General features: G+C 64.1%; 80 protein-coding genes and 2 pseudogenes (1 of these 82 running past the window's edge). 55 read left to right on the top strand and 27 right to left on the bottom strand.

The window, feature by feature from the left end; translation table 11 throughout:
- Nucleotides 1-146 precede the first annotated feature (146 nt).
- Nucleotides 147-8327, bottom strand: coding sequence for a Tc toxin subunit A-related protein (locus FIV42_RS15925; protein WP_141198645.1), 8181 nt, complete (start codon nt 8325-8327; stop codon nt 147-149).
- A gap of 452 nt (nt 8328-8779) precedes the next feature.
- Here FIV42_RS15925 and FIV42_RS15930 point away from each other — a divergent pair, with 452 nt between their 5' ends.
- The 9 genes from FIV42_RS15930 to FIV42_RS15970 all read left to right on the top strand — a co-directional run bounded on the left by FIV42_RS15930 (nt 8780) and on the right by FIV42_RS15970 (nt 31798).
- A complete protein-coding gene (locus tag FIV42_RS15930) occupies nt 8780-16078 on the top strand; it encodes a SpvB/TcaC N-terminal domain-containing protein (protein WP_141198646.1) in 7299 nt (2432 codons plus the stop codon).
- A complete protein-coding gene (locus tag FIV42_RS15935; protein WP_141198647.1) occupies nt 16075-16581 on the top strand; it encodes a DUF2247 family protein in 507 nt (168 codons plus the stop codon). Before FIV42_RS15930 ends, FIV42_RS15935 begins: the two co-directional genes overlap by 4 nt.
- A 546-nt stretch (nt 16582-17127) precedes the next feature.
- Complete coding sequence (locus FIV42_RS15940; RefSeq protein WP_141198648.1) at nt 17128-22236, top strand: RHS repeat-associated core domain-containing protein; 5109 nt, start codon at nt 17128-17130, stop codon at nt 22234-22236.
- A gap of 20 nt (nt 22237-22256) precedes the next feature.
- Nucleotides 22257-22610, top strand: a complete 354-nt coding sequence (locus tag FIV42_RS15945; protein ID WP_141198649.1) for a hypothetical protein — start codon at nt 22257-22259, stop codon at nt 22608-22610.
- A gap of 283 nt (nt 22611-22893) precedes the next feature.
- Nucleotides 22894-25950 carry an RHS repeat-associated core domain-containing protein gene (locus FIV42_RS15950; RefSeq protein WP_141198650.1) on the top strand — a complete coding sequence of 1019 codons (3057 nt, stop codon included), beginning with the start codon at nt 22894-22896 and terminating at the stop codon, nt 25948-25950.
- A gap of 24 nt (nt 25951-25974) precedes the next feature.
- Complete coding sequence (locus tag FIV42_RS15955; protein WP_141198651.1) at nt 25975-26493, top strand: hypothetical protein; 519 nt, start codon at nt 25975-25977, stop codon at nt 26491-26493.
- A 750-nt stretch (nt 26494-27243) separates the two neighbouring features.
- Nucleotides 27244-27696 (top strand): hypothetical protein, encoded by a 453-nt coding sequence (locus tag FIV42_RS15960; RefSeq protein WP_141198652.1) that lies wholly within the window; start codon nt 27244-27246, stop codon nt 27694-27696.
- A 154-nt stretch (nt 27697-27850) separates the two neighbouring features.
- A complete protein-coding gene (locus tag FIV42_RS15965; protein WP_141198653.1) occupies nt 27851-31087 on the top strand; it encodes an RHS repeat-associated core domain-containing protein in 3237 nt (1078 codons plus the stop codon).
- Nucleotides 31088-31090: 3 nt separating this feature from the next.
- Nucleotides 31091-31798: a hypothetical protein gene (locus FIV42_RS15970; protein ID WP_141198654.1), complete on the top strand. Its 708-nt coding sequence runs from the start codon at nt 31091-31093 to the stop codon at nt 31796-31798.
- A gap of 371 nt (nt 31799-32169) precedes the next feature.
- On the opposite strand, the gene FIV42_RS30185 is transcribed toward FIV42_RS15970, so the two are convergent.
- Nucleotides 32170-32343: a hypothetical protein gene (locus FIV42_RS30185; protein ID WP_168210695.1), complete on the bottom strand. Its 174-nt coding sequence runs from the start codon at nt 32341-32343 to the stop codon at nt 32170-32172.
- Nucleotides 32340-32621: pseudogene (locus tag FIV42_RS15975) on the bottom strand (ATP-binding protein); the annotation flags it as partial. The gene FIV42_RS30185 and the pseudogene FIV42_RS15975, both read right to left, overlap by 4 nt.
- 206 nt (nt 32622-32827) lie before the next feature.
- On the opposite strand from FIV42_RS15975, the gene FIV42_RS15980 reads away from it, so the two are divergent.
- The 3 genes and pseudogenes from FIV42_RS15980 to FIV42_RS31445 all read left to right on the top strand — a co-directional run.
- Nucleotides 32828-33022, top strand: a complete 195-nt coding sequence (locus tag FIV42_RS15980; RefSeq protein ID WP_141198656.1) for a hypothetical protein — start codon at nt 32828-32830, stop codon at nt 33020-33022.
- 58 nt (nt 33023-33080) lie between these two features.
- Nucleotides 33081-33941 (top strand): choice-of-anchor D domain-containing protein, encoded by an 861-nt coding sequence (locus FIV42_RS15985; protein WP_141198657.1) that lies wholly within the window; start codon nt 33081-33083, stop codon nt 33939-33941.
- Nucleotides 33942-34058, top strand: a pseudogene (locus tag FIV42_RS31445) (hypothetical protein); the annotation flags it as partial.
- A 59-nt stretch (nt 34059-34117) separates the two neighbouring features.
- Here the strand turns inward: FIV42_RS31445 and FIV42_RS30920 are convergent.
- The 5 genes from FIV42_RS30920 to FIV42_RS16010 form a co-directional block, all read right to left on the bottom strand.
- Nucleotides 34118-34453 (bottom strand): hypothetical protein, encoded by a 336-nt coding sequence (locus FIV42_RS30920; protein WP_246099059.1) that lies wholly within the window; start codon nt 34451-34453, stop codon nt 34118-34120.
- Nucleotides 34450-34632 carry a hypothetical protein gene (locus FIV42_RS15995; RefSeq protein WP_141198659.1) on the bottom strand — a complete coding sequence of 61 codons (183 nt, stop codon included), beginning with the start codon at nt 34630-34632 and terminating at the stop codon, nt 34450-34452. The genes FIV42_RS30920 and FIV42_RS15995 overlap by 4 nt, the downstream gene beginning before the upstream one ends.
- 41 nt (nt 34633-34673) lie before the next feature.
- Nucleotides 34674-35756, bottom strand: a complete 1083-nt coding sequence (locus FIV42_RS16000) for a hypothetical protein (RefSeq protein WP_141198660.1) — start codon at nt 35754-35756, stop codon at nt 34674-34676.
- Between the two features lie 63 nt (nt 35757-35819).
- The gene (locus tag FIV42_RS16005; RefSeq protein WP_141198661.1) at nt 35820-36491 is read right to left on the bottom strand and encodes a hypothetical protein; all 672 of its coding nucleotides are present in this window, start codon (nt 36489-36491) and stop codon (nt 35820-35822) included.
- 100 nt (nt 36492-36591) lie between these two features.
- Complete coding sequence (locus FIV42_RS16010; RefSeq protein WP_141198662.1) at nt 36592-36816, bottom strand: hypothetical protein; 225 nt, start codon at nt 36814-36816, stop codon at nt 36592-36594.
- Nucleotides 36817-36979: 163 nt separating this feature from the next.
- Here FIV42_RS16010 and FIV42_RS16015 point away from each other — a divergent pair, with 163 nt between their 5' ends.
- From FIV42_RS16015 to FIV42_RS16050, 8 genes are all read left to right on the top strand, one after another.
- Nucleotides 36980-37498, top strand: a complete 519-nt coding sequence (locus tag FIV42_RS16015) for a helix-turn-helix domain-containing protein (RefSeq protein ID WP_141198663.1) — start codon at nt 36980-36982, stop codon at nt 37496-37498.
- A gap of 171 nt (nt 37499-37669) precedes the next feature.
- On the top strand, nt 37670-37849 hold the full coding sequence (locus FIV42_RS16020) for a hypothetical protein (protein WP_141198664.1): 180 nt from the start codon (nt 37670-37672) through the stop codon (nt 37847-37849).
- 186 nt (nt 37850-38035) lie between these two features.
- Nucleotides 38036-38644, top strand: a complete 609-nt coding sequence (locus FIV42_RS16025; protein WP_141198665.1) for a hypothetical protein — start codon at nt 38036-38038, stop codon at nt 38642-38644.
- A gap of 69 nt (nt 38645-38713) precedes the next feature.
- The gene (locus tag FIV42_RS16030; RefSeq protein WP_141198666.1) at nt 38714-39052 is read left to right on the top strand and encodes a hypothetical protein; all 339 of its coding nucleotides are present in this window, start codon (nt 38714-38716) and stop codon (nt 39050-39052) included.
- Nucleotides 39042-39464, top strand: a complete 423-nt coding sequence (locus FIV42_RS16035; RefSeq protein WP_141198667.1) for a hypothetical protein — start codon at nt 39042-39044, stop codon at nt 39462-39464. The genes FIV42_RS16030 and FIV42_RS16035 overlap by 11 nt, the downstream gene beginning before the upstream one ends.
- A gap of 87 nt (nt 39465-39551) precedes the next feature.
- Nucleotides 39552-40295: a metallophosphoesterase family protein gene (locus FIV42_RS16040; RefSeq protein WP_141198668.1), complete on the top strand. Its 744-nt coding sequence runs from the start codon at nt 39552-39554 to the stop codon at nt 40293-40295.
- Between the two features lies 1 nt (nt 40296).
- Nucleotides 40297-40818, top strand: a complete 522-nt coding sequence (locus tag FIV42_RS16045) for a hypothetical protein (RefSeq protein ID WP_141198669.1) — start codon at nt 40297-40299, stop codon at nt 40816-40818.
- A 136-nt stretch (nt 40819-40954) separates the two neighbouring features.
- A complete protein-coding gene (locus tag FIV42_RS16050; RefSeq protein ID WP_141198670.1) occupies nt 40955-42352 on the top strand; it encodes a hypothetical protein in 1398 nt (465 codons plus the stop codon).
- A 351-nt stretch (nt 42353-42703) separates the two neighbouring features.
- Here the strand turns inward: FIV42_RS16050 and FIV42_RS16055 are convergent, their stop codons facing one another.
- The gene (locus FIV42_RS16055; RefSeq protein ID WP_141198671.1) at nt 42704-43489 is read right to left on the bottom strand and encodes a hypothetical protein; all 786 of its coding nucleotides are present in this window, start codon (nt 43487-43489) and stop codon (nt 42704-42706) included.
- Between the two features lie 230 nt (nt 43490-43719).
- On the opposite strand from FIV42_RS16055, the gene FIV42_RS16060 reads away from it, so the two are divergent.
- From FIV42_RS16060 to FIV42_RS16085, 6 genes are all read left to right on the top strand, one after another.
- Nucleotides 43720-44091, top strand: a complete 372-nt coding sequence (locus FIV42_RS16060; RefSeq protein WP_141198672.1) for an ArsR/SmtB family transcription factor — start codon at nt 43720-43722, stop codon at nt 44089-44091.
- A complete protein-coding gene (gene arsB, locus FIV42_RS16065) occupies nt 44088-45164 on the top strand; it encodes an ACR3 family arsenite efflux transporter (protein ID WP_141198673.1) in 1077 nt (358 codons plus the stop codon). Before FIV42_RS16060 ends, arsB begins: the two co-directional genes overlap by 4 nt.
- Nucleotides 45165-45218: 54 nt before the next feature.
- Entirely contained in the window at nt 45219-46073 is an 855-nt protein-coding gene (locus FIV42_RS30735; RefSeq protein ID WP_141198674.1) for an arsenate reductase/protein-tyrosine-phosphatase family protein, read from the top strand.
- Between the two features lie 139 nt (nt 46074-46212).
- Complete coding sequence (locus FIV42_RS16075) at nt 46213-46503, top strand: hypothetical protein (RefSeq protein ID WP_141198675.1); 291 nt, start codon at nt 46213-46215, stop codon at nt 46501-46503.
- A 56-nt stretch (nt 46504-46559) separates the two neighbouring features.
- Entirely contained in the window at nt 46560-47348 is a 789-nt protein-coding gene (locus FIV42_RS16080; protein WP_141198676.1) for a DUF3293 domain-containing protein, read from the top strand.
- Nucleotides 47349-47438: 90 nt separating this feature from the next.
- Complete coding sequence (locus tag FIV42_RS16085; protein WP_141198677.1) at nt 47439-47891, top strand: PaaI family thioesterase; 453 nt, start codon at nt 47439-47441, stop codon at nt 47889-47891.
- On the opposite strand, the gene FIV42_RS16090 is transcribed toward FIV42_RS16085, so the two are convergent.
- The 3 genes from FIV42_RS16090 to FIV42_RS16100 all read right to left on the bottom strand — a co-directional run bounded on the left by FIV42_RS16090 (nt 47888) and on the right by FIV42_RS16100 (nt 50497).
- The gene (locus tag FIV42_RS16090) at nt 47888-48751 is read right to left on the bottom strand and encodes a hypothetical protein (protein WP_141198678.1); all 864 of its coding nucleotides are present in this window, start codon (nt 48749-48751) and stop codon (nt 47888-47890) included. The genes FIV42_RS16085 and FIV42_RS16090 overlap by 4 nt on opposite strands.
- Nucleotides 48752-48876: 125 nt before the next feature.
- Complete coding sequence (locus tag FIV42_RS16095; RefSeq protein WP_141198679.1) at nt 48877-49575, bottom strand: hypothetical protein; 699 nt, start codon at nt 49573-49575, stop codon at nt 48877-48879.
- 136 nt (nt 49576-49711) lie between these two features.
- Nucleotides 49712-50497: an SDR family oxidoreductase gene (locus FIV42_RS16100; RefSeq protein ID WP_141198680.1), complete on the bottom strand. Its 786-nt coding sequence runs from the start codon at nt 50495-50497 to the stop codon at nt 49712-49714.
- Nucleotides 50498-50662: 165 nt separating this feature from the next.
- On the opposite strand from FIV42_RS16100, the gene FIV42_RS16105 reads away from it, so the two are divergent.
- Nucleotides 50663-52138 (top strand): phytoene desaturase family protein, encoded by a 1476-nt coding sequence (locus FIV42_RS16105; RefSeq protein ID WP_141198681.1) that lies wholly within the window; start codon nt 50663-50665, stop codon nt 52136-52138.
- 425 nt (nt 52139-52563) lie between these two features.
- On the opposite strand, the gene FIV42_RS16110 is transcribed toward FIV42_RS16105, so the two are convergent.
- Nucleotides 52564-53625, bottom strand: a complete 1062-nt coding sequence (locus FIV42_RS16110) for an NADP-dependent oxidoreductase (RefSeq protein ID WP_222615247.1) — start codon at nt 53623-53625, stop codon at nt 52564-52566.
- Nucleotides 53626-54213: 588 nt separating this feature from the next.
- Between FIV42_RS16110 and FIV42_RS16115 the strand changes: the two genes are divergently transcribed.
- Nucleotides 54214-54687, top strand: coding sequence for a nucleoside deaminase (locus FIV42_RS16115; RefSeq protein ID WP_174769509.1), 474 nt, complete (start codon nt 54214-54216; stop codon nt 54685-54687).
- A gap of 144 nt (nt 54688-54831) precedes the next feature.
- Here FIV42_RS16115 and FIV42_RS30740 read toward each other — a convergent pair whose 3' ends face one another.
- Nucleotides 54832-56574, bottom strand: coding sequence for an ATP-binding protein (locus FIV42_RS30740; RefSeq protein WP_141198682.1), 1743 nt, complete (start codon nt 56572-56574; stop codon nt 54832-54834).
- 296 nt (nt 56575-56870) lie between these two features.
- On the opposite strand from FIV42_RS30740, the gene FIV42_RS16125 reads away from it, so the two are divergent.
- Nucleotides 56871-57467 carry a hypothetical protein gene (locus FIV42_RS16125; protein ID WP_141198683.1) on the top strand — a complete coding sequence of 199 codons (597 nt, stop codon included), beginning with the start codon at nt 56871-56873 and terminating at the stop codon, nt 57465-57467.
- Nucleotides 57468-57780: 313 nt separating this feature from the next.
- Here the strand turns inward: FIV42_RS16125 and FIV42_RS16135 are convergent, their stop codons facing one another.
- The 3 genes from FIV42_RS16135 to FIV42_RS16145 are packed head-to-tail and all read right to left on the bottom strand — an operon-like array spanning nt 57781 to nt 63669.
- Nucleotides 57781-60888 (bottom strand): efflux RND transporter permease subunit, encoded by a 3108-nt coding sequence (locus tag FIV42_RS16135; protein ID WP_141198684.1) that lies wholly within the window; start codon nt 60886-60888, stop codon nt 57781-57783.
- The gene (locus FIV42_RS16140; protein WP_222615248.1) at nt 60881-62227 is read right to left on the bottom strand and encodes an efflux RND transporter periplasmic adaptor subunit; all 1347 of its coding nucleotides are present in this window, start codon (nt 62225-62227) and stop codon (nt 60881-60883) included. Before FIV42_RS16140 ends, FIV42_RS16135 begins: the two co-directional genes overlap by 8 nt.
- An 8-nt stretch (nt 62228-62235) precedes the next feature.
- A complete protein-coding gene (locus tag FIV42_RS16145) occupies nt 62236-63669 on the bottom strand; it encodes an efflux transporter outer membrane subunit (protein WP_168210697.1) in 1434 nt (477 codons plus the stop codon).
- A gap of 404 nt (nt 63670-64073) precedes the next feature.
- Between FIV42_RS16145 and FIV42_RS16150 the strand changes: the two genes are divergently transcribed.
- Entirely contained in the window at nt 64074-65237 is a 1164-nt protein-coding gene (locus FIV42_RS16150) for a hypothetical protein (RefSeq protein ID WP_141198686.1), read from the top strand.
- Nucleotides 65238-65289: 52 nt separating this feature from the next.
- Complete coding sequence (locus tag FIV42_RS16155; protein WP_141198687.1) at nt 65290-67719, top strand: Ig-like domain-containing protein; 2430 nt, start codon at nt 65290-65292, stop codon at nt 67717-67719.
- A 96-nt stretch (nt 67720-67815) separates the two neighbouring features.
- On the opposite strand, the gene FIV42_RS16160 is transcribed toward FIV42_RS16155, so the two are convergent.
- Complete coding sequence (locus FIV42_RS16160) at nt 67816-68100, bottom strand: hypothetical protein (RefSeq protein ID WP_141198688.1); 285 nt, start codon at nt 68098-68100, stop codon at nt 67816-67818.
- Nucleotides 68101-68473: 373 nt separating this feature from the next.
- Between FIV42_RS16160 and FIV42_RS16165 the strand changes: the two genes are divergently transcribed.
- From FIV42_RS16165 to FIV42_RS16180, 4 genes are all read left to right on the top strand, one after another.
- Entirely contained in the window at nt 68474-70915 is a 2442-nt protein-coding gene (locus FIV42_RS16165) for a M20/M25/M40 family metallo-hydrolase (RefSeq protein WP_141198689.1), read from the top strand.
- A gap of 297 nt (nt 70916-71212) precedes the next feature.
- A complete protein-coding gene (locus FIV42_RS16170) occupies nt 71213-72277 on the top strand; it encodes a hypothetical protein (RefSeq protein WP_141198690.1) in 1065 nt (354 codons plus the stop codon).
- A 274-nt stretch (nt 72278-72551) separates the two neighbouring features.
- Complete coding sequence (locus FIV42_RS16175; protein WP_141198691.1) at nt 72552-73178, top strand: vitamin K epoxide reductase family protein; 627 nt, start codon at nt 72552-72554, stop codon at nt 73176-73178.
- Nucleotides 73179-73180: 2 nt separating this feature from the next.
- Nucleotides 73181-73552 carry an SPW repeat protein gene (locus FIV42_RS16180; RefSeq protein WP_141198692.1) on the top strand — a complete coding sequence of 124 codons (372 nt, stop codon included), beginning with the start codon at nt 73181-73183 and terminating at the stop codon, nt 73550-73552.
- Between the two features lie 9 nt (nt 73553-73561).
- Here the strand turns inward: FIV42_RS16180 and FIV42_RS16185 are convergent, their stop codons facing one another.
- From FIV42_RS16185 to FIV42_RS16195, 3 genes are all read right to left on the bottom strand, one after another.
- Nucleotides 73562-74128, bottom strand: coding sequence for a YaeQ family protein (locus FIV42_RS16185; RefSeq protein ID WP_141198693.1), 567 nt, complete (start codon nt 74126-74128; stop codon nt 73562-73564).
- Between the two features lie 19 nt (nt 74129-74147).
- The gene (locus FIV42_RS16190; protein WP_141198694.1) at nt 74148-75125 is read right to left on the bottom strand and encodes an NAD(P)H-binding protein; all 978 of its coding nucleotides are present in this window, start codon (nt 75123-75125) and stop codon (nt 74148-74150) included.
- A gap of 91 nt (nt 75126-75216) precedes the next feature.
- Nucleotides 75217-78114 (bottom strand): DNA polymerase II, encoded by a 2898-nt coding sequence (locus FIV42_RS16195; RefSeq protein WP_281285729.1) that lies wholly within the window; start codon nt 78112-78114, stop codon nt 75217-75219.
- Between FIV42_RS16195 and FIV42_RS16200 the strand changes: the two genes are divergently transcribed.
- Nucleotides 78037-79383, top strand: a complete 1347-nt coding sequence (locus tag FIV42_RS16200) for a hypothetical protein (protein ID WP_168210699.1) — start codon at nt 78037-78039, stop codon at nt 79381-79383. The two genes, FIV42_RS16195 and FIV42_RS16200, sit on opposite strands and share 78 nt — an antisense overlap.
- A gap of 135 nt (nt 79384-79518) precedes the next feature.
- Here the strand turns inward: FIV42_RS16200 and FIV42_RS16205 are convergent, their stop codons facing one another.
- Complete coding sequence (locus FIV42_RS16205; protein ID WP_168210700.1) at nt 79519-81060, bottom strand: PAS domain-containing sensor histidine kinase; 1542 nt, start codon at nt 81058-81060, stop codon at nt 79519-79521.
- A gap of 232 nt (nt 81061-81292) precedes the next feature.
- Here FIV42_RS16205 and FIV42_RS16210 point away from each other — a divergent pair, with 232 nt between their 5' ends.
- Complete coding sequence (locus FIV42_RS16210) at nt 81293-82243, top strand: aldo/keto reductase (protein WP_222615249.1); 951 nt, start codon at nt 81293-81295, stop codon at nt 82241-82243.
- A gap of 114 nt (nt 82244-82357) precedes the next feature.
- On the opposite strand, the gene FIV42_RS16215 is transcribed toward FIV42_RS16210, so the two are convergent.
- Entirely contained in the window at nt 82358-84847 is a 2490-nt protein-coding gene (locus tag FIV42_RS16215; RefSeq protein ID WP_141198698.1) for a hypothetical protein, read from the bottom strand.
- Nucleotides 84848-85200: 353 nt separating this feature from the next.
- Between FIV42_RS16215 and FIV42_RS16220 the strand changes: the two genes are divergently transcribed.
- From FIV42_RS16220 to FIV42_RS16265, 10 genes are all read left to right on the top strand, one after another.
- Entirely contained in the window at nt 85201-86172 is a 972-nt protein-coding gene (locus FIV42_RS16220) for a transposase (RefSeq protein ID WP_141198699.1), read from the top strand.
- 414 nt (nt 86173-86586) lie between these two features.
- Entirely contained in the window at nt 86587-87900 is a 1314-nt protein-coding gene (gene hmgA, locus FIV42_RS16225; protein ID WP_141198700.1) for a homogentisate 1,2-dioxygenase, read from the top strand.
- Between the two features lie 73 nt (nt 87901-87973).
- Nucleotides 87974-88924, top strand: a complete 951-nt coding sequence (locus FIV42_RS16230; RefSeq protein ID WP_141198701.1) for a substrate-binding periplasmic protein — start codon at nt 87974-87976, stop codon at nt 88922-88924.
- A gap of 43 nt (nt 88925-88967) precedes the next feature.
- Nucleotides 88968-91721 (top strand): hybrid sensor histidine kinase/response regulator, encoded by a 2754-nt coding sequence (locus FIV42_RS16235; protein ID WP_141198702.1) that lies wholly within the window; start codon nt 88968-88970, stop codon nt 91719-91721.
- A gap of 161 nt (nt 91722-91882) precedes the next feature.
- Complete coding sequence (locus FIV42_RS16240) at nt 91883-93049, top strand: sensor histidine kinase (protein WP_168210701.1); 1167 nt, start codon at nt 91883-91885, stop codon at nt 93047-93049.
- Between the two features lie 5 nt (nt 93050-93054).
- Nucleotides 93055-93681 (top strand): response regulator, encoded by a 627-nt coding sequence (locus FIV42_RS16245; RefSeq protein ID WP_141198704.1) that lies wholly within the window; start codon nt 93055-93057, stop codon nt 93679-93681.
- 224 nt (nt 93682-93905) lie between these two features.
- Nucleotides 93906-94223, top strand: a complete 318-nt coding sequence (locus tag FIV42_RS16250; protein WP_141198705.1) for a hypothetical protein — start codon at nt 93906-93908, stop codon at nt 94221-94223.
- A gap of 166 nt (nt 94224-94389) precedes the next feature.
- Nucleotides 94390-95472, top strand: a complete 1083-nt coding sequence (locus FIV42_RS16255) for a sensor histidine kinase (RefSeq protein ID WP_168210702.1) — start codon at nt 94390-94392, stop codon at nt 95470-95472.
- Between the two features lie 86 nt (nt 95473-95558).
- Nucleotides 95559-96056: a WD40 repeat domain-containing protein gene (locus tag FIV42_RS16260; RefSeq protein WP_141198707.1), complete on the top strand. Its 498-nt coding sequence runs from the start codon at nt 95559-95561 to the stop codon at nt 96054-96056.
- Nucleotides 96057-96072: 16 nt separating this feature from the next.
- Complete coding sequence (locus FIV42_RS16265) at nt 96073-97089, top strand: hypothetical protein (RefSeq protein ID WP_141198708.1); 1017 nt, start codon at nt 96073-96075, stop codon at nt 97087-97089.
- 691 nt (nt 97090-97780) lie between these two features.
- Here FIV42_RS16265 and FIV42_RS16270 read toward each other — a convergent pair.
- Nucleotides 97781-99190, bottom strand: a complete 1410-nt coding sequence (locus FIV42_RS16270) for a SulP family inorganic anion transporter (protein WP_281285730.1) — start codon at nt 99188-99190, stop codon at nt 97781-97783.
- A gap of 673 nt (nt 99191-99863) precedes the next feature.
- On the opposite strand from FIV42_RS16270, the gene FIV42_RS16275 reads away from it, so the two are divergent.
- The 4 genes from FIV42_RS16275 to FIV42_RS16290 all read left to right on the top strand — a co-directional run bounded on the left by FIV42_RS16275 (nt 99864) and on the right by FIV42_RS16290 (nt 104592).
- Nucleotides 99864-101117, top strand: coding sequence for a DEAD/DEAH box helicase (locus FIV42_RS16275; RefSeq protein WP_222615250.1), 1254 nt, complete (start codon nt 99864-99866; stop codon nt 101115-101117).
- A gap of 317 nt (nt 101118-101434) precedes the next feature.
- On the top strand, nt 101435-102100 hold the full coding sequence (locus tag FIV42_RS16280; RefSeq protein ID WP_141198710.1) for a DUF6064 family protein: 666 nt from the start codon (nt 101435-101437) through the stop codon (nt 102098-102100).
- Between the two features lie 84 nt (nt 102101-102184).
- Nucleotides 102185-103372, top strand: coding sequence for an App1 family protein (locus FIV42_RS16285; protein ID WP_141198711.1), 1188 nt, complete (start codon nt 102185-102187; stop codon nt 103370-103372).
- Nucleotides 103373-103662: 290 nt separating this feature from the next.
- Nucleotides 103663-104592 (top strand): SDR family oxidoreductase, encoded by a 930-nt coding sequence (locus FIV42_RS16290; protein ID WP_141198712.1) that lies wholly within the window; start codon nt 103663-103665, stop codon nt 104590-104592.
- Between the two features lie 234 nt (nt 104593-104826).
- Here the strand turns inward: FIV42_RS16290 and FIV42_RS16295 are convergent, their stop codons facing one another.
- On the bottom strand, nt 104827-107682 hold the full coding sequence (locus tag FIV42_RS16295; RefSeq protein ID WP_141198713.1) for a coiled-coil domain-containing protein: 2856 nt from the start codon (nt 107680-107682) through the stop codon (nt 104827-104829).
- Nucleotides 107683-107912: 230 nt separating this feature from the next.
- Here FIV42_RS16295 and FIV42_RS16300 point away from each other — a divergent pair, with 230 nt between their 5' ends.
- Nucleotides 107913-108668 (top strand): SDR family NAD(P)-dependent oxidoreductase, encoded by a 756-nt coding sequence (locus tag FIV42_RS16300; RefSeq protein WP_141198714.1) that lies wholly within the window; start codon nt 107913-107915, stop codon nt 108666-108668.
- 18 nt (nt 108669-108686) lie between these two features.
- Here the strand turns inward: FIV42_RS16300 and FIV42_RS16305 are convergent, their stop codons facing one another.
- The gene (locus FIV42_RS16305) at nt 108687-111410 is read right to left on the bottom strand and encodes an ATP-binding protein (protein WP_168210703.1); all 2724 of its coding nucleotides are present in this window, start codon (nt 111408-111410) and stop codon (nt 108687-108689) included.
- Between the two features lie 253 nt (nt 111411-111663).
- Here FIV42_RS16305 and FIV42_RS16310 point away from each other — a divergent pair, with 253 nt between their 5' ends.
- Nucleotides 111664-113376 (top strand): hypothetical protein, encoded by a 1713-nt coding sequence (locus FIV42_RS16310; RefSeq protein WP_141198716.1) that lies wholly within the window; start codon nt 111664-111666, stop codon nt 113374-113376.
- A 237-nt stretch (nt 113377-113613) separates the two neighbouring features.
- Here the strand turns inward: FIV42_RS16310 and FIV42_RS16315 are convergent, their stop codons facing one another.
- Nucleotides 113614-114582 (bottom strand): hypothetical protein, encoded by a 969-nt coding sequence (locus FIV42_RS16315; RefSeq protein ID WP_141198717.1) that lies wholly within the window; start codon nt 114580-114582, stop codon nt 113614-113616.
- A 68-nt stretch (nt 114583-114650) separates the two neighbouring features.
- On the opposite strand from FIV42_RS16315, the gene FIV42_RS16320 reads away from it, so the two are divergent.
- Nucleotides 114651-115130, top strand: a complete 480-nt coding sequence (locus FIV42_RS16320) for an alpha/beta fold hydrolase (RefSeq protein WP_141198718.1) — start codon at nt 114651-114653, stop codon at nt 115128-115130.
- Between the two features lie 128 nt (nt 115131-115258).
- Nucleotides 115259-115343: the beginning of a hypothetical protein gene (locus tag FIV42_RS16325; protein WP_141198719.1), read on the top strand. It continues 1151 nt past the right edge of the window; only the first 85 of its 1236 coding nucleotides appear in the window; the start codon lies at nt 115259-115261; the stop codon falls past the right edge of the window.

A 115343-nucleotide genomic window follows, 5' to 3' on the forward strand; every position in this document is an offset into this window, starting at 1 on the left:
ACGCGCCCACGTGTCGAGCGTCGGCCCGTTGTCAGCCCACCCGCCTAAAAGAGGCCGCGCGCAGCCTCGGTATCGAGAGCTGCGCGCGGTCTAGTTGGTGGGCGATGAGGTGCGAAGGTCAGTGCCTTCGCACGCTCGGTGTGGTGTTATTGGATGGGCCAGGAGGGAAGGTCGGCGTCGTACTCGATCACCAGCACGACGTCGGAGAGTTGTTTGTTGTCGATGATGGTGAGCAGCTCATTCGTCGACAGCGGGAACTCAAAAGTCCACGTGCCAGCGGGGGATGTTCCTCCACTGAGGACACTGGAGGTCGCCCAAGCTCCGCTACGGCGAGTGCTGACCATGCCGTCGACTGCGGTCTCGGTAGTTGCAGAATCATCCGCAAACGAAAAGGAAACGTCGATGTCCGGAGCATCGCTCTCTGTCACTAGGTAGAGACGGAAGTCCTCGACAGAGATGTTGTGCCGGCCGGGGCGGAAGTCACCGTCTTGAATGTCGAAGACAATCTCGGACAGGGCGTTTTCGACGCGCTCGTTGATGAGCTTGTACCACTCGTCGGGAAACTCGTTTCGCAGGCTGAAGCTTCGCTGCTCGGAGACCTCACGCGGAAGTTGGCTGGTCGTCTTCGAGTATTTCTCCACGCTCTCCTTGGCCGAGTAGTCGACAGTGATGAGCACGTCCATCAAGGAGTTGAAGTCCCACGAGTTCGCTGCTTTGGGGAGCAGCAAGTCGAAGGTCGTTTCGACTCCCAGTCCTTCGAACGGCCGGAGAAGCTCGGATTGCGGCTCAAGCTCGAACATGCCTGCCGAGCCACTCGGGCTCGTAAACGAGATGGACTGCGGCTCGCGAAGGATGTCGACGGGCTGATAGCCCGGGCCGCTCACCGTGGCACGCGAGCTGCCGCTAGAGAACAGCGACGCGCTGATGCCGTCAACGACTGGCGTCAGGGCAACCACGCGCACCGACACGCGTTCGATGAGGCGCTGGTAGTGCCCCGGGAAGTCCCGGTCGAACAGTTCGAGTGCGGTGTGCAAGGATGCCTGGCCATCGCTGCGAAGGCGCAACAGCTCATCGGGAGCGTGCTCGGCAAGCGAGAACGTCTTGGAGAGCTGCAGACGACGCTCGTTGGTCTCGCGTGCTTTGTCCTCGAGCGTGGCGATATCAGCCAGCAGGCGCGCCGAGCCGGTCAGGCCCTGGCGGCTATAGGAGGCATCATCGCTCGACACGTTGAAGCCAACGCCCCCCGGGTTGGGATCACGCCAGTAGTCGCTCGCGAACGGGTTCGAGATCGGCTCTTGGCGCTCGAAGACGAGCTGACGCCACGCCATGCGCGCCACGTCGGCAGCCTGTTGCAGAAGCCCGCGGTAGGTCTTGCGCAGAATGCGCACCATCCAGGCATAGAGTTCCTGGGAGGTGAACTTGTTCTGCAAGAACTGGAACGTCTCGTCGGCATGCTCGGTACGCAACTCGCCGAGCCGACGCTGCTGCGACGCGATATCAAGTTGAATGCGGCTGCCTTCGATTTGCGCCTCGGCGATCTCGGCGTCTTTGCACGCGAGGCTCTCCTGAAAGTGCCACTCTTGCTTTCGACGAGCATGGCTCGCACGAGTCTGATGGAACGAAGCCGCCGCAGACTTCTGTTGGGCACGGGATGCAAGCAGCCCTGGTGCCCCTCGCTGCAACTCGACGCCAACAGAGAGGGCCCCAACCAAGAGTGAAGCACCACCAGTAGCAGCTCCAAGCGCCGCCACCGCCATAGCATCGGCGACGTTGATCGCTTGTGCTGCGAGCGCCGCCTCATGGAGCTGCGCGGCACTTTCGAGCGCTGCGCGGGCCTTCTCTTCGGCCGCAATCAAGCCCGATGCCAGTAGATCTCGGTAGTGGTCAAGTCGCAGCGAGGCGCGACCACGTTGAAGCTTGGAGACCTTCAGACCATTTTGTGCCGCTGAAACTTGCAGCTTGTCGACCTCCTGCGACGCCTCGCTCAGTTGCAGAGTGTTCTCGGCCTCCATCAGCCTGAAGCGCTCTGCGTCGCGACTCTGAAGCGCCGACAAATACGCCCCTTCAATCTGACTGGCCGATGCAACCAAGTTCTTCGCCTGTTGCAACAGCACCTTGAAGCGGTACTGCGACGGGGGCGCATCTTGGCCTGCCGTCATGCCCGCCTCGCTCACGAGCAGGGGCTCGTTCTCGAAGCGAAGCCCTTGCTCGTACAGGGGCTTGGGGCGCTTCAGGCCGCTGATCGTGCGACCGGCGTGAATCTTCCGAAGGTTGTTTCGGGCCTGAAAGCGCACCAATTCAAACATCGGATTGGGCGACGTGCACATGCTGTAGCGGGGCATCGGCACGTATGCATTGATGACCCCACCGTAGGGCCCGTGGAGTTCCTGCTCACGCTCCGAAGTAGTCGCAGCATACTCGTCCGTGGCAAAGGCAGGGTTGTACACCTCTCCCTGTGGCGTCGGCTCATTGGGGTCTGCAAGAAAGCTCGCCGAAACACTCGCAGGGTTGTTCTGTACATCGTCGAGCAATGAGCCGGTGATGTTGGCGATGGCTTGCTCGAAACGCTGCGTCACCCGCGCCTGACCCGCCATCAATGCGCGCCGGTGATTGTAGGAGCCTTCGAGTTGCTGGCGCACGGCATTGCGGTACGTACTCTCGTCGGCCAACGTCTGCGCCAAGCTGTCAGGCTCGGCGAGTTCCTCTACTTCGAGCTTAGCCCTTTGGATCCCTGCGACCAAACCGTCGGCCAGCGAGGTCGAGGTATCGATGGCGGACTCGATATTACCCACCGCAGAATCACGCGCGCTTGGAACGTCGATTCGGCTCAGCAGTCGAAGCATCTGAATCACGCCCGATTGTGCGAGCGCAGGCAATTCTACGTCTGCATCGCCCAAGTGTTTGTCGGCGAGTTTGGCGACGATCCTCTCGCCGGCCTGGCCGAGGTCACAACCCGTTGGTGTGGCGTTGGCGACCTCCGGCTCTTCGAGGACTTGCAGCGCTTTCTCGTAGAGCTCACGCGCCAGGGGCACGGATTCGGCCGTGTCCTTGGAGAACTCCTGGTCGGCCCACTCGGTCAGAAGACTCGCCGCCTCGATGAACACCGCACGGGCGTAAGTCTTCGGGCGAAGCTGGGCCAGCGCATGCGGGTCGAGCGGGTCGCGCATCCACTCGTCGCGATCCCAGTCGAAGTCGACTGCCAACGACTCGTGCAGACCGGGGAAGATGCGGCGCTTGTCGGCGTCCGTCGCGTAATCGTAGACGGTTCGGAGCCAGTCGGCCGCAGCTTTGTACTCGCCGGCCTCGCGCAGTTGCTGGGCGAGCAGGAGAGGCACGAAGAAGTAGTACTCCTTCAGGTACTCGCGCGTGGCGTTCGTACCCCACTGCTGGTGCAGGCGGAATTGGTCTGCGAGGTGGCGTCGACGTAACGCCTTTTTCTCGTCACTCAGCCGTCGGGAAAGCGGACCCATTGCTTTTGTTCGAAGCGGCACCGGAATGGTAGTTTCGCCCTGTTGCAGCGAACCCAACAGCCCGTCTGCGGTATAGGTCCATGAAACATCGAGTGTCTGGATAAACGAAGCCGGCCTACCCTCGAGTTCGCCGCGAAACGCGCGAATCACACTTTGGTCGGCGGAGCCATCGATCGGCCCCCCCCAATGTGGCGCAGCACCATCCAAATGCGAGACCGGGTGCTTCAAGAAACTCACTCGTTGCGAAGCTTGCGCATACTCCGAGCCTCTAAAAGTCATCTCACGGAGTTGACCATCCCGCTCGAATAGTACGGTCTTATTCCCAGAGGTATCTCCAATCTCGGCAATGAAGCGGCCCTTGAGTCCCCTCAACGGCTTTGCGTTTAGATCGCTCTGTCTTCCCTCGGTGGGGTCATAGAAAGCGGGGGCCTCGAAGAAATGACCGCCACATTCGAGATACAAGTCAACGGCGCCTTGAAGTCCACTACTCTCCGCATAAACGTCGACAATGCGGAAATAGTCGTCTGTATCGAACGGCTTGTGAGCGATACGCTCTTCAGAGAGCCTGGGCTCGTCGAGCACTCTTGCAAGACCGGCGTGTATGCGTCCCCCCATCCACTCGTCATGAGTCCACGCGCTGCCTCGAGCTAGGGAGTTAATCCAATAGTCAAAGTCCTGTTGACTTCCTCTTCGTCGCCGGTCACTCGTCGATGCAGATGACCGTCTTCGATCCCTTCTTCGCTGAACGACGACTAGCGGCAGCTCTCCATCCCGAAGGGTGGCGAATTTGACGCTGATATTTCCACTAACGGGCGCCTTTCCCAGATCGAGACTTTCGGTCCAGTCTCGGTTGTCGTCTTGCGCCGCAAATTCTGTGGCGAAAAATTCGAAGGCGCCGTCGTCTTTTGGTTTGCAGTAGTACAAGAACACGCTGCCTCGCACTTCAGCCGCGCCAAACACGCGCACTTTATCGTTCTTGTCTGCAAGCACCGCCTTCCAAGGCGTCTGCTCGCCCGAGTCGAGGTCGATCGTCGAGTATTGCGGCGTACCGCCGGAGTACTGCCCGAACATGAACAGAAGACGACGTTGGTCGTACTCGCTGGTGCCGCACGGACTCGGCTTCTTGACCCGAACGTTGGCCTCGCAGGTGGCCTGGATGCGCAGGCCGCCATAGCGGGTCAGCGGGGCGACGGCTTCGGCGTACTCTTCAGCGGCCTTGCAAGCCTGCTCGGCGGTGACCGACGGTGCCATGAGCAGGTTTTCGCGTAGTTGCTCGAACGCCGGGGTACTCGTCTGACGCGGGATCAGATCGAGGTAATTCTCGGGGTAGGTCAGCACGCCGACGACGCTGCGCCACGACTCATACGAGCCCAACCAGCTCCACGCCTCGTCGAACTCGAATGGGTCGAGCGTCACGTTAATCATGCTCGAACTCAACGTGCCTACGCGCGCCTCGTAGAGCATCATCTGCAGCGACTCGATGGCCTGGGCGACGCGCGTCGTCCGGCTGGCTCCATCCGACTGCATGTCGACCAGCAGCTCTTCACCGGCCCAGTGCGCGCGCTCTTCAAGGGTTTCGCCTTGTCCATCGGCGAAGACGTCGATGAGCGCGTCGCGCAGCATCGGCATGGTCGCACTCTCGGCGTCGACGACGGCCTGCGAAAGCTCATCTTCGAGTTGATTCCAGATGCGGGTTCGCCGCTCGAGGGTGTCTTCCCACTCTTGTCGACGCTCGAGGTCGACTCGATACGAGAGGTCCTCCGAAAGCGAAGCCACCGGAGAGATATAGTCTTCGATGGGCAGCAGATTGAAGGTGCTCGGCGCCAACACGATTTCGTGGGTCGCTTCCTCGGCGCGCCACGTCGCGAAATTGCTCCGCTTACGGGCCCCCACCAAGATGGAGCTGACGTTCTTCCATCTCTGTGGCTTTACGGGGGTGCCGGCGTCGATGTCGTCGCGCACTGCGGTAAGGTAGTCGAGGTCAGCCGGACTCATATAGTGAGCGGAAAGGTCGTCCTCGTACTTGGTCCCGGCTGCGCGGGCAGCGGCTAGCTCAGCCATCGATGCGGTGGCCGAATCGTCGCTGTCCTGCCAGGTCGCAGCCTCGCCGAAGCCGATGCTGCCTGTCGCAGCGAGCGCCGCGTCGAGTTTGGCGGCATCGGTGGTCACGGCAGCCATCGCGCTGTCGATCTCGCCGAGCCACAATTTGACATCGTTCGCTCGATCAATCAGCAGCGTTGCCGCTTGGCTCCGCGTGCTGGTCGGCACAATCTCTCCGGCGCCGATCAGGTCCGGGTCGATAATCGGCGGATGCAACGCGTCGGCATCGGCCGGGCGATCGATGAGCTCCCACTTATCCTCGAGCGCGGTGCGCTGGGCGACGAGCAAGGTACAGGGGCTGGAGGGTTCGTCGAGCGGATCGGGAAAGTCCGGCGGGGTCACGCCCGACAGGTCGGCGTCGGTCTCCGTGGCCCGCAACCCGAAGTGCGTTTGCAGGTCCACTTCGGTGAGCGTGTCCGGATCGAGAATCAACCCGTCGAGCGAAGCCTCGGAGATACCGAGGCGATTTGCCACAGCTTGGCGAGTCTTGGCGGCGTCCGGCCGCGACGACCCAGCCGACGGCAACGTGCTCAACTCCTCGTAGGAGGTCCCGATCGCCTGGAGCAGCGCCTCGTACGCTGCCCGACGATATCGTGCCACGGATTCGTTGTCGCGGATTGTCTCACGCGACGCGAGCGAGCCGTCACTCGAGTGCTTTGCTTCAATCTGACGTCGCAAAACCTCGACTGCGATTCGCGGCTGCGACACGTCACGCTCGGAGATGCCGCACTCGACGGCAAAGTCTGCAATCGGCTGTTCGAGGGCGTCCGAAAGCGTGAGGATGTCGACCGCCCCTCCATTGATCTCAGTGCGCTTCGCGCTGAATTCGACGAGCTCCAACAGATAAGAGAGCAGACTCGACGACGAGGTGCACGAGTCGCAGCGACACTTCTGCGGAAGCTCGGCCGGCTGTGCGATCTCGGCGTTCCAACCGGTCCCCCACTCGCCGGCCAATCCCAACTCGGCGAGGGTAAAGAGCCGATCTTGGACCGCCGCCTTGCGATAGGTCACCGCAGGCGTGATGTGATCGTCGTTCTCATCGACGACCGCGTCGGCCACAGCTTCGTATGGGGTCTTTTTGGCGGTCTCGAAATAGCCTGTCTGGTAGTCTCCGCCGAGCACCACGGGCGGATCGACCGAGATCGAAAATTCCGCAGCATTCAGGTCGACCTGCAGTTGGGCCGTGCTCACATCCACCAGCCCGTCGAGAGACTGAATCTGGAAGCGCATGTCTCGCAGGTTCGTCGTATTATACGGCTCACTCCATTCGAGCGGAAAATAGCCGTTCTCGTTGGTCGGCGACGTCATCCGAAGCGTCTCCGAACCTGCGCCCACGACCTCGTAGGCGAGCACCTTGTAGTTGGCCAACGGCTCGCCGCCGGAATCCGTCAACCGCCCACGCGTCGACCAGGTGGTCGACTTGAGGCCGCTGACGGCGGTGCCGTCAGTCTCCAGGTCGAACACGTGCTCGAGGCCCGATAGTTGGAAGTGCACCCCTGGCAACGGGTCTCCGCCGCCAGCTCCCGCGACCATTAGAGTGGTGCCGTCGGGCGCCTTGAACACGAGCTTCGAGAAATTGCGTGCCTGACGGTTGACGCGCTCGGCGATCTCGCGCGGGGCGAATTGGTAGCGTCCCTCGGTATTGGTCGTCGTCGTGAGCGCGGGCGCGGCGTCCTGCTCACACCCGTAGAACTCCACCGTAGTGCCGCTGAGCGGCTCGCCAGTGGTCGAGTCGGTGAGCTGGCCCTCGACTTTGATGCGCCGGCCGTCAGACAGTCGGTAGTCGAAGGTCTGGACGTCCCAGCCTGGCTGATTGGGTACCCAGTAGCCCGGCCCTGCGACGTCCGGTGAGGCCGGATTGGTCACCGCGTCGATTGGACGCGCATCCACCGGCGCCACGCCGTCTTCGATCAAATTGAAGAAATAACCCTGGGAGGGCGTCGCAGGTGAGAACTCTGCGACTCGAAACGACGCGCGGCCGAACTCGTCGACTGCCTTGACGTCGACCGGCTCGGCGTTGGTCGGATCGGCGCCGATCGGGAACATCTCGACCAACAGCTGCTTCTTGGGAGCCTCCGTGTCGGCGTCCAGCACTCGCACGTCGGCAAATTGTGCCGTCGACTCGACTGTCCCAGAGATGGACCCGTAACTGTCGATCTGCCAGATGCCGTCGCTGGACAGCCCGTAGACCGTCTCGGGCGGCAGATCGGTGCGCGAATCGAAGATCAGCCGGTCGCTGTCGTAGGCGCGAAAGTAAAACCGTTGGACCATCCGGCCGTAGTAGCTCACCAGGTCCTTTTCATCGAACGCGAAGCTGATCTGGCCGAAGCCGTCGGTCTTGTGGGCGAGCAGCGGACCCTTGCCGCTGCCTTCGGCATCGACCAACTCTACCAGCACTCCCTCCAGTTCTACACCGTTGGTGCGCTGCAGATTTAGCGACGCACCATACTCCTGCGGTGCCGGCTCGGCCGGAAGCGTCACCGACACCGGCTCGTCGAAGTACACCTCCTTGGGAGCCGCTGCCGGCGACAGCTCGCCGATCTGCACGTTGCGTGCGTACGAAGGCTCGACCGTCGGATCCCAGCTTGCGGCGTGCACGGCAATGGGGTCGAGGTTGCCGCCGGTGTCTTGGTAGTGATCGGCCAGATCCAGGTCACCGGGAAAGATGAAAAAGTGGAGGGGCTCGGCACCATCGAAGAAGTTAATATATTGTTGATCTGTAAAGTCAAAGTGAACGAGCCCGTGCTCGTCGGTCACCTCTACTAGGAAGGGGACCGGTTCAGTCGCGTCGTCATCCCAAATTGCTACCTGTAGGCCTGGGATCGGGCCGTCTCCATCGAGGCTGGAAACTCGAATGTCTGCATCAAACATAGCCATAGCGTCTTTTCCTTCTCACTAAAGTGGGCGCGACGGCCCCAGGCCGTTCTCTTGCGGCCATCACGGGGGGCTCGGGTCGCGACCGGTTAACAAATGAACAAAAATGTGGGGGCCGAAGGTCACCGCCTGCGAGGGTGTCGCTCTCGACAGCCGCGCCTCCAGCACATTTATGTTTATATGTTAGCATGAATTCGATTTCAAGGCTTATATTGGATTGAGTTTCGTGTTTGATTTTAAGTTAAATGCAATTTAACCTATATCTTGTCTTGCAAATATGCGGGCGCTCCCCTCCTGCGGGCCGCCCGCGCACTTAACTGCAAAAGGATTTAGGCATGAGCAACAAGTCAGGCACGTCAAAAGACATCATCTCTTTGCCCCAGGGCGGTGGCGCCCTCGAGGGCATCGGCGAGTCGTTCTCGCCGGATCTATTCACCGGCACCGGCAATTTCTCGGTGCCCATCTCTGTGCCGTCGGGCCGCAATGGCTTCCAGCCCGACCTCAAACTCGTCTACAGCTCGGGCAGCGGGAACGGCCCGTTCGGGCTGGGTTGGGGGTTGAGCGTGCCGGGGGTGTCGCGAAAGACCTCCAAGGGCGTTCCGCAATATGAGGGCGAGGACACCTTTGTGCTGTCGGGCGCCGAAGATCTGGTCAAGGTCGGCGAGGAGCTCGATGGGACGAGCGGGCAGATCGTCAAGGAGACGTATCGCCCGCGCACCGAAGGATTGTTCGCGCGCATTGAAAGGCACCGGCCGACCGGCGGCGGCGATTGGTGGGAGGTGCGCACCAAGGGTGGCAATATCAGCTACTACGGCTCACCGAACGTCGCTTCTGACGATCCGGCGGCGCTCACCGACCCCGGCGACTCTTCGAAGATCTTCTCGTGGCGACTCTCCAAGACCGTCGACCCGTTCGGCAACGAGATTCGCTACAGCTACATCAAGGACACCGTCGAGGACGGCCCTCATCACTACTCGGCGCTCTATCCGCACAAGATCGAGTACGTCGACTACGACGATGGCTCGCCGAGCGGCAGCGGGTTTCTCGTCGAGGTGGAGTTTGTCTGGGAGGATCGGATCGACGCGGCCGGCGACGCCATCGACCCGTTTTCGACCTACCGGCAGGGCTTCGAGGTCCGCACCACCAGGCGCTGCAAGCGCATCGACGTGCGCTCGAATCACTACACCGGCAGCGACGCCCTCATCCGAAGCTACCGGCTCGAGTACGCCGACCCGAACACGCTGACCAACCGGCTGTCGATCCTCGAGCGGGTCGTCGTCGAGGGCAAGGCCGGCCCCGACACCCAGGAGCTTCCGCCGCTCGAGTTCAGCTACAACGACTTCGACCCCACCGGCCGCACCTTCGAGGCCATCGAGGGCGAGCAGTTGCCGAAAGTCTCGCTCGCAAACCCCAGCCTCGAGACGGTCGACCTGTTCGGAAACGGCCTGCCGGATCTGGTCGAGATGAACGGCCAATTCATCCGCTACTGGCGCAACCGCGGCGACGGCACTTTCGATTGGCCGCGGCCCATGAAGTCTAGCCCGATGGGTTTGTCTCTAGCTGACCCGCAGGTCCAGTTCATCGACGCCGAGGGCAACGGGCGCGCTGACCTGATGGTCTCGAAGCCCAACCTGAAGGGCTACTTTCCGCTGACCTTCGAGGGGAGCTGGGACGAGGACGGGTTTGTTCCGTACGACGAAGCGCCGTCGGTGGGCTTTGCCGACCCGGAGGTCAAACTCATGGACCTGACCGGCGATGGGCTGACCGACGTGCTTCGCACGGGTACCGGCTTCGAGTATTTCTTCAATGATCGCGATCCCGACCAGGCTTGGAAGGAGACCGACTGGAAGTCGAGATCAAAACTTGGAGATTTGCGTGACATTCGCTTCTCCGACCCGCGCGTGCGCACCGCCGACATGACCGGCGACGGGCTCCAGGACATCGTGCTCATTCACTCCGGGCACATCGACTACTGGCCAAACCTCGGCTACGGCCGCTTCGGGAAGAAGGTGCACATGCAAAACGCACCGCGCTTTCCGTACGGCTACCGCCCCGAGCACGTGCTCCTGGGCGACGTCGACGGTGACGGCTTGGCCGACCTCATCTTCATCGACGACGGGTCGGTGACCCTGTGGATGAACCAGTCTGGAAACGGCTTTGCCGAGCCGATCGAGATCTGCGGCACCCCACGGATGACCAACGAGGACGCCGTGCGCCTCATCGACCTCAAGGGCACCGGCAGCCCCGGCATCCTGTGGAGCCGCGACGCCACTCAGCCCGGCGGCGCCAATATGTACTTTCTGGATCTCACCGGCGGCCAAAAACCCTATCTCCTCAACGAGATGGACAACCACATGGGCGCGGTCACACGTGTGGCCTACCGTCCGTCGACCGAGTATTACCTCGCCGACGACCAAGATCCGGTGACGCGCTGGAAGACGCCCTTGCCGTTTCCCGTGCAGACCGTCTCCAGAGTGGAGGTCATCGACCAGGTCTCCAAAGGCAAGCTCACCACCGAGTACGAGTACCACCACGGCTACTGGGATGGCGAGGAGCGCGAGTTTCGAGGGTTCGCGCGGGTCAACCAGCGCGACTCGGAGAGTTTTGTCGACTATGGCTCGGAGGGCCTCGCCCCCGGCGAGTCGTTCGCTTCGGTCGATCAGGAAGAGTTCTCGCCGCCGCTCGAGAGCCGCCACTGGTTTATGCTCGGCGGGGTGTGGGATGCCTCCGGCGACTGGAAAGTGCCCGACTTTTCGGGCGAGTGGTGGCAGCATGCAGACACGGCCAATCACCCGAATCAGCTCCTTGGCGACTGGGCCTATCGGGGTGATAGCGACGACCCGCAGCTCCCGGGCCAGACGCTCCAGGAGAAGCTCGATGAGCTCGCGGTCGACAAGCGCCGAGAGGCGCTGCGCGCGCTTCGCGGCCGCAAGCTTCGAAGCGAATCGTACGCGCTCGACGGCCCGCCCCTGCAAGAAAAACCGTTCACGGTCAGCGAATCGATCCACTCGTTTCGTGACCTGAGCGCCAAGGCGCTTTCGGGCGAGGACCACGGCATCTTCTTCGCCTACTCGGTCGCCTCGCGCACCACCAACTGGGACCGCGGCGACGACCCGGCGACCTCCTTCGAGTGGTCGGAGGACTACGACGCCTACGGCCAGCCCCGAAAGACGACCTCGATCGCGTGCCCCCGAGGCTTCACCCGCCCGGATGTCGTCTCGTCCGAGCCGTTTCTATCGACCCACGGCACCACCAGCTTCATCTACCGCGACGTCGACGACGGCCAATATATGGTCGATCGCACGTCCGAGAGCGAGGCGTTCGAGATCGTCGACAGTGGCCAAAGCACGCTCATCGGCCTCAAGCAGTCGGTCGACGACGGCTCGGCTACGAAAGAGATCCAGGCCCACTCGATCACCTACTACGACGGCCCGGCCTTCGATGGCCTGGCCAAGGGGCAGATCGGCGCCTTTGGCATGCCCGTGCGTTCCGAGTCGCTGGTGATGACCGACACGATCCTCGCCGAAGCCTATCCTGCGACCGAGGGTGGTCTGCCGGCCTACCTTGCCGCAGATCCGGATGACCAGAGCTTCTCTTGGCCCTCCGAGTATCCCGCCGCGTTCAAAAATCGCATCGACGCGATGGACGGCCGCGCAGGCTACCGCTACGACAGCACGACCGGGCGTTATTACGCGCCCTCTGGCGGCAAGAAGTACGACTTCCAGGCAGGCACGGGCACTCGCGGCCTGGCCGTGCAGATGAAAAACCCGGTCGGCCACACCACCAGCGTCACCTACGATGGCTACGCCCTGCTGCCCACCCAGGTCGACGCGACCATCTCGACCACCAACACCACGCTGACGACTTCGGCGTCCTACGACTACCGGCTCTTCAAGCCCCTCGAGGTCACCGACACCAACAGCAACCGCACCAAGGTCGCCTACTCGCCGCTGGGTCTGGTCGAGAAGACCGCCGTGATGGGCAAGTCGACCGAAACCATCGGCGATACGCTCCTGGTTCCAGGCAAACGCTTCGTCTACGACCTGACATTTACGCCCGAATCAGGCACGACGCCCGCCAAGCCTGTCGCGGTCAAAACGATCGTGCGTGAGTACCACGTCAATCAATCGGTATCCTGGGTGTCCGGCGACGAGACGATCGAGTCGATCGAGTACTCCGACGGCTTCGGGCGCGTGGTGCAAACCCGCGCCCAGGCAGAAGCGCTCGACTACGAGCGCGCCGGCGAAGCCGGTGTCGACAGCGCTGGATTGCCGCCCGAGCACGGCGGCGGCATCGCCAATGCCATTCCCACGAGCGACCCGGACCGGGTGCGCGTGTCGGGCTGGCAGCGCTACAACAACAAGGGCAAAGTCGTCCAAAAGTGGGAGCCCTTCTTCTCGTCGGGCTTTGCCTTTGGAAACGTCACCCAGGCCCAAGCCGGAAAGTCGGTCAAGGTGCGCTTCGATGCGCGCGGCCGTCAGGTCCAAACGATCCGCCCCGACGGGGCCAAGACGCTGGTGGTCTTCGGCGAGGTGCCCGATGTGGCCGACCCGACCTTCTTCGATCCGACGCCTTGGAAGACCTACGCGTGGGACGCCAACGACTACGACTACGAGGTCGATTCTGCTGGAAACAAGACGGCCATCGTAGGCGGCGCCGACGAGCACTGGGATACCCCCACATCGGCCGTAGTCGACGCTTTGGGGCGCACGATCGAGACGGTCGAGCGCCTCGAGACCGGCGAGCAGCTCGTCACCCAGACGACCTACGACATCCGCGGCAACGTCCTCACCGTCGTCGACCCCAAAGGACGCACGGCCGCCACGCAATTCTACGACCTCGCCGACCGCAAACTCCGATGTGAGAGCATCGATGCGGGCACGTCCATCGCAGTCTTCGACGCCGTCGGCACGCCCATCGAAGCACGCGACGAGCGCGGCGCGCTGACGCTTGTCGCCGTCGACAAGATGCTTCGCCCCACTCACCAGTGGGGGCGCGACTCCTCGAGCGAGTCGGTGCGCCTGGTCGGCCGCACCATCTTTGGGCACGAGAAGGCGGGCGACCCGACGGCGACCAACCACCTCGGAAGGCCCTACCAGCACTACGACGAAGCGGGCGTGGTCACGCTCGAGGCGTACGACTTCAAGGGAAACGCGCTCGAGAACACCCGCGAGGTGATCGACCCAGGCCTGATGATCGGCGCCGTCGACGACGCCTCGAGCGCCAACGGCTACGTCATCGATACATTTCGCGTGGACTGGACGCCGGCGCCCGGCGAGACGCTCGAGGATCGCCAGGGCGAACTGATCGGCTCGAGCTCGTATCGGACGTCGTACAAGAGCAAGTCGGTCTTCGACGCGCTCAACCGCCCCGTGCAGATGACGCTGCCGGCCGACGACGACGACAACGATGCCACCGACCCCGACGAGTTCGGCTACGGCAAGACGATCACGCCCCAATTCAACCGCGCAGGCGCCCTGCAGTCCGTCCAGATGTCGGGCACCCAAACCCCGTCGGTCGACTACATCGCCTACAACGCCAAAGGCCAGCGCATCCTGGCGGCCTTCGGAAACGGCGTGATGACCCGCTACGCCTACGACCCCAACGTCTTTCGCCTCAAGCGGCTGCGCAGCGAGAAGTTCCACCCGGACTCGACGCCCGAGACCGGCTACGAGCTGCCGAGCACTGGCAAAAAATACCAGGACATCGTCTACAGCTACGACGCCGTCGGAAACATCCTGTCGACCGACGAGCGGGTCACCGACGTCGGCGTGGGCGGAGCGAACACGATGGTGCGAAGTTTCGAATACGACGCCCTCTACCGCCTCATCGAAGCAACGGGCCGCGAGAGCGACGTCCTCAAGACCGACCCCTGGCAAGACCAGCTCACCGCCAAATCACAAGCCGGCTACACCGACTCGCCCCAGAACACCCGCGCCTACACCGAGACCTACGCCTACGACAACGTCGGCGGGCTGAGCCTGCTCACCCACCAATACGGCGCAGGCTCGCAGTGGACGCGCAACTACACCACCGAGACCGGCTCGAACCGCATGACCGGCATGACCGCGGGCGCAAACGCTTACACCTACACCTACGACAACGTCGGTAACCTGGTCCAAGAAAACACCGAGCGCCACTTCGAGTGGGATTTCGCAGGAAGGATGCGCGCCTTTCGAAACCAGATCACCGGCAGCGCGCCCACGGTCTTCGCCCACTATGGCTACGACGCTGGCGGCGAGCGCGTCCAAAAAGTGGTGTGCCGCGGCACGAAGACCACCCGCACGGTCTACATCGGCGGGGTCTTCGAGCACCAGCAGGTCATCGAGAACGGCTCGGTGTCCACCGAAAACCAGACGCTGCACCTGATGGACGACGCCAAACGCGTCGCCACCTACCGCGCCGGCCCGGAGCTCGACGGCGCCGACCGTGCGAAGACCCGCTATCACCTGGGCGACCACCTGCAGTCGAGCAACGTGGTGCTCAGGCAAGAGCCCGATGCGAACGGCGAGCTCTTCGTCAACCGCGAGGAGTACCGCCCGTACGGCGAGACCGCCTTTGGCAGCTTCGAGTACAAGCGCTACCGGTTTACCGGCAAGGAGAAGGACGAGGAGAGCGGGCTTCACTACCACTCGGCGCGGTACTATGCGCCATGGATGGCGAGGTGGACGACGACCGATCCGTTGGGGATGGTGGATGGGCCGCATTTATTCCGGTATGTGAGTGGGAATCCCATTCGACTCAAAGACCCTGGCGGAACCAATCCGAATAGTGAGGATCCAAGCACATTGGACATTTTCATCGCTGGGGTTAAGGCAGCAGTCCGTGGAGCTTTGGTACTGAGCAATGCTTCGACTCAAGGCGTAGAAGAGAAATCGAGGGCAATGGGGGATAAGACCAAGCAGGTTTCCGAATCAGCTACAAAGTCCGCAGCAACGGCTGTTGGGCTGTCCGGCTCAGAAAGCGATGAACTCGCGATGTATGTCGGAAGTGGTACAGGTGCGTTCTTTTACACGACCGGCGTAGTTGGTGGTAGCTATCTAATTGGCGGGGCTGGGGCGCCGTCGGACGCGGAAAGCGTCGGTGAATCATTCGCTGCCGCGACTGTAGCCGCGGAAAATGGCAACTACGAAGATGCAGCTGTTACAGGTGGGCTCGGTGCTCTCCAGGTGACGGCGATGGGTCTTGGCGCGTTCGGGTCTGCGAAGATGATCAGAAAGGCGGCCAGCGTGCGGAATACCAGAAGCCTTAAAAACAACCCGATTCTCGGAAAACCCAGAGTAGGAAGCGGGAACAAGGTTGATACCCCGAAGCTAAAAGTAACCGACAATCCAGATCCGAACGGGTTACCACGTCAAATCGTCCGCGAATTCGGTCCCACTGCACGAGAACATGGATGGCCGGACATTATCGACAATTTTGCAGGAGATGCCGCAGATTTTACCATTCCCACTCGAGGCCTCGGCGGGCAAATTATCGGCGAGAGCAAACTCTATCAAATTGAAGGCTCGTTGAACGGGAGAACTGGCGTGTTCGAATGGATTGTCGACAATGGCGAAGTGACACACAGAAGATTCATCAAGAACGGTAAGGTGACCGGCCTACCTAACCAACGGCCAAGGAGTGAAAAATGAACACTAGGATCCGTCAACGAGCAGTAGAAATCTTGGATAGTCACGAATGGTGGAATTGGAACAGTCTCAAAGTAGGGTGGGACCTGGGCTTCATTGGAGCAAAGGACGTAGTCGACTTTGCAACTGATTTTCTGTGCAGGCATCCGAGCGAAGAGCGGGACGCCGTTATTGATTTGGCCGGTGCTGAGGCCAGCGAAGACAAATTGGTCCGTCAAACCCTGAGCATGTTGGCGCCCGGCGCAGAGAAAAGTTCGTCCAGATCGTCTGTGTCCCGAGACGCCTGGCTCCTGAGTTCACTACTCGCAGTACGGGAGGCGGAGCTCTCAGAAAGGGAGATGCTCGAGCAACTCGCAGAAATTTATGCAGATTTCGGATATCCAGAGGAAATGGAAGATTGTGTTTACTATATGCCGTCAGATAGAGCGCCAATCGAAGCATTTCGCGAACTAATCGCCTCGCTCACGACCGAAGTAAACAATGATTTCAAGGAAGCAACTCCCTAATCGGGCGGTCAATGAGGGCGCTGGAGCCGCAGAGAGGTGCATGTCTTTGCGCTACCAAGGCGCGAGCCGATAGACCTTCTCGATTTCACGCATTGGCTTCTACCACGCGTCAGGGAGCTCAGCCGGGCTTTCCGGTGCCAGGTGCGAGCGAGTTCAGCAACGCCCCGAGCGAGTCATCAAATAGGTCGGCGACATGTCACTAAGTGGTTAAATTTCTTCTTGAAATACTATCGTGATGGGATGGCTGAGGTGAATCACTTCCACGTTGAGAGTAGGAGTGAGGATCTGGACCTTACAGTAAGTGTACAGGAGTTTCGCCCGCCACTGCCTTCTGATGAGGCGCGGAAGATTCTAGACAAGGACGGATGATCCTGCTCTTTTTCGCTCACCTCGGCTCGTGAACGTAACCCAACAGTGCCAAGCACCGTGACAAGGGAGGCCTCATACGCCTGTGAGGCAGGTTTCCCAGTACAGGATCTCAAAACGCAAAGCGCCCCGAGCTGATCATCAGATTGGTTCGGGGCGCTTTGCGTTCCCCCAAGCCCAGTGCGCGGCGAGTCGTTTGCGTCGGTCGATCAGGAAGAATTCTCGCCGCCGCTCGAGAGCCGCCACTGGTTTATGCTCGGCGGGGTGTGGGATGCCTCCGGCGACTGGGTGCTGCCCGATTTTAGCGGCGAGTGGTGGCAGCATGCGGACACGGCCAATCACCCAAACCAACTCCTTGGCGACTGGGCCTATCGGGGTGACAGCGACGATCCCATCAATGACCCGGGCCAGACCCTCCAGGAGAAGCTCGATGGGCTTGCGGTCGAGAAGCGCCGCGAGGTCCTGCGCGCCCTGCGCGGTCGCAAGCTTCGAAGTGAGTCGTACGCGCTCGACGGATCGTCACGGCAGGACAAGCCGTTCACGGTCAGCGAGTCGATCCACTCATTTCGCGACCTGAGCGCGGAGGCGCTTTCGGGCGAGGACCACGGCATCTTCTTTGCCTACTCGGTCGCCTCGCGCACCACCAACTGGGACCGCGGCGACGACCCGGCGACCTCCTTCGAGTGGTCGGAGGATTACGACCAGTACGGCCAGCTCCGAAAGACGACCTCGATCGCGTGCCCCCGAGGCTTCACCCGCCCCGATGTCGTCTCATCCGAGCCGTTTCTATCGACCCACGGCACCACCAGCTTCATCTACCGCGACGTCGACGGCGGCCAGTACATGGTCGACCGCACCGAAGAATCAGAAGCGTTCGAGATTGTCGACAGTGGCCAAAGCACGCTCATCGGCCTCAAGCAGTCAGTCGACGACGGCTCGGCTACGAAAGAGATCCAGGCCCACGCGATCACCTACTACGACGGCCCGGCCTTCGAGGGCCTGGCCAAAGGTGAGATCGGCGCCTACGGCATGCCCGTACGCTCCGAGTCGCTGGTGATGACCGACGCCATCCTCGCCGAAGCCTATCCGGCCGGCGAAGGCGGATCTCCGGCCTACCTCGACGCCGACTCGCCGACCTGGCCCTCCGAGTATCCCGCCGAGTTCAAGAATCGCATCGACGCGATGGACGGCCGCGCAGGGTACCGCTACGACAGCACGACCGGGCGCTATTACGCGCCCTCGGGCGGCAAGAAGTACGACTTTCAGGCAGGCGCCGGCGCCAAAGGCCTGCCGGTCGAGATGAAAAACCCGGTCGGCCACACCACCAGCGTCACCTACGATGGCTACGACCTGCTGCCGACCCAGGTCGACGCGACCATCTCGACCACCAACACCACGCTGACAACCTCGGCGACCTACGACTACCGGCTCTTCAAGCCCGTCGAGGTCACCGACACCAACGGCAACCGCACCAAGGTCGCCTACTCGCCGCTGGGGCTCGTCGAGAAGACGGCGGTAATGGGCAAGTCGACCGAAACCGTCGGCGATACGCTCGACGTGCCCGGCAAGAAGTTTGTCTACGATCTGACGTTTACGCCCGCGACCGAAACAGAGCCCGCCAGGCCGGTCTCAGTCAAGACCATCGTGCGCGAGTACCACGTCAATCCATCGGTATCCTGGGTGACCGGCGACGAGACGATCGAGTCGATCGAGTACTCCGACGGCTTCGGACGCGTGGTGCAAACCCGCGCCCAGGCAGAAGAGCTCGACTACGAGCGCGCCGGCGAAGCCGGTGTCGACAGCGCTGGATTGCCGCCCGAGCACGGCGGCGGCGTCCAAAATGCCATCCCCACGAGCGACCCGAACCGGGTGCGCGTGTCGGGCTGGCAGCGCTACAACAACAAAGGCAAAGTCGTCCAAAAGTGGGAGCCGTTCTTCTCGTCGGGCTTTGCCTTCGGCAACGTCACCCAGGCCCAGGCCGGAAAGTCAGTGAAGGTGCGCTTCGATGCGCGCGGCCGCCAGGTCCAAACGATCCGCCCCGACGGGGCCAAGACGCTGGTGGTCTTCGGCGACGTGCCCGATGTGGCCGACCCGACCTCCTTCGAGCCGACGCCCTGGAAGACCTACTCGTGGGACGCCAACGACTACGACTACGAGGTCGACGACGACGGCAACAGGACCGCGATCGTCGGCGGCGCCGAGGCGCACTGGGATACGCCCACCTCGGCGCTGGTCGACGCGCTGGGGCGCACGATCGAGACGGTCGAGCGCCTCGAGGGCGGCGAGCAGCTCGTCACCCAGACGACCTACGACATCCGCGGCAACGTCCTCACCGTCGTCGACCCCAAAGGACGCACGGCCGCCACGCAATTCTACGACCTCGCCGACCGCAAACTCAGAAACGAGAGCATCGACGCGGGCACGTCCACAGCAGTCTTCGACGCCGTGGGCACGCCCATCGAAGCACGCGACGAGCGCGGCGCGCTGACGCTCACTGCCGCCGACGAGATGCTTCGCACCACCCACCAGTGGGGCCGCGATTCGGCTTCGGAGACCGTGCGCCTGGGCGGCCGCACCATCTTCGGCCACGAGATGGCCAACCCGACGGCGACCAACCACCTCGGAAAGCCCTACCAGCACTACGACGAAGCGGGCGTGGTCACGCTCGAGGCATACGACTTCAAGGGAAACGCGCTCGAGAACACCCGAGAGGTCATCGACCCGGGGCTGATGATCGGCGCCGTCGACGACGCCTCGAGCGCCAACGGCTACGTCGTCGATACGTTTCGAGTCGACTGGACCGGCGACCTCGCCACCCGAAAGGGCGAGCTCGTCGATATTGACAACAGCCCCTATCGCACCGCCTACAAGTCGAAGTCCATCTTCGATGCGCTCAACCGCCCAGTGCAGATGACCTTGCCGGCCGACCAGGAAGACGCCGACACTTACGGCTACGGCAAGACGATCACGCCCCAATTCAACCGCGCCGGCGCCCTGCAGTCAGTCCAGATGTCGGGCACCGAAACTCCGTCGGTCGACTACATCGCCTACAACGCCAAGGGCCAGCGCATCCTGGCGGCCTTCGGAAACGGCGTGATGACCCGCTACGCCTACGACCCCAACGTCTTTCGCCTCAAACGCCTGCGAAGCGAGAAGTACGCTGCGACCTCGACGCCCGAGAGCGGCTACTTGCTGCCGAGCACTGGCAAAAAATACCAGGACATCGTCTACAGCTACGACGCCGTCGGCAACATCCTGGCGACCGATGAGCGGGTCGCTGAGATCGGCATCGCCGGCACCGACACGATGGTGCGAGGTTTCGAGTACGACGCCCTCTACCGCCTCATCGAAGCGACGGGCCGCGAGAGCGACGTCCTCAAGACTGACCCCTGGCAGGATCAACTGACCGCCAAGTCCAACGCGGGCTACAACGACTCGCCGCAGATCACGCGCGCCTACACCGAAACCTACGCCTACGACGACGTCGGCGGGCTGAGCCTGCTCACTCATCAATACGGCGCAGGCTCCCAGTGGACGCGCGACTACACCACCGAGACCGGCTCGAACCGCATGACCGGCATGACCTCGGGCGCAAACGCCTACACCTACACCTACGACAGCGTCGGAAACCTGGTCCAAGAAAACACCGAGCGCCACTTCGAGTGGGACTTCGCAGGAAGGATGCGCGCCTTTCGAAACCAGGTCACCGGCAGCGCGCCGACGATCTTTGCCCACTACAGCTACGACGCAGGCGGCGAGCGCGTCCAGAAAGTGGTGTGCCGCGGCGCGAAGACCACCCGCACGGTCTATATCGGCGGCGTCTTCGAGCACCAGCAGGTCATCGAGAACGACTCTGTGACCACCGAAAACCAGACGCTCCACCTGATGGACGACGCCAAGCGCGTCGCCACCCACCGCGCCGGCCCCGAACTCGACGGCGCCGACCGCGCGAAAACCCGCTACCACCTGGGCGACCACCTGCAGTCGAGCAACGTGGTGCTTCGGCAGGTGCCCGACTCGAGCGGCAAACTCTTCGTCAACCGCGAGGAGTACCGCCCCTACGGCGAGACCGCCTTTGGCAGCTTCGAGTACAAGCGTTACCGGTTTACCGGCAAGGAGAAGGATGAGGAGAGCGGGCTTCACTACCACTCGGCAAGGTATTATGCGCCGTGGATGGCGCGTTGGACGGCGACCGATCCGTTGGGGATGGTCGATGGTCCGAACCTGTACGTTTACGTTCGCGGCAACCCGCTGCGCCTAATCGACCCGAATGGCACTGCTTCTGGAGATGCACCAAAATCCGATGACGTGACGATGGTCGACTTTTCTGATTCAAGCACGGCATCCCAGACCCGGCCGAATACAAAGGAGGAGGATACATTACTGATAGCCCAAAGTAGAGTTGCTGATGCGTTCGGGACTGCGAAAGGAGAAACAACGAAGCCGCTGCAACCTCCGAGGAAGAACGATGCTTCAAGTCCTGATAAAGACCAAGCAACTGGTAAGGCAAGTTCCGCTCATTCCGCATTCGTTGGTGACAGTGTAGGGCGTGCGGGAATCAAAGAGGCGTTCTACGGCACGGCAATGATCTGGACGTGCGGACTCTTTGAGATGTGCGCGACGGACGTGAAGAGAGGAAAGAGACGGAGTCAATACCAAGATCAAGTGGCTGAAGGTGCCGCGAAACAATTCATCAACCGCGCATACGATGTCGTAAACCCGCCCCTTTTGAGAAAGTCTGATGGCCAAACAGCGCCAAGAGATGCCTATGAGTACGATAACGAGGCGCAACAGACAGGCGGAACTCTTTCAGGTGCTGCTGCCGGCATTGGAGGCCTGATCTTTCCTTCCTGGGCCTATTTTAGTTACGGAAGGCTAGGACCGAGTGTCCTAAACAAGGGAAAGAAATACGGCCCTCATTCAAAGCCGGGTCCTCTCGGAGCCGGGCCTAGTTCTAAAGCAGCGACTTTCCGCAGCCATACTTATACCGAGAAGATTCTAGCAGAACCCACAGTGTTCTACCGTGTGTACGGAGGAAAGGCAGGGGAAATCGGAGCGTACTGGACGCGTGTTAAGCCACAAGGCCCCCTACAATCACAGCTAGATTTAGCGTTGCTTCCGGAATGGGGTAATACAGTGACAGATGTAGCACGTATCCGAGTACCTGCCGGTACTAAGATTTTTGAAGGTGCTGCAGCGCCTCAAATATCTGATTCCGGCCTTCCCATCCTTCACGGGGGGGGGAATCAAGTACTAATCTTGAATGTGGACGTGAACTGGCTTTTCTAAGAATGTCGACAGGAGGTCAAATGGATGATCAAAATTACGCTCGGCTGCGGTCGAGCCTGCTAAGAGAGGGCGCTGTTTTTGGAGTTATCCTCCCCGATGGTTGGTTTGGGCGGCCCTATGACAACATGCTAAAATGCACTGGACTACGACGAGCTAACGATTTCGTCGAAATTTCCCTTAATGATTGGGTTGAGGTGAGAATTGAGGGCAAGGCAGAGGTTCAACTTACACGTGGAGATGGCCATTCCGGCAATCAGTTGGAGATAGGCGGATTTGAAAACGCTAAGTTCTCTTATGTTCCAATTGGGGCTACTACACCAGTAAACGAAGTCTATGACAGCGGACAAGTGGTGCTCGTAGATTTGAGCAGCTAGTACACGATTTCGCAAATGCCGATCGGTTTCGGCGGCACAGCGCAACGATCTCGTCGTCGGCCTTCCCTCGACGATGCGCTGCGACGAATGGGAAGCTCATTCCTCCAACGAAGCCGATTCCACGCAGGCAACCACGCCTTGCTGCGGCTCATCACGTCGCGCATCAACTGAGACATCGAGCGCCCCGAGTTGATCATCAGATCGGTTCGGGGCGTTTTGCGCTCGACGAGTCTCAGCGTTTCGGGCAACGGTCGTCGGTAGCCGCGACATCGGCGCCTACGGCATGCCCGTGCGCTCCGAGCCGCCGCGTGGGACGCTAACGACTACGACTACGAGGTCGACGACGACGGCAACAGGACCGCGACCGTCGGCGGCGCCGAGGCGCACTGGGATACGCCCACCTCGGCTCTGGTCGAAACGCCTCGAGGGCGGCGAGCAGCTCGTCACCCAGACGACCTACGACATCCGCGGCAACGTCCTCACCGTCGTCGACCCCAAAGGCCGCACGGCCGCCACGCAATTCTACGACCTGGCCGACCGTAAACTCAGAAACGAGAGCATCGATGCGGGCACCTCGATCGCAGTCTTCGACGCCGTCGGCACGCCCATCGAAGCTCGCGACGAGCGCGGCGCGCTGACGCTCACGGCCGCCGACGAGATGCTTCGCACCACCCACCAGTGGGGCCGCGATTCGGCTTCGGAGCCGGTGCGTCTGGTCGGCCGCACCATCTTCGGCCACGAGATGGCCAACCCGACGGCGACCAACCACCTCGGAAAGCCCTACCAGCACTACGACGAAGCGGGCGTGGTCACGCTCGAGGCATACGACTTCAAGGGCAACGCGCTCGAGAACACCCGAGAGGTCATCGACCCGGGGCTGATGATCGGCGCCGTCGACGACGCCTCGAGCGCCAATGGCTACGTCGTCGATACGTTTCGCGTGGACTGGACGCCGGCGCCCGGCGAGACGCTCGAGGATCGCCAGGGCGAACTGATCGGCTCTAGCTCGTATCGGACGTCGTACAAGAGCAAGTCGGTGTTCGACGCGCTCAACCGCCCAGTGCAGATGACGCTGCCGGCCGACCAGGAAGATGCCGATACCTACGGCTACGGCAAGACGATCACGCCCCAATTCAACCGCGCCGGCGCCCTGCAGTCAGTCCAGATGTCGGGCACCCAAACCCCGTCGGTCGACTACATCGCCTACAACGCCAAGGGCCAGCGCATCCTGGCGGCCTTCGGAAACGGCGTGATGACCCGCTACGCCTACGACCCCAACGTCTTTCGCCTCAAGCGGCTGCGCAGCGAGAAGTACGCTGCGACCTCGACGCCCGAGAGCGGCTACTTGCTGCCGAGCACGGGCAAAAAATACCAGGACATCGTCTACAGCTACGACGCCGTCGGCAACATCCTGTCGACCGACGAGCGGGTCACCGACGTCGGTGTGGGCGGGACCGACACGATGGTGCGGGGTTTCGAATACGACGCCCTCTACCGCCTCATCGAAGCGACCGGCCGCGAGAGCGACGTCCTCAAGACCGACCCCTGGCAGGACCAACTCACCGCCAAGTCCAACGCCGGCTACACCGACTCGCCGCAGAATACCCGCGACTACACCGAAACCTACGCCTACGACAACGTCGGCGGGCTGAGCCTGCTCACCCACCAATACGGCGCAGGCTCGCAGTGGACGCGCAACTACACCATCGAGACCGGCTCGAACCGCATGACCGGCATGACCGCCGGTGGCAACGCCTACACCTACGCCTACGACAGCGTCGGCAACCTGGTCCAAGAAAACACCGAGCGCCACTTCGAGTGGGATTTTGGCGGTCGCATGCGCTCCTTTCGAAACCAGATAACCGGCAGCGCGCCCTCGGTCTTTGCCCACTACAGCTACGACGCAGGCGGCGAGCGCGTCCAGAAAGTGGTGTGCCGCGGCGCGAAGACCACCCGCACGGTCTACATCGGAGGCGTCTTCGAGCACCAGCAGGTCATCGAGAACGAGTCTGTGACCACCGAAAACCAGACGCTCCACCTGATGGACGACGCCAAGCGCGTGGCCACCTACCGCGCCGGCCCCGAGCTCGACGGCGCCGACCGCGCGAGGACCCGCTACCACCTGGGAGACCACCTGCAGTCGAGCAACGTGGTGCTTCGGCAGGTGCCCGACTCGAGCGGCAAACTCTTCGTCAACCGCGAGGAGTACCGCCCCTACGGCGAGACCGCCTTTGGCAGCTTCGAGTACAAGCGCTACCGGTTTACCGGCAAGGAGAAGGACGAGGAGAGCGGGCTGCACTACCACTCGGCGCGGTACTATGCGCCGTGGCTGGCGCGGTGGACGGCGACCGATCCGCTAGGGATGGTCGATGGGCCGAACTTGTATGCTTATGTGAGTGGAAATCCGGTGAAGTTGGTGGATCCAAGCGGAACAGCCAAAAATGGTGGCGACCAAGAGAGCGCTGTTGTTTCTTCTCAGGACGTTTGTCAGGCCAAGTATAGACCGGGTCTTCAAAAAGTCGCAGATGATTCAAAGATGCCGGAGGATGCGAGAGGCAAAGCCCGAGAGATCATCAACATGTGCCAGACGCTCGAAACGCACGCAAAAAACATGGCGGAGTTCGACCGTGGCGGGACGTCCACAATATCAACGGGGCGCAGCGCCAGCGACTCATCAGTACAGACTATACCTATTGATGATCCGGTTTACGCTGCAAAAAGGAGAGCTAAGCGGAACGCTCAGGATATTGAGCGGCTGAAAGGCGCTGGAAAGCAAGCAATGCAGGAAATGCGGGGACATCCATTTGTGATGATTGAAGAGGCGGCGGTTCCCGAAATAGCCACTGCTCGAGATGAAGCGTTTGCCCTTGAGAACGAATATCAGGTTGAAGGAGCTGAAGGCTATAGTACCATTACCAGTCTATGGGCAATCAAGGGTGGCCTGAAAGTTCTGAAAAAAAAATCGGGACTCAGTAATTCAGCCTTGCGTCGTTCACTGAAAGGCAAGGCAAAGCATGCTAAATGGGCGAAGTCGAACCAAGATGTGAAGGGGCCGGGCCTAAACGACCACTACAGAAACCATGCCGCTCCGGACGATATCGATGTCCAAACGAAAACCGAGTACGACTTAAGTGCACGTATTACTATCCACAAGGGATGGAAGTTCTTTTACAAGGACAAGCGGACAGGTAAGCCGCGCGTAGGGTATTACGATCCTGATACACAGTATTTCACCGCCACGTCTGAAAAAGGGGGCAACGTGACCATTCATACTCACTTTAAAGAAGAACGCGGGTGGAGCCATATCAAACACAATTCGCGTGGATTCTACACGAAATAAGCTCAAATTATGATGAGGACCGCTATGTTCAAAGAAAAGAAAGAGCAATTGCAGAAGCTGTTGGGTTCGGTGGAAGCAGGTAGGGACATCGCGCCCAAAAGCGTTGGATTCCTCGCAACTCTATCCGCCGAGGTCGACCATTGGATGAGACCAACAGAAATAGAACGTGGTGACTTTCATCAGCGCGTACAAACAGCGCTTGCGACCTTAACGGCAGACAAGTACATCGATCGCGCTATTGGGCGTGCAACTCGACTGCTGGAAAGCGAGCACCTGAGTCATGAGGAAGACAGCCAACTCGCTTACTTGTTTGAACAAGTTGGTGCGCTGCTATTTTTTCAGGTTGAGCTAGATGAGGCGCGGCGGGTTGAACTGCTGGATGCTTTGGGTGAGTTTCTCAAGAACCGTCGCCGACGGGGCGAATTCAAAGCAACGTTTTTGGATACTTACAGGAACAGGATGTCTCAGGTCGCTCAGCTACCCATAATGTCAACCGCGATTCACATGTTGGAGCTGGAGCACCTTTTGGAAAATGACACATGATGCTTTGGTGGGCTGTATACACGATACTGGCCACTACGCGCCCCGCGACGTATGGGAAGTACATTCCCCGACGAAGCCCATTCCACGCGGGTGAGCGCGGCTCGGGGTGGTTCACCACATTGCAGGTCATCTAAGACGTCGAGCGCCCCGAGTTGATTATCAGATCAGCTCGGGGCGTTTTGCGTGCGGCGAGCCTCATTATTGGGTGCACGGTAAGGGGAGTACATTCTCCGACGAAGCGCATTCTATGCGGTCATGCGACGTTGTTGGTGAGCGCAGCCGCTACCGCCCGGTGTCGGACACCGTGTTGCAGGGCCTCGTGATCGTCTGGCAGGCTCGCGCAGCCTTGTTTGGCTGTGAAATTCGTGGCTATGATTCTTTGGCTGGCCCAAGGCACTGCGCCGCAGAATCACTTCCTGGCATCGCAGCCCAGACATATTCGGGAGTCTGTGAGGTTCACGAGACTTACTGCGCGCGCGAAGAACAGTGACGTGCCCTACGCTCTTCTTCTACGTATAGAACCCTGCTCAGCGGCAGCCGAGAAGCACGAGGAGTGGGCGACCTGAGGACGGTATCTGAAGATGGAAGAATTCTACGACTCGAAGCGGGCAACTCACGCCCAGGAGGACGCGCTTCTAGCAGCCGCTGAGTGAGGAACAGAAGTCAGCCTGCGCAGAGCGAGTTTACACAATTGGTCGGACTTGACCGCCCTTTGTTGCGTATCCAATAACTTACTCAGGACTTACAGTTGTGGCTCTCGTCATTTATGCCGAATATATCCCAGGCAAATACAAGTACCAGTTGCTGGATTTGACTGGGGAGGGGTTTCGTGGCTCAGTAATACCCGTCGAGCTTGAGGTGGACGCTGAGAGAAGAGGCGAACTCTTTGAGCTTCTGAGTCATATAGCCGAAGAATACGACTCAGAACTCTACGCATATGAAACACATACCCGAGGAGGAGGGGCGGCGAAGGAACGGGCTATGGCGTATCAAATTGCCGTAGATGTATTGGAAGAAGATGACCAACCTTCAGACTTATGCTTCGCTGGAGCTGCCGAGTTGAAGCACTGCTGGGTATTTGTATTTGAGGCGAGCCCCAGCTCGCACAATAGCATAGGAATATTGGTAGACAAGCAATCTGGAAAGGCATTCTTCCGGCGTTATGTAGACGTCAGAGACTTGCTAGACGATCAGGAACAGTAACTTCCACCGTCAATACCATCCTCGAAGAATCCCACGGTAAGGGAAGGGATTTTCCCGACGACGGATGGGGCCGACTCGGCGCGCTGCGCGCGCCATGGGAGGGAGGCGGGCGCTTCTCTAGCATTCAGGCTTTCCGTCCACCGGGACAAGCCCGGTGGGGCGGTGGGGGCCCGGGGCGCCGTGGGAGGCTTCGACACGCGGCCGCCAGGTCCAGACGATCCGCCCCGACGGGGCCAAGACGCTGGTGGTCTTCGGCGAGGTGCCCGATGTGGCCGACCCGACCTTCTTCGATCCGACGCCCTGGAAGACCTACTCGTGGGACGCCAACGACTACGACTACGAGGTCGACGACGACGGAAACAGGACCGCGATCGTCGGCGGCGCCGAGGCTCACTGGGATACGCCGACGAGCGCGGTGGTCGACGCGCTGGGGCGCACGATCAAAACCGTCGAGCGCCTCGAGACTGGTGAGCAACTCGTCACCCGGACGACCTACGACATCCGCGGCAACGTCCTCACCGTCGTCGATCCCAAGGGACGCACGGCCGCCACGCAATTCTACGACCTCGCCGACCGCAAACTCAGAAACGAGAGCATCGACGCGGGCACCTCGATCGCGGTCTTCGACGCCGTCGGCACGCCCATCGAAGCGCGCGACGAAAGAGGCGCGCTGACGCTCACCTCCGCCGACGAGATGCTTCGCACCACCCACCAGTGGGGGCGCGACTCTTCGAGCGAGTCGGTGCGTCTGGTCGGCCGCACCATCTTCGGCCACGAGATGGCCAACCCGACCACGACCAACCACCTCGGAAAGCCCTACCAGCACTACGACGAAGCGGGCGTGGTCACCCTCGAGGCATACGACTTCAAAGGAAACGCGCTGGCAAACACCCGTGAGGTGATCGACCCGGGCCTGATGATCGGCGCCGTCGACGACGCCGACAGCGCCAACGGCTACGTCGTCGATACGTTTCGAGTGGACTGGACCGGCGACCTCGCCACCCGAAAGGGCGAGCTCGTCGATATTGACAACAGCCCCTATCGCACCGCCTACAAGTCGAAGTCGGTGTTCGACGCGCTCAACCGCCCAGTGCAGATGACCTTGCCGGCCGACCAGGAAGACGCCGACACTTACGGCTACGGCAAGACCATCACGCCCCAGTTCAACCGCGCAGGTGCCCTGCAGTCAGTCCAGATGTCGGGCACGAACACGCCGTCGGTCGACTACATCGCCTATAATGCGAAAGGACAACGGATTTTGGCGGCGATTGGAAACGGCGTGATGACCCGCTACGCCTACGACCCCAACGTCTTTCGCCTCAAGCGGCTGCGCAGCGAAAAGTACCACCCGGACTCGACGCCCGAGACAGGCTACACGCTTCCGACCGATGGCAGCGGCAAGAAGTACCAGGACATCGTCTACAGCTACGACGCCGTCGGAAACATCCTGTCGACCGACGAGCGGGTCTCTGAGATCGGCATCGCCGGCACCGACACGATGGTGCGGGATTTCGCCTACGACGCGCTCTACCGGCTCATCGAAGCCACCGGCCGCGAGAGCGACGTCCTCAAGACCGACCCCTGGCAGGACCAACTCACCGCCAAATCCAACGCCGGCTACACCGACAGCCCGCAGGACACCCGCGCCTACACCGAAACCTACGCCTACGACGACGTCGGCGGGCTGAGCCTGCTCACCCACCAATACGGCGCAGGCTCGCAGTGGACGCGCAACTACACCACCGAGACCGGCTCGAACCGCATGACCGGCATGACCGCCGGTGGCAACGCCTACACCTACGCCTACGACAGCGTCGGCAACCTGGTCCAAGAAAACACCGAGCGCCACTTCGAGTGGGATTTTGGCGGTCGCATGCGCTCCTTTCGAAACCAGATAACCGGCAGCGCGCCCTCGGTCTTTGCCCACTACAGCTACGACGCAGGCGGCGAGCGCGTCCAGAAAGTGGTGTGCCGCGGCGCGAAGACCACCCGCACGGTCTACATCGGAGGCGTCTTCGAGCACCAGCAGGTCATCGAAAACGAGTCTGTGACCACCGAAAACCAGACGCTCCACCTGATGGACGACGCCAAGCGCGTGGCCACCTACCGCGCCGGCCCCGAGCTCGACGGCGCCGACCGCGCGAGGACCCGCTACCACCTGGGAGACCACCTGCAGTCGAGCAACGTGGTGCTGCGGCAGGTGCCGGAGAACGGGACGCTATTCGTCAACCGGGAGGAGTACCGGCCCTACGGTGAGACCGCCTTTGGAAGCTTCGAGTACAAGCGCTACCGGTTTACCGGCAAGGAGAAGGACGAGGAGAGTGGGCTGCACTACCACTCGGCGCGGTACTATGCGCCGTGGATGGCGAGGTGGACGGCGCCGGATCCGCTGGGGATGGTGGATGGGCCGAATTTGTACAGGTATGTGAGTGGGAATCCTATCAGACTTACAGATCTTGCTGGAACAAAACCTAATGTCGATGGAGGGGGCGGCTCGGGAGACTCTCAAAAGGCAACGGAATCCGATGTTCAAATGTCGGTTCCGGAAGAGAAGAATGCCTGTGAACTAGATTACTGCCCTGGAACCGTGGAGTCGACGGAAGGTGCAGGGGAAAAGCGCTCCTCGCCTCGTGCTCCGAAGTATATAGACAACTCCGTCACCTGGGCCCTTCCGTTGGTAGGCCCAGCTGTGGACGCAAGAAACAACTTCGTGGCAGCCGGGGCTGCCGCTCGCCGTCACGATGCCGAAGAGATGGCAGTACAATTTTCGCTCTATACATCGAACGTAGCGTTTGCAATCTTGGATTTTATTTCTGTGGGTACGGCAACCGCAGGAAGGACAGCGGTCAAAGGTGGTGGGAAAGCAGCCACTCGTAATGCCGTTGCGAAGGGCGGGAACGGCGCGGGAAATGTGATGATGCGTGCCGAGGCCCGGAATGTTGGCCGTGCCGCAGTTCAGGAGAGAATAACTCAGCGCGTTGACTCGAATTCAGGCTTTAAGATCACAAACACTGTAGAGGTGAGGATCGATTCTGGCGAGATGGTAACCAACGACAATCTCGCACCAATGACAAACAAGAAACACCCGTACAACGAGTCACGAGTGCAGGATCGTGTAAGAGAATGGGAGAAGCACAAAGCTCGACAAGAAGCCACGAAGAAACAGCTTAAAAACGAGACAATGGCTCCATCTGCGAGTCCGGTCTGGAGGTCACTTGATAATCACAATGCCGGAGTTAGAACTGACGGAAATTATCTTTACACTTGGGATGGTTTGCACGGAGAAATTGAAATTTTCAACATGCGAGGAGAGCATCTAGGTGCGATGGATGCCGTCACTGGGGCACAGATTCAAGGCCCAGTGGGTGGTCGTCGGATCAATGACTATTGAAATATGGAAAAGATTTTAGAAACACCTAATGAGATTGAGTCGTGGCTATCTTTTGTGATTTTTCAGCCGCAGGTCCAGCCACAGGCGAAGCTGCTCGCCGCCATTATTGCGCACGAAGCCAAATTGGGAGCATATCGTGGTATTCCAGAACCTTCGAGCGAACTTTCAGAGCGCTCCCAAGTAGCAACAAAAGCGGAGCTCGATGCACTTAGCCGCCAATCACTAGTTTGTTCGGTTCCGACATCTATCTTAGTGAGACTTACCAATGAAAGTAGTGATGTCATCCAGTCTTTTCTAGGAAGATTGAGTTCTTGCGGATGGCTGTACAATGTCGTGTATCGTGCGGCACCTCTTGGTGAAAAGTGGACTGTGGCCGTACTCAGACCCATCTGGGACTTTGCTCAGCTGTGGCGAGACCTTCCACAACAGCTTGAGACCTCGACTGAAGCACTCATCGTGGCTGAAGTAGCGAGGAAATGCGAAGCTTTAAACGCTAAGTCCGCTCACTATTCGGAAAAGAGCTGGTTTGAGTCGACGTGCTTGGGTGAAGAGGTTACACGCGAGACATGCAGTGAGCTTGGTGAGAGAGGCCTCTTAAGCTTGGAAGTGACAGAAACTCAGCATCTGCGTTTCGAGTTACTGGGTCTTCACACTTGGCAGTCGAACCAAAGGAAGCGAGGCGCTACAGAGTTTTTGAGTCCTTTCCGATAGCTCCAGTTTGGCGGCTAAATCAGCGCAATTGTTGAAGTGCGTATGAGAAGCACGTTCCCTGACACAGCCTCCCTACGAAGTCCATTCTAGACGGGTGAGTGTGGCTTGCGCGGGCTCACCAAATTGCACGTCAACTAAGACATCGAGCCGCCCCGACCTGATTATCAGATCGGCTCGGGGCGGTTTGCATTCGACGAGTTTCAGCATTTCGGGCAACAGCCGCCCGTAATCGCGCCGTTGGCATTGGAGCCTGATGCATACCTATTTGCTGCTGTTAGTGATCCTCAGAAAGCGCGTAAATATGGACAGGTCGAGTGGACAGCTCGACCACCGAGACCAGCGCGCGTGGCTGGCCTCGGCAGCGTGAGGTGTCAAAATGGGATGTCGTCGTGCCAGTCCTGGTCGGCCTCGATCTCCCACGGATGATAGGTCCTGCGAAGGGCCTGCTGCCACTCGATGAGCGCGTCGACGAGCCAGTCGACGAGCTCGATGAGCATGCTCGCCTGAGGCCCAGAAAGGTGGGGCGGCACCGGGATCTTGTTCACTGGTCGTTCTCCTCGTCGTCTTTGCGCCGCTCCTGGCGCTCCATTGCCTCCTTTTTTCGCCACGAGTCGCCCTCGACTTTGAGGATATCGGCGCGGTGGCACAGTCGGTCGACCAGCGCGACGGTGCAGGTCGCGTTGGGGAAGACGGTCGTCCAGTTTTTGAAGGCCAGGTTGGTGGTCAGCGCCACCGACTTTTGGGCTTTGTAGCGCCGGTTGACGACCTCGAAGAGCAGGTCGGCAGCCTTGCTGTCGTAGGACAGGTACCCCACCTCGTCGATGCGGTAAGGGAAGTACATTCCCCGACGAAGCCCATTGCACGCGGGTGAGCGCGGCTCGGGGTGGTTCACCACATTGCAGGTCATCTAAGACGACGAGCGCCCCGAGTTGATCATCAGATCAGCTCGGGGCGTTTTGCGTGCGGCGAGCCTCATCATTGGGGGCGAATGTCCCCTGCACGCGTGATATCCCCGCTCGGGCGGTCGAGATGAAAAACCCGGTCGGCCACACCACGAGCGTCACCTACGACTTGCTGCCCACCAAGACCGACGCGTCCCTCTCGACCACCAATACTACGCTGATGACTTCAGCGACCTACGGCTACCGGCTCTTCAAGCCCCTCGAGTTCACCGACACCAACGGTGAAGCTCACGTCCCCGGAGACCTTGCGGAGCCTCATTAACTCGAGCATAGTATGCTTGATCACGATTTTTCCCATTGGTGCAATCACTTGAGTTTACATGGACCGTAAAGCTTCTTTTATTTTCGTCTCATTTGTATCCCTGATGTGTGTCGCTACAGGCTGTAGTAATTCTTCGTCTGGCTCCGGTAGTGGCGCTGACGCGGGAGATGCATCGGACGCCGAAACAACACGAGACTCTGCATACCCCGCCGATGCGCCCCAACTCGAAGCACCGCAACAAGTTGCGATGCCTGCAGTGAATTACGATGAGACGGCGGAGGCGTCCTTCGACCTCCAGAATGTCGGAGGGGACACGCTCATCATCAGCAAGATTGTACTGTTCGAGGAACACGGCGGCGAGTTTGATTCGTATGTCGAATTCACTCCGGGTGACGGTTTTACAAGCAGCGATATTCTGCTCGAGCCCGATCAGAGCCACACGGTCAGCGTCGGATACACGCCGAGAGATGACATAGACGATCGGGCGATGGTCCAAGTGACGAGTAACGATCCCGTGCATCCCTTCTATGAAATCGCTGTCGAGGGTCCGCCGATCGCACCTGAAATCGCCGTCACCCCGACGACGGTCAAGTTTGGACGAGTACCGGCACCGGGCGATACCACAGACGAGTTCCTGAGTGTCAGCAACACCGGGTCGTTCCCCCTGTGGATCAGCGACATTTACGTCTCTGGTAGTAGCCGTTTCCACCTCTCCTACCCCGATCCGAACAACCCGGGAAGCCAAAATGACAGCGACAATTGGACTGAATACCTCTCCCCCGGTGAGAGCTTCGACGTACGGATCACGTTCGAACCTGAAGACAATCAGCCCGAAACCGGCGAACTCGTCATCGAAAGCGACGACCCGGATGAAGAGCAAGTGGTCGTCGATCTGCGGGCCAATTCGGATGGAAGCTAAGTGGTAACGACCCGCCGTGCATACGGGTGTGCCCACCGCCGCTTTTTGAAGCTGAGCACCGGGTCCGGCCACTTCTGCGCCGCGACCACCTCCGGCCGCGTGGAGTGCTGGGGGGACAACTACCACGGTGAAGCGGACTCGCCGTCCCCCCTGACGCTCGAGTCGCGCGCGTCGAGCTACAGCCTGACCAGGTCGACCCACACCGCCAACTGGCCACGCGCTTCGGCGGCGGCGATCGCGCAGATCGCCGCCTCGATGCCGTCGGCCTCGGTGGTGTCGACGCGTGCGCCCGTCGGCAGGTGGACGAAGTGCCACTCGCCCAGCTCGGTGGTGACCCAGTCGGCAGTGCGGGCGAGATAGGCGTGCAACTGCGCGGGGGTGACCATCCGGGCGTGCTCGGCGACGATGTCGCCGCGCTTGAGCAGCTCGAGGCGCGCCAGCGTCTCGGGCATCGTCTGCCGGACGAGCTCGAGCTGACGGCGAAGCTCGGCGGCCGGTGTATCGTCGCTCATGACTCTTCCTCCTCGGCCGGTTTGATAGTGAAGCCGTAGCGCAGGTTCTGGCGCAGGGGGCGGTCGGCGCGAATCGCGTCGACCACCTCGCAGGCCTTCTCCCAGGTGGGGCGGACCGTGACCTGTTCGGTCTGTCCGGTCAGCGTGTCCTCTTCGATTACTTCGTACTGCGTACTCACTGCTATCTCGTGTGCTTGCTTTGGTGTGGGGAGCTTCGTGCTCAGAAGTCGACAACGCCGCTGTCGCCGGAGAGGTACGGATTCCAAAAGGCGTGGGTGCCGCGGTCGATCCAGGTGGCATGGTGCTCGCCGATGACCACCCGCTTGGGGCGCTCGTCGAGCAGGGCGACGGCTTGGTCGATGGCGCGGCGAAGCTCGCGGCGAGCGGCCTTCAGCGCCTTGTCGGCGGTGCCGCCGACGCTGGCCTGGGTGGGGACTTCGAGCCCCTCGGCGTCCAGAAACTCTCGGACCTTGGCGTCGTAGCGCGACTGCAGACGGGCGTACTCCACGCAGGCGGCGTGCACCTGGGGCGCTTCGGTCAGGTCGACCGTGCCGGCAGGGTCGGCCTCGATGGGAGTGACCTGCATGTCGACGAACGCCCAGAAGCGGCGCTCGCGCATGAGCATGCGCTCGATGAGCGCGTCGTCGCGCTCGAAGATCCAGGTGTGGATCTCGCCTGCGTCGAGCAGCCAATCGACCAGGGCGGCGTCGACCTCGGCCGGGTCGGCCTGGGGCATGCTGCTGCCCAGGCGGTCGCGCAGGCCGGGCAGCAGCGCGCGGTCGACCGGGCAGATGAATTGGCGCAGCCGCACCCGGCGAGCGCCGGTGACGAAGAGTTGGTGTTGGCACTGCACGTAGTGCGCCGTGGGGACCGACTTCCACGCCTGGGAGGTCGTCTTGTACGCCTCGATGACGTCCGCGGCGGGGTCGTAGGCGCCGATATTGGTGATCGCGCGGCTCCAGCGCGTCGACTGGAGGATGCCCAGCTCGGCGCCGGGCACGAGGTCGATGTCGTCTTCGGCCTCGCACCAGCGGCGAAGGTGCGGCGTGAACCAGCGGCCGAAGTCGGCGTAGTCGTCGAGCCAGGGTTGTCGGCGCGGCTCCTCGCCGAGCTTGGTGCGCCAGATGTCCTCGGCGCTCGCGTGCGCCGAAAGCCCGAGGATGGCGGGCACGTCCGAGGAGCCGACGCCCCGGGCGCGAAGCGCGTGCCACTGCTCGGAGTAGCGCGGGGCGGTACTCATGGTGCGGCAGTCGCGAGGGGGAAGCGGGCGGCTCTCGAAAGGGGTTGCTGTCGCGGTGGTCATGGGTCTGTCCTGTGTGTCTGGTTGATGGTTATGAATCTTCGGTTCGATGGTGTGTTGGGGGGCTCAGGCGACGGCGTCGAGCGTCGCCACCGCGTCCATCACCTTGGTCAACAGTTCGTCGTCGCTCGAGGCCGACAGACGCTGGTACCAGGCGAGCATGCGGGCACGACTGATCTCGGAGATGTCGTCGACCTCCTCCATGTCGGCCATCCACTGGCCGAAGAGGCCGACCTGTTCGTCGCTCAGCCCGAGGTCATGCAGCCGCTCGATGATGGCGCTTGCCGGCGCGGCCGGAGCGACCTCAAGCAGGTGAATGTGATGGTTCGTCGACCGCGTCGGCTCGGCTGCGGCGTCGTCGGCCGAGCCGAGCATGAACTGGGCGCTCAGTGCGGCCTCGACGGCCTGATCGGCGGCCATCTGAATGCCCTCCTCGTCGTGGTGGATCGACTCGCCCGACCAGACCTGGGTGAGTGACTCGCCGCTGTCGCAGTCGACGTAGACAACCTCGAGCTCGACCAGGTGGCGCAGCTCGGGCAGACCGTCCATCGTCTCGGTGTCGGTCTCCTCGCGGGAGACTAGGGTCAGCGACGGGAGCCACTCGACCCGATGGCGCACCAGTTCGCGGCGCACGGCGTCGTAGAGGCTGGCGTCGCTTCGGGCCGCGTCGGGCGCGGAGGGCTCGAGCCGGGCGATGGACTGGCGGATGGCGTTGAGCTTCGATGCGATGTGCTTCATGGGGGACTCCTTTGGAGTGCTTCACGGTTGTCGCTTGGTGCTCCCGAAAATTCGGGAGCGATGGCTGTTTTGGGCGTGATCGGGGCCGCACGGGGGCCGATCAGCGGTCTTGGGGCACCTCGCCGTCGCCGCGGCAGGTCTGGCAGATCCAGAGGATGTTGCCGAGCTCGATGCGCTCGTAGACGCCGTCGATGTAGTCGACGACGACCTCCGGGGTGGCGCCCTGGCCGTGGCAATCTGGGCAGGGCCGGTTGCCGAGTCGCGTCGATTGGCCTCGAGACGCGGGGCGGTGGTGCTGGGTCGAACTGTCGAGTGGGCTGCTCATGGCGCGCTCCTGAGTGGTTATTAGCTTCGCAAGAGCAGGTTAATAGCAAATAAGGGCGAGGTCAAGAGCAATTGCAAGAGCAGGCGGGCAGGTGGTTGCCAAACAGCCCAGAACGGGCGTATGGTGGGTTCTACAGCGTTCCGTATGAACAAGGCATGCGCGTATGAGCGGAGAAAAAGAGCTTCGTAAGCTATTAGGTGAGCGGATCGCGCGCCTGCGCAAGCAGGCCGGGCTGAGCCAGACCAAACTTGGTAAGCTAATCGGCGGGGTGCATCAGACGATGATCTCGCAGATCGAGGCGGGTGATCGGGGCATTCCCGACGAGCGCCTGTCGGCGCTGGCCGGGGCGCTGGGGGTCGACGAGGCCGAGTTGACCGTGGACTCGCTGGGCGAGTCGGGCTCGGGAAAGGTGAGTTCCGAGGAGCTGCGCTCGGCTTGGCGCGATCGGGTGGCGATGGATCCGTCGCTCGATCCCTTCGTGATGAACATGCTGATGATGGTCTCCGCGCCCGTGTTTCGTCCGGCGGGCAACTGGCTCATCCATGTTACCGTCGAGCAGTTTGCCCGCGAGACCGGCCGCGACCTCCAGCGCGTCGAGCAGCACTGGCAACAGATGGTCGACACCCCTTATCTCGAGCGTGTCGGCGAGGTCGAATGGGCCTTCTGGATGACCTTTCCGTGACCTGAACACCTCACGCGCAATTTTCCCATCAACCGGCCACGCGGCCGGTTTTTTATTGTTATACGATCATTAAATCGAGATTTGGACGTTGATCGGGTGCCAGTTTGGATCCATAATACTGAACAAATGACTAGGTGTTTGTTCAGTAGTTGACCTGGGGGCACTCCCGAAATGAAAAGACTCACCCGCGACAAATGGCTCGACAAGGTGGTCACGGACAAGAGCCTCGCGGACACGGACGTTACCGCGCTGATTCAACTGTACCCATACCTCGACGCATCGAAGACTTACGAGTTCCGGCCCAAGCAACTTCCCCCTGGCCAGAAGGCCCACGCCCGATCCCCTCGATGAGGAGCTTCGCCTCGATCTCGGGTAGCGAAGGCGCTCGCCACCGCTCTTGAAAAGCCCTCTGTTTGCTAGTACTGTGCTTATATATGCTAATGGGTGGCTGAGCACCCGCTTCGACGCCGCGCAGCGGCTCATCAGAAGCGAGGTGAGGCAGCCAACATCCCTCCCTCGAGAGCACCGCCCGAGATCATGGACGCTTACGAACAGATCCTCGAACGGTGGGCGTACGACTACGTCCCCCCTGACGACCTCCCCAGATTACTGTGCAAGCGCGCACCGCAGTTCGACTCGGCCAAGCAGTTTGGCTTTTTCGCCCGCGTCGTCATTGACGAGTGGCAACATGGGTGCCCCGGACTCTGGTCGAGTTGGAGCGCGTTCGCCGAGATCGAGCGGCTCGGCGTCAAGGTGCAGACTTCCCGCGACCCGACGGCCTATTCGGGGCCGCCGACTTACCACGTGCGACTGGTGCGCGAGGTGCTCGAGGGCGCGGTCGCACAGTTGGGCGGTGGAGAGGCCGGGAGTGAGCGCGCCCGGGACCTGGTGCAGGCGTGGGGCCAGATCGACATCTTGGGCCGCACGCTGCGAGCGGTGGCCGCCGACTTCGGTGTTTCTTCGTCGACCCTGCACGATCGGGTGACGCGGGCGCGCACCGCGGTGTACGCCCAGTTGGTCGCCGAGGGGCTGGCCTGCGGGGCTGCCTCGACGCGTCACCGGCGAAAGGTGCTCACCTATCGCGCGAGCAGGGGCCGAAAAAAGTCGTCACGCGACCGATCAAACCCCCACTCATTTTCCGCATAAATAGGTGGAGGGGATGCGACCCTCACCCAATCGAACCACACGCCTTTGAGCGAACCACACGGAGCCGCGATGTCCGACCAGTACGACCCCCAACAATGCATGCCCATCGAGGGCTTCGACGGCCAGTACGCCGTCTGCCCAGATGGCACCGTCTGGTCGCTGCACGACGACGAGCCGACGAAAAAGCAGACCTTCGCCGGCGAACATGGCCCGCGTGTGGCGCTCTACCGCTTCGGCCGCCGCGTCTACCAGCCCTACGTGCACGTGTTGGTGCGCCGGGCGTTCGGCGACGAGCGGCCCGAGCCAAGAGACCTCGGGTGGTATATCCGCGAGCACTATGGCGACGCCGACGAGGTCGAGGAGTGGATTCAAGACACTTTTTCCCAGGAGTCGACCGATGCCGACTGAGACAACCTTACTTGAGATTTTGCCCGAGGACGTCGCGCCCTATGTGGCGCTGGCGTTCATCGTCTGGTGGCTGACGCGCAACACCTACAAAGACGGAAACCAGGCCCACGTCGACCTGCTCGACCGCTACGAAGCTCGCTTCGGGCGCCTGGAGAGCGCATTGAGTAACGTCAGCCAGGAGCTCGAGCAGAAAACCGCCGAGCTGGAGGAGGCCAAGCGTGAGCTGGCCGACGTGCGCGAGCAGCTTCGGGCTGCACGCGAGGCCGAGCGGCGCTGCGCCGAGCGTATGGAGGCCCTCGAGGCCCGCTACGAGACGCGTATTGCCGAGCTCGAAGACGAGATCGAGGAGCTGCGCCAGCAGGGCCGCACCGAGGCCGCGCCGAGGATGAGCGCGCTCGGGCAGTTTCCCTGAGCGCTGCCCCCCTCACTCCCAACAACCAACCTTCACAAGGAGAAAGGCCGACGGGCAACCGTCGGCCTTTGCTTTTCTGGAGCGACTATGAAGCTCATTCACCTGACTGATTTACACGTCTCCGAGCGCAGCGGCGCTGAATACCATCACCTGCGTCGGCTCGTTGCGCACATCATCGAGCACCACACAGACGCGGTGGTGGTCATCACCGGCGACCTGGTCGACAGCGGTCGCGCCGACGAGTTCGAGGTCGCCGCCGAGATTCTCGACGCGCTGGCAGCCGACTGTCGGCTCATGCTTGTGTGCCCCGGCAACCACGATGTCGAGTGGATGGGGACATTCGGCGGGCTCGACCGGCGGCCGTTCGGCGCCTTTCGGCGCGCCCTGACTTGCGCCCGCGAAGGCTACCCGTACTGCATGACGGTCGACGGGGTGCAGATCACCCTGATCGACACCACCGCCGAGGCCCGCGGGCTGGGCGACCTGGCTCGCGGCCGGGTGGGCTACCGCCAGCGTCAAGAACTCGCCCGCTACCTCGAAACCGGCCAACCGCACACGCGCGTGGTCGCCGGCCACCACCACCTGTACGACGACGACCTCGGCCTCGAGTTGGTCGACGCCGCCGAGATGCGCGCGGTGTGCGCCCACCGGTGCAACCTGTACCTCATGGGCCACGACCACCATTGGGGCCTATGGCGCGAGGTCGACGGTGTTGGCTGGATCGCGGACGGGGGCAAGAGCACGCGCCCCCACCGCGGTCGGCTTCGCTACCGCCTCTTCGACATCACCGATGACGCAATCTCGTGCAATACCCAGACGATCGAGGTTTGAAATGCCAAAATCTTCCAATCCGAACGTTTCTCGCTGGTGGCCCCTGGTGCGCGACACGCGCGTGCAGATGGGCCTCTCCGAAGACACCTATCCCGACGAGGTCGTTCTCGCCTTGATTGACGTCGAGAGCGACGGCGATGACCGAGCCCACCGCCCCGGCTCCCAATTCCACGGTTTGCTGCAGATGGGGCGCTACGCCGGCATCGACGCCGGCCTGGACGACGCGGGACGGGACACGACCCGCTCGTTGATGGGCGACGGGGCCGAGGCGTTGCGCGCCTTTTTCACCTATCAGGAGCGCTACGCCCGCCGGCACTGCTATCAACCCTCGCGTATCGCGGCGCTGTGGAAGGCCGGGCCGGGCACGCTCGCGCAGGCCAACCGGCTGCTGCACCGCGGCCGGACGCTCGACGATGCGCTCGCCGAGGCCGCCGATCGGTACGACGTGCCCAACGTGGTCGAATACGTGCGTCGGTTCCGCGCGGCGCGACAAGTGTGGAGGCAGTGGCTCGACGCTGCTTGAGGGAACCCCATTTCTCCGGCCACGCCCTGTCCATGCGGTTATGCCACGCCTTCGGCTGCGCTTATGGGGGACTTGTGCGCGAGGAGCCCAATCGCCATGATGCTTCGACCACAATAGTTCATGTTTGGGGTTGGCGATGAGCACCCAGAGCGTCCATATCGAGAAGAAAGATTGGGAGTTGGCCGACACGAGCGCGCGTCTGCTCGACGCGTTGAGGGCGCACCATGACGCCGGGGCGTGGGTGGGTGTACGCGAGGCGGTGCGCGTGTCGGGGGTTCCGGAGCACCTGTGCGAGCCGGCGCTGGCGTTCTTGGGCACCGCCCGCGGGGCCGACGTGCGTCTCAATGAGCACGACGAGGTCGAGTATCTGTTCGAGAGTTTCGCGCCCATGCCAGGGCTGTTGAGCCTGCCGGGGTGGCTCCGTCCCTGGGCGCACCGGCTTCGCAGTGGCGCGGCGGCCTTGGGCCGGTTCGGCGCGGCGGTCGCCCTGAGCTTGGTCACCGCGACGATCGCGCTGGTCTATCTGGGGTTGGTCCACGAGTTGTCGTTTCCGGGCCAGCCCGTGGTCCAAAACGTGCTGCTCGGTGTGGTCGTGCTGCTCGCGCTTCCGGCGCTGTCGCTCGTCTTTTTGGTGGGGGCGGCGCTGCTCGTGTTGATCCAGTACATGGACAGCGGCTTCTTACTCGGGCTGTGCGTCTGGGCGCCGATCTTATTCGTGGGCTACTGGATCACCGTCTTTTCACTGCGCATCACCCAGGGGGTCAACCGCTGGCTGTTCGACCGGCTGGGCGGGCTGTTCTCGTTTGGTCGAGAGCGCATCGACGACCTGTCCGACGAGCGCAACTTCACCGCGCTGGTCGCCGGATGTGGGGGCCAGATCTGCGTGGCCGACCTGGTCCGCCTGTACGGCTGGGACCTCGCCCGGACCCACGAGGAGCTCACGCGGCTTCTGGTCGACTACGGCGGCGATATCGTCGTGACCGACGACGCGCAGATTCTGTACGTGTTCGAGGGGCTCGACGCCGGCGCCGACCCAGTGGGCACGCCGCCGCCGGTGTGGGAGCGCGAGAAGGCTCCGCAGGAGGTTTTTCGTCAGGAGGGCGGCCTGGTGGCCGACGCCATCGCCCTGGGGGCCTTTTTCTTCGGGGCGCTGGGCCTGTGGGGCGCGCTCGTGCTGACCGCCGATGAGTTGGCCGGGCCGGCGAGCGAGCAGGACGTCGTCGCGTTCGTGATGGCCGCCGGGCCTTGGTGGCAGGCGGTGATCGCCGGCTGCGCCGCCGTACTCGCGGCGGTGCCGGTCTACGTATTTGCCCGCCACTTCGTAGTGTGGCGCCGCCAGCGCCGCTTCGGTGAGCGACGTCGGTTCCTGGAACTCGTCGAGCTCGCCTGCAGTCACCCCGAGGGCGCCTTCGTCGACGCGGAGCGTTTTCGCAGCGAGCACCTGGCCGCCCTCGACGCCCGGATCGACGTCGAGCGCACCGAAGGCGCCAAGATCTGGGTGAGTTTTCCAGCTCTCGTCACACGGACTTCGTAAGGGAAGTGCATTCTCCGAGGAGACGATGTCAGACACCGTGTGTTTTTATAGGCGCAGGCCCTGCAGAACAGCCACGCCCGCTATTGACGGCGAGGGCAGACGACGCCCTCGCGGTGCGGCAACTGAAGGGCGGACGACTCGCGGCGCTCTTGCGTAGAGGTGCGTCTCGCCGAAAAGAGACGTAGCTTGTCGTCCATTCGATCGCCTCGCTCTGGAGCCTCTGATCGTCCGCCCATCAATGGCTGTTTCGCGCCCGACTTTCGGGGCGCCCTCAATAGCGGGCGTGACGGCCTCTGCAGGGCCGGCTCAACGTTTACCGCATGGTGTCCGACACCGTGAATCGTGATGGGTTCATTCCCCCAGCCGAATGTGCAGGCCGAGGGCGAACGCCATGAAGAAGCTCGCGCCCCAGTCTTCGTCGGTGGTCATGGGGCTTGCCATACTCAGATCCGCTGACCACCCCACACGCTCGCCCTCTCCGAGCCAGGCGCCCAGCCCCATGCTCGTGAGGAAGAAGCCGGTCGACAGCCGCTCGATCTGCTCGAAATCCGCCGAGTCCCGACTGTTGACGTAGACCGGGTTGCCCGGGTCGAACAGGTGTGTGTAGCCGCCGCCGATCATCAGGCCGCCCCACATATTGTCGGCGAAATGCCCCTCGACCGAGGCGGCGGCGTCGAAGCTCATGTAGGCGAGGTCTTGGTCGCCGCGCCCGTAGCTCAGCCCGGCGTGTAGGTAGAGCGGCGAGGAGACCTCGACGCTCGTGCCGCCGCGGCCTGCCAACAGCCACGCCATCGCCCCGAGCACCTGCTCTCCGCTGCGATACTCGACGGTCTCGGGCGTGCCGCGTTGGCGCTCCTCGTACCAACCCTGCGCCCACGACACCGAGCCATGCGCAGACACCCCGCTGCCAAACCGATGGCTCAACTGCGACTCCAGAAAGGTCGCCTCCGTCGTGACTTCCGCGCCGGCGCGCTGGGAGAAGACCGATTGGCCGGTCGGCCCCGACGCCACCACGGCGGTCGCCGTGGGACTGACCATCGGAGGCGGCGCGGTGGGCAAGCAGCCGGCCAAGGCTCCCAGGCAGATAAGGGTCCCCAGGCAGGTAAGGCAGGCAACGAATGATGTTCGGGCGCGCATTCAATCCCCCACAGAGGTCGTCGGTGGTCGAGCGTGCGCCGAATCGTAACGGAGTGTCGATCTTGCTTCCACTCTGTGGGAAGCCCAGCTTCGTAAGGGAACTCCATTCCACGACGAAGTTCATGTCATGCGGTGGTGACTGGCTCGGGAGTCTGGAAGAGTTCAGGGTTGACCCGTGCTGTTTAATCGTCTATTTGCGATGGGCGATAGGTTTCGGCACGAGGAAGAGTATGTCCACTGAATCGAAGGAATGTTGTCCGCCGCCAGCAGCGCCCGAGGAGGTCTCCGGCGCGGAGGTCTTCGACGCCGACCAGTTGGCCGCGTATGCCAAGGCGCTGGGGCATCCGGCGCGCGTGGCCATCATGCGTCTGTTGATGGAGAAGAATGCGTGCATCTGCGGCGAGATCGTCGACGAGTTACCGCTTGCCCAGTCGACCGTGTCGCAGCACCTCAAGCAACTCAAAGCCGCCGGGCTCATCCGCGGCGAGGTGGACGGCCCGAGGGTGTGCTACTGCGTCGAGCCGGCGGCCGTCGCCCGGTTTCGCGCCCTGGTGGACCTGTTCGTTTCCCCGGGCAGCCCGAGCAACGAGGAAGCTCAATGACGAGTCGAGACGTCGAGTACGACAACCTCATCGAGGGCGCCAACAAGGATATCGGCTTCTTCGAGCGCTACCTGACGGTGTGGGTGGCGCTGTGTATCGCTGCGGGCATCGCCATCGGCCAGTTCGTGCCGTTCGTGCCCGACGTGCTTGGCGAGTTGACCTACGCCGAGGTCAACCTGCCCATCGCGGTGCTCATCTGGGTGATGATCTTTCCGATGATGCTCCAGGTCGACTTCAAGAGCGTTGTCGGGGTCAAAAACGAGCCCCGGGGGCTGACGATCACGCTGGTGGCGAACTGGCTCATCAAGCCGTTTTCGATGTTCGCGATCGCCTGGTTGTTCTTCAACGTGGTCTTCGAGCCGTATATCACCCCCGAACTTCGCGGCGAGTACCTGGCCGGGGCGGTGTTGTTGGGCGCGGCGCCATGTACGGCGATGGTCTTCGTGTGGAGCTACCTGACCCGTGGCGACGCCGCCTACACGCTGGTGCAGGTGGCCATCAACGACCTGATCATGTTGTTCGCGTTCGCCCCGATCGTCATGTTCTTGCTGGGCTTGGGCGACATTTTCGTGCCCTGGGAGACGGTGCTGCTGTCGGTGGTGCTCTACGTCGTCATCCCGCTGGTCGCCGGCTACGCGACACGCACCGCGCTCATCAACAAGAAGGGAAAGGCGTGGTTCGACGAGCAGTTTCTGCCCAAGTTCGGCCCGGTGACCATGATCGGGCTGCTGGCGACGTTGGTGCTCTTGTTCTCGTTTCAGGGCGAGGTCATCCTCGACAACCCGCTGCACATCGTGCTGATCGCGATTCCGTTGATCTTGCAGACCTTCTTCATCTTTGCGCTGGCCTACGGCTGGGCGAAAGCCTGGAAGGTGCGCCACTGCATCGCCGCGCCGGCCGCCCTGATCGGCTCGAGCAACTTCTTCGAACTCGCCGTCGCCGCCGCCATCGTCTTGTTCGGCATCCACTCGGGCGCTGCCTTGGTCACCGTCGTCGGTGTCCTGGTCGAGGTGCCCCTGATGCTGGCGCTCGTGCGCATCGCCAACGGGACCAAATCGTATTTTCCGCAGTGAACAAACCCACGACTGATCAACCCAGACCGACGCGTCTCGACAAGGAGCAGTACGATGAAGAGCATTTTGTTTTTGTGTGTCGCCAACTCCGCGCGAAGCCAGATGGCAGAAGGCTTGGCGCGCGACCTCTTCGGTGACGAGGTGCGCGTGCAGTCGGCCGGCTCGAATCCGTCGCGAGTCAACCCGTGGGCGATCGAGGCGATGGGCGAGGTCGGCATCAGCCTCGACGGCCAGGCGTCGACCTCGGTCGACGACGTCGATCCGGCGTCGGTGGACACGGTGATCACGCTGTGCGCCGAGGAGGTCTGCCCGGCCTTTTTGTCCGACGCCGAGCGTTATCACTGGCCCATCGATGACCCCGACAGCGACGACCCTGGCGTCGGCGACGAGGAGATGCTCGCGCGGTTTCGCCAGGCGCGCGACAAGATCAAGATGCGCCTCGAGATCCTCGCCGCCCTCCAGAACCGACCCGAAAGCCCGGAGCCGACCGAGTTTCACGGCAGCATCCGCGTGCCCGACCTGCCGGCGGCGGCCAGGTTTTATAGCTGGCTGCTCGACGTCGAGCCCAAGGCGTGGACGCATCGGTACGTGACCTTTGTGAGCGAGAAGCTTCGCACCAATTTTGTGATTCTGGTCGACGACGGCAAGACGCTGCACCACGACACGCTGTATCACCTGGGCATCGCTCTGGCCGACAAGGACGCCGTGGTCGACGCGTATCACCGAGCCTGCGAAGCCGGCTTCCACGTCGAAAAGCCGCCGCGCACGACCTGGCGCGGTACGCCGCTGCACGAGCTGTGGCTCAAAGATCCCGGCGGCAACCTCATCGAGCTGTATGCCCGACTGACCGAAGAGGAGTTGGCTCAGATGCCGGCAGATAAGGAGCCGGTCTTTCTGGTGGCGACCTAAGCGGATCGGTGGCGAGGTGAGCGGAGGAGGGTGGAGGAGGGTGGACGCATTGACCCGAGCAAGCGGCGCGACGAGGCTTGAGCCAGCGGGCGTCGATGGATAGTCTGCGGCCGCTCTCTCGACGGTAGGAATCAAAGCAATGCGCCATCTGCACACGGTCACCGAGACTTTTCAAATCACCGGCGTCGGCCTGGCGGTCGCCCGCTACTCGCTCGACGAGTTGGAGGCGGAGGGGATCGAGTTCGGGCAGCGCTTCGAGGTCAAGGTCCACACCCCCGACGGGGCGGTGTGGCGCACCCAGGCGGTGGTACCGGTGCAATTCGTCGACCCCGCGCCCGAGCGCCACGTGCGCTGCTACAGCCTCTTCTTGCCCACCGCGACCCCCGAGCAAGTGCCGGTGGGGTCGGAGATCTTCGTGCGGTTGAATTGAGGCGCCCCAAGACCCCAAGCCCCCAAACCCCAAATCCCCAACCCCCCAAGACCCCAATGAACCCCATGCTCCGCGACGCCTACGAATCCACCACCTACGTTGCGTCGACGCCACGGGGGCGGCTGCGTGTGCGTGTCGGCGAGGGGCATGCCGAGCTCGACGCGTTGCTCGAGGAGCACCACGCCGAGCAGTGGGCGTATATCACCGCCTGGAATCCCGGCTCGGAGTTGCTCAGTCCGCTGGAGAATCACGAGCGCCAAAAGGAGCTCGAGGGTGAGCTTCGCGAGGCGGGGTACACGTTTTTTCGCGGCAGCGGGGTGCCCGACAGCGATGATTGGGACGCCGAGGAGAGCGTTCTGGTCGTGGGAATTGCGCGCTCGGAGGCGGTGCGGTTGGGCGCGGCGTACGGGCAGAATGCCATCGTCTACGGTCGGTCGGGTGGGGAGGCGGAGCTTGTGTGGTGTGACGCCGAGCCCCCGCAGAGTTCGGCCGACGAGAGTTCGGCCAACAAGAGCGCGGCCGACGAGGTGGTGGACGTGTTCGCCATGCCCGCCGAGCTCCCCGGCGACGACGAGTTTTTCGAGGTGCTCGCCCGCGGCGAGGACGTGCGTGTCGAGCGGATTATCTCGCACGGGCATACCACGCCGGACGGGGAGTGGTACGACCAGGAGGACGGCGAGTGGGTCGTCTTGTTGCAGGGGGAGGCGACGCTCCTGTGGGAGGACGGGACCACGACCGAGCTCGGGGCGGGCGAGGCGGTATTTATCGAGGCGCATCGGCGGCATCGGGTGGTGCGTACCTCCAGCGAGCCGCCGTGTATCTGGCTAGCGGTGCACGGGCGCTGAAGCGCCGCGCCTCCGCGCCACAAGCAGCAGGGGGAGAACGGCAACGAACATGACGCACGTCAGTGCGGCATCATTGAGGCGTCTTTAGATATGAGCGACTTCCAACCCAAAGATCCCAACTTCGAGCAGCGTGTGCGCGACGGCTTTGCCAGGCAGGCCGTCATGGACCTCTTCGGCGCGCGACTCCTGCGCGTCGAGCCCGGTGAGGTCGACATCGAGCTGGACTACGACGAGAAACTCACCCAGCAGGGCGGCTTTCTGCACGCGGGCGTGGTGACCACCATCGCCGACAGCGCCTGCGGGTTCGCTGGCCTGACGCTGATGCCGGCGGGGTCGGACGTGCTGGCGGTGGAGTTCAAGATGAACCTGATGCGCCCGGCGGTCGGCGAGCGCTTTGTGGCCACCGGGCGGGTGCTCAAGTCGGGGCGCACGCTGACGGTGTGCCGCGGCGAGGTGTACGCGTTTGCCGACGGGGTGCGCAAAGAGGTCGCGGCGATGCAGGCGACGATGTTCTGTGTGTCGACGGCTGAGGAAAAGCCCTAGAACCGAAAGATGGCTTGCAGGCCCGCGCCGTCGGCCGAGGGGTTGAACGCGATGTCGACGGTGTCCGGCTCGGTCACCTCGACGGTGATGAGGGTGAGCACGCCGACGGCGGCCAGCCCCGCCCCGCCGTACAGCAAGTATTTGTTGGTGCGCTCGGCGATGACGATGCCGTCTTCGTAGGTCTGGTAAGCGGGGTCTTTGATGAGCGCTTCTTCGTTGCAGGCGGGCCCGGAGGCGCCGTCGCGGTCGACCTGGCAGCCGTAGCGTCGAACGAAGTAGGGCTCGACGGCGTCGATGGCGCTATCTTCGATGGCGCTCTTGAGCGGCACCGAGGCGGCGACGAGGCCGCCCAAAAAGATGGTCGTCCAGCCAAAGACCTGCCAGCCGACGCGCATCGTCGACGGCTGCGAAGGCGCGGGCAGTGGCGTGTTTGCGAAATTGGGCTGCACCTCTTGCAGATCTGCAGGTGAGCGGGTCGGTCTGGTCGACGTCGGAACGCAGCGCGCGTCAAAACCTTCCAGTGCACCGGAAGCATATTCCTGAAGTTTTTTCCGGTTCGGGGCGGCGGCCGCGACGCGGTAGGCCTGTTTTGCCGCCGCACAGTGGCCGAGTTTCTCGAGCGCGTAGCCCCGGTAGTAGGTGATTCGCGGGTCGTCGCTCGTGCGTCGGAGGTTGTCGAGCAGTTCGAGCCCGTAGCCGTAATTGCCCTCTTGGAGGGCCTGGACGGCCGCGTCGATGCCCGGTTTCGCACTCTGAGCGTACGCAGAGGGGGCTGGGAGCGAGCTGGCGGCCAGCAGCGCCAGACTCGTCAGTGTGACCAACAAAGCTCGACTTGCGCGAGCGGAGACTTGAATCGCCATCGAGTGGCCTCTTCGCAGATGAGAGAGACAAGGCTGCCCGGCGCGACGGGGTCGCGCCATCTGCGAAGATGTGATGCAAGGTGTGGGCCAGTGATGGATGCATTCGCTCCGATTTACAAAGTTACCTACAGCTTCGGACAAAACCCCTCGAACTCGCCGCGGTCGTAGTGGCCGAAGTCGTTTTTGAGCGTGTACGGATAGGAGTGCTCGCCGGTGCCGGTCTGCGGTCGGCCGCGCACGTCGAAGGAGGTGACGTCGAAGCTGCACGCGGCCAAGTACCAGGCCGAGCGGGTGCGGTCGTGCTGGAAGTCGAGGGTGTAGCTCCAGCGGTGGCCGGAGGTGCCTCCGGATTGGGTGATCGCGAAGCGGCCGTGGGAGGCTTCGAGCTCGACGGTGGGGCCGAGCATGCCGAACTCGTGTTCGGTGCGCAGAAGCTCGGCGTTCATCGCGGCGAGGCGGGCGAAGGGCTCGCCCTGGACGACGATGAGGACGTAGCGGGTGCGCGGCAGCGGGTAGCTGTCGACGCGCTGGCCGCTCTGCTTGTGTTCGACGAGCGCGACCATGTCTTGGCGGCCGTCCTGGTCGAGGTCGGCGCGCGCCCTGCCGAAGACGACCCACCCGTCGGGGACGAAGTGGTCGAGCGACTGGTCCACGGGCTGGCTGGGGCGTGTCGGTTGCGAGCGAATCGCCTGGGCGGCGTTCTGCTCGGTCGCCGACGTCGCCGACGGCGCGGCCGACGCGCCAGCGCAGCTCGCGGCGAGGGCCGCGGCGGCCAACACGACCCACGGAAGCGAAGAGATACGAGAAAGAGGCGTCAAAAACATGGTCTCACCCGATGGTTTGCTGGAAGCTCCAACGATTATCGAGTGTCAGCCTAAGTCGCCGTTGTTGTGTCGGTTTGGCGAGGGTGTGGCGATCTCGTGCAATGCGGGTGAGCGAATGTGGGCGCTCGCCGCCGAGCTACCACTCGATAGCTTGGCCGTCCCAGGCATAAAAGCCGCCGGTGTCGTCGGGGCCGAGGCCGTCGATGACCTCGAGGAGTTGGTCGACGGCGCGCTCGACCGAGAAGAGCTTTTCGGGTTTGACGTTACCCTGAAACGGCTCGCTCAGAGCGGTGTCGACGGTGCCCGGGTGCAGCGCGACGACGACGGTCTCGGGGGCCTTTCGGCCCATCTCGATGGACATCGTGCGGGTGAATTGGTTGAGCGCGGCCTTCGAGGCGCGGTAGCCGTACCAGCCGCCCAGGTAGTTGTCGCCGATGCTTCCGACGCGCGCCGACATATTCGCCCACACCGCGCGGCGACCGTGGCGAAAGAGGCTGTGGAAGTGCTTGGCCATCAGGATGGGGCCGAAGGCGTTGACCCCGAAGAGCTGGTGGAGGTTGGCCGGGTCGAGGTCGCGCAGCGACTTCTCCGGTTTGAGGCCCGTCGACGTGTCATGCAAGATGCCGGCGACGTTGAACAAAAAGTGCAGCTCGCCGACCTCGTCGCGCACCCTCTGGGCGGCCTTTGCGATCGTCGACTCGTCGGTGACGTCGAGGGCGACGAGTTTTAGCCTGTCGGGGTGGGCGCGCTCGAGTTCGACGAGCGCGTCCGACCGTTGCGGGTCGCGCGCCGAGGCGTACACGCAGGCCACGTGGTCGGCGTCGAGCAGCCGGCGGACGAACCCGAGGCCGATGCCCCGGCTGGCGCCCTGGACAAAGCAGTGAGTGGGGGCTTCGAGGTTGGCTAGGATTTGGTTCGGCATGGTCGTCCTCCGGCAAAGGGTGGGCAGCGTCGTAGTATTCGATGCTCCCGGGGCGCGAGGCGTTACGCGGCGAACCTCGCGCGCGTCGGCTGCATCTAACCGCTGGAGCTAGCTGAATCTAAAAAGACGTCGAGTTCCGGGCCTTGGAAACACGCAGAGAAAGCTATGTCTGAAGTCATTGTTGTTGGTGCTGGTTTTGCTGGATTGGCCGCCGCCGCGCACCTGGCGGCCGGCGGGGCGAAGGTGCGCGTGGTCGAGCGCCACGAGCAGCCCGGCGGGCGCGCGCGGACCTGGTCGAAGGACGGGTTCATGTTCGACCTGGGCCCGAGTTGGTACTGGATGCCCGACGTGTTCGAACGCTACTTCGAGCGCTTCGGCTACCGGGTCGACGAGCTGTACGAGCTTCGCCGGCTCGACCCGAGCTACCGGGTGGTGTGGCCCGGCGGCGACGCCTGGGATATCCCGGCGGGCCTCGACGCGCTGCGCGAGCTGTTCGAGCACCACGAGCCGGGCGCCGGCGAGGCGTTCGACGAGTTCATCGACCAGACGAGCTATATCTACCGCGAGGCGTTCGACGACTATCTGTTCCGCCCGAGCCTGTCGTTCTTCGAGTTCGTCGACCCCCGGCTGGTCACCGAGTTGTTCCGGCTCAAGATGGTGCGCTCGATGTCCAACTACGCGCGCAGCTTCTTCGAGCACCCGCGCCTGGCGCGCCTGGTCGAGTGGCCGGTGCTCTTTTTGGGCGCCTCGGCCGAGAAGACCTCGGCGATGTACAGCCTGATGAGCTACGCCGACATGGCGCTGGGCACCTGGTACCCGATGGGCGGCATGCACCGCATCATCGAGGCGATGGTCAGGGTCGCCGAAGAGCAGGGCGTGCAGTTCGAGTTCGGCCGGCCGGTCAATCAAATCGTGGTCGAAGGGGGCCGCGCCCGCGGCGTGCGCACCCCCGAGGGGACGCTCCGCGCCGACGCGGTGCTCGCCTCGGCCGACTACCACCACGTCGAGCGCGACCTGCTCGCCGCCGAGCATCGCCAATTCGGCGACAAGTACTGGTCGAAGCGCACGATGAGCCCGTCGAGCCTGCTGTTCTACCTGGGCCTGGGCGGCGACCTGGGCGAGCTCGGCCACCACACGCTCTTCTTCGACGAAGACCTCGACCGCCACATGGACGCGGTCTACGAGCGGCCGCGCTGGCCGGACGCGCCGCTCTTCTATGCCTGCGCCCCGTCGGTCACCGACCCGAGCGTCGCCCCCGAGGGCGATTCGAACCTCTTCTTGCTCATCCCCCTCGCCGCCGGCCTGAGCGACTCCGAGACGATGCGCGAGCGCCTGTACCACCAGGTCATGCAACGCCTCGAAGACCACGTCGGCCAGCCGCTGCGCGAGCGCGTCGTGGTCAAACGAAGCTACGCGATGGAGGATTTCGAGCAGGATTACGGCGCCTTCAAGGGCAACGCCTACGGCATGGCGAACACGCTTCGCCAGACTGGCCCGCTCAAGCCGCCGCTTCGCTCGAAGACCGTCGGCGGATTGTATTTTGCCGGCCAACTCACCGTGCCCGGCCCGGGTATGCCGCCGAGCCTCATATCGGGTGAGCTCAGTGCGAAGGTCCTCCTCGACGAGCTCAGAGGCCGCTGAAGCGCGGAAGCACGGAAACGCGGAAGCGCGGAAACGTTGAGCCATGGAATCACGGTAGAGCTACTGAGAACCATGGAAGCACGGAAGAACACTGACCGCCGAAGCCGCCCGCGGGTGCGGGCGGCGGCCTCGACTTAGTACGAAATCGGTGCGGGGGCATCTTGCCTTCGTCTTCGGTGCGGGGGCATCTTGCCCTCGTCTTCGGTGCGGGGGCATCTTGCCCTCGTCTTCGGTGCGGGGGCATCTTGCCCTCGTCTTCGGTGCGGGGGCATCTTGCCCTCGTCTTCGGTGCGGGGGCATCTTGCCCTCGTCTTCGGTGCGGGGGCATCTTGCCCTCGTCTTCGGTGCGGGGGCATCTTGCCCTCGTCTTCGGTGCGGGGGCATCTTGCCCTCGTAGGCGAGAGCAGGGATGCGCCCGCTGCGAATCACTCGCCCACCTTGACGACCATCTTCCCCTGTTTGTTCCCGCTGAGCATGTCGAGGAAAGCCTGCGGGGCGTCTTCGATGCCCTCGCGGATGGTCTCGTCGGCCTGGATGGTGCCGTCGATGACCAACGGCGAGACCTGTTGGGCGAAGGTCTGGAAGTCGTCTTGCCAGTGGTCGCTGACGATAAAGCCCTGCAGCTTGAGACGTTTGCTGACGATATTGCTCATGTTGCGCGGGCCGGGGGGCGGCTCGGTGGCGTTGTAGATGGAGATCATGCCGCAGATGGCCGCGCGGCCGAAGTTGTTCAGGTAGTGCATGGCCGCCTCGAGGGTGTCGCCGCCGACGTTGTCGAAGTAGACATCGAGGCCGTCGGGGGCCAGTCGGCCGAGGGCGTCTTTGGGGGGGTCGGTCTTGTAGTTGAACGCCTCGTCGAAGCCGAGTTCGCGCAGGCGGGCGACCTTGGCGTCGCTGCCCGCCGAGCCGATGACGGTCGCTCCCTTGTGCTTGGCGAGTTGGCCGGCGATCGAGCCGACTGCGCCGGCGGCCGCCGACACGTAGATGACGTCGTCGGCGCGAAGCTCGGCGATACGCTCGAGGCCCACCCACGCGGTGAACCCGGTCAGGCCGAGGGCGCCCAAAAAGTGGGTGTGCGAGACGGGGAGCTCGGGGAGCACGCGCACCGCGTCGCCCAAGGCGACCGCCGCGTCGCGCCAGCCGTGCTGGCTGAGCACCAGGCTCCCCTCGGGGACCTCGTCGTGCTTGCTGTCGACCACGCGGGAGACGGCGGCGCCGTCGAGGGTGTCGTGCAGCGGGAACGGGTCGACGTAGGTGCGCCGGCCGCTCATGCGGCCGCGCATATACGGGTCGACCGAGAACGCCAGCGTCTCGAGGCGCACCTGGCCGTCGCCCACCTCGGGCAGCTCGACCTCGGCGAGCTCGAAGGTGTCGAGGGTCGGTTCGCCTTTCGGATATTCGGTCAGGTGGATTTCGCGTGCTTTCATGGGGTCTTCGCTCGTCAGGGGGATGGGGATGTCGATCATCGGCCACAAGCTAGTGGTCATGCAGGGCGGGTCAAGTGCAGGCGAGGGTTTCGGGCTGCACTCGGCGATGTGCGGCGCGCATGAGGGAGTGCGAAATCTCCGACGGGCATGGACGGCGCGCATGAGGGAGTGCGAAATCTCCGACGGGCATGGACGGCGGACATGGCAGAGCGCGAAATCTCCGACGGGCATGTCCGGCGGACCTCGGCTCGCATGCAATGTACGAGGGGCATGTACGACGGACATGGCAGAGCGCGAAATCTCCGACGGCTTTGTACGGCGGACATGGCAGAGCGCGAAATCTCCGACGGCTTTGTACGGCGGACATGGCAGAGCGCGAAATCTCCGACGGGCATGCACGGCGGACAAGGCAGAGTGCGGCGCGAAAATGTGTCGTGCGAGGCGGACATGGCAGAGTGCGGCGCGAAAATGCGTCGTGCGAGGCGGACAAGGCAGAGTGCGGCGCGAAAATGTGTCGTGCGCGACGGACAAGGCAGAGTGCGGCGCGAAAATGTGTCGTGGGCGACGGACATGCCGGTTTGCAGTGTCAGTGACCATGTTGGAGCGAGCGCATAGCTTATTGAAGGAGATCGAAAAGGAGGAACGACCATGACGATGACAGATATCGACAAAGCGCACCTTCGCCGGTGCATCGAATTGGCCGCCGAGGCGGTCGAGCGGGGCGACGACCCCTTCGGCTCGCTGCTCGTGGGCGCGGACGGCGAGGTGCTCGCCGAGCGCTCGAACGAGGTGTGCACCACGGGGGACGTGACCGCGCATCCCGAGCTCGCCCTGGCGAGTTGGGCGTCGCGTCACTTGAGCGCCGAGGTGCGGGCGCAGGCGACGATGTACACGAGCGGCGAGCACTGCGCGATGTGCGCGGCGGCGCATGTGTGGGCGGGGATTGGCCGGCTCGTGTTCGTGTTGTCGGGCGAGATGATCCGCCAATTCGGCAGCGCCGAGGCGGTGTCGATCGACCTGAGCGCGCGCGAAGTCGTCGCGCGGTCGAACGTCGACGTGCAGGTCGACGGGCCGTGTGAGGAGTTGGTCGAGGCGGCCGGGGGGTTGTTTGGCGAGGGGTGATATCGGTGCGAGGGCAAGATGCCCCCGGACCGAAGGCGAGGGCAAGATGCCCCCGGACCGAAGGCGAGGGCAAGATGCCCCCGGACCGAAGGCGAGGGCAAGATGCCCCCGGACCGAACAAAGCGTTCGCCGAAATACGCGGGGTCAGGGGCCGTGTTCGACCGGCAGGCGCACGTGAAAATCGGTGCCCTCGCCGAGTTTCGAGTCGACCGAGATGTCGCCGCCGAGCTCGCGGCAGAAGTGCTCGGCGATCGTCAGCCCCAGGCCGGTGCCGCCGAAGCGGCGGGTGGTCGATTCGTCGGCCTGCGTGAACGCCTCGAAGACGCGGGCGAGTTGCTCGTCGCTCATGCCGATGCCGTTGTCGCTGACGGTGAACACGAGCATGTCGTCGCCGTCGGGGCGGGCGGTCAGCGAGATGGTGCCTCCGTCGGTGAACTTGCAGGCGTTGCTCAGCAGGTTGAGCAGGACCTGGCGGATTTTGGTCAGGTCCGAGCGCATCGCGTCGACCCGGGCGTCGATGTGCAGCTCGAGCTCGTTGGCGTTCTGGGTGGCCAGCGGCCTGACGGTGGCGACGAGGTCGTCGAGCAGCCGGGGCACGTCGATTTGCTGGTAGTGAAAGTCCATCTTGCCCGCCTCGATCTTGGAGAGGTCCAGGATGTCGTCGATGAGGGCGAGTTGGTGCTTGCCGGCGGTGCGGATGCGGTCGAGGTCGGGCAGAAAGTCGATGAGGCGAGGGGGCTCGGCGCCGTCGTCGTGAGCGAACTCGGCCTCCTCGATGAGCATCTCGGAGTAGCCGATGACCGCGTTGAGCGGGGTGCGCAGCTCGTGGCTCATATTCGCCAAAAAGGCGCTCTTGGCCCGGCTCGCCTCGAGCGCTTCGTCGCGCGCGGTGCGAAGCTTTTGCTGGTAGGCCTCGCGCTCGGTGATGTCGCGCACCGCCAGGAGCACCCCGGAGTCGTCGGGCAGCCGCGAGCCGGCGATTTCAGCCAGAAAGGTCGTCCCGTCGGCGCGCCTGCCGGTGGTCTGCACGGTGGTCGGCCCCTCGTTGTCGCTACGCTCGTCGCGGCCGCGGCGTTCGCCGGAGACCTCTTCGGTCTGGCGTTTGAAGGCGCCTAGCTCGAGGTCGTCGAGCAGTTCGTGCACGTTGGCCTCGATGAGGGCTTCGTAGCCGTCGTGGCCGAAGATATCGCCCGAGGCGTCGTTGCTGCGAAAGATCTGGCCGTCCATGTCGAAGGCGACCAGCCCCACCGGCGCGGTCTGCACGAAGGTATTCGCCTCGGCGGCGATCTGGCGCACCGAGATGACGAGCCAGTCGATGAACCGCTCGCGCAGGATGCCCAGCGCCACGAGCCCGACGCCGAGCCCACCCACGCCCACGAGATCGAGCTTGGCGACCTGGGCGGCGTCGAGGGCGCCGGCGTCGAGAGGAGGCGCGCCGGCGTAGAGCGCGCCGCACAGCACGGCGACGAGCGCGGCGAACGCGCCGCCGAGCTTGCGCCCGCCGAAGACGAGCCCGACGAAGACCACCGCTAGAATCCAGCCGGCGGCGAAGCTCCCCAGGCCCCCGCTCATCCAGGCGGTCGCCGTCCACAGGCCGGCCAACGCGACGCCGAAGCCGGCGCCCACCCACAAGAGTTTGTCGGTCAGGCGCAGGACGAGCGCGGCGACCACACACAGCGCCGCCCCCGCGGCGACGAGCCCGGCGAGCGGCCACGCCCCGACCCACCAGCCGACGGCGGCCGATGCGGCGAGGCTCCAGGCAAAGACGCACAATAGCGTGTTTACCGCGAGTTCTGCGCGATATTGATCGATCTTGAACGGCGTCGCGAGTTTGGGGGCGAGGAGAAAGTCGACGAGCGACCGGTACGACGAGCGAAGCGAGACCATTCAGCTGCCTTGGGGGAGACCGAGCAGTTTGAAGCTTCGAAAAGCTAGCTTAACTGGTGGGGGAGTTCAATGAGTTGGTGTCGCAAAGGCGCGACGTCATTTGGAGGCAGTGCTTCCAGCGCTGGTTGCAGGAGCGTGCGTGCCTCCAAACCAGCGCAAGATGCGCGGCCTCCAAACCAGCGCAAGATGCGCGGCCTCCGAAAGACGGCAACGCGGCGGTTGGCAACTGCCCGGGCGGCACCTTATGCTGGTCAGTTCCAATGAGCTGTTGTTCTCCCATTTTGTCGAGGAGTCGTATGTCGAAGTTGTATCGCCTTGTTTGTGTCGTCGTGTTGAGCCTGGGTGTCTGTGTGGGGACGGTCGGTTGCTCGGATGATGATGACTCGTCCAACAACGGCGCCGATACCGGCACCGTCGCGGACACCGGAACTGAAGATGCGTCCGAAGAGGCCGACGCTATCGAGGATGCTTCGGGTGAAGATAGCGGCGGCGAAGATGCCTCGGGCGAGGACGCCGGGGGCGAAGATGCTTCGTCGGAGGACGCCTCCGACGAGGACACCGGCCCGGTGGCTAGCTGCGAAGAGATCGGGGCGTCGACCTGCTTTTCGAACTTCGACTGCGTGGACGCGCGGCGTTGCGAGAACGTGGGGACCGACACCGACCCGGTCGCCTGCTGTGTGATCGGTGAGCGCGGCACGAAGGCCGCCGGCGAGTCGTGTGATCCGGAGACCGGCGAGACCGAGTGTGCGAGCTCGCTGTGCATCGAGGGTGACACACAGGCGCTCTGCTCGACGCAGTGCGAGTCGGTCGACGATTGCCCCGAGGGCATGAAGGACTGCAAGTCGATCGCATTTAGCGGGACGCCGGACAAGTTCTGCTTCCCGGAGAACTGAGGCTCGGAAGCTCCGAGGCTCTGAGGCTCTGAAGCTCTGAGGCTCGGAGGCTCGGAGGCGCGGAGGCGCGGAACGCTGCGGCGCTGAAGATTCATCTGAACGACACGGAAGACGCTGTAGAAACATGGTCGCTGCGGCGTGTCGACGCGCGACGGGCGGCAGCCTTCTGCAGCGCCTCCAGCGAACTTCAGATGAATCTTTAGCGGCCCAGAGTCCAGCGCCTCGAAACTTCCGCGTTTTAGCGCCTCCGAGTCCAGCGCCTCCGAGTTCAGCGCCTCCGAGTCCAGCGCCTCCGAGTTCAGCGCCTCCAACCTCAGCGCTCCAACAACTCCATCACATCCTCCAAGATCATGTAGAGGCTGGGGACCAGCAACAACAAGAGCGAGGTGGCGAACACGATGCCGAAGCCCAGCGAGATGGCCATCGGGATGAGGTGTTTGGCCTGGTTGGACGTCTCCAGGATGATCGGGGCGAGCCCGCCGAAGGTGGTCAGCGTGGTCAGCAAGATGGGGCGGAAGCGGCGGATGCCGGCCTGGTGGATGGCGTCGAAGGCGCTGGTGTGCGCGCGTTTTTTGTTGGCGTAGTCGATCATGATGAGCGAGTCGTTCACCACCACGCCCGACAGGGCGATGATGCCCATCAGGCTCATGAGCGACAGGTCGTAGCCGAGCAGGATGTGGCCGATGACCGCGCCGATGACGCCGAACGGGATGGCGGCCAGGACGATGAACGGCTGGACGTAGCTGCGGAAGGCGACGGCGAGCAGCGAGTAGACCACGAGCATGGCCAGGGCGAAGCCGCCCCACAGGGCTTTGGTCGACTCGCGCATCTCGGCCTGGGTGCCCTCGAAGCTCCAGGTCAGGCCGGGGTAGTCGGCGCGGATGGCCGGCAGTTCTTCGGCCTGCAGCGATTCGATGACGCGGGTGACCGCGCTCTTGGGCTCGACGTCGGTGCTCACCGTGACCACGCGGCGGCCGTCGCGCCGGTTGATGCTGGTGAACGCCTCGGTGCGGCTGACCTCGGCGACGTCGAGCAGGGGGACCTCGGTGCCGTCGGGTGTGCGCACCACGAAGTCCTGGAAGAAGTACAGGTCCTCGCGCTCCTCTTTGGGCAGCTTGACGCGCACCTCGATCTCGTTGGTGCCGCGCAATTGGCGCATGGCCAGGGCGCCGAAGAAGGCGTCGCGCACCTGCTGGCCGACCACCGCCGGGGTCAGCCCGAGCGCGCGGCCCTCGGGCAGAAGCTTCAGGTCGAACTGGGTCTTGCCGCGGTTGTAGTTGTCGGTGACGTCGCGCGAGGCGTCGAAGCTGTCGAGGCGATCTTTAAAGGCCATGGCGGCCTTCTCGAGGGTGTCGACGTCGTTGTGGCTCAGGTCGACCTCGATGTCCTGGCGCCAGCCGCCCGGGCCGCGCTCGGCCTCGAAGCTGATCTGGTCGACGCCGGCGATGTCGCCGATCTCGTCTCGCCACAGCTTGATGACGTCGTTGGCGGTCATGTCGCGCTCGTCGGGAGGGCGCATGACGATCTCGACGTCGATGAAGTTGCCCCCGCGCACGTTCGTTTTGACCCCGTGGGCGACCCGGTACAGGTCGTGCTCCTCGAACATGCGCTGGGTCGAGGCGGTGATCTCGTTGGCCGTCTTGGCGGCCTGCTTGGGGGTCGTGCCCACCGGCAGGCGCGCGCCGGCCTCGATCTCGTCGGCGGCGACCTCGGGCATCATGACCATGCCCATGTGGCCGCTGTAGCCGTAGCCGCCGACGACCGCCAAGAGCCCCAGGGCGGCGGTGACGGTGACGTAGCGGTACTTCAACACCTTGTCGAGCAGGGGGCCGAAGTAGTCTTCGACCGCCTTGTTGAACCAGCGCGCGAAGGTGTGCTGCTTGGCGTTGAGCCACTCTTCGAGGCGCGAGCCCTCCCAGCGCGACTTGTGGCCGAGGTGGGCGGGCAGGATGAAGAGCGCCTCGACGAGCGAGACCAGGAGCACGGTGATGACCACCGCGGGCAGGGGCCACCAGTATTTGCCGGTGGTGCCCGGGATGAACAACAGCGGCACGAAGGCGACGACCGTCGTCAGGATGGTGAACGTGACCGGGCGGGCGATGTCGCGGGTCGCCTGGATGGCCGCCGTTAGACGGTCGCCCCCCTTCTCGCGGTACTCGTGGATATTCTCGCCGACGACGATGGCGTCATCGACGACGATGCCCAGGGCGACGAGGAAGCCGAACATCGAGATCATGTTGATGCTCACGTCGGCCATCGGCAAAAACAGGATCGCGCCGACGAACGAGATGGTCATGCCCATCATGACCCAGAAGGCCAGGCGCAACTCTAGGAAGAGCGCCAAGATGGTCAACACGATGATCACGGCGAGGAAGGCGTTCTCGAGCAGGAGCGCCAGCCGGTCGTTGTAGTCGTCGGCGCTGCTGCTATCGACGCGCATCTCGACGCCGATGGGCAGGGACGTCTCGAAGTCGTCCATGACCCCGCGCACGGCCTCCGAGATGTCGAGGGGCGACTGGTCACCGATGCGGTAGACCGCCACGCTCACGGAGGGCTGGGCGTTGAACTTGGAGTGAAAGCCGATCTCTTCGAAGCCGTCGGTGATATCGGCCAAGTTGCCGAGAGTGACCACGGTGCCCGACGCCGAGGTGACGATGGGGATGGTGGCGAACTCCTCGGCCCACTGCTTGCGCTCCTTCATGCGCAGCAAGATCTCGCCGGCGCTGGTCTGCACGTCGCCTGCGGGCACGTCTTGGCTCGACTCCTCGATGATGTCGGCGACCTCGCCCAGGGTGAGATCGTACTCGCGAAGCCGGCTGGCGGGGATTTCGACGTGGGTGACGTACTCGGGCACGCGACCCAGGTCGACCTGGGTGATCGCCGGGTTGCTCAGCAGCCGGTCGCGCAGGCGTTCGCCGAGCTTTCGCAGCGTCCACGGGTCGACCTCGCCGTACAGCCCGATCTGCATGACCTCGCGTTCCTGGGCCTGCAGGCGCACCTCGGGTTCTTCGGTGTCGTCGGGGAAGGTGCGGATGCGGCTGACGGCCTGGTCGATGTCCTGGAAGGCGACCATGCGGTCGGCGCCGGAGACGAGCTCGATGGAGACTCGCCCGGAGCCTTCCCATGCGGTCGAGGAGATCTCTTTGATGCCTTTGACGCCGCGCACGGCCTCTTCGATGGGCAGCAAGATGCCGGTTTCGACCTCGGCGGGGGCGGCGCCCGGGTAGGTGACGCTGACCTCGACGACGTCGAGTTGGTAGCGCGGCTCGACCTCCTTTTGGATGAAGGTGGTCGTCCAGAGGCCGCCGAAGAGGAGCAGGAACATCAGCAGGTTGGCCGCGATGGGGTTCTTGGCCATCCAGGCGATGGGTCCGCGTTGTTCGCCGGCGCCTGCGTCGGGCTGGGAGTTCGGACTACTCATCGCCGGCTCCTTCCTGCTCGGCGTCTTCTTGCTCGGCTCCGTCTTGCTCGGCTCCGTCTTGCTCGGCGTTGTTGTGCTCGGCTCCGTCGAGGCGAAGCGGCGAGCCGTCGACGACCGTGGAGAGGTTGGTGGTCACGACCTGCTCGCCGTCGTCGAGCCCGTCGGTGATATAGGCGTATTGGGCGTCGCGCACGGCGATGTCGACCGGGCGCACCTCGAGCTTGCCGTCCTTCATGACCCAGACGGTGTCGTTGGCGCGCACGTAATCGCGGTCGAGGCGCACCACGTTGTCGACGGGCTTGCCCTCGATGGTCACCTCGACGAACTCACCGATCATCAGCGGCTGCTTGGGTTGGCCGTCGTCCGTGCTCTGGCGGGCGAGCGGGTCGGGGATCGTGGCGAGCACGCGAGCCATGCGGGTTTGCGCGTCGAGGGCGCCGACGGTGCGGAAGAGGTGGCCTGTGCGGAAAGCGTCTTTGGGCCACGCCTGACGGTTGCGCACGCGGACCTTGGAGCCCTCGGGGCTGTCCTCGCCGTTGCGGGCGACTTCGACCCAGCGAAGCTTCGACAGCGGGAGCTCGACGCCGACCCAGTACTCGTCGACGCCGACGAGGCGCCCGATGCTTTCGTTGGGTGAGACCTGCGAGCCGACGTTGGCGTCGCGTCGGATGATGTGGGCGTCGAAGGGCGCCTCGACGCTCGTGCGGCGAAGGTCGAGCTCGGCCTGCTCGACGGCGGCGCGAGCGGCGCTGACGCGCTCTTTGGCCGCCTCGAGCTGCGGTTTGCGCAGCACGAGGGCCTCGTTTTCGGGCTCGAGCTCTTCGTCGATATAGTCGTACTCGACCTTGGCAGCTTCGGTGCGCCCCTTCTCGACGGCCAGCTCGCTGAGCGCCTGGCGAAGGTCGCTCTTGCGCTGGGCGAGGACATGGCGGAAGTCGGCCGGCTCGATGCGCACGAGCAGGTCGCCTTGGGCGACGTAGCCGCCGGGGGTGAACGCCGGGGCGAGCTCGGTGATGCGACCGCCGACTTGCGGGCGCAGCACGACGTCCTGGGCCGGCTCGACGGTCCCCTGGGCGACGATCTCGGGACGGTAATCGCCGCGCTCGACGCTGGTGACCTCGACGAGCATGGCCGTCTTTTTGGTCGCGCCGCTCTTCTGGGCGGTCGGCTCGGTCGAGAAGGTCAGCGCGACGATGCCGCCGGCGGCGGCCAAGATGACCACGCAGATGAGCAGCGTGAGCTTCCAGCTGCCGGACTTGTGCTCCTTTTCGGAGGGCGCCGTCGCGTCGGGAGCAGGCTCTTGGTCGGGCTGCATGTCTTGGGGCTGTATATCGGACACAATCGTTCTCAGTCGTCAGGTTGAATCGATGGCTCGACGTCTTCGACCCAGCTGCCGCCCAGGGCGCGGCAAAGGCTGATGCGGTTGCTCAACTGCTGTCGGCGCGCGGTGATCAAGGCTCGCTGGACCTGCTGGAGCTCTTGGAGGCCGGTGAGCACGCGCAGGTACTCGACCGCGCCGGTGCTGTAGCGCTTGCGCGCCAGGTCGACGACCGACTCGGCGATGTCGAGCTCGCGGCGCAGGCTCTCGATGCGCTCGCGTTGGTTGGCCTCCAGGACGAGGGCGTCGCGCACCTCGCGCATCGCCTCGAGCAGGGTGTCGGCGTACAGGTAGAGCTGCTCTTTGGCGACCGCCTCGCTGAACTCGACCTCGGCGCGCAGCCGGCCGCCCTCGAAGAGCGACTGCGAGATGCCCGCGCCGATGCTCCAGAAGAGCTGCTCGAAGAGTTTGGCGAGTTGCTCGGCCTGAAAGCCGATGGAGGCGGTCAGTTGCAGGCGCGGGAGCCGGTCGGCCACGGCGGCGGCGGTGCGCTCGTCGGCGGCTTCGAGCAGCAGGTACGAGGCGCGCACGTCGGGGCGGCGCTCCAGGAGGTTGGCCGGCACGCCGGCGTCGGCGATGGGCTCGACGGCGGGCAGAGTGGCCGCGTCGACGAAGTCTTCGCCCTCGGGGGGCTCGCCCACGAGCACGGCGAGCCGGTTTTGGCTCGTTTCGAGCAGCCCGCGAGCCTCGGAGACCTGTCCGCGCAGCGACTCGACGTTCGCTTCTTGCTGGGCGGCGTCGAGGGCGCCGGCGAGTCCGCGGCGAAGGCGCTGCTTGATGATGGCGAGGATGTCTTCGGAGACTTTCAGTTGCGCCTCGAGGAGTTCGAGGCGCTCGCGTTGGGCGATGACGTCGAACCAGGCCTCGGCGACCTCGGAGGTCAGGGTGATGGCCAGCGCGCGGGCCTGTGCCTCGGCGGCTTCGGCCTCCAGGTCGGCGGCCTTGGCGCGGTGGCGGTGGCGGCCCCAGATGTCGACCTCGTAGGCGGCCGCGGCCGAGATTTGCCAGAAGGGCTCGGGGCCGCCGCCGCTGGTCGAGATACCCGCGCCGCCGAATTGGCGGTCCTGGTATTCGGCCTCGGCGCGCGCAGCCAAGGTAGGCCACAGCGGCGCCTCGGCGATCTCGGCGAGCGCCTCGGCCTGCTCGAGGCGCGCCCATGCGGCCTTGAGCTGCATATTGCCCGCCCAAGCGCGCTCGACGGTCGTGTCGAGGCCCGGCTGGCCGAAGTCGCTGCACCACCGGTCGGCGCCCAGGTCGTCGACGGGCGTCGAGCCGTCGGGCGCTTCGACGACCTCGTCGGCCTTGTCGGCATATTGGGTCGACGAGCAGCCGAGATGCGCGCTCAGAAGGCAGATGGTGCCCAATAAGAAGAGCGATTTCCGAGCTCTCGGAGGTCTGGACATAAAGAACTTCGCGTTCGTCGATGCCAAAATACGTCGATTAAAGTGCACACGATTCATGCCGCGCAGGCGCAGTGAATGCAAGCGCCGCTGTCTGCTCGTGCTTGTCTTCGGGTCGTGTCTGTCGAGTACGCCGTGACTGAGATGCAACAAGAGGCGGTCGAGGTGCACGGCGCACACGCCAGCCGGTCGATCTTAAACACCCTGCGGCCTTGAGCCCAAAGCCTGCGCAGGGGAGACGTTCGGGGCGTGTGGGCCGTGAAATTTGCTCAGCTTCGTCGGTTGGACTACCGTGGGCACACATGACAGCATAATGCCGATATTTTGCAGACAATAATGTCGAGCTTCTCGAGGAGGGCGCTCCTGTTGGAGGAGCGACGAAGCTCGAGGAATGATGTGGAGTTAAGATGCAAAAACGTACGATGATGGGGCTGATCTTGCTGGCGTTTAGCGTCGGCGTTGTCGCGACCGGATGCGGGGATGACTCGAGCAGCGATAGTTCTGAGGCGTACTCCGAGGATATCTCGCACGACGAGTTCACCGAGGCATATACGCGGTTGGCGATCGAGCGCACGTTTTGCGAGTACGCGTGGCAGTGTGAGGTGCCGGTCTACGACAACTACGGTCCTGCCCGAAAATTCGAGTCGGAAGCCGAGTGTGCTGAAAAACTTCCCACCGATGGGATGGCCCAGGAGTGGCTGAGCTACGAGTTCGAGAAGAATGCTCAGCTCATCGAGGCGGGAGCGCTCGCCTTCGACAGCGCCAACGCAGCCGGATGCCTCAACCTGATCGCCGGGCTCGACTCGTCGGAGCTGTGTGATGCGCGCTCCGTGATCAAAGGCGGTGAAAACCCGTGCCAGGAGATCTACAGCGGGCTTACCGCCGAGGGCGAGACGTGCATCGACTCGATTCAATGCGCAGGCGACGACGCGTGGTGCGAGACTGAAGGCGATAGCTGCGGCGGCACGTGTATCGTCGAAGCGGGCTGCGGCGACGGCCCGAGTTGCGGGGATGACGAGGTCTGCGAGTACGACGGTGAGACGGGCACCGAGAGTTGTCAGCCGCTCAAGGCCGAAGGCGAAGAGTGCGACTTTTGGGGCTGCCAAGACGGGCTGGAGTGTGTCGTGCCCGAAGGCGCCGACGTGGGAACCTGCCGCGCCCCCAACCTGGGCGAGGGCGAGGCGTGTGCCGACACCCCCGAGCTGTGCCGCGAGGGACTGTACTGCATCGAGGGCACCTGCCAGTCGTTCGCGTTCGTGGCCCAAGGCGAGGCGTGTGACATCGCCAAATGGGGCGATAGCGATCCCTGTGAGCCGGGGCTCGTGTGTCACGTGACCGCGCCCGGAGAGACCACCGGGCAGTGCAACCCTCCTGCAGCCGTCGGCGAAGCGTGTGCCAATGGGCTTGTCTGTGAGTGGAACTTGTTCTGCGACAAGACTTCGAACGACCAGTTGGGCACCTGCGCCGAACGCAAGGCCGACGGCAGCGCCTGCGAACGTTCGGTCGAGTGTCAGAGCTTCTACTGCGGCTCTGAGGGGAACTGCGAGCAGCTGGCGGTTTGCGAACCTTGAGGTGCAACGCCGTCACTATTTTCACTGTGAGAGAGTACTGTAGGAAGCTGTCATGAAACGCCTGATTCGCGCTGTTATCATCGCTCTGGTCTTTGTGTGTGTCGGCGCCTCGAGCGCGTGGGCTCAGCAGCCCAGTATTTTGTTGGGGGGAAATTACCACCAGTACTGGAAGCATGTGCTCGACAACTTGGGCTACACCTACACCATCAGCGCCGACGAGTACCCCGACCCGGGCAATTACGACGTGCTGATCATGGGGTTTCGCGGCAGAGGCGACTCCACCCGTTACGACTACAGCAACTGGCTCGCCTCGGGCGGGCGGATGATGGTCTTTTCGGGAAGCAACTACTCGCAATTCACCAACTGGCTCGGCGGCTATCTCGACCTGAGCACCGCCGGCACCTGGGAGCGCACGGACGACTGCAACCCGGATTGGACGCGCGGCAGCGCCCATCCGATTACGCAGTATATGCCGGCGACCTACGAGTTCTCCGATCAATTCGAGAGCTATCACGTCGTGCATATCGACGATAATCAGACCGGCAACGTTCAGTCGCTGGGCACGCTGTGCCACGGCGCCCCGAACGATTCGTCGTTGACCTTGCGCGAGTACGCCAACGACGGAGCGTTTCTGTACATGAGCTATCTTTTTGCCGATCGAGGGCCGACGCCCGACCAGGCTGCCGTGTTGCAGCCGGCGGTGCGCGGGTTCCTCGAGTGGAGGGCGAATAAGGCTCCTGTCGCAAACGACGACGCGGTGAGCACCGACGAGGACCAGCCCGTGGCGATCGACGTGCTCGGCAACGACACCGACGCCGACGGCGACACGATTGGCTTGGACAGCGTGGGAACGCCGTCGAACGGCACGACGAGCGTCAACGCAGGCATGGTCACCTACACGCCGGCGGCTGATTTCAACGGGACCGACTCGTTTAGCTACACGGTCAGTGACGGCAACGGGGGAACGGCGACGGGCACGGTGACCGTGACCGTCAACCCGGTCAATGACGCACCGAGCTTTACCTCGACGCCGGTCACGGCGGTCGACGAAGACCAAGACTACAGCTACGCGATTACGGCGAGCGACATCGACGCGGGCGACTCGCTGAGCATCGGAGCGACCACGCTTCCGGGGTGGCTCTCGGTCCAGGACAACCAAGACGGCACCGCCACGTTGTCGGGCATGCCGCGAAACGAGCACGTGGGCACCCACGCGGTGGTGTTGACCGTCAGCGACGGCGCGGGCGGTTCGGACACCCAGAGCTTCGACATCGTGGTGAGCAACACCAACGATGCGCCGGTGTTCACCTCGACGCCGGTGGCCGCGGCCGACGAGGACCTGCCCTACAGCTACACGGCCACCGCGCAGGACGACGACGCGGGCGACACGCTGACCATCGCGGCGACGAGCCTTCCGGGGTGGCTCGGGTTCCAAGACAACGGCGACGGCACCGCCACCTTGAGCGGCACGCCGCGCAACGAGCACGTGGGCACGCATAGCGTGACGCTTCGGGTCAACGACGTGGCCGGCGCCTCGGACACGCAGACCTTCGAGTTGGTCGTCGCCAACGCGAATGACGCGCCGGTCTTCGTGGCGCCGACCCCGGAGGACGGGGCGACGCTGCGCGTGGTCGAAGGGGGCACGCTGGGCGAGACGTTGGCCGCCGAGGATGAAGACGCCGGCGACACGCTCACCTTCGCAGTCGAGCCGATGCCGGCGGGGGCGACGCTCGACGCGAGCACCGGCGCGTTCGAGTGGACGCCGAGCTGGGAAGACGCGGGCGACTACGCGTTGACGCTGTCGGTCACCGACGGCATCGCGTCGGACACGCGCTCGATCACCGTCACGGTCACCTTTGCCGACGCCGACGCCGACGGTCTCCCCGACTCGTGGGAGGACGAAAACGGCCTCGACTCGAGCACGCCCGACAGCGACGGTGACACGATCTCGGATTCGGATGAGGTGGGCGACGATTTGGCCGACGCGATTGATACCGACGGCGACGGGACCATCGATGCGCTCGATGAGGACAGCGACGAAGACGCTATTTCCGACAGTGACGAGGCGGGCGATAGCGACCTGACAACGGAGCCGGTGGATACGGACGGCGACGGCACGCCGGACTATCGGGACGCCGACAGCGACGACGATGGCGCCGAAGATGGCAGCGACAACTGCCGATTGGTCAACAACCCCGACCAGACCGACACCGACGCCGATGGCGAAGGCGATGCCTGCGAAGACGATGCGGACGGCGACACCGTCGTCGATGCCGACGATGAGTGTCCGTTGGTGGCCGGTGAAGGGGACGACGGATGTCCGGTCGAAGACACCACGTCTGAAGACACCACGTCCGGCGCCGCCGAAGACGATGGGTGCGGCTGCTCGAGCAGCAACCCGGCTCGCCTGCCTGGCAACGCCTTGATGGTGTTCGTGCTCGCCGGTGGTTTGGTGGTGTTGCGCCGCCGCGGGCGCGGCTGACGTACTCAGCGATTACGAATCGCGACCGAAAATCGACGACCACAATCGGGTCCCTGACACGGTGTCAGGGACCATGTGGGGGAGGGCACGAGGTGCTCAGCTCGCCAAGCGCGGGTCGTTGTCGTCTTTGGCGCGTCGCGCGGCGAGTAGCGTCGCGGCGTGCAGCGGAGCCCAACCTTGGCCGGGCGCGCCCACATAAGCCGACTGGGGGTCGTTGAGGATTGCTCGCAGTGCGTCGTCGAGCGCGGCGTCTGCATCGAGCAACGTTTTCTGCAGCTCCGGGGTCAGGTGCTCACCGGCGTCGAACAGAAGTTCGAGGAGCTCTCTGATCGTGGGGTCGTCGGTATACTTATCGAGGTCTACAGCAAGATCTACAGCCATTACATCTCCCTTTTCCATACATACAGCGCAGAGGCTTAGGGTATATCAATTCACCCATAAATACCATTGAAGCAGGTCTGCGCAAGGACATTCCTCTAACAAGTTCGTGACGGGGTGGAAAACCCCTGTTCGACCGCATTTAATGCCGGGGCGCGCAGGGTGTCAGTGGAAGTGTGGGCGGCTGTGTAGGCGGTTTAAAAGGGGCTTCGTGCGAGCAAATATTGCCGCATCGTCCACCGGGCGCACTTTTTTCGCGCGAACGCATCGTTTTCGCGCGAGCGCGTCAGCGTGGGGCCTTCCTGCCGGTTGGCACAGACGATGCACCAGCTGGGGGGGCGAATCTGCTTCGACTGCATGACGCAAGGGCCTCCCGATGAAACGCACGTCCCAACCTTCCAACCATTCTCCTTCATCTCCTGCCGAGCCCGGCCCCAGCGGACCGGCGCGGCTCGTGCTGCTCTTGGCTTTCGGCGCGTTCGCCTGGTTGGGCTTGGCGCAGTTGCAAACCCCTGAGGTCGTCTCCGAGACAGCTCCTCCGACGGCCTTCTCCGCCGAGCGCGCAAACGCGCATCTCGAGGTTATCGCGACCGAGTCGCGAGCTATCGGCACGCCGGGAAATCGGGCGGCGCGGCAGTACTTGGTCGAGCAGATCGAGGCGCTGGGGCTCGAGGCCGAGGTGCAAACCTCGCCGGTGCACGTGCGCTTTCCCGGCTCGCCCGGGTTTTCGGCCGGCGTGGTCCACAACGTGCTCACGCGCGTGCCGGGCACCGACAACACCGGCGCCATCGCGGTCAACGCACACTACGACTCGGGCACCACCGGCCCCGGAGCGAGCGATTGCGGCTCGTGCGTGGTGACCGCGCTCGAGGCGCTGCGAGCCGTGGTCGAGGGGCCGCCGCTTCGCAACGACGTCGTCTTCGTCTTTACCGACGGGGAGGAAAACGGCGACCTCGGCGCCGCTGCCTTCGTCAAAGAGCATCCGTGGGCCGACGACGTGCGCTTGGCGATCAATTACGAGGCGCAGGGAAGCAGCGGACCGGCCATCCTCTATGCGACCAGCGAACGAGACGGATGGCTCGTCTCGGAGTTTTTCGACGTGGCTCCGAACGTGGCGGCTTACTCGTGGATCGGCGCCATCTCCGAGGCATACCCGTCGGGCCAGCTCGAGTGCGATCTGGCCGAGTATATGAAGGGCGGCATCCAGGGGCTGGGCTTCGTCTACACCGCCGACACAGTCGACTATCACACGGCGCGCGACAGCCTCGAGCACATCGATCTGGGGAGCGTTCAGCAAGAGGGGGACTACACCCTCGCCTTCCTCGGCCACTTCGGCCGGCTCGACCTGACCGACATCCCCAGCGAGCAAAACCAGGTCTTCTTCAACGTGCTCCCGGGCGTTGTCGCTCATTACCCGTATGGGTGGGTTGTGCCGATGGCCGCCGTGCTCACCGTGATCGGTTTGCTGCTCATCGGCGTCGGATTTCGGCGTGAGGTGCTCCATCTCAAAGAGCTCGCCATCGCGTCGGCGTCCATCGCGGTCGGTACGATCGTGGTCGTCGCCTTGTGCGTACTCGGGTGGATGGCGATCAAGTCGCTAAACCCGGTCTACGACGTGATCCTCATCGGCCACTATCAGACCGAGCTCTACACCGTCGCGTTCATCGCGCTGGCAGTGGCGCTCGTCGGCGTGCTCCACGCCTTGGTCCGGCGCTTGGGCGCCGCGCATCTTTCGGCCGCGGCCGTGCTTGTCTGGCTGCCCCTGTTGTGGGCGTTGAGTCTGACGCTGCCGGCGATGAGCTATATCGCCACTTGGCCGCTCTTCTTTGCGTTGTTGCCGCTCGCGTGGCTGGTGGTGGGCGCGCGCCCTGCGGGCTGGGGCTATGTCGCTGCGTTGGTGGTGGCCGCCGTTCCGGCCATCGTGCTCCTTCCAGGCACGCTGTATCAGGCAGTGGGGCTTATCAACCGCTTCGAGGGCGCCACCGGCGCGCCCCTTCTCGGAGGGCTGACGCTCTTTGTGGCACCGGTGCTCGTGCTCTTGATGCCCCACTTCGAACTGCTCGCGGGCAGGGGCGGGCACCAGCGGTGGCTCGTCCCCGGCGCCGCCGGCTTGCTGGCGCTGGGGCTCGTCGGTTGGGCAAACCTGACCGCTGGGTTCGACGAGGCCCGGCCGCGGCCCAACCATATCGCCTATACGCTCGACGCAAACTCGGGGGAGGCCGAGTGGGTGAGCTTCGACCGTCATCTCGACGACTGGACGGGGACTTTCTTCCCCGCCAACATCGAGCGCGGCAGCTACGAGACGGCGAATTGGGGCATGTTCGACGCGTTCATCGCGCCGGCTGCTCCGGTCGATATTCCGGGGCCGGAAGTCGAGCTCGTGAGCCAGACGGCCGACGCCTCCGCCCACACGCTCGCCTGGCGGCTGCGCTCGCCGCGCGGCGCCCCGGAGATGCGCGTGTTCGTGCGGACGTCGGGCGAGATCACGGCCGCCACACTCGACGATCGCGTGCTCGACTTGAGCGAATATGCGCCGGCTGACGACGGCATCTTGCGGCTCAACTACGTGAACGTGCCGCCCGAAGGCGCCTTTCTGACGATCACCGTGGCCTCGGCCGACGAGGCGCGCGTGACGGTCGAGGATGTATCGCTCGGACTTCCGTCCGAGCCGGAGCTTCGGGTCGAGCCGCGCCCCGCCCACACCATGCCCGCGCCCTCGTTTCGCTTCGACGCCACCGAGGTGCGAAAGACACGTACGTTCGAGTTGACCGCTGCGGATGACGAGGTCGAGGTCGAGACGCTCCCCGAAGGGAAGTAGCGCGTCACACACGTGCTCCAGAAAAAACTTTCGCCTCAGCGTGTTTCGTTCGGGCCTTCGACGCATCTCATAATTGCGATTGTCGCTCGAGGAGACGTGGGGGGAGCGCGCGATAGATCTCTTGTTCACCTGCCAAAAATTTGCCGACGGTGGGCATGTGTCTACTCGTAATGGTCCATCATTGTGAGGAATCGTGAGCCGACTTTGTTGCACATGGTTGGCATATTTATCCCCGGACGCTATCGTTAACTACCGTTAGGTTTTAGATGCGGGCGCAGTACACCGCAGAGGGTAGAAGTGGAAGACGATATCTCGAAGCACGGCCTCGGGTTGGAGCTGACTGGATTCTCCGAGGCGACGATGAGCGAGTTGCCCGAGCCGACTGGTGAAGGCGGGTTCGATTCTCCGGAGGAACTGTTCGGAATCCTCGACGAACTTCTGCAGAAGGCCGCTGATGTCGAGAATGACGTCAACCGGTGTCTCGCCTCTCCCGAGGACGTCGCGGCCGATGACCTCAAAGATCGGACGGTCTCCCTGCTCGACGAAAGCCTCACCTTGGTCGAGCGACTCGCCAACCACACCACTCATCCCTTGGGTGAAGAGCTCGATTTCGTCGACGCGCGGTTTGCGGTGTCGATGGTCTTCGATGAACTCGACCGTCAGCGCGGCGTCGTCGCGCAGACGAGTGTTGACGAGCTGGAGTTGCAGCGGGCGCTGACGATCATCGCTCAGGCCAAAGGGGTGATGACCAAAGCCTTGATCAACCTGGAGCGCGCGCTGTGCGAAGGCAGCGCGTACCAGCCTCGCCTCGGCGATTACCTGAGCTTGGAGGACTCGCTGGAGACACGGCGTGTCTACGGCAAGATGCGCCGCGCGTTGCTCGAGTTCGAGCGTCCCCAGGAGACGCCCCCCCACGACGAGGTCGTCGCGCGGCTGCGGCGTGCGGGCACGTCATTCATCCAGCTTCGCGGCCACAGCAGCTACCCGGCGCTGCGCGTCGAGGACCGCTTCCAATTCGACCGCCTCTGGGATCGTGTCTACGGCTGGCTCCAGTCGGAGAGCCAAGACGAGGAGACCTACTCGGGCTGGCTGATCTGGGAAGACGTGATCAACTTCGTCGAGCTGCTCAGCTCGATCAATTTTCGCCAAGAGTTGCGCGAGCACGATGTCCTCCTCGCCAATGACGCGCTCGCCCGCATGGAGTCGCTCGATAGCGACGCGCTGGTGGGCGAGGCCCTCGCCGACGACCTCGCCGCGTTGACCGGCTACAACACCGTCATCGACGAGCTGATCGCCCAGGGCGCCAAAGCCACCGTTAAAGACTGGCGACGCCCGCTGCTGCATATCCAACGCGGCAGCTAAGTTCCTCTCCGACATCTCGGCCCGGGCACCGCGTCAGACCCCATGTGGGGGTTGTCGAGGGCGCCAAAGCCACCGTCAGAGACTGGCGACGCCCGCTGCTCCATATCCAACGCGGCAGCTAGTGCGCTGACCCCGACAACTCGGCTCGAGCACGGTGTCAGACTCCCTGTGGGGGTTGTCGAGGCGCCGGATCACCGTACCTTTGGCTGGTAGTGTGCAGTTTTGCTGTCATGCCCTGCCTGAGGCGGGGCGTCTTTTGTCGGGGATCCGGGTCATGAGTGAGTCCGAATATCCATCCCGATGGGGCAGTTACTCGTCGACGCAGGCCTCCTCGGCACAGTCCGCCGCTGAGGAGGAGGTCCGCGACGAGCCCAACTCCCCTCCTGAATGGGACTACAATCCGTCGGCGTGGTCGCAGCGCATACCGATTGTGGTGCTGGCGGTCATCGGCTTTGGCATCGCGGGCTATATGGCCCTGTTCCAGCTCGGCGTCTTGGCGACCGTGTGGGACCCCTTCTTCGGCGACGGCACCCGCCGGGTGCTCACCTCGAAGGTCTCCGAGGCGTTTCCCGTCTCGGACGCGCTGTTGGGCGCGTTTGGCTACCTGCTCGACGCGGTCACCGGCGCCATCGGCGGGACCAAACGCTGGAAGACGATGCCCTGGATCGTGGTCGTCTTCGGTCTGGCCGTCGGCCCCTTGGGCGCGGTGAGCATCGCGCTGGTGATGATGCAGCCGTTGACGGTGGGTTATTGGTGCACGTTGTGCTTGACCACCGCCGCGATCTCGATCCTGATGATCGGCCCGGCGATGGATGAATTCTTGGCGAGCCTACAGTACGTGCGTCGTGAGCGCCTCAAAGGCCGCTCGACGTGGCGCGTGTTCTGGGGACTGGAGGACTGACCATGTGGCCACGCTTCATCAACGCTGCACTCGGTATCTGGTTGATGGCAGCCCCCTCCGTGCTCGGATACGTCGGCACGGGCGCCGAGATCAACGAGCGTATCTGCGGCCCGATCTTGATCACCTTTTCGATCGTGGCCATCTGGGAGACGACGCGCCCGCTTCGGTGGGTCTGCGCGGCGACCGGCGCCTGGCTGCTGGTCTCGCCGTGGCTCTTCGGCTTCGACACCACCGCTATCATCAACGAGATGCTCGTCGGCGCGGTTGCGCTGACCATGGGGCTGATCAAAGGCGAGATCAGCCAGAAATTCGGCGGCGGCTGGAGCGACTTGTGGCCGCCGCACCGCCAACGCGCCGAGGAGCGAGCTGCCTGACCGGGCTGCTTAATCCGCTGATTCAGCGCCTCGCCAGATCGTCACGGACGTGCGTACCGGACGTCCGTCCACACTCAAATACAGATGCTCGCACGACGGCGGGACCACCGCCGTGATCGTGTGGCGGCGCTCGATCATCGCGCCGAGCCGGTCGAGAAAGCCGGGCTCGAAGGTGATGTAGCGCACCCGTTCGGGGTGGCTGAGGCGCTCGTCGGCCTGCTGTTTGTAGAGGCGAAGCTCGCGCTCGGTGGGCTTGACGATGTCGATGAGGGTCTCGGTGTTGTCGCGCGAGATCTGCTCGAGCTTCTTGAGGGAGGTCGTGCCGCAGTCGATCCACTGCACCGGCTCGCCGTAGTCGTTCAGTCGCACCAGGTCGGGCTTGTAGCGCTGGCCGACCGACTCTTCGATGAGCAGGTCCGGGTGGTAGAAGATGAGGTAGGAGACCAGCTTCATCAGCACGTGGGTCAGCGACTCGCCGGCATTCTTGCGCATGAAGATGCGCTCTTCGACCCCGTAAAACTCACGCGCCTCGTTGGTGATGACGAGGTCGAGGTTGAGGTTGCGTCGCAGACCCATCGGGCGGATTCCTCTAACTTTACGGGCTCGCTTGTGGCGAAGAAATCGCCTGCACGAGCCCCTCGTAGGTGCGCGCGAACAGCGAGTCGGGCTCGAGGCCCTGCGTGGCGCGCTGCGCGGCTTCGTCGAAGCCGACGAGGTCGGTGTGGCCGATACGCTCCCAGTACGAGTGGTCCTCGGCGACCAGGTCGGTCTTGAGCCCTTCGACCAGCTCGCGGGCCAGGTACATGTCGCAGCCGGTCACGAATCGAAGCCAGTAGCTCGACAGCCGCGGCGACAACAGCGGCACCGGATACCCGGCCATGTCGTGGCCGAGCAGGCGCGCGGTGCGGTGCAGGATCTGCTCGACGGTGAGCGTCTCCGGGCCCGGGATATCAAACCAAGCGGAACCCTGCATGTCGAGGGCGAGCGCGCCGACGATGGCCTCGACCACGTCGTCGATATAGATGGGCTGGGAGCGCGAGCGCGTCCACTTGGGCAGGAGCATCACAGGCAGGCGCGCGGCCAGATCGCGCACGATTTGCCAGCTCGCGCTGCCCTCGCCGATGACCATCGAGGCGCGCAACTCCACGGTCGACACCCGCCCGCCGCGCAAGATGATGCCCGTCTCGAGGCGGCTGCCCAGGTGCCGGGAGGGCACCGCGTCGGGCTCGACGCCGCCCAGGTAGACGATACGCTCGACGCCGGCCCGCTCGGCCGCCTTGCGAAACGCGCGCGCGGCGGCCCGCTCACGGTTGCGATAGCCTTCGCCGCCCATCATCTGGTGGACGAGGTAGACCGCCGACCGGCAGCCCTCCATAGCCGGCTCGAGCGTCTCGGGTCGCTCGACGTCGAGCTCGACCCACTCGCGGTCGGGCTGCTCGCTGCGCGACTCCTCGGGGCGGCGCGTGCCGTTTCTCACCCGAACCCCCAACTCGGCGAGCCTCGGATACAGGTGCTTGCCGATGAACCCCGTGGCACCCGTCAACAAAATCGGGTCTTTGATATCGTCTTGCATGGTCCGTCCCTGGCAATCAGCAGCGTGGTAGCGCACAACGCGAATTTAGACGCGCACTTATGGGATGCGAAGCTGGGCGGGACGGGTGCACTCAGAACAGCCACACCTGCCGGTCGGCGAGTCGCTCGAAGTCGACGCCGACTTCGGCGAGGATCGCTTCGGCGGCGGGTTGGAGCTGCTTGTCGACGTAGTGCTCGTAGTCGATGGGCGAGTCGACCATGTCGTGGGGTTGGGGGCCGGCGTGGGTGATCACGTAGGAGATGCGGCGTGGGTTGCCGCCTAAGATCTTGGCGGCGGCCACGTGCGGCGGGGTGTTGGTGTACTCGTCGGGGTGGCGGCGAAGCTTTTTGGTGTAGACGAGCTCGTCGTCGCGGCGGCCCTCGCGCACGCTGAGCACGACCTCTTTGACCCACGCGCGGATGCCGTCGAGCTCGTCGGCGAAGACGCGGCGAAACAGCTCGAGCTGGAAGTCGCGGGCGAGCCGGGTCCAGTCGGTGCGCGCGGCCTCCATGCCTTTGACGACCACTTCGGCCTCGCCGCCGGCTCGGAGCACCCACCCGGCGTAGCGTTTCTTGCTGCCTTCGGTGGAGTTTCGCTTCGTCGGCAAGAAGAAGCGCACGTAGTGGGTCTCGAACTCCATCTCGAGGTGACTCTCCACGCCGTGCTCGCGGCTGCACCAGTCGCGCCAGTGCCGGTTGACCCGTGCGGCGAGTTGGTGGCCGATGGCGCGGGCTTCGTCGGGGGCGTGCTCGTCGCCGACGCGCACGAAGACCGAGTCGGTGTCGCCGTAGACGACCTCGTAGCCCAGCTCTTCGATGAGGTCGCGGGTCTCCTGGATGATCTGGTGGCCGCGCATGGTGATGGAGCTTGCCAGGCGCGGGTCGAAGAAGCGACAGCCGGTGGTGCCGAGCACGCCGTAAAACGAGTTCATCAAGATCTTGATGGCCGTCGAGCGGGCGGTGTCGCCGCGTTTCTTGGCCTCGTCGCGCGCGGCCCAGAGCTCCTCGATGAGCCCGGGGAGGATGTGGTCGTCGGGGTGAAAATACGCCTCTCGAAATCCCGCGATCATGGTGTCAGACACCATGTTGACGCCGTCCTGCACGGTGTCAGACACCATGTTGGAGTCGATCTGGCGCAGGCCCTCGATCAGCCCGTAGGGGTCGACTTTGAAGGTGCGGATGATGCTCGGGTACAGGCTCTTGAAGTCGAGCACCAGCACGTTGCGAAAGAGGCCGGGCGTCGAGTCCATGACGTAGCCGCCGGGGCTGTCGGCGCCGTCGGCGTCGTTGTCGATGGTGGGGGCGACGTAGCCTCGCCGGTGCAGCCGGGGAAGGTACAGGTGGTCGAAGGCGGCGACCGAGCCGCCCAGCCGGTCCATCTCGAGGCCGGTGAGTTGCTGGCGCTCGAGGACGAAGCCCAACAGGTCTTGCTTGGCGAAGATGCGCTGCACCAACACACAGTCTTTGAGGTTGTAGATGGCGAGTTGGTCGGGCTCGTCGTGGTACAGCCGCAAGATCTCGGCGGCCTTGTCTTCGACCTTCCGGAGCGTCTTGCCCTCGCCGAGCAGGTGCTGAGAGGTGTACTCGAGCGAGTAGCGCTCGGCGTAGTAGCCCGACGCCTGCAGGGTGGGGCGGCCGTCGAGGACCACGCGCCCCTCGACGTCGGCGATCATGCCGCCGCGCCGGTTCGTCTTGCGCACGCTCGTTCGGCCTCGGCCGCGCCCGAGCCGAAGGCGCATGCGGTTCTTCTTGGCGCGCTCCAGCAGTACGCGCAGGTCGAAGCCGATGACGTTCCACCCGGTGAGCACGTCCGGGTCGACCTCCTGCAGCCACGACTGGAACGCGCGAATCACCGCCGCCTCGCCGTCGCACGAGATAAAGTGCGGGCTGTCGACGTCGGGCCGGTCGACGAAGACGCGCGACTCGTCGCCGCAGACCCCGGCGATGGACAGGACACGGCCGTGCAGGCCCTCGGTCTCGATGTCGAAGCTGAGCAGGCGAAGCTCGTGGGGGGCGTCGGCGGGCGTGAGCTTCGGGTTGCGCCATTCGAGCACCCCGTTGCGCCGTCGGGGCTCGCCGTCGATATGCATCGTGCCGGTGATGAACCGCTCCATCAGAAACCGGTCGGACGGCCACACGTCGGCTTCCATCGCCAGGTAGTGCTGCTCGCGAAGCAGCCGGTCGCGCTCGTCCATCAGCGCGCGCTGGCTTGTGAAGTAGACCGCGTCGACGGGCTTGTGGTCCATCGACTCGAGGTCGACCGCGCGGCGGGTGCCGGCCTGGGTGGGTACGTCGCGCGCGACGAAGAAGACCGCCGGCTCGCGGTCGACCACGATGCGCCCGGCGCCCTCGTCGAGGCGCACCCAGTACTCGAGGTAGAGCCGCCCGCGACTCTCGTACCAGCGTTTTGTGAGCAACGTTCCTTTCACGCGGCGATAGTAACGGAAAGGGTAGGTGGAGGTGAAGAAGGTCGAGAAATTGACCGCCAAGACCGCTGTGTTGGCGTATTTTCTTGCGAGAACGCCAACCCATACCGTTGGGTTGGCGATTTTTCTTGCGAGAACAGCAACCAAGGCGTCTGGGTGGGTGTTTTTTCTTGCGAGAACGCCAACCAAGGTTGCTCGGGTTGGGGTTCTAGCCAGCCAGAACGGTAACCCACGGGCCTTGGCTGGGGTTCTAGCCAGCCAGAACGGCAACCCACGTGCCTTGGCTGGGGTTCTAGCCAGCCAGAACGGCAACCCACGTGCCTTGGCTGGGGTTCTAGCCAGCCAGAACGGCAACCAAGGCAACTGGGTTGGCGCGCTCGGGGGTCGAGTCCTGCAACCAAGGTATCTGGGTTGGCGTTTGGGCGACCTCGGTCTATGGTCACCGGACTCAACTGTAATGATGGATATGTGATGATGAGGACCAACATGGAAAAGCAAGTCGTTCGTCTGGTGGTCGCGGCCCTCTTGTCGGGGGCGCTCGTGGCGGGATGTGAGTCGGAGCACGAGCAGCCGATGGAGCCGGTCGAGGAGGCCGACGCCGGCGCGGATACAGGGGCGCAAGACACCGGCGCGCAGGACGTGGGCGAGGAGGGCGACGCCCAGGCCGACACCGGCGCGGACACTGTCCCGGACGCCTCCGAGGAGCCGGCGCTGCTCGACATCTCGGCGTTGAAGTTCGTCGGGGCGTTTCGGGTGCCGGCCGGCGAGTTCAGCGATTCGAGCATGAACTACTCGGAGGGGCCGATCGCCTACGATGCACGTGATCACTCGGTGTACCTGGTCGGCCACAGCCACCATCAAGCGATCGCCCAATTTGCGGTGCCCGACCTCGTCGACAGCACCACGGTCACCGACCTGCAAATGGCCGCCGACCCCACCCAGCCCTTCGCCAAGGTGCTCGACCGCATCGACAACCCGCAGGGGATCAACCGCGTGGGCGGCATGGCCTTGCTGGAGGGGGCCAACGGGGTCGAGCTTCTGGTCAACGCCTACGAGTACTACGACGCGCCGGGCGACAACACGCACACGACCCTGGTGGTGCGCGACGCGTCGGACCTGGCCGGCTCGGCGGTCGACGGCTACTTCGAGATGGAGGGCCGGGCGCACACGAGCGGCTGGATAAGCCCGATCCCGGCGCAGTGGCAAGACGCGCTGGGCGGCACGCATATCACCGGCAGCTCGAGCGGCCAGCCGATCATCTCGCGGCTGAGCGTGGGGCCGACGGCGTTCGTCTTCGACCCGTTCGATATCGTGGGCGCGGACGTCTCCGACGGCGCGGTCGACACGCAGGCCGTGCTCGACTTTAGCCTGGGGAACCCCTTGAGCGACGACCTGAGCAACGACTCGGGCGAGAACGACCTGTGGACGCACCTGACCCGGGCGACCTACGGGTTCATCGCGCCGGGCTCGCGCACCTACATCACGCTGGGCCACTCGGGCGGACACAACAGCGGGGTGTGCTACAAGTGCGTCCAGGAGGGCAAGGAGCAGGCCTGCGGCGGGTATTGCGCGCGCCAGCCCGACGACAACTACACCTACTACTGGCTTTGGGACGTCGAGGACCTGGTGGCGGTCAAAGAGGGGAGCATGCAGCCCCACGAGGTGCGCCCGTACGACTACGGCGAGTTCGAGATTCCGTTTGCGACGAATAGCCTGGGCGGCGGGTCGTACGACCCCGCGTCGAACCGGCTGTACCTGACGGCGAAGGCGGCCGACCGGGATCAGGGGCAGTACTCGAATCCCCCGGTGATCATGGTCTATGAGGTGGAGTGAAACGGGGGCGGCCAACACGGTGTCAGACACCATGTCGGCCGCATGAAATCTGGCGCACATGGTGTCTGACACCGTGTGCGCCAGACACCATCTGCGCCACCGTTTGCTTCGGCGGGAGGGGGCAGACGCGTGTGCTCAGTTCCGGTCGGTCAACGGAAGCCAGATGGAGAACCGCGCGCCTTGACCGCGTCCCTCACTCTCCACGCCGACCTGGCCGCCGTGAAGCTCGGTCAGGCCTTTGACCAGCGCGAGCCCCAGGCCGAGTCCTCCCGAGGAGCGGTCGAGTGAGGTGTCGGCCTGGATGAAGGGCTCGAAGAGGTTGGCCAGCGTCGTTTCGTCCATGCCGACGCCGGAGTCTCTCACGCAAATCTCGGCGCGTCCGGTCTCGGCGCATACCGACAGCTCCACCACGACGTGCCCGCCCGGGTCGGTGAACTTGGCGGCGTTCTGCAACAGGTTGCCCACCACCTGACACAGCCGGTGGCGGTCGCCCCACACCGGCGCGGGCTCGTCGCACAGCTCGAGGTCGAGGGCGACGTCGCGCTCCAGGAATAGCTGGCGATGATCCTCGACGGTGTCTTTCAAGAGTTCGTCGAGCGCCAGCACTTCGCGGTGCAGGCGAATTTTGTCGCTGGTCACCCGGGTCACGTCGAGCAATTCGTCGACCAGGCCGGTGAGCTGGCCGATCTGACGCTCGATGACCTCGAGCGCGCGCGACGCCCTGGGGCTGCCGGCAGGCACGTGGTCGAGCAGGTCCAGGCTGAGCTGGATGGGGGCGAGGGGATTGCGCAACTCGTGGGAGAGCAGGGCGATAAAGCGGTCTTTGCGCGTGTCGGCCCGGCGCAGCGCCTGCTCCGACTCTTTGCGCTCGTGCACGTCGATGACCGAGCCGATATAGCCCAGCCAATTGCCGTCGGCGTCGAAGCGCGGCCGGCCACTGTCGATGGCCCAGCGATACTTCCCGTCGGTGCCGCGCAGCCGGTAGTCGAATTTGAAGGGCTCGCGCTGCTCGGCGGCCTTCAGATACAGCTCGCGGGCCCGCTGCCGGTCGTCGGGGTGGACGGCGTGGACCCACCCGAAGCCGAGGCCTTCTTGCTCGGTCTGGCCGGTATAATCGTACCAACCACGGCTCAGAAAGGTGCACTGGTTGTTCGTGCCCGTGACCCAGAGCATGGCCGGCGCGGTGTCGGCCATCGACCGGAAGTACCGCTCTCGCTCGCGCAACGCATCGTTAATTTGCTTGCGCTCGGTGATGTCGCGAAAGAAGACGGCCACCTGGCGGCTCCTCGGCTCGCCGACCCGCATCACACGCACGCCAAACCAACAGCCCCTGTCTGGAGCCGGATGCTCGAAGTGCTCAGGCTCGCCGCTCAGCGCGACCTTGCCGAAGACATCGAACCAGAAGGTGTCCATATCCGGCGCGAGTTCCCGAGCGGTGCGGCCCTCGGTGTCGCTCAACCCGGTCAGTTGCTCGAAGGTGGGGTTCATCTCCAGCACGCAACAGTCGACGGGATGCTGCTGCTCGTCGAAGAGCACCTCCAGAATGCAGATGCCCTCATCGACGGAGTCAAAGAGGGTCTGGTAGCGCGCCTCCGAACGACGACGCGCCTCGGCGGCGTTCGCCAGAGGAAGGCTGTCAGCTCGGCTCGAGTGTTCTCTTTGATTGGTGTCGGTCAAGTCGTCCCTCTGTCGTGGGCTCTGACGGCACGAAGGCGAAAACGTCTGTGGGGCTGCTTGGGGGCATTTCGAACAACCTGCGATCGTTGGCGAGTTGTTCAAGTGCGCCCCGGGACGGATCAAACGGAGGAGTCCCTTTCAAAATTCGGGTTCGTTGCAACGGCTTGGAAAAGTCGCGCATCTACTATACGCCTAAGTTGCAACAATCCGATCAAAGCAAAGGGAGTCTAGGATGACCAACTACAAGAAGCTGGAACTTCGCGACGGAATCGAGATGCCTGCCCTGGGTTTGGGCACGTGGCTGGCCGATCCGGGCAAGGTCCATCAGGCGGCGCGCCATGCGCTCGAGGCGGGATACCTGCACATCGATTGTGCGGCGATCTACGGCAACGAAGAAGAGGTCGGCCAGGGTATCGCCGAGGCCATCGAGGCCGGTGATATCACCCGCGACGAGCTGTTTGTGACCTCGAAGCTTTGGAACGACTCACACAAGCCCGAGCACGTGCGCCCGGCCATCGAGAAGACCCTCGACGACCTGGGGCTCGAGCAGCTCGACCTGTACTTGATCCACTGGCCGATCGCGTTTCGCCACGGCGTGGAGTTTCCTCAGAGCCGCGAGGACTACCTGACCCTCGAGGAGGCCCCGCTCGAGGAGACCTGGAAGGCGATGATGGAGCTCAAAGAGGCGGGGCTGACCAAGCATATCGGCGTCTCCAACATGGGCCCCGAGCGCCTGCAGGCGCTGGCCGAGGTCGGCGAGATGCCGGCGGTCGTGCAGGTCGAGTGTCACCCGCACCTGCAGCAGCGCGAGCTGCTCGACTTCTGCAACGAGCACGACATCCTGCTCACGGCCTACTCGCCCTTGGGCTCGCCGGGTCGCCAGCACAAGGCCGGCGACGAGCCGCCCCTGCTCGACCACCCGACGATCACCTCCATTGCCGACGAGCTCGACGCCACCTCGGCGCAGGTGCTCATCGCCTGGGCGATGGCGCGTGACACGGTCGTCATCCCCAAGTCGACCAACCCCGGTCGCATCGAGGAGAACTTCGGCGCGCTCGACGTCGAGTTGACCGACGAGCACATGGCCGAGATCGCCAAGCTCGACAAGGGCTACCGCTACCTCGACGGAGAGTTCTTCGCCGACGAGAAGTCGCCGTACGAGGCTTCGAAGATTTGGGTGTGATGTCTCGGTAGGAGTTGAGTTGAACCGCAAAGGGCGCGGAGGGCACAGAGGACTTTAGCGTCCTTTGCGTCCTTCGCGCCCTTTTCGGTTAGTTCCCGTCTGCAAGGCGGTCGATCAGGGACCGGCGAGCAGAGTTTCGAGGTCGAATTGGCCGGCGCCGATGAGCGGCGAGGAGCCGATGGCGTAGATGTCGACGTCGTCGGGCAGCGCCTCTTCGTCGTCGTCGAAGTCGAATTTGGTCAGCAGCTCGACCTGGCTCGGCTCGGCCATCCACAGCATGGCGTAGCCGACGACGAAGCCGGTGGGCTCGTCGAGGTCGTTGAAGATTCCGTCTTCGGCCAGGTCGGAGAGCTCGGGGACGAGGCGCTCGAGGACCTTGGCCTTGTGCTCGGCCAGGCTGGCCAGGCGCATGTCTTGCTGGGAGTCGACCGGGATGAGGACCATCTGGGACTCGTCGCCGACGGCCTCGCCGTCGATTTGCATGGTGGCCAGGGCCTCGTAGTCGGCGAACTGGACGGTGGCGTCGGCGTACAGCGCGGCCATCTCGGCGATGCGCTCGCGGCGGTCGTCGACGTAGTCGTCGAGGTCGTCGGTCTTGTCGGCCAACGTGCGGTCGCGTTCGGCGGCCATCAGGCGCAGGACCTGCTCGACGGCGAGTTCGAAGTCTTGGTGGCGGCCGGGGACCATCAGGTGGTGCACGGCGTCGTCGCTAAAGCGCACCTGGGTGAGCATGCGGCCCTCGGGGTTGCCCATGAAGTCGCCGCGGGCGGAGATCCCGAGCTTGAACGCCAGGAGCTTGCGGGTGATGTCGGCGGAGTTGCCCTCGACGAAGCCCGAGCGCAGCGCGCCGGCGAGCACCTGCTCGTTGGCGGCGGCGACGGCGTCTTTTTGCGAGATATACTCCGGGGAGGTCGGCAGCGCGTCGATGCACTCGCGGTAGGCGCGTCGCTCGGCGTAATCGGCTTGGTGGCCCGGGCGCGGGCACTGGTTGTCGACCCAGTCGAGCAGGGCGTCGTGCTCGGCGCTGATGCCGGCGTAGAAGGGCTCGAAGCCGACGAAGTAGCCGGCCAGGGCGTCGACGTGGTCGAGCATTTGGTCACGGTCGAAGAACTTGTCGTCCTCGCGAAGGGTGATGCGGGCGTTGACGCTGGCGTCGGTCAGCCTGCCGTCGCGGCTCTGGAGCGAGACGAGGGTGCGCCAGCTGGTGTTGCGGTTGGTGAAGAAGAGGCCCGACTTGTCCTCGATCTCGGTGAAGAGGAGCGTCTGGTTTTGGCCGTCGGCCGAGATTTGGACCGTGCCGGTGTCGAAGCCGTTGGCGCGGTAGAACTCCATGCCCAGAAAGCGGAAGCCGATATAGTCGGACTCGGAGCGGTGCTCCTTGGTCAGGTCGAGCTCCTGGACGACGCCCTCGCCGCCGCGGTTGGCGAGCGCCTGGGCGAGGCGGATGTCGCCGCGAAGCGACTGGGCGAGGGCCTGCTCGACCTCGTCGCTCGTGCGGGCGAGGTCGAAGCGAAAGCGCGCCACGGTCAGTCGGGAGGTCTGCGAGGAGCTGGTCGCCGAGACCGACGGGGTCAGACGCTCGTTGAGCTGCTTGCGCAGCGCCTTTTCGGCGATGTCGTCGAGGCTCATGTTCAGGGGGCCGAGATCGACGTTGACCTCGGGGAGTCCCTCGACGCCGAAGCCGGTCTCGAGGGCGACCGAGAAGTGGCGAAGGTGTTGGTTGGCCACGCCGACGTCGACCCAGACGTCGTCGTTGGTGCCGCGCACCAGTTGGACGTCGAGCTTGCCGCCGAGGGCCACGCGGGCGCCGAAGCTCGCGCGGGCGTGCAGCGAGACGAAGTCGGTCAGGGTGCCCAGCAGGAAGGGGACGCCCACGCCCAGGTTCAAGCCGAGGGTGCCGTCGGCGCGCATGGCCAGGCTCTCGCCGGGGGCCATGGCGCGCACGTCGTCGGCGTGGCGGGGCAGGACAAATTCGCGGGCCGAGCCGATGGCCGACAGCGGGTTGTCGACGATGGCGTCGACGCGGTCTTCGTAGGGGGCGATGACCACCGATTCGATGGAGGCGTCGGCGTTGAAGCCGACGTTGCCGACGGCGTCGCCGTGGGACAGGCCCCAGTTGGTGCCCAGCGAGGGGCCGACCTCGAAGTGGCTCTCGGCGAAGACCATGTCGGGGTTGGCCGCGAGGGCTTCTTGGCGGATGCCGACGATTTTGGTGGCGAAGGCGTCTTCACCGAGGCGCTCGGTGAGGCCGGCGCGAAGTTGGCCGATGTCGTGGACGACCGTCTCGCCGAAGACGTCTTCTTGGGCGCCGAACAGCGAGGTCGGCGAGAGCTCGATCTGGCTGTAGGGCACGTCGGCGAGTTGGCCGTTGAGTTCGTCGGTGGCCAGGCCCGCGCCGAGGACGGTCAAGTCGTCGAGCTCGACCGACTTCATGTCGCTGTAGAGGTCGGCGAAGCGGTCGGAGAACGAGTCGCACTTGGCGCCGGTGCAGGTGGGCTGGGAGGTCTGGGGCGCCGGCTCTTTGTGCTCGTCGGCCACGCATCCGGTGAGGGCAAAGAGGGAGACGGCCGAAGCAAAGAGCAGCTTCTTGGATCGAATCAGCATGCAAACACTCTCTCGCGCCCGCGGGGCGGGCGATCATGTTCATCAGCAAAGTGCGAAAGTCTGTAACGCTCCACCCCTACCACGGCCTTGACGGAGGCGTCAAAGTTGGGCGGTGCGCGGGGGGCCTCGTGCAGATTTCGAAACAGAAATCACCCCCCGATCTCGCCCCACCCCCAACACGGTGTCAGACACCATGTTGTCCAGCATTCATGGGCATCTGAGCGCGATCCTCGGTGCTCGCGTCGCACATCGTTCCGCGAAAAAGTTGGCTCGAACACGCAACGATTCGGCCCCTTTTGCCGAAAACCGTATTGAGGGCTGTCGATGAACCTTCACCTTACGGAGACTGGCAGATGGGACAACCGCTCAGGCAGCAAGAAAAGGACGCGATTTACGAAATCGTCAACCGCACGCTCCACCAGTTCCACGGGCTCAAGCCAGGCGAGGAGGTCAACAAGATCATCTTGGGACTCTTGGCCAAGTACGCATGGATCTACGGCGTGGAGATCTTTGCATTTTGCTTTATGTCGAACCACTTCCACATCGTGGCGCGCTGCCGTTCGCTGCAGCTCCACCTGTTCATGCGTGACTTCCAGAGCCAGCTGGCGCGCAAGCTGAACAAGCTTCACAACCGCACGGGCACTTTCTGGGAGCGCCGCTACACGGCCACCAAGATCTTGGACGACGACGCGCTGATCGACCGGCTTCGCTACACGGTATGCAACCCGTGCGAGTCGGACCTGGTGAGTCATCCGAAGCGGTGGCCCGGGCTTTGCTCCTGGGACATCCACCACAGCGGCGAGCCCATGTGGGGAGAGGTGGTCGACAGGGAGACGTACTGGCGCGAGAAGCGAAAGAAGAAGAATGAAGACAAGACCGAGGCCGAGCTCATCGAGATGGCCACGGTGCGCTACCCTCTCGAGATGGCCAAGCTCCCGCAGTGGAAGGACCTCGACGACGAGGCCTACCACGCAAAGATTGTCGAGGAGTGCCACAAGCACGCCGGGCAGCTGGCCGAAAATCGCTGCAAGCCGTGCCTGGGCCCAAAGAAGGTGCTCGCCCAGAAGTGGTCGAGCCGTCCTGCAAATCCGAAAAAGGCGCCGCGTCCGCTGTGTCACGGAGGCGACCCCGAGCAGCGCGAGGAGTATCGCAAGCATCGCTGGGACGTGGCCGACAGCTACAAAGAGGCGGTCGGAAAGTGGCGCGAGGGAAAGACGCCGGTCAACCGGATCGAGTTTCCCGAGGGGACGATCCCGCCAGGCCACCAGTTCTGCTACGGGTGCAAGGGTCAGTTCAACATGACCGTGCCGCCACGGCCCGCTTGAGGCGACCTCCCGTCGTCGATTCGAGAAGCTCCAGCCATTGTCCCCCGCCCGCTCTCGCGACCTGTGCCGTGAGCCTGCCGAAGTACGTCTATCCGATGACGTTCCCCGCCGTTTTTCGACCGACGAGCCCGCCAAATCGCAGCCGACTTCGACTCGATGTGTGCTGCTGCCGGTGTGACCTTCGTCATCACGCCGAATTAACTCGTCGAGCTTGGTCGAAACGTGCTGTGAGCCGCATTACTGCTGCATGACATGGTGTCTGACACCGTGTGGGGGGGCAGCCACGCCGTCGTGCACCGACGGGGGGCGCTTCTTCATTCCGTTGAGTCGATTGGTCGCAGTCAATTGATTCTCGTGGGCGGGCGGGTTATGTCATAACCGGGCAGATATCAACCAGAACAGACGGAGACGTAGATGACGCTCGAGTACATGACCGGCTTTGGAAACGACTTTGAAACTGAGTCCCTTCCGGGCGCGCTGCCCAAGGGGCGCAACTCCCCCCAAAAGTGCGCCTACGGGCTGTACGCCGAGCAGCTGTCGGGCTCGCCGTTCACCGCGCCGCGCAGCTCGAACGAGCGCTCGTGGCTGTACCGCATCCGTCCGTCGGTGCGCCACATGGGCAGCTACGAGCCGTATAGCCAGAAGCTGTGGCGCAGCGCGCCGACCGCCCACGAGGGTGAGCTTCCCATCGGCCAGCGCCGCTGGGACCCCGTCGACATCCCCGACGAGCCGACGCATTTCGTCGACGGGGTGCGCACCGTGACCACCGCCGGCGACACCGTCGGCCAGGCGGGCATGGCCTCGCACCTGTATCTGGTCAACGAGTCGATGCAGGACATGTATACCCTCAACGCCGACGGCGAGATGATGTTCATCCCGCAAGAAGGCGAGATTCGGCTGGTGACCGAGTTGGGCATCATGGAGGTCGAGCCGGGCGAAATCGCGGTGGTCCCGCGCGGCATGGCCTTCCGCTTCGAATTGGTCGACGGGCCGGCGCGCGGCTACCTGTGCGAGAATTACGGCGCCAAGTTCACCCTGCCCGAGCGCGGGCCCATCGGGGCGAATTGCCTGGCGAACGCGCGCGACTTCAAGACGCCGGTCGCCTATTACGAAGACGAGGAGACCGAGTCGGTCATCCACGTCAAGTGGTGCGGCCGCCACTACACGACCACCATCGGCCACTCGCCGCTCGACGTGGTCGCCTGGCACGGCAACTACGTGCCCTACAAGTACGACCTTCGCGACTACTCGCCGGTGGGCGCCATTCTGTTCGACCATCCGGACCCGTCGATCTTCACGGTGCTCACCTCGCCCACCGGCGAGGCGGGCACGGCCAATATCGACTTCGTCATCTTCTCGGATCGCTGGCTCGTCGGCGAGAACACCTTCCGCCCGCCCTGGTACCACCGCAACATCATGTCGGAGTTCATGGGGCTGGTGTACGGCCAGTACGACGCGAAAGAAGAGGGCTTTTTGCCCGGCGGCATGAGTCTCCACAACATGATGCTGCCGCACGGGCCCGACGTCGACGCCTTCGAGAAGGCCTCCAACATGGACCTCGCGCCCCAGAAGCTCGAGGGGACGATGGCGTTTATGTGGGAGACCCGCCTGCCCCAGCATCTCACCGAGTACAGTGCCAGCCTCGACACCATGCAGGAGAACTACCTCGACTGCTGGGCGGGATTGAAAAAGCACTTCGACGGGACCCCCGAGGGCAACTGGGACTGAGCCGCCGCGCCTCGTTTGACCTCCCTCACCCGGGAGCTAGCTTGCGATTGGGTGACTGTGGCGGGGCGAGGTCATGGAGGAGGCGCGCGAGCACAACGGCAACGTAACACAACACTCCTGCGCCACGTCGTCTCGATGGCGAGAGACGGCGTGGCTCGCAGGCTCCGCGGTCGTCTGCCTGCTCGTCGCCATGACGAGCGGATGCGACGCCGACGAGCCGCGGCTTCTCATCAAATCCCAACCCACCTTCCAATTCGAATCATCACCGGTGGTGAGTATCGAGGAGGCGCCTGTGGTGCCTCCGCAGGTGCCCAGCGCCGAGGGGAATACGATCGTGGTGAGCGTGTCCCCCCACTTAGCGCCGTACACCATGGTCAACGCTACCGGTGAGCTGGGCGGCTACGACGTCGAGGTGGTCTCGACCATCTTGAGGCGCATGGGCGTGCCCTATTCGTTCACCGTGGCGAGCTGGCCGCGCACCCTGACCGACGTCAAGGTGGGGCGCGCGCAACTCGCCCCGAGCATGACCATCTCCGAGCAGCGCCGGCGTGTCTATCAGTTCACCGAGTCGTACAACTCCTACGAGTTCGTCATCTTCGTGCACCGTGACTCGGCCGGCATCGGTGGGCAAACACCCGAGGAGGTGCTCCAAAGCCTCCAAGGTCGCAAAGTTGGCTTACTGCGTGACAGCATCGAGGGGTGGCTCTTGCGGGCAACCCGCCAGATCCAGTTGGTAGAGATGTCGAGTGTCCTCGAGTGTCTCGAGCGACTGGTCGCCGAGGAGGTGGAGGCCTGCTCGGCGACCCTGCAGACGGGCTTGTACTATGTGCGCGATCGGGAGCTTCCGGTGGTTCCGGCCGGGGTCCCCATCGCCGTGCGGCCCTACGCTACCGGGGTCGCACCTCACTTCGACGGCAATTTCGTCGCCCATTACAACGCGGTGCTCGAACAGATGCGCGCCGACGGCACCTTGGCGGCGCTGACCCTCAAATGGTTTGGATCGGGAGGCATGCAGTTCGAGTAGGCGACGGGCGTAGACTCAGCATTGACTCGAGCCGAGTGGGCTCATGAAGATTCGCAACAAACTCTTGTTGGGGGTAATCCCGGTGATCATCGCCATGGTGGCGGTCATCGGCGTGTTGTCGCTGCAGTTGTCGACCTCTGCTCTGCTCGAGAAGATTCGCGACAACGCCATCCTGCTGAGCGAATCGTTGGCCGACGAGTTCAACGACGAACTGATCGAGGCCGAGCGAGCCACACGTTACTTGGCCTCGGATGTGCTCACCGCCATCAATGTCGAGAGCGCACTTCGCGTGCACCGGCAGTTGTATCCCGAGGTCGCCCACATCTTCTACACCGGCCCGCACGGCGAGGTCATCACGGTGGTCCCCTACGACCGTGCGTTGAGCGGCGTCAGCCTTGGGGACCGTGAGTATTGGAAGCAGGCGGCTCAGAAGGGGCAGACGACGATCTCGGAGGTGCACGAGCATTTCGGCTACGAGGCGGTCAGCATCACGGCGCCGGTGTTGATCTCGTTCGAGCACACCGCTCCCGAGTTGCAAGGAACGGTGAGCGTGACCGTGCCCACCGAAGCTCTCTTCGAGAAGCTCAATCGTATGCAGGTCCTGGAGCAGGCCGATGTCTTCGTGTTCGGCCCCGGCGGCGCCGTGCTCAACGAGCCCGACAAGGGGGCTTCCGCGAGCCTGACCGAAGCGGCGCTCGAAGATCGCGAGGCGCTCACCCAGGCCATGGATGCCGGCGAGGTCGGCTGGGCGACCTTCGAGCACGACGAGGAGACGCGCTTTATGGCCTTCGCCCCGGTGCCTCGGCTGGGGTGGTCGTTGGCTATCTCCGGCCGGCGGGCCGAGGTGACCCGGGAGCTCGAGGCGATGGCGGTCACCCTGGTGCTCATCTCGGGGATTGGCCTGCTCCTCGCCATCGGGATTATCACCGTGGGGGTGAGCCGCATTGTCCAGCCGGTTCGTCAGCTCACCGGGCTGCTCACGCGCGTCGAAGAGGGCGATTTCAACGTGCGCGCCGACGTGCGCACCGACGACGAGGTCGGCCAGATGGCCGAGGCGTTCAACTTGATGACGCGCGAGATCGAGGAGTTGTTCAGCGCGCTCGAACACCACCGCGAGCACCTCGAGGAGCTGGTCGCCGAGCGCACCACCGAGCTGCAACGCTCGAACGACGCGCTCGTCATCGCACGCCAGGAGGCCGAGGCCGCGGTGCGTGCGAAGAGCCGGTTTCTGGCCAATATGAGCCACGAGATCCGCACGCCCATGAACGCCATCATCGGGCTCAACGAACTGCTGCTCGACACCGAGCTGAACCCGGCGCAGCGCAAGTATCTGACCTTGGCGAGGCAGTCGACGCAGACGCTTCTGTCGCTGATCAACGATATCCTCGACTTCTCGAAGCTCGAGGCCGGGGCCGGTGAGGGGCTGGAGAACGAGCCGTTCGACGTGCGCGACACGATCTTCGATGCGGTTCAGCCGCTTGCGGTCAACGCGGCCGGCGACGAGGTCGAGTTCGCCTGTCGGGTGCATCGTGACGTGCCCGAGGTGGTGCGAGGCGACGAGGGGAGGCTGCGCCAGATCTTGACCAACCTGGTCGGCAACGCAATCAAATTCACCGAGCAAGGGGAGGTGGTCGTCGAGGTCGAAGTCGTCGATCGGCCGGAACCCGAGCAGACGCGCCTCCACCTGTCGGTGCGCGATACCGGCATTGGCATCGCCGAGGAAAAGCAAGACGAGATCTTCAGCGCGTTTAGCCGGGCCGATACTTCACGCACGCGCAAATATCAGGGGACGGGGCTGGGGCTGGCGATCGTCTCGCAGCTGGTCGACCGCATGGGCGGCGACATCTGGGTCGACAGCCAACTCGGCGAAGGGAGCGAGTTCCACGTCACCTTGCCCTTTGCCGTCGAAGAGGAGGCTTGGCCGCTGTCCCCCGAGGTGGCTCGGGCGTTGCGAGGACTTCGGGGGCTGGTGGTCGCCAGCACCGAGCGGAGCCGGCACTTTCATTCCCAGTTGCTGGCCGATTTTGCGCTCTCGCCCACGGTCATCCCGTGCACGGAATCAGTGCTCGAGGAGTTGAATCGTGCGGCCTCGGCAGAGGACCCCTATCGCCTGGTCGTGCTCGACTCGCGCCGATGTGACCGAAATGCCGATGCCTTGGCCGACGAGATCGCCGCCGACGAACGGCTCGACGGGGTGCCCATCATCGTGGTGGACGCGGCGGGGCGGTCGGTGGAGGCGAGTGACGGCGACAGGCGTGTCTACCACCTCATCAATCCGGTCAGTCCGTCTCAACTCTACGAGGTGTTGCTGCAGGCTCTCGAGATTCCCGAGCCCGTCTCAGAAGGCGCCACCCGTCGCGAGGCCGGAGAGGAGGCTGCGCCGGTGCCCTCGCTTCGGGTGCTCGTCGCCGAGGACAACCCGATGAACCAGATCGTCGCCGTCAAGCTGCTCGAGCGCGGAGGCCATCAGGTCGACGTGGCCGAGTCGGGCCGTGAGGCCATCGAGGCCTACGAGGCGCCCGACAAGCGCTTCGATCTGATCTTGATGGACGTCGAAATGCCCGAGATGGACGGCTATGAGGCCACCGCCGCCATCCGAAGCCGCGAGCAAGTCGAAGACGGCGAGCATGTGCCTATCGTCGCGCTGACGGCGCACGCGCTGAAGGGGGACCGAGAGCGCGCCTTGGCCGCGGGTATGGACGATTACCTGACCAAACCGATCCAAGTCGACCGGCTCAATGCAGTCGTCCATCGGGTCCTGCTCGGCAAGCAGTCGGGCCCGCGCGCCGAGGGGTAGGTCGATTGTGGTGCTGGAATATCTGAGCATGGTCCTCGGTACTTCGAGGGTCTCCAAAACGATACGCGCACCCCAACGGAAGAATGGAGTTCAGTCGATCTCAAATCGTAGCGATTTATGCTGTGGCTGCAGGCCTGTGGATCGTGGTGTCGGACCAAATGGTGTCGGCACAGTCAGTCGCCGGCCAGACGGTCAAGGGGCTGGTCTTTGTCGGGATCACTTCGGCGTTGCTGTTCTTTTTGATCGGTTCGCAGCGCGCCAAGCGAAAGCGCCTCATCGGCGAGCTTCAGGAGACGCAGCGGCGTTACGAGGCCGCCGAGCGCATTGGACGCATTGGTCACTGGGAGTATGACGTCACGGACGGCACGCTGAGTTGGTCGCCGCATGTGCCGCGTTTGTTCCAGCTGGATCCCACACGAACTACGGGGTTGATGGATCGCTTCTACGACCGGCTGCATCCCGACGATGTGGACTTTGTTCAGGAGAGGCTCGAGAGCTCGTTGGAGACCGGCGAGGAGTTCGATACCGACTATCGCATCATGTTCGAAGATGGCGAGATACGCTGGTTTCACGCCAACGCCAAGGTTGAAAACGGCGACGATGGGGAGCCGCGATGGCTGCGCGGCACAGTCCAGGACGTCACCGAGCGGGTCCAGCTCGATCGTCAGCATCAGCAGGCCACGCAGCGTATCCAGCGGTTGATGCGCGCGGTGACGGTGGCTCAAGAGGAAGAGCGCGAGCGTATCGCCCGCGAGATTCACGACGAGCTCGGTCAGACGCTGACCGGGCTGACCTTCGGGCTGCGCGCGCTGAAGGAGCATGCCGATGGCTCCGCCACCGAGCTCATCGACCAGATGGCCGCCGAGGTCAAAGAGGCCACGGTCACCATCGGCAAGCTCGCCTCGTCGCTGCGCCCTCCGCTGCTCGACCAGTTCGGTCTGATCGCCGCCCTCGAGCAGCTTTGTCGGGAAGCCTCCGAACGGTATAACATCGAGTGCGACTTCGAAGAGCAGGGGACCGAAAATTGGCGAGTGAACCCGAACGTGGCGATTCAAGTCTTTCGGGTCGCCCAAGAGGCGCTCACCAACGTGGCCCGGCATGCCGAGGCGCACCATGCTACAGTGTGCTTCGAGACCGGCGCAGGCTCCGGGCAGATGCTGGTACGCGACGACGGCAAGGGCTTCGATCCCGAGCGCACCGTGCAGCGCTCTTCGTTCGGCATCCAGGGGATGCGTGAGCGAGCCGCGCTCATCGGAGGAAAACTGCAGATCGATTCTTCGAGTCAGGGCACCACGGTAAGACTCGAGCTTCCACTAGAGGAGAACTGAGATCCATGAAGATTCTGATCGCCGACGACCATCCGATCGTTCGAAAGGGCATTCAGATGACCTTGGACGCGCTCGACTATGTCACGCATACCGAGTCGGTGGAGACACACGCCGAGGTGCTGCGCGCGGTCAGAAACGACACCTGGGATCTGGTGGTCATGGACCTCGACATGCCCGACGGCGACGCGCTCAACACTCTGTCGCAGCTCCAGGCGGCCGAGCCCGATTTACCCGTGCTGATCGTGAGCGTGCATCCGGAAGACTCGTTCGCGCTGCGGGTGCTTCGCTCGGGGGCGGCCGGTTACCTGCACAAAGCCTCGGCGGTCGACGAGCTGGAGGCGGCGGTGGCGCGTATCCGCTCCGGGCGGCGCTACGTGAGCCCGGAGATGGCCGAGCAACTGCTGAGCAGCGTCGAAGGCGAAGCGAAGGATCCCCACGAGGCCTTGTCGGACCGCGAGATGCAGGTGATGCTTCGCCTCGCCGACGGCGCGACGGTCAGCGAGATCGGAGAGCAGCTCAACCTGAGCCCCAAGACGGTCAGCACCTACCGCAGCCGCCTGTTCGAGAAGCTCGGCTTCGACACGGTCGCCGACGTGGTGCGCTACGCCCTCGAGCACGAGCTCATCGATTGAGGCGCCCAGCTTCCTGTGGATCCACCCTCCTCGCCACCTTACACGCGGCACCTTACACGGTGTCCGACACCGTGTAGGACTCGTCTGACAAACAGAACTCGGTTCTTCCTACACAACGATATGACGGGGGCTGACTGACACGAACTGTCGGTCGAGCGTACGGTCGAACCATGGATTCCGTGCGCCTCCAACATGTGGTCGTCGTGCACCCTTCAGTTACGCTGATGCAACGTTTTGCGCTCTGGCTGGAGCGTCGGTTCGCGCTCGACGCGACCCTGGTATCCACCCTCGACGCGCTCCCCGACGCCCTTCCTGACGGGCCCGGGGGGCTCGTGCTCATCGACCACACCTTGCTCGACGACCAGTCGGCGCTTGCCGAGCGAGTGCTCACTGCCTGCGCCGAGGTACCCGTGCTCGTGTTCGACGATCACTGTGACCCGATGCACGACAAGTTCTGGCGGCGACGCAACACAAACGGTTGCGTCTCCGCCGAGACGATGGAGGCGCGCCTGTTGGAGTTCATGGAAGACGACACAGTGTAGGCACTCTCTTACTTCGGGAACCGCCCGCCGCCCACATGACCTCGTGACCGTGGCTGACAGACAACGTTCGCCGTGGTTGCGATGATGGTCAGTGTTAATACGAGAGCCTTCTCTCGAGGGGTTCCATAGAGATAGAGGAAGAGGCAGTATGTCCGAACGAGTCAGTATGACACATCAAGACGAACGAGAATCGAACTTGGGCTTGGGCGCGATCGCCGAGGTGATCGTCGACCCCTCTGGGCGCATTCAGCGGTACAACGCGGCGTTCGCCGAGGCCATTGCCGTCGCGGAAGCTCTCGACGGGAAGGACCTCGACGCCGTCGTCTCCTGTTTGGGACTCGCCGACGATGTGGCCGGCGTGATGGCCAAGCTGGTGGACGAAGGCGCCGACGAGGTGCTCGTCGACGCGGTGGACGCGAATACGGGCTTTTGTGACCTGACCATCCGGGCCACGAAGCGTGAAGAAGGCTTGGCCTTCCGTTTTCTGCCGCGTCTGCAGAGCCTTCGCCATCGCCAGCGTCGCCAGCACGCCGAGGAGCTCGCCGCGTCGGTCGCTCAACTCGCCGGCGGGGTGGCGCATGATTTCAACAACCTGCTCACCGGCATCATCGGCCTGGCGTCCTTTCTCAACGCCGAGTTGCCGAGCGAGTCGGAGTACCAGGAAGATCTGCGCGATATCCTCCAGGCGGCCAAAAAGGCGACGCGCCTGGCCCGCAAGCTGACCTCGCTGGGGCGAGAGAGCTCGGACGGCGAGGCGATCGTCGACCCGAGCCGAGTCATCCAAGAGGTCGTCCACCTCGTCGAGCCGTCGCTGCCGGCCGGCTGCGAACTGTTCACCGAGCTGGAGTGGGACGGGCTCCTCCAGGCCGATCCGCTCGCCCTCGAGCGCATCGTGCTCAACCTGCTGCTCAACGCGCGCGACGCCTGCGGAGCGGACGGCGGCAATATCACCGTGTCGACGCGCCGCGTGCTGCTCGAAGGGGACGACAAGACCTCGTGTCTGCCGGCCGGTGAGTATTTCGAGTTGGCCGTCGGCGACGACGGTCCCGGAATCCCCCCCGAGCAGATGCTGCATATCTTCCGGCCCTACTACACCACCAAGCACGACAGCGGCGGTGAGGGGCTGGGGCTGACGGCTTCGCGCGCGAGCGCCGAGCAGCTCCGAGGCGAGCTGGTGGTCGATTCGATCCCCGGAAACGGCGCCTGCTTTACGCTGCGCGTTCCGCTGGACGGCAGCAACGTCGACTGAGCCGGTACTGCCGGCGGCTACGCCCTCCCGCCCACTCTCCAAACGTGGTACAACACTCCCTCACGAGCGCATGCTGTGAGGGAGTGATGGAACCGCGCCTCATCCAAAAAATCCTCAGTGAATTCTTCCCCGCCGGGTCCACCGAGCGGGGGGCGACCTTCGAGTTGGTGCCCGACTCGGTCACCGTCGAAGCCGGCGGAGGCCACAGCGGCAAGGTCGACTATGTCGCCGCGAACGCCGACGGGTCGCGCGTGGCCGTCAAGACCTTTGGCGCGCTGCTCTTGCTCGACGCGGCCACCGGCGCGGAGCTCGGCGCGGTCGACCACGACGAGTTGGTCTACGCGCTGGCGTTCTCGCCCGACGGCGACCGCCTGGCGATCGCGGTGCCCCACGAGGCCGACATATGCTCGGACGTGATGGTCTACCGGCTCGTCGAGCGCACCCCTCACCACGTCATCTCGAGCCCGTCCACCCTCGTCACGACCGGACACGCCGGCAACGTGACCGCCGTGGCCTTCTCGGCCGACGGGCGCGTGCTGGTCACCGGCGGCGCCGACGGAACCATCGAACTCCACGAACTCTAATTCGCAGTGAACTGTCATGAATCGTCAATGGTTTGGGTTGGTATGTGTTGTAGTCGCCCTCGCGGGCTGTCAGACGTCGGGGACGGCCGAGAAGGCGTCGGAAGAGTCGGCCCAGAAGTCAAAGCAGGCAGGGCAAGCAGGGCAAACAAAGCAAGTACAGTGCCCCTCGGAGCGAAGCTACGGCGACCCCAACGCGCCCAACGTGCTCGTCTTCGAGAACGCCCGGGGCAAGCGCACGCTCTACTTCGACGCGGTGACCACCGCCCTCGACTACACCCGACGTGACGACGGCGCGCCGTCCTTGTGGGTGCAGTTTCCCCGCTTTGGGGACAATCAGCTCTTTACGTTTCTGGAGTCGCCGGTCGGCGAGGGCAAAACGCGCGAGGTCTACACGCAATATTTCCCGCGCGAGGTCCAGATCGACTGCATGACCTTTGCCGGGACGAGCATCGACTACACGGGCACGATGACCGCCGACACGTACAAAAGCGCGGGCCGCGGCAAACTCGCCGCGCGCTTCGAGCTCGGCGCAGCCGGCTCGGCTGAGGGTGACGAGGCCGAGGAGGTGCGCGTGTCGGGGCGCCTGCAGAGCGACCGGCTCCGCGAGATTCGCTACACGAAGGTCGTCAACCGCGACGCCGTGGCGCGCACGCCCACCGCGCCGGAGCACATGGCCATCAAGCCGCCCAAGGCGCGGGCGATCTACGACGAGGGCACCAACCGGCTGTACGTGCGCATCCTCAACAAGGCCCTGAAGCCGCAAAACTTCATCATCGCCGAGGGCTTCGCCGGCGAGCCGGGCGTCTACTACGAGCCCGAGGGCCGCGACTTCGGCCAACCCCGCAGCGTCCTCGTCGTCGAGCGATTCGGCCCCGACCGCCTCCGGCTGGTCCAGTGGGCCGTCGCCCCCGACAAGCTCCCCGCCCAGCCCCCCACCGTCGACCAACTCGCCGAGCTGGGCGAGGTGCTCTCACGCATCGAAGTCCGCCGCGTGGCGGTCTTGCCGGCGCTTCCCGAGCTCGCGTTGGATTAGCGGATACGCTGAAGCGCGAAGGGCGCTAAAGCGCTGGGGCGCGGAGTTTTTGAGGCACAGAACGCTGAAGCGCTAAAGATTCATCTGAACGACGCGGCAGGCGCTGTAGAGCAGTGATCGCTGCGGCGCGTCGACACGCGACGGAGGGCTGCCTTCTGCAGCGTGTTCAGCGAACTGCAGATGAATCTTTAGCGGCCCAGAGTTCAGCGCCCTCCGCGCTCCAGCGCCCTCCGCGCTTCGGCGTCTCAGGGCCTCCGTCCCTCCACGACGACCGAAGCATTTTTCGGGCGGAGCGCTCCGCCCGTCGCGGTGGCTGGAGCATTTTTTTGGCGGACGCGTCCGGCTCTGGCGAGCTCTGGAGCATCGAAAAGGCGGAGCGATCCGGCCTTCGCGGCAATTTGTGCACTTTTTTGGCGGAGCGTTCCGGCTTTCGCGGCCGTTGACGACGAAAAATGGCGGACGCGTCCGCCGTCGCGATGCACGAGTGCCCAATTTTGGCGGAAGCGTCCGTCTCGAGCATCAAAAAAAGCATCGCCAGGCCGGAGATGTCCGGCCTGGCGATGCTTTGGTGACCGTCGGAGGCGGAAGCGTCCGGCGTCAAAATGCTTCGGTGAACTCGGAGCCCGCAGGCTCCGCGCGTTGCAGCTCATCAGCGAGTTCGGAGCCCGCAACGAGCCGCCACCGTCGAGAATCAGTGTCCCGACGGCGAGGCCAGTCCGATGCGGTCGATGAGTTGCTCGCTCTCGGTGTTCAGCCCCACCAGCGAGACTTGCTTTTCGAGCTCGCCGTACTTCTCGATGATGCGCGCGATGGCGGTGACCGCCGAGTGGTCCCACACGTGCGAGCGCGAGAAGTCGATGACGACGTGCTCGGGGTCGTCGTTGATGTCGAAGACGTCGGCGAAGTGGGTGGCGGTGCCGAAGAACATCGGGCCGTGGACGGTGTAGTGCTTCGAGCCGTCCTCCTGGAGCTGCTGATCGGCGTGCAGTTGGGCGACCTTCCAGCCGAAGAAGAGCGCGCTGAGCGCCACGCCCACGACCACGCCCATGGCCAGGTCGTGGGTGTAGACGACCACGCCCACGGTGGTGACCATGACGAGCGCGTCGCTGGCGGGCACCTTGTGCAGCTCGCGGATCGACTGCCAGTCGAAGGTGCCGATCGAGACCATGATCATCACGCCCACCAGCGCGGCCATGGGGATCTGGGCGACGATGTCGCCGAGCACCAGGATCAAAAAGAGCAGGAAGACGCCGGCCACGAGCGCCGACAAGCGCCCGCTACCGCCACTTTTGACGTTGATGACCGACTGGCCGATCATCGCGCAGCCGGCCATGCCGCCGAAGCAGCCGGCCACGATATTGGCCAGGCCCTGGCCGCGGATCTCTTTGTTCTTGTCGCTCTTGGTGTCGGTCATGTCGTCGACGATCTTGGCGGTCAGCAACGACTCGAGCATGCCGACCATCGACAGGGCGAACGAGTAGGGGAAGATGATCTTGAGCGTATGCCACGACAATTCGATGTTGGGCAGGTGGAAGAAGGGCAGCGCGGCGGTCATCTCGCCCATGTCGCCCACCGTGTTCAGGCCCAGCCCGCCGAAGATGGCGATGGCGGTCATCACCACGATGGCCACCAGCGCCGAGGGGACTGCCTTGGTGATGCGCGGCAGCCCGTAGATGATCGCCAATGTGCCGGCGACCATGGCGTACATCATCCAGCCGGCGCCCTCGAATTGGGGCAGCTGGGCCATGAAGATCAGGATCGCCAACGCGTTGACGAATCCGAGGATGACCGGGTGCGGGATAAACGTGATGAACCGGCCCACCTTGAGCAGGCCGAAGATGATCTGGAGCACGCCGGTCAAGATGGTCGCGGCGAGCAGGTACTCGAGGCCGTGATTGGCCACGAGGGTGACCATCAAGAGCGCCATGGCGCCGGTGGCCGCCGAGATCATACCCGGGCGCCCACCCACGAACGCGGTGGTCACGGCGATACAGAACGAGGCGTACAGCCCGACCATCGGGTCGACGCCGGCGATGATGGAGAAGGCGACCGCTTCGGGGATGAGCGCCAATGCGACGGTCATGCCCGCGAGGACGTCCATGCGAGGATTCGAAAACCAAGACTTCTTAATTGCTTCGAGCAACTTTGCTTCCTGTCTGCTTACGTCTCTACTTACTTCTTTGCGTCACAAATCTGTCTCAAACGACGCACACGGGTGCCGTGGGCGCAGCCGGGGCGTATCGAGTGATACACGCCAGCAGCGCTGTTCGCGGCCCTTTCTTCGACTTCTTTACGAGTGGTGAATCCGGGGAGTTGTGCGTCCAGCTCTCGGCGAACCAAGAGTAGGTGGCGCTGCTTAATCGAGCCGGGGTTGAAAGACAAGGGTTAATATCTCGCGGTTCGAAATACGAAGGAGCAGCAGGGTTCATTCCATTGAATGCATTGCCGGCTCGGGGCGATGCCCCCGGGCGGCCTTCGCCGCCCGCCCCCCCGCGCGGAGCGGCGGGGGGCTTGATGGTTGCTCTGGCATAGGTGGTTCAGAGGCGAACCTTCGAGAATCGACCACTTCTAACAGGCCGACCATAAAGGCCCCGTTGCATCGCACGGGGGCCGGGGCGCGGAGGCGCCCCGGGGGCATCGTTGCGTGCCGGCAATGCCTACATACGGAATAACCACCGCCCTTACCTCCTTGGACATCCACACGTCGACGTGCTAGCACGCGGCATCTTCCGAGCGCCTGAGTGACGGGTGCTCACCACACCCGGTTGTATTTTTTGAAGACTTTCAAGGAGCTCGACCTCATCGAGCCGCTCCAGCGCGCGATAGCCGCCGAGAATTATCGTACCCCCACTCCCATCCAGGCACAGTCGATCCCGCCGCTGCTCGAAGGCCGCGACATGCTCGGCTGCGCGCAGACCGGCACCGGCAAGACCGCCGCGTTTTCGCTGCCGGTCCTGCAGCACCTGCACAAAACCAAGACGGGCGGCAAGCGCCAGATCCGTGCGGTCATCCTGTCGCCCACCCGCGAACTCGCCGCGCAGATCCAGCGCAGCTGCGAGACCTACGGGCGGCATCTGTCGCTCAAGAGCACGCTCGTCTTCGGCGGCGTGAGCGAGAAGCCGCAGATTCGCGACCTCAAAAAGGGCGTCGACCTGGTGGTCGCCTGCCCGGGGCGCTTCCTCGACCTGATGGGCCGCGGTTTCATCGACCTGTCCAAGGTCGAGTGCTTCGTGCTCGACGAGGCCGACCGGATGCTCGACATGGGCTTTATCCATGACATCCGCAAGATCATGAAGCAGTTGCCCAAGCGTCGGCAGAACCTTCTGTTCTCGGCGACCCTGCCCAAGAGCATCGTCGACCTGGCCAACCAGATTCTGCATAACCCGGTGCGCGTCGAGATCGCGCCCGAGGAGCCCACGGTCGACAAAATCGACCAGCGCATCATGTTCGTCGAGAAGCGCGACAAAAAGCGCCTGATCGTCGACCTTTTGGGCGGCCCGGGCGTGGCCCGCTCGATCGTGTTCACGCGTACCAAGCACGGCGCCAACCGCTTGGCCAAGCGTCTGGGCAAGGCCGGCTTCCCCGCGATCGCCATCCACGGCAACAAGTCGCAGAACACCCGCCAACGGGCTCTCAAGGGCTTCAAAGACGGCAAATACGACGTGCTCGTGGCCACCGACGTCGCCTCGCGCGGCATCGACGTCGACGATATCACCCACGTCTTCCAGTTCGACCTTCCGGACGACCCCGAAAGCTACGTGCACCGCATCGGCCGCACCGGCCGCGCGGGCCGCGAGGGCGTGGCGATCTCGTTTTGCGACGAGTCCGAGGCCAAAAAGCTTCGCAAGGTCGAGCGCGTCATCGGCCAGTCCATTCCGACCGACGAAGACCACGAGTATCACCACCAGGCGGCGGTGCCGTCGCGTGGTGGGCGTGGTGGCCGTAACAGCCGCGGAGGCGGCGGTGGCAAGAAGCGCCGTCGCAACAATCGCGGCGGTGGGCGTAAGCGACGCCGTGGGCGTCGTTAAGCTGAACTCCCAGCTAGGTTGAGCCCCCCGGGGCGAAGCAACGGGGGCCTATATGGTCGGCCTATCAGAAGTGGTCGATTCTTGAAGGTTCGCCTCTGAACCACTTCCGCTAGAGCAGCCATAAAGCCCCCCGCGGCTCCGCGCGGGGGGCGGCCGGCGAAGGCCGGCCGGGGGCATCGCCGCGCGCCTGCAATGCCTACTCTTCCCTTTCGAACAGCTGGGGCAACGCATCCGCGACCTCGCCAATACGTCGCTCGATCGCATGCTTGTAAGGAGGGGCAACGCTCCCTCTTTACGTTTTCGAGACGGGGTGACGTATGGAGCTTCCCTTTTCAGTCGCCGAATTCTTCGACGTCTTCTTCGACTACAATCAGGCCATCTGGCCCGCCCAGATCGTCGCCTACGCGCTGGGCGTGTTCGCCGTGGGGCTTACCGCGGTGCGCTCGCGCTGGGCAGGCGCGCTCATCGGCGCGGTGCTCGCGCTCTTTTGGTTTTGGGACGGGCTGGTCTATCACGTCGGCTTCTTCGCCGAGATCAACGCGATGGCCTTCGTCTTCGGCGGCCTGTTCGTGCTCGAGGGCCTGCTCTTCGTGTGGGCGACCGTGCGCGACCGGCTTCGCTTCTCGTTCGAGCTCAGCGCTTATCACATCATCGGGGGCATCTTCTTGCTCTACGCGCTCGTGCTCTACCCGGTCTTCGGCATGGCGCTGGGCCACGTGTACCCGGCCGCGCCGGTCTTTGGCGTCGCCCCGTGCCCGATGACGATCTTCACCTTCGGCATCCTCCTCTTCACCACCCGCAAGGTCCCCCTCTACCTGCTCGCCGTGCCCGTGTTGTGGGCCTTTACGGCCACGATCGCAGCCGCGCAGATGGGCGTGCTGCAGGACTACGGGGTGAGTATCGCGGCGGTGGTGGCCACGGGGTTGCTCTTGTACCGCGACCACGCGACGTGGGAGCCGGAGCCGGCGCGGTTGCCAGAGTGATGCCTACAACATCGCCCTTTTCAGCAACCCTCTCGCGTCCATCTTTCCTGTGCGATCACAGTTGTTTACATCGCGAGGTGCCCCATGGACGTTCCAGCTCCCATCCACCGAACCGCTGCGCTCATCGACGAGCAGCTCGACCGGGCGAATCGGCTCTTTCGCAAGAAGGTCGGCTACTACAAACCGCTGCGCGTGGTCGGCTACCGGGGCTACGGCACCGACGACAAGATCCACGTCAAAGGCCGCGTGCTCGCCGACCCGGTCGTCGAGTCGAAGCTCGAGGACACCGGGTTGCGCAACCTGTTCAACATGTTGCGCCGCTATCGCACCGACGAGGTGCCCGGGGCGCGGGTGCTCGTGGAGTTTGGGGACGAGCAGCGCGAGGTCCGAACCGACAGTGAGGGCTACTTCGACGCGGTGCTCGAGCCCGACGAGGTGCCCCGCGACGACGGCTTGTGGCACCCGGTCGACCTGCAACTGCTCGAGCCGCGCCCGCACTCGCGGGTGGGCCAGACGTCGTTCCAGTTCGACAACCGCGCTCAGGTGCCCCAGGACGCGCGCTTCGGCGTCATCAGCGACGTCGACGACACCATCGTGCACACCGGCGCGACCAACCTGTTGCGCCACGCGCGGGTCGTGCTGCTCAACAGCCCGCACACCCGCGTGCCCTTCGAGGGCGTCGGCGCATTCTACCGCGCGCTGCAATACGACGCCGGCCGGCGCACCAACCCCATCTGGTACGTCTCCTCGTCGCCCTGGAATATCTACGAGCTCCTCGTCGAGTTCATGCAGGTCCAGGACATCCCCGTGGGCCCGCTCTTCTTGAAGGACTTCGGCATCGACCGCGACAAGTTCATCCGCGCCGGGCACACCGACTACAAGATCAACCGCATCGAGCGCGTGCTGCAGACCTACCCCGACCTGCCGTTCATCCTGGTGGGCGACTCCGGCCAAAAAGATCCGGAGGTCTATCACTCCGTGGTCGAGAAATACCCCGACCAGATCGCCGCCGTGTATATCCGCGACGTCTCGCCGGCGCGCGCCCTCCAGGTGGAGGCGATGGCGCGCGATATTCGCTGCTACGACACCGACCTTCGGCTGGTCAAAGACACCGTGGCGGCGGCGCGACATGCCGCCCAGCAGGGCTGGATCGACCGCGCCGAGCTCGCGGCGGTGCGGCGCGACCGGCGTCAGGAAGAGGAGAAGTCGCCCAGTCGTGTGTGGGCGGCGCTGCGTAAGGCTGCGCGGAGTGTGGAGTCGTTGATTCACTGATTCACTGATTCACTGGAGCTCGGAGAATCAGAGGCTCAGAGGCTCGGAGCCGCTAAGACGCCGAACGCTGAAACGCTAAAGATTCATCTGAAGTGCGCGGAAGACGCTGTAGAAGGTCGCCGTCCGGGGCGTGTCGGTCCATCAGGAGCGGTGCGGAGCTACAGCGCCTTCAGCGAAAATCAGATGAATCTTCAGCGGCACCGCGCTCAGAGTTTCCGCGTATCTTCCTTCCGTGTTATCCCATCTCATATATTCAGCGAATCAGCGAATCAGCGCATCGGAGATCCACCATGTCAGTGATTGGATTATTCAAAGGAAAGGGCCCGAGCGGCTACGGCTGGTCGACCACGGCGTACGAAGTCGTCGACGACCTCGACCTATCCGGCCGCCACGTCTTGATCACCGGCTGCAACTCGGGCATCGGCTTCGACACGATGAAGGCCGTCGCCGAGCGCGGCGCGACGGTCTTTGCGGCGGCGCGCACGCGCCAGAAGGCCCAGGACGCCGGCGCGAAGGTCGACGGCGAGACAATCCCGGTCGTCTGCGAGCTCGCCGAGCCCGAGTCGGTGCAGGCGTGCGTCGACGAGGTCAGAGAGCACGGCGTCGAGCTCGACGCGATCATCTGCAACGCCGGCATCATGGCGCTGCCCCAGCTCGAGTTGGCCCACGGCTACGAGAAGCAGTTTTTCACCAACCACGTCGGCCACTTCATCCTGGTCACCGGCCTGCTCGACACGCTGTCTGACACCGGTCGCGTGGTCATGGTGAGCAGCGACGCGCACCGCTCTTCGCCCAAAGAGGGCATCCAATTCGACAACCTGGACGGCTCGAAGGGCTACAGCGCCTGGCGCGCCTACGGCCAATCGAAGCTCGCCAATTTGCTCTTCGCCAAGGAGCTCGGGCGTCGGTTCGCCGACGACGACACCCGCCGGGTGGCCAACGCGGTGCATCCGGGGGTCATCGCCACGAACCTGACGCGCCACATGAACCCGATCTTGCGCACGGTGTGGAATATGGCCGAGCCGCTCTTTTTGAAGTCGAGCCCGCAGGGGGCGGCGACCCAGACGTGGGCGGCCGTGCACCCCGACGCGGCTACAATCAACGGCGAGTATATGGAGGATTGCAACGTCGCCGACCCGGCCGGCCGGGCTAAGAAGCCCGAGCTGGCCAGGCGGCTGTGGGAGGAGACGGAGCGTATCGTCGACGAGGTGACGGCGTAGGGGACCCTCAATCGGAGCGAGTGCTTCTAGCTCTCGCAGACGAGGGCAAGATGCCCCCGCACCGAAGACGAGGGCAAGATGCCCACGCACCGAAGGCGAGGGCAAGATGCCCCGCACCGAAGGCGAGGGCAAGATGCCCCGCACCGAAGACGAGGGCAAGATGCCCACGCGCCGAAGACGAGGGCAAGATGCCCACGCACCGAAGGCGAGGGCAAGATGCCCCGCACCGAAATGTCAGATCGCCACCGCCGGCGCATCGATCGTCGCTACCGAATCGGCCCACGAGGAGCTCTCGCCGAGCGACTGGGGCGCTAGCGAGTCGCGCACGGCCGGGCGGTAGGTCATCAGAGCGACCTGTGTTTCGCGGTATTGGCGCGTCGCCTCGGCGTCGAGGCCGGTGGCGTCGTGACCTCCCTCCAAGTCGAGGTCGACCTCGGCGGACAGGAACCACAGCACCTCGTTGAGCGCGAGCAGTTCGTCGCGCGCGTCGAGCCAGTCGGCGTGTTCGGCGCGCACGGCGTCGCGCACGATCTGGAACGTGACGGCCTGCTCGGCGACCAGAGAGCGAAGCTCGGCGCTGACTCCTGTTTTCTTGCTGCGTACCTGCAGCGCGCGAAGCCGCGGCTCGCACGTCTCGACGAGCTCGACGCACAGCTCGCGCGCCTTCGCCACGTCGTCCTCGAGTTCCTCGAGCTGGGCGATGAACGCCTCCGACTTCTCGAAAACACGCTCGATCTTGGCGATCTGCTCGGCGGCCATCAGGTAGCGGCCGGCTTCGTGGTGTTCCCGGGCAAGGTCGATGCGGTTGGGCAGCGCGGTCAGCCGCGCGTGGTGCCTGTTGAGCCGCTGCGACTCCTCCTCGAAGACGCGGTCGTCGTTATTCGAGGCGAGCATGCGAAGAGTGTAGCGCAGCACCAGGAGTCGATCTTTGATCTCGCGGCGGCGCTCGGCGATCTCGTCGAGCCGCTCGGGCACGTCGTCGCGCGTCTGGGCGACGACCTCGAGCCCTTCTGCGATGCGCTCGAGCGATTCTTCGAGGTCGGCCAGGGCCTGCGCGGCCTCGGCCTCGCGCGCTGCGTCGACTAGGCCGATGCACTTGACCGCGCGGCGCTTGGCGGCCTCGAGTTCGTCGCGGGGGTCGAAGCTGAGCTTGCTCAGGTTGATGCGTGCAAAGCGCAGGCGCAGGGTGTGCTGCTCCATCTCGTCGCCCAGCTCGGCGACGGGGCCTTGGATGCGCTGGACGACCTCGTTGCCGAGCTCGGCGCGCTCGGCGAGCTCCTCGAGCCCCACGGCGACCTCTTCGAAGAGCGCGGAGGCTTGTTTGGGGTCTGCGTCCGACACGCGCTTGGCCTGACGCCAGGAGACCAGCGCCGAGGTCAGCGGCTGGGTCAGGTGCTCGGCGTCGAGGCCGAGCTCGCCGCGCAGCTCGACGGCGTGCGTGGCCCGCGCCGCGGCGGCGTCGGCCCGATCGGTCGCCTCGGCCAGGCGCGCGTTCATCTCGACGACCTCGTCGAGCTCGCTGCGCACCTGCAAGTAGGTGTCGTCGAGGGCGCCGAGCAGCTCGTTGGCGCTCGTGGCGATCGGCTGCGACAGGGGCATCTCGAGCTGCTGGTGCGGGTGAACGCGCCCGGCCTCGAACTCCACGCTCGTCTCGCGAAGCACGGCCAGGGCGCGCTCGAGGCGCTCGGCGTCGAGCGCGTGCGATTCGTCGCGCAGGGCCTCGGCCTCGGCGACGAGCTCGCGCCCTTTGGCCAGCAGCAGCGCGATATGGTTGGTCGCGTCGCTCACTCGCGCGTCGAGGGCCGCGCTCTCGCCACGCCACAACGTGCGGCCGGGGGCGAAGTACCAGGGGCACAGGTCGTGGATCGAGTCGAGCCGCGTCAACGCCCGGTCGAGGCGTCGGTTCCACTCGGCGAGGTCGGCGTCGAGCACGCGCATCGCCCGCCTTCTGCGCAGACGACGCACGGCGACGAAGCTGATCAGCAGCAGCACAATGAGCCCGACGACGGCGGTTGGCAGCACACCGCGAAGGTAGAAGTAGTGTACGTCACCGCGGGCGAGGTGCTCCTCGGCTTTGCGCTGACAATCGCGCACCTGCGGGGGCCGCCCCTCGTAGGCGTTTCGGATATCAGCCGCCTTCTCCTTGCACTCGTCGAGCTGGGCGAGGGCGGCTTGCGGGTGCTCCCAGTCGACGTCGGGGCGGGCCTCGATCGTCTCTTCGAGCTTCGCCAGGTCCTTTTCGAGTCCGTCGAGCACCGCGATGTCGGTGTCGAAGCGCGACAGGTCCTTGCGCACCGGCTGGATCACGGCTTCGACCGCGTCGGCCAAGTTGACCGCCTGGGCGGGCTCGGTCTCGACGAGCTTGCTGGCTTCGTCGAGCTGCGCGCGCGCCTTAGCGAGCTTCTCGCGCAACTCCTCGCCGAACGCGCGGTCCTCCTTGAAGCGCCCGTCGACCTGCTGGGTCAACACGCCGAGCTTGCGGTCGAGCGCCGGCAGCCTCTCTTTGAGCTTCGAGATGCGTCCGTCCATCTCGCGCTGCAGCGAGGAGAGGCGCAGGTCGATGTCGTGGACGACCGAGCAGAGGGCGTCGACGTATTTGCCGCGGCGCTGGTACTTTTTGACGTGCGCGGCGTTCAGCGTCTCCTCGATGACCTCGCCGTCGAAGCCGATCTTCTTCCACTTTTCGCCCGGCACGACGGCCAACGAGCGATTGCGAAGCCCCAGCACCACCAACACGCCGTCCTGGGCGTCGAGCTTGCGCTGCTCCTTCCACGCGTCGAAGAGCGCGGCGGCGTAGGGGCCGGCGTCGTTCTTCTTGCGCGAGCGGCTGCCCGATGCGTCGGTCACGTCGACCATCGCAGCGAAATACTCGGCGCCGACGCGCGAGTCGTAACGCCGGTAACACTCCCGCACCTGGTCGTAGAGCGGACCGTCGAAGCGCTTTTTGATAGCGGCGTGCTGGCGCCCCTCGAGTTCGGGAAATCTGTCCCAGTCCGCGCCGAAGGCGGGTCCAGAGACCAACAAGCAAGAGACCGACAGGATGGTGAGGGCGATGAGATGACGAGCCAGAAGGGCGGTGCGGCGAAACATGGACTCTCCGTTCTACTACAGTGCGACCGACACACCATCATAGGGGAAGTAGATGCGCTTGATCCATGCTTTATCCGGCTGAAAACAAAGAGGTTTTGTTTGATCTTGCCGCGCTATCGGCGAGGATGGAGGTGCACGGTTTTGTAGCGTACGACGTTCGAGACTGCTTGAAGGACGAGTCGTAAAGAAATAGTTTTAATCCAACAACCTCGAACAACGACGGAGAACCGATGACCCCCGAACGCATCCTCATCACCGGCGCGGCCCGCGGCATCGGCTACGCCATCGCCAAACACTTCGCCGAGCAGGGCGCCGAGCTCTTCCTCGTCGATGTACGTGACGACCTCGAAGAGGCCGCAGGTGAGCTCGCCGCGCATCGCATGCAGGCCGACCTTTCGGACGAAGATGCCCGCGTGGCGGTCGTCGAGGCGGTCGCCGAGCAGTTGGGCGGCATCGATCTGTTGGTCAACAACGCGGCGAGCTTTCGGGCCGGAAGTGTCGCGGAGATGGCGTTGGAGGATTGGCGCCAGGTCCTGGAGGTCAACCTGACCGCGCCGATGCACCTGATCCAACTGGCCGCCGAGCAGATGCCCGACGGGGCGTCGGTGGTCAACGTCGCCAGCGTGCAGGGGATCCAGGCCGAGCAGCATAACGCCGCCTACGCCTCGTCGAAGGCCGGGCTCATCAACCTGACCCGCGCAGCCGCGCTCGACCTGGCACCGCGAAAGATCCGCGTCAACGCCGTCGCCCCGGGCGCCATCGCCACCGAGACGTTGCTCGACGCCCTCGAAGAGGCCGACGACCCCGAGCAGACTCGTCGCGACTGGGAAGACCTGCACGCGCTTCGCCGCATGGGCGAGCCCGAAGAAGTCGCCACGGTCGTCGCCTTCCTGGCGAGCAAGGCCGCGAGCTTCGTCACCGGCGTCACCCTGCCCGTCGACGGCGGACTACTCGCCTCGTACATGATGGCCGGCCGGCCGGTGTGAAAACGCGCCGCAGGCGCCTCACTCCAACCACGCAAAGTCCAACTCCGGATCCAACACATACCCCTCCCGTCCGGTCAGCAAGATCCCGTCGAGCCCCATGGTTCGCAGCGTGCGAATCGCGGTGTAGACCCGCGAGGAGCCGGCCGACTTGGTCAGCTTCTCGTCGGGCCAGCCGACCTGACTGAGGGCGTCGACCGAGATGCCGTCGTCCTCGCCGGCGGCGCGGCGTCGGGCGAGCTCGGCCAAGATGAGCGACAAAGCCTGGCGGCTCGATAGGTCGACGTGCTCGCCGTCGGGCAGGCGGAACGCGCTGCCGTCGCGGGCGACCATCAGGCCCTCTTGGGGAGCGATCGAATTCGCCGCGCTCTCGAAGAGCTCGGCGAGCTCTAACAGGTGGTCGTAGCAGACCCAGCGCCAGATGCGCGCCTGGGGCTGGAAGCGACGCTCTTTGGCGCGGGTGCTCAGGTCTTCGACGATGTCGTCGAGCTCAAGGGCGGACGCGTGGCCCTCTTGGCCGAGGCAGTCGCCGGCGCGCAAAAAGTAGGCGACGTCGTCGAGCAGGGCGCGCGCGCCCAACTCCTCGAAGCCCGCGCGGGCCTCATCGAGCAGTCGCTCGGCGCGCTCGCGTCCGCCCAAGGCGGCTTCGGCGACCGCCGCCCAGCAGCGCACGTGGGCGCGAAGGCGGCCCGACTCGAGGGCGTCGACCTCGCCTGTGGCCAGGCGCATCAGGCGTACGGCTTCGCGAAACTCGCCGCGGCGCAGGTGGATGATCGCCAAGCGGGTGCGCGCCTGGACGCGGTCGGGGATATCTTCGGTGTCCCACACCGTCTGCAACACCGTACGTAGGTATGCTTCGGGCGAGGTTTCGTCGTCGGTGGCGTCGAGCGCGCTGAGCCCGAAGCGAAGCGGGTTGAGCCGGCGCCCGGCGCTCGTCTTCGACCAGTCTTCCTTGGACGCGTAGTCGAGCGCGCGGCGAAACGACTCGTAGGCGCGCTTGTTGTGGCCGCGATACCACTCGAGCTCGCCGTGGGCCTCGAGCCAACGCATCTGAAAGCGCGGGGCGGCCGCGGTGTCGATGCTGCGTGCGCCGTCGAGACTGTGGGCGGCCGATTCGAGGTCGCCGGTGGGGACCTGGCATCGGCAAAGATCGACCAGAACCCGCGCCTCGAGTGCTTCGATGGCGTGGCGCCTGGCCAGCTCGAGCGCATGGGCGAGCTCGGCGGCGGCGCTGTCGAAGTCGCCCAGCTCGTAATCGACGATGGCGCGAATCTGGCGCATCTTGACGATGGCCGGCGCGTCGCGGAGGGAGTCGGCGAGCTCGAGGGCCTCGCGGAGGGGCTGGCGGGCCGCCGATGGCTTGCCTGCGGCGCGCAGCACCGTGCCTTTGCGGTAGAGCAGGTGCGCGCGGCGGGCGGTCGCGTCGACCTGCGCGGCGGCGTCGAGGCCGGCGTCGACGTCGGCCAGCGCTTCGGTGTAGCGGCCCTCGGCGTAGTAGCAGCGCGCTCGCGCGCCGAGCAGCTTGGCGCGAAGCTTGGGGTCGTCGAACGCGCCGCCGAGGGCGGCGTCGACGACCTCGAGCTGCCGGCTCGAGTGGCCGTCGCGCGCTCTTCTGAGCCGGTAGGCGCCCAGCGCCAGGCGCGCAGCGGTGGCGTCGTCAGTGCCCAGCGACGCCCAGAATGCCTTCTCGACGTTGGCGAGGTCTTCGGCGCGGCGCAGCTTCTTGGAGTTGGCCAGCCGCTCGGCGAAGTAGCGCGCGTGTCGTCGCTCGAGCTCGTCGCGGCGCTCTCCTTCGAGCATCGTGTCGGCAAATTCGCGCGTCGTCGCGAAGAGCTGGAAGCGAAGGGCCCCGCGCTTGGAGCCCGGAGCGCGTCTGGTGACCACGAGCGACTTGTCGACCAGCGACTCGAGCACGTCGCCGACCCACACCGGCGCGTCGGTCTCGAGCACAGCCTCGGCCGCGGGCAGATCGAAGCTCCCGCGAAAGACCGACGCTCCTGCCAGGACCTCGCGCTCCTCGGGCTCGAGCAACTCCCACGACCAATAAAGGGTGGCGTGCATGCTCTGGTGGCGCACTGTGGCGTGGCGCGTCTTGCGGATGAGCGTGTGCAGCCCGCCGCCCTCGCCGGTCAACCGCTCGAGGATGTCGGCCGGCGCCACCACGTTGACCCGCGCGGCGGCGAGCTCGACGGCCAGCGGGACCGCGTCGAGGTAGCGCACAATCTCGGCGACCGCGGCGCGGTTGGTCTCGTCGAGGTCGAACTCGGGGCGCACCTGCCGAGCGCGGTGGGCGAAGAGCTCGACGGCCTCGTCTTCCGGCAGCGGCGAGAGCCGAATCAGGCGCTCACCGCGCAGCCGAAGCGCCTCGCGCGAGGTCGCCAAAAAGCTCACCTCGGGGGCGATTTCGAGCCACTGGCGCATGGCGTGGGCCGCCGGGTCGACCACCTGCTCGAGGTTGTCGACGAGGATCAGGCTGTCGCCCAGCGACGCCAGCGCGTGGCCCAGGCGCTCGATGCGCCCCGAGCCGGCGCCGGGCATCGCCTCCAACACCGGCTCGAGCGCCTCGGTCACACCGGTCAGAAACTCGTCGAGCGTGCGCGCTTTGGCCACGTCGACCATCACGACCTGCTCGAAGCGCTCGGTGCTCGCCGCGTAGTTCATCGCCAGGCGCGTCTTTCCCATCCCCCCGGTCCCGGCAATCGTGACGAGCGGCGCCTCCTGCATGCATTGGTCGAGCAGAGACATCTCTCGGGCTCGTCCGATGAATCGCTTTCGTCGGCGAGGCAGATTGTACTTCTGGCTAGACATGGATGGCGGCACTTAGGATGGGATTGAGGCAGACTTTTAGATGGGGTTTTAGATCTTTCAGGTCGCTTAAAGATCTAAAAATTACAAATTTAGTCGTCTGAAAGGTACAAGCGTTTGTAGTGTAATTCGTAGGGACAAAGCATTGCTTCGCCCTCAAAAACCATAACACGCGGACTGTTTAGAGGCGACCATGACTCGTTCGTACCAGCTCACTTCTCGCTCCTCTTTCAAGCTCACGATGAGCCTCGCCGGCTTGCTCCTCGCCGCGGTGAGTTCCACCGGATGTGGCGACGGAATGCTCGGTTGGGATTGGGGCGGTGACGAGACGGCGCGAGTCCAGCAGGCGCAAGCGATCAACGGGCGCTACCGCCCGCCGGCCGACGTGGCCGAGGCGGGTCGCGAGCAGGCCGGTAATATCACCTACGACGACGCCGACCAGTGCATCGGCACCGGCAACCCGATTCTTCCCGGCGCCGATCGCCTGGCGAGCTTTCTTCGGGACAATTTCGACGGCGCCAGCCGCTACGACCACACGGTCTACTGCCGGTCGGTGCGCGGCGGATCGAGCCTGTCGATGCACGCGACGGGTCGCGCCATCGACCTGTATATCCCCACCATCGGCGAGCGCGCCGACAACACCGCCGGCGACCCGGTGGCCAACTACCTGATTCGAAACGCCACCCAGCTCGGCGTGCAGTACTTCATCTGGGACAAGACGCAGTTCAACACCTCGCGCGGCTACACCGAGGACTACTGCAAGAACCGCTGCTGGGAGCACGGCGGCGGCAAGCACCCGCACCACGACCACCTGCACATCGAGCTGACCAAGTACGCGGCCAATCACCTCGACTATTCGGACATCCCGCCTGTCGACGGCTCGTCGGGCGGCTACTCGATCGACACCCCCGACGCCCCGCAGACGCTGAGCCCGGCGAATAACAAGTCGGTCTGGACCGACGACGTGACGCTGTCGGCCGAGCAGGTCAGCGGCGCGTATCGCTACGCCTTCGACATCGAGCGTTACGACGGAAGCGGGTGGGAGTCGTACTACACCTACGAGACCGACAGCGCCTCGAAGCGCTTCTGGCCGGCGAGCAAGGCGGCCTACCGGTGGCGCGTGCGCGTGACGACCGCCGGCGGCACCTCGGAGTACTCCGATTGGAGCACCTTCTGGTTCGGCATCTCGACCGGCTCGGACAGCGGTCCCGATAGTGGTGGCTCGACGGACACCGATTCGACCGATACAGGTTCGACCGACACCAGCTCGACCGATACGGACACGGCCCCGACGAGCAACGCCCCCACCGGCGCCTGGCCGACCGGCGGCGAGCAGGTCACCACCAGCAGCGTGACCCTGCAAGTTGACCAGGTCAGCGGCGCCTACGACTACGAATTCGACGTCCAAGCCTACGCAGGTGGGCTTTGGGTCGACTACTACACCTACGATCCGGATGTCTCCTCGAAAGAGTTCTGGCCCTACTACTCCGACGTCGCCTACCGCTGGCGCGCCCGAGCGCGCACCGCGTCGGGTTGGACCGACTACACCGACTGGAACGTCTTCCTGTACGGCAACGCCACCCACCCGAACGCCCCGGCCCAGCCGACGAGCAACGCCCCCACCGGCCTGAGCCCGGCGAATAACCAGCGCGTCTGGACCGACAGCGTCACGGTGAGCTGCGACGACGTCGGCGGCGCCAGCCGCTACGAGTTCGAGGTGCAGTACCACGACGGCCAGGTCTGGCGAGAGTACTACACCTACGAGCCGAGCAGCGCGTCGAAGAAGTTCTGGCCCTACATCGAGGACAACGCCTACCGCGTCCGGGCACGCGCCTATACCTCGTCGGGCTGGACGGATTATTCGGGGTGGAATGTCTTTCTGTACGGCAACGCGTCGACGCCGTGATTCAGGAGGCAGGGCATCTTGCCTTGAAAGCGAGTGCTTTTAGCTCTCGCAGACGAGGGCAAGATGCCCACGCACCGAACAAAGATCGCGCTGTCGTCGATCGGTGCGAGTGCTTTTAGCTCTCGCAGACGAGGGCAAGATGCCCACGCACCGAACAAAGATCGCGCTGTCGTCGATCGGTGCGAGTGCTTCTAGCTCTCGCAGACGAGGGCAAGATGCCCAACTCGACCCGACAATTCAGGCCGCAAAACCCGCCAGCGTCTCGACGACCACGTTGCCCTGCTCGTCGAAGTGTATCCACTTGATCCAGTAGCCGTCGGTGTTCATCCGGTAGAGCACCCCATCGATGTCGTCTCCGTCGGGATCGGCGACCGCCAGGATTTCAATCGTGCCGAGCGGCCCCACAAAGGGCTCTTTGACGGTGTGGGTGACCTCGCCGGTATCTTTGGCGACGAAGACGCCCTGGGCCAAGGGCATCTGATTCTTGCCGGGCACGTTGATCGCCACGACCTGTCCGTGGGGCGACGGAAGACGCGCGCTCACGCCGAGCATGTGCTCGTCTTCGAGCTTCTTTGCCACGCGGTCGCGGTCTTTTTCGTCGAGCGCGCCCAGAAACGCCTTGGCGAGCTTGGGCGCGGCCTTGGCGTGCACCGGCTGGGGCTCGGCCGGTCGCATGCGCGCCGTGTCGCCCATCTGGCCGGCGGGCGTGGCGAGCGTCCAGCCCAGGTCTTTGGGGAGCGCGTCGGACTTTTGGGTGTGCAGCCAGTAGTGCATCTGGCTCGGGCCGCCTTCTTGGACGAGCTGCGCGATCTCGAGGCGCGTCGGGCCCTCGGGCGTGAGCACGTCGACGGCGTCGACGTCCGCAAACCGCTCGGGCATCTTGTCGGCGGCGAAGGCGACTGGCGCGTCTGCGTCGGCGAAGAGCGCGGCCAGTCTCTTTCTTTCGTCCTCGTCGAGGTCGCGCAGCTCGACTTTGACGACGCCATTCTCGTGCTTGGCGCCCCACAACTCGGAGATCTTTGGATTCTCGTCCAGCTCGGTGCTCGGTCGTGCGGCTGCCGGCTCGGGCTCTGACGTAGGCTGCGGTTGCGGCGCCTCGGCTTTGGCGCTCGAATCGGGCTTCTCTTCGGGACGCTCACAGGCCATGAGGCCGAAGCTGAAGCACAACAGGGCGAGGAACACGAGCTTTGCGTGGGTTGCTTTCATGTTATGAATGCTCCGGAACCTGCTGAGACCAAACCTGAGATGAGTACACTCTACACGGAGGACACCTCATGCCCAACTCACCCATCTACTTCTTTCACGGCCTCGAATCGGGCCCCATCGGCACCAAATACCTGCGGTTGAGCGAGGATTTCGAGGTCACCTCGCCTGATTTCCAGGGCATGGACATCTGGGAGCGGCTCGAGAAGGCCGAGCGCGAGACCGAGGGCATGAGCGACCTGGTCGTGGTCGGTTCGTCGTACGGCGGGCTGCTCGCCGCGTTGCTCTACTCGAAGCATCCGGAGCGCTTTCACGGCTATGTGCTCATGGCGCCGGCGCTCTATCGGGACGCCGCCGACGAGGTCGAGCGCATGCCCGAAAACGCGGTGGTCATCCACGGGATTCACGACGACGTGGTGCCCATCGACGCGGTGCGCGACAAGTGCGCCGAGCTCGGGGTGACGATCACCGAGGTCGACGACGACCACCGACTGCACAGCTCGCTCGACTTGATGGCCGAGGCGGTTCACAAGGTGCTCGAAGCTCCGTGAAGTGAGGTTTGTTACCCAAACGCGACCATCTTTTAGTAGCATCCTCAAACGCTTGATTGCATTTGACCGACTGGTTAAGCTTCGCGCCTTAGATTTAATGTTTCGCCATTCGTGCCAAGGTATTTCAAGTGTCCAGACTCGCTGTTGTCGTCCTCTCTTGTGTCTTCCTCGCCGCCGCCTGCAGTGACGAGGAGACGAACTCCAATAACCTCG

The organism is Persicimonas caeni, from assembly GCF_006517175.1.
GTDB lineage: Bacteria > Myxococcota_A > Bradymonadia > Bradymonadales > Bradymonadaceae > Persicimonas > Persicimonas caeni.

Excerpts from the sequence above, each read along its gene's own strand:
- FIV42_RS15930 (WP_141198646.1), top strand. The coding sequence starts at position 8,780 with ATGAGCAACAAGTCAGGCACGTCAAAAGACATCATCTCTTTGCCCCAG.
- FIV42_RS15935 (WP_141198647.1), top strand. The coding sequence starts at position 16,075 with ATGAACACTAGGATCCGTCAACGAGCAGTAGAAATCTTGGATAGTCAC.
- FIV42_RS15945 (WP_141198649.1), top strand. The coding sequence starts at position 22,257 with ATGGATGATCAAAATTACGCTCGGCTGCGGTCGAGCCTGCTAAGAGAG.
- FIV42_RS15950 (WP_141198650.1), top strand. The coding sequence starts at position 22,894 with ATGCCCGTGCGCTCCGAGCCGCCGCGTGGGACGCTAACGACTACGACT.
- FIV42_RS15955 (WP_141198651.1), top strand. The coding sequence starts at position 25,975 with ATGTTCAAAGAAAAGAAAGAGCAATTGCAGAAGCTGTTGGGTTCGGTG.
- FIV42_RS15970 (WP_141198654.1), top strand. The coding sequence starts at position 31,091 with ATGGAAAAGATTTTAGAAACACCTAATGAGATTGAGTCGTGGCTATCT.
- FIV42_RS15980 (WP_141198656.1), top strand. The coding sequence starts at position 32,828 with ATGAAAAACCCGGTCGGCCACACCACGAGCGTCACCTACGACTTGCTG.
- FIV42_RS15985 (WP_141198657.1), top strand. The coding sequence starts at position 33,081 with ATGGACCGTAAAGCTTCTTTTATTTTCGTCTCATTTGTATCCCTGATG.
- FIV42_RS30920 (WP_246099059.1), bottom strand. The coding sequence starts at position 34,453 with ATGAGCGACGATACACCGGCCGCCGAGCTTCGCCGTCAGCTCGAGCTC.
- FIV42_RS16000 (WP_141198660.1), bottom strand. The coding sequence starts at position 35,756 with ATGACCACCGCGACAGCAACCCCTTTCGAGAGCCGCCCGCTTCCCCCT.
- FIV42_RS16005 (WP_141198661.1), bottom strand. The coding sequence starts at position 36,491 with ATGAAGCACATCGCATCGAAGCTCAACGCCATCCGCCAGTCCATCGCC.
- FIV42_RS16010 (WP_141198662.1), bottom strand. The coding sequence starts at position 36,816 with ATGAGCAGCCCACTCGACAGTTCGACCCAGCACCACCGCCCCGCGTCT.
- FIV42_RS16015 (WP_141198663.1), top strand. The coding sequence starts at position 36,980 with ATGAGCGGAGAAAAAGAGCTTCGTAAGCTATTAGGTGAGCGGATCGCG.
- FIV42_RS16020 (WP_141198664.1), top strand. The coding sequence starts at position 37,670 with ATGAAAAGACTCACCCGCGACAAATGGCTCGACAAGGTGGTCACGGAC.
- FIV42_RS16025 (WP_141198665.1), top strand. The coding sequence starts at position 38,036 with ATGGACGCTTACGAACAGATCCTCGAACGGTGGGCGTACGACTACGTC.
- FIV42_RS16030 (WP_141198666.1), top strand. The coding sequence starts at position 38,714 with ATGTCCGACCAGTACGACCCCCAACAATGCATGCCCATCGAGGGCTTC.
- FIV42_RS16035 (WP_141198667.1), top strand. The coding sequence starts at position 39,042 with ATGCCGACTGAGACAACCTTACTTGAGATTTTGCCCGAGGACGTCGCG.
- FIV42_RS16040 (WP_141198668.1), top strand. The coding sequence starts at position 39,552 with ATGAAGCTCATTCACCTGACTGATTTACACGTCTCCGAGCGCAGCGGC.
- FIV42_RS16045 (WP_141198669.1), top strand. The coding sequence starts at position 40,297 with ATGCCAAAATCTTCCAATCCGAACGTTTCTCGCTGGTGGCCCCTGGTG.
- FIV42_RS16050 (WP_141198670.1), top strand. The coding sequence starts at position 40,955 with ATGAGCACCCAGAGCGTCCATATCGAGAAGAAAGATTGGGAGTTGGCC.
- FIV42_RS16055 (WP_141198671.1), bottom strand. The coding sequence starts at position 43,489 with ATGCGCGCCCGAACATCATTCGTTGCCTGCCTTACCTGCCTGGGGACC.
- FIV42_RS16060 (WP_141198672.1), top strand. The coding sequence starts at position 43,720 with ATGTCCACTGAATCGAAGGAATGTTGTCCGCCGCCAGCAGCGCCCGAG.
- arsB (WP_141198673.1), top strand. The coding sequence starts at position 44,088 with ATGACGAGTCGAGACGTCGAGTACGACAACCTCATCGAGGGCGCCAAC.
- FIV42_RS30735 (WP_141198674.1), top strand. The coding sequence starts at position 45,219 with ATGAAGAGCATTTTGTTTTTGTGTGTCGCCAACTCCGCGCGAAGCCAG.
- FIV42_RS16075 (WP_141198675.1), top strand. The coding sequence starts at position 46,213 with ATGCGCCATCTGCACACGGTCACCGAGACTTTTCAAATCACCGGCGTC.
- FIV42_RS16080 (WP_141198676.1), top strand. The coding sequence starts at position 46,560 with ATGAACCCCATGCTCCGCGACGCCTACGAATCCACCACCTACGTTGCG.
- FIV42_RS16085 (WP_141198677.1), top strand. The coding sequence starts at position 47,439 with ATGAGCGACTTCCAACCCAAAGATCCCAACTTCGAGCAGCGTGTGCGC.
- FIV42_RS16090 (WP_141198678.1), bottom strand. The coding sequence starts at position 48,751 with ATGGCGATTCAAGTCTCCGCTCGCGCAAGTCGAGCTTTGTTGGTCACA.
- FIV42_RS16095 (WP_141198679.1), bottom strand. The coding sequence starts at position 49,575 with ATGTTTTTGACGCCTCTTTCTCGTATCTCTTCGCTTCCGTGGGTCGTG.
- FIV42_RS16100 (WP_141198680.1), bottom strand. The coding sequence starts at position 50,497 with ATGCCGAACCAAATCCTAGCCAACCTCGAAGCCCCCACTCACTGCTTT.
- FIV42_RS16105 (WP_141198681.1), top strand. The coding sequence starts at position 50,663 with ATGTCTGAAGTCATTGTTGTTGGTGCTGGTTTTGCTGGATTGGCCGCC.
- FIV42_RS16110 (WP_222615247.1), bottom strand. The coding sequence starts at position 53,625 with ATGACCACTAGCTTGTGGCCGATGATCGACATCCCCATCCCCCTGACG.
- FIV42_RS16115 (WP_174769509.1), top strand. The coding sequence starts at position 54,214 with ATGACGATGACAGATATCGACAAAGCGCACCTTCGCCGGTGCATCGAA.
- FIV42_RS30740 (WP_141198682.1), bottom strand. The coding sequence starts at position 56,574 with ATGGTCTCGCTTCGCTCGTCGTACCGGTCGCTCGTCGACTTTCTCCTC.
- FIV42_RS16125 (WP_141198683.1), top strand. The coding sequence starts at position 56,871 with ATGTCGAAGTTGTATCGCCTTGTTTGTGTCGTCGTGTTGAGCCTGGGT.
- FIV42_RS16135 (WP_141198684.1), bottom strand. The coding sequence starts at position 60,888 with ATGAGTAGTCCGAACTCCCAGCCCGACGCAGGCGCCGGCGAACAACGC.
- FIV42_RS16145 (WP_168210697.1), bottom strand. The coding sequence starts at position 63,669 with ATGTCCAGACCTCCGAGAGCTCGGAAATCGCTCTTCTTATTGGGCACC.
- FIV42_RS16150 (WP_141198686.1), top strand. The coding sequence starts at position 64,074 with ATGCAAAAACGTACGATGATGGGGCTGATCTTGCTGGCGTTTAGCGTC.
- FIV42_RS16155 (WP_141198687.1), top strand. The coding sequence starts at position 65,290 with ATGAAACGCCTGATTCGCGCTGTTATCATCGCTCTGGTCTTTGTGTGT.
- FIV42_RS16160 (WP_141198688.1), bottom strand. The coding sequence starts at position 68,100 with ATGGCTGTAGATCTTGCTGTAGACCTCGATAAGTATACCGACGACCCC.
- FIV42_RS16165 (WP_141198689.1), top strand. The coding sequence starts at position 68,474 with ATGAAACGCACGTCCCAACCTTCCAACCATTCTCCTTCATCTCCTGCC.
- FIV42_RS16175 (WP_141198691.1), top strand. The coding sequence starts at position 72,552 with ATGAGTGAGTCCGAATATCCATCCCGATGGGGCAGTTACTCGTCGACG.
- FIV42_RS16180 (WP_141198692.1), top strand. The coding sequence starts at position 73,181 with ATGTGGCCACGCTTCATCAACGCTGCACTCGGTATCTGGTTGATGGCA.
- FIV42_RS16185 (WP_141198693.1), bottom strand. The coding sequence starts at position 74,128 with ATGGGTCTGCGACGCAACCTCAACCTCGACCTCGTCATCACCAACGAG.
- FIV42_RS16190 (WP_141198694.1), bottom strand. The coding sequence starts at position 75,125 with ATGCAAGACGATATCAAAGACCCGATTTTGTTGACGGGTGCCACGGGG.
- FIV42_RS16200 (WP_168210699.1), top strand. The coding sequence starts at position 78,037 with ATGGAAAAGCAAGTCGTTCGTCTGGTGGTCGCGGCCCTCTTGTCGGGG.
- FIV42_RS16210 (WP_222615249.1), top strand. The coding sequence starts at position 81,293 with ATGACCAACTACAAGAAGCTGGAACTTCGCGACGGAATCGAGATGCCT.
- FIV42_RS16215 (WP_141198698.1), bottom strand. The coding sequence starts at position 84,847 with ATGCTGATTCGATCCAAGAAGCTGCTCTTTGCTTCGGCCGTCTCCCTC.
- FIV42_RS16220 (WP_141198699.1), top strand. The coding sequence starts at position 85,201 with ATGGGACAACCGCTCAGGCAGCAAGAAAAGGACGCGATTTACGAAATC.
- hmgA (WP_141198700.1), top strand. The coding sequence starts at position 86,587 with ATGACGCTCGAGTACATGACCGGCTTTGGAAACGACTTTGAAACTGAG.
- FIV42_RS16230 (WP_141198701.1), top strand. The coding sequence starts at position 87,974 with ATGGAGGAGGCGCGCGAGCACAACGGCAACGTAACACAACACTCCTGC.
- FIV42_RS16235 (WP_141198702.1), top strand. The coding sequence starts at position 88,968 with ATGAAGATTCGCAACAAACTCTTGTTGGGGGTAATCCCGGTGATCATC.
- FIV42_RS16245 (WP_141198704.1), top strand. The coding sequence starts at position 93,055 with ATGAAGATTCTGATCGCCGACGACCATCCGATCGTTCGAAAGGGCATT.
- FIV42_RS16250 (WP_141198705.1), top strand. The coding sequence starts at position 93,906 with ATGCAACGTTTTGCGCTCTGGCTGGAGCGTCGGTTCGCGCTCGACGCG.
- FIV42_RS16255 (WP_168210702.1), top strand. The coding sequence starts at position 94,390 with ATGACACATCAAGACGAACGAGAATCGAACTTGGGCTTGGGCGCGATC.
- FIV42_RS16260 (WP_141198707.1), top strand. The coding sequence starts at position 95,559 with ATGGAACCGCGCCTCATCCAAAAAATCCTCAGTGAATTCTTCCCCGCC.
- FIV42_RS16265 (WP_141198708.1), top strand. The coding sequence starts at position 96,073 with ATGAATCGTCAATGGTTTGGGTTGGTATGTGTTGTAGTCGCCCTCGCG.
- FIV42_RS16270 (WP_281285730.1), bottom strand. The coding sequence starts at position 99,190 with ATGGACGTCCTCGCGGGCATGACCGTCGCATTGGCGCTCATCCCCGAA.
- FIV42_RS16280 (WP_141198710.1), top strand. The coding sequence starts at position 101,435 with ATGGAGCTTCCCTTTTCAGTCGCCGAATTCTTCGACGTCTTCTTCGAC.
- FIV42_RS16285 (WP_141198711.1), top strand. The coding sequence starts at position 102,185 with ATGGACGTTCCAGCTCCCATCCACCGAACCGCTGCGCTCATCGACGAG.
- FIV42_RS16290 (WP_141198712.1), top strand. The coding sequence starts at position 103,663 with ATGTCAGTGATTGGATTATTCAAAGGAAAGGGCCCGAGCGGCTACGGC.
- FIV42_RS16295 (WP_141198713.1), bottom strand. The coding sequence starts at position 107,682 with ATGTTTCGCCGCACCGCCCTTCTGGCTCGTCATCTCATCGCCCTCACC.
- FIV42_RS16300 (WP_141198714.1), top strand. The coding sequence starts at position 107,913 with ATGACCCCCGAACGCATCCTCATCACCGGCGCGGCCCGCGGCATCGGC.
- FIV42_RS16305 (WP_168210703.1), bottom strand. The coding sequence starts at position 111,410 with ATGTCTCTGCTCGACCAATGCATGCAGGAGGCGCCGCTCGTCACGATT.
- FIV42_RS16310 (WP_141198716.1), top strand. The coding sequence starts at position 111,664 with ATGACTCGTTCGTACCAGCTCACTTCTCGCTCCTCTTTCAAGCTCACG.
- FIV42_RS16315 (WP_141198717.1), bottom strand. The coding sequence starts at position 114,582 with ATGAAAGCAACCCACGCAAAGCTCGTGTTCCTCGCCCTGTTGTGCTTC.
- FIV42_RS16320 (WP_141198718.1), top strand. The coding sequence starts at position 114,651 with ATGCCCAACTCACCCATCTACTTCTTTCACGGCCTCGAATCGGGCCCC.